A 115,343-nucleotide genomic window follows, 5' to 3' on the forward strand; every position below is an offset into this window, starting at 1 on the left:
CGCCGATACCGACGCCGATGAAGCCGGCGGAACAGCCTTGACCTTGTGCCTGATAAACGGAGTGCATGATACATTTGCGGATTCCGTCAAGGTCGCGTCCGGCACGTCCCAGGCCTTCCAATTCACACGGCAGGCTGTATTGAATATTCTTGTTTTCGCAGCCGCCGCCTTTTAAAATGAGCCGGACATCGATATAATCTTTTTCCCACTGATCGAATTTGATAACCGGCACCCCTTCGCCTAGATTATCACCGCTGTTTTTGCCTGTTAAGGAATCAACCGCGTTTGGACGTAACTTTCCATCTTTGGTTGCTTGGACGATCGCGTTTTTGATCGCTGCTTTCAATTCCAATTGGTTTACGCCAACAGGAGTTTTAATTTTAAAAGTCGGCAGACCGGTATCCTGGCAGATTGGCGACACTTGCTCATCGGCCATGGCAATATTATTGGTGATCGTGGCCAGGCTCATTGCGGCTCTGGTGCCAGCATTTTCTTTTTCCTTTGCCGCCTTCACTGCCCGGCGAACATCCTTCGGAAGCTTTGTCGACGTTTCTACGACCAGTTTATACATGCTTTCTTCAAACTTTGCAATATTCACGAATCTGTTCCCCTTCCCTTTGTTCTTACAATCTTTATTAAAAATATTGCAATTATTTAACCGCTTTAATTATACTCCTATAAGCAGTTTATTTAAAGGATTTGGCTGCAATCGATTACAAGGGGCAGTTAGAAAAGGGCCGATGTTTTCGCGACAAGCAAAGCAGAAGCTCATTCTGTTGGCAGCGTTCCTAAGAGGATAGCACCTTACAAGGCCAGCACCCGGCCTTTGTGTGATACTTGTTCTAATGATGCGTTCATTGTGGAGCGGGACAATTCCCTTCTTTTTCAATAGATGACAACTCGCCAATTGGCGAGTCCGTTAAGGCAGTTCATGAGGCGTAGTTGAATTTATGCTTTCCTGATCAAAAAAAGCCTGCTCTATTAAACAGGCTCCTTGACGTCACGATTTTTAAACTCACGGCATTTTGATTCCATTTCGTCAACGATGGCAATTAAACGATCAATATCATTAAGATCCGTTTCTTCCGGATCAATTGCATCCAATACTTCGATAAACATATTTAATCGCTGCTTTAAAAAGTTTAGTTGAGAATTCTTATCAAAAGTCGGACTTCCCATCTCTCCACTCTCCTTTCTAACCGTTACCATCCTACCTAATTTTCCGGGCTTTGGCAATGTTATCCCCTGCGAAATTTTTGAAAAAATAAAAGACTCCCGCATTCCTACATGGGAGTCCCCGGCTGCGCCTCCTTTTATCTCGGTCGCTCAGATGCAACAAAACCAAAGGAAACGTAATCCTGTACAGGAATCCAAGCGCCGATTCCTTGCGAGGTAACATTTTTAATGACGATGAATTTGCGATTGCCTTTCAGCATTAAATAGACCTCGCCGTATGTTACTTTCCCTTTTTCACTGATGGCCGGGGCATAAGCGTAAAGATAGCCCAAGCGCTTCGCTGGAATGTTGTAATAATGGTCATTTTTCGTGCCGGCGCCAATGACTGTATCAAAGGATAAGGGAAGATTGGTCTTTTTCATTGCTTTTAGCAGCATCATTTTTTTCACTTCTTCGGCATTTGGAATTTTTGCTGTCAAACCGCCGCGAACAATTTTCTGTGATTCCTGGACATACTTGATTCGATATGGCGAATTGCCGCCACGGTTGTCATAGTAATTGGTATTTATTTTTTGATACTCCCAATTTGGTGAGGTCTCAGCTGATTCGTAGTTTAAGGCCCACTGCCCCAGAAGATTATCGCCCGGTAGCCGATGGCAAATGGAGTCCCGTTTATGGTTGACTCATTCAGCATCCGGATTAAATCGGGATTTTCAATTTTTACATTCGATGAGTTGATTAATTTTTTTGTTAAATCACTTGGCTGCAAATAGGGCAGGTCCTGAGTGGAATTCGGGTAGGTGTTTTCCTTTGTAATACTGCGAACGGATGCAGGAATTTGATATTTTCCTGGTTCCTTCTTTATAGGGGCTTTTTCTGCCTGAGCAGCAGGTGTTATCAGCATAAAAAGCAATGTCATCAGGACAGCAAACGATTTTCTCACTGGGTGAAACTCCTTTCATTAATAGCGTAAACACGTTTGCTAGTAGTTTTTTCGAAGAAGATAAATATTATCCATTTCCCAGGGCAAGTTTGGAAAAGAATTTTTCAAATAAACATCTAGGTATCCATTTGTCAAAGTGTTAGAAGTAACAAAAATATAATAATCAGAATGTTTACAAAACTTCAACTAAGATTTATAATGTAGTTAACCTTTCAAAAAAGGAGGGCTGCAATCAATCGACTAACCAGAAAATCGATAATTCATAAGGAGGTAGGAATACTTTTCTTTATGCTGTCAACTCTCGTGTTTGGCTTGTGTATAACATAACATGAAGGTTGGTGATTGATGGTCCCATATAAAAGCGATTGATTTAATCCCAGAAAAAAGTAAACGTACATGGTAAAATGAAAGTAAAAAGACTCTTAAATCGCCTTACGACGATATAGAGTCTTTTTTATTTGCCAACATCCTCATAGGAGATAGAAGCCAATTCCCATAATGATGTACGCAGCTATTAGGGTCAAGCCCTCAAACCAGTTAGTTTCGCCGTCGTTGGAGATGACGACCATTAGAAGCACGGATGATGCCATCGCGATCAGTTCCTGCCAGGTAAATAACAGCGGCATCGATTTCTCAAACAACAAGGAAACTAGAACAAGTACAGGGGCGACAAACATCGCTATCTGAAGTGTCGAGCCGATGGCAATTTCAACGGCGACATCCATTTTATTTTTCATGGCCATCATAACGGCAGAAGCATGTTCTGCTGCATTACCGACAATCGCTACAATGATAATCCCGATAAACAGCTCGGACCAGCCGAACGATTCGGCGACAAATTCAAATGTATGGACAAGATGCTCCGAAATATAAGCAACTGCCAAGGTCGCTATTAATAACACGAAAACAGCTCTGCCAATCCCCCATTCCGGCTCCTCATCATGGTGCTCACTTAATGCATCACTCTGATATACTCCACGGTGGGTGACTAGTTTGAAAAGCAGGGCCGCTAAATATAACACGATTAACGTAATGGAAATGCCAATGCTCAATGTTAATTTCTTTGGATCGTTCATATGCATGGAAAACACTTCTGGAATGACAAAGGCAACAATAATCGCAAACATCAACAGCCCGGAATTATGACGGGCATCAAACACATTGAATTTCTGCCGTTTAAATTTCAACCCGCCGACAAAGAATGATAGCCCGGCCACGAGCAGCAGGTTTCCTAACACAGAACCTGTTAAAGAGGCCAGGACAACCCCTACAAGTCCGGCTTTTAAGGAAAAAAGGGAAATAATTAATTCAACGGCATTTCCAAACGTCGCATTTAACAGCCCGCCAATCCGCGGCCCGGCGACAATTGCCAGACTTTCCGTGGCCCTCCCCATATAGCTTGACAGGGCAATAATCGTTAAACAATAAAGAATAAATAAAAGAATACTTGGCCAGTTCATGAATGTGCCGATAACAGAAACCGGAACCCCGATAAATGTCATCAGCATAAAAATCTTATTTGTCACTAAAGTAACCTCCAAATTGATTTCTATCTATCAATCATATTTACCAGTCAGAAAACTCTTACCAGTTCCAACTGCTTTCCACTTCCTTATTTATAAGGCAAAATCTGCCCCTTTTTCATCCAAAAAAAGATTATCATTAAAATAATTGCCAAGACAACATTTTTCTTGCAAATCTGGGTTATTCCCGTTACCACCATGGAAGAATTATTTTGTAGCATTTTTTTCAGCTTTGGCAGCTTATGCGGACCCATAATCGGCGGTTTATTCATTAAAGATCTTCAGCATGTGAGCTTCTTTTATAGTATTAGCACGATTCTTTTATCTATATCCTTTCTTATTTTTGTCTTTAGAAAAAAACCACATTTGTTAGCCAAACAAAACCACTCAATATAAGCAGCAAATTCACAGCTTATGCATACAATGAATAGCAGGAAAAGAAAACCGAATAAATTATTTTTGAAAAAACGCTGTCATCTTTGGATGACAGCTTTCATGTTTTTTAGGGAGTAGTGAGGTTGATTATTCTTATCAATCCATTCTTCAAAACATAAATTTTTAGTTAATAATTATTATCAATCTGAGACAACAAACTTATTGTAATAATGGGAATGTACTTGAATATCGTTCTCAATTAGAAATAAATTTTATCAATTAAAATTGACTGAATTTTTTTCTTGCGCTATAATTGGGTTCAAGGAGGGAGAAACAAATGGGGTCTGAAGCAAAGACTATAGCTAAAGGGATTCAAAAGATTAGCTTTATTGATAAAGTAAAACCGCATGTCGAACTGATTGCGGCAGGATTAAGCGGAGTATTGATTGCCGTGGGGTGGCTTTTTGATCAATACAACCAGGAAGCAGATTCCATCATTGCTTATTTACTGGCCTTTGTCATTGGTGGATTTTTCAAAGCCAAGGAAGGTATTGAGGCCACCTATGAAAACAAAGATTTAAATGTAGAAATGTTGATGATTTTTGCAGCAGTTGGATCAGCCATTATCGGGTACTGGACAGAAGGAGCGATATTAATTTTTATTTTTGCCGTCAGCGGTGCCCTTGAAACCTATACGATGAACAAAAGCCATAAGGAGATCTCTTCACTTATGGAGCTTCAGCCCGAAGAAGCCCTGCTCTTGATAAATGGTATTGAAAAAAAGGTAGCCGTTTCCGAATTGCGGGTTGGTAACCATATTTTAATTAAACCAGGCGAACGCGTTCCGGCTGACGGAGTCATTATAAAGGGGCGCACCAATATTGATGAGGCGGCCATTACCGGGGAATCCATGCCGGTCTCTAAAGGAAACGAAGACGAAGTATTTGCGGGAACGGTCAATTTGTCTGGTTCCATCACCGTTCAAGTAACAAAAGCCAGCAGTGATACATTGTTTCAAAAAATCATTCAGCTTGTGCAGTCTGCACAAAGTGAAAAATCACCATCACAGCAGTTTATTGAACGCTTTGAGGGAACTTACGTAAAGATTGTTCTTCTTGTAGTCATCGCAATGTTTTTCCTGCCGCACTTTCTCTTAGGCTGGAGCTGGCATGAATCATTTTATCGCGCGATGATTTTGTTGGTCGTTGCCTCGCCTTGTGCTCTTGTTGCCTCGATTATGCCGGCAACTCTTTCTGCTATTTCCAACGGGGCACGCCACGGCATTTTATTTAAGGGAGGCGTTCACTTGGAAAATTTAAGCCATTTAGGAGCGATTGCCTTTGATAAGACAGGCACGCTCACAAAAGGAAAACCGGAAGTAACAGAAGTCATTATCAAAAACGGGCTTGATCGGGATACGCTCGTCTGGAAAGCAGCTTCGATTGAAAATCATTCTAATCACCCGCTGGCACAGGCCATTGTGAAATATGCCAAACAGACGACTGGAAAGGACCTTTTACATCCCGATAGTTTGGAAGATGTGCCAGGCTGGGGAATCAAGGCAGAAATCGATGGAGAGCAATGGAGAATTGGTAAAGCTGCCTTTGTTAGCCGGGGAACTGCCGAAAATGCCGCTGATCCTGGAGATGTGAGAGCGAAAGAACTGGCCAGCCAAGGGAATACACTCGTTTATATCGAAATCAACGGCGAGACGAGTGCGATAATCGCCCTAAAGGATGTTGTTCGGGAAGAAACAAAGGTCGCCATTGACCAGTTGAAAAAGCAAGGAATTCAAACGGTTATGTTAACAGGCGACAGCGAAAAAACAGCCCGAGCGATTGCCTCCGAAAGTCATGTTGACGAATTTTTTGCAGAATGTCTGCCGGAAACAAAAGTAGACCATCTGAGGCAACTCAAAACAAAATATCAAACTGTCGGGATGGTTGGCGATGGCATTAATGATGCCCCGGCGCTGGCGATTGCCAATGTCGGAATTGCGATGGGAGAAGGAACAGATGTCGCGCTTGAGACAGCAGATGTCGTATTGATGAAAAACGATCTGCCGCGGATTGCCGAAGCGGTCAGCCTGTCGCAACGGATGAACCGAATCATTAAACAAAATGTGATTTTCTCGATTTCCGTCATCGTTTTATTAATTTCGTCTAATTTCTTTCAGTTCATTGACCTGCCGTTTGGAGTCATCGGACATGAAGGCAGTACGATATTGGTGATCCTTAACAGTTTGCGGTTATTGAGGAATTAGGCTCTTTTTGGGTACCATCGCTATTTATCGGTTAGGATTTCGGTATTTGGGGATTGCTTAGGTATTTGGTGGTTGCTTACCTAATTATCGAATAGGGCTTGATCTTTAGCGGTGGAATTAGGACCTCGGTATTTGCCGATGACTTCTCCTCACTGCCGGATCGGCCCAGGTTGCTTAATAAAACGTTTATCTAATTGAAGACCGGGTGGAATAATAATTCCCCGGTCTTATTGCCATTCATATTCCTTAGTGATAACCGTTAGAGCCGTTGGCGGAGCCGGAAGTCTTGTTCCCTTTACTGCCTTTTCCTTTTTGTTTCGTCCCGCCATCTTTTTTTGTATGCTTGGTCAACGTTCAAACCTCCCTGTATCTGCATAGGGACTTCGGCAAAAGCACCGCGTCCACAATCATAGTTTGAACAGATAACCCTTTTTCATAAAGGTAACTATTAGCAGTTGGAACGGTTTTTTTTAGTGAAATAGGCGTTAATTTCTCCACCTAAAATAATGATAAAGGCGGAGATGTACAGCCAAATCATTAACACAATGACAGCCCCAATACTGCCGTACGTAATCGTATAATTACTAAAGTTGCCTACATAAAAGGAAAGGCCAAAGGAGGAAACCATCCAGCCGACCGTCGCAAAGGCAGCCCCCGGAAAAGCGCTGCGGCAGCGAAGCCTCACATTCGGTGCAATCCAATATAAGCCGGTAAAAATGACAAACAAAATAATGGCACTGCCAATGATGCTAAAGGTATTCCACAGCTTAATAAACAAGTCAACATAGCCAAATTGTGTAAAGACAAATATGCCAATTTGTCTCCCAAAAATCGGCAAAATTAAAGCAAATATGAACACGAAAATCATCCCAATCGTCAGGAGAATTGCCATTCCCCGGGCCACAATGAATGACCTGCTCTCCTTCACATCATAGGCTTTATTAAAAGCTCTCACAGTCGCATTAATCCCATTGGATGCCGACCAAATGGTTCCGATAATCCCGAAGGAAAGCAAGCCTCCGCTGCGATGACTCATGATTTCCCCAATCGTTTTTTCAATAAACTTCATCGTGTCAACCGGGGCAAATTCGCGAATAACGGCAAGGATATCCTGATGGGGAATCGGAATATAAGGGATCAATGTAAACAAAACGATTAGAAGCGGGAAAAGAGAAAGAAGAAAATAATAGGCCAATTGGGCACTTAATCCCGGAATATCATCTTCACCAATTCGATGCCACATTAACCGAATGAAAGAGGAGCGAACATCCTCATTATTCCCCATCTTGACCTCTCCTTCTTCATCATTTAATCATTCGGTACTTTATCCTCGAGGAGATCTTCCAAGCCTTCAGAATCATCACTCTTGGTGAAAGTATCCTTTGTTTCCTTTATGATTTCAGTAACTTGCGGTGTTAATTCACGAAATTCGTCCACCTTTTCGGCAATATATGAAAAGTCTTCACTCACCTGTTCGATCGTTGATTTAATTTTCGCTGCCGTCTCTCCTGGATGTCTGATAATCTTGTAGACATTCTTTGCTGATTTTTGGACATTGTCCTTCATGATTTCTCGAGTATCTTTGTCGAACAAACTAATCGCACCACCGGCAATTGCCCCAAGTAACATTCCTTTCCAAAACTGATTTTTCTTCATATGTACTCTTTCCTTTCTTGTTCAAACATCTTCCTACTTTTCATTTTGCTTCATACCAGCTTTTGATGCAAGTCTTGGCTGGCTATTTTTACTACATGAAATGGGAAATAGGTTTTTGATTGACAGGATACCATGAACATGAAAAGATAAAAGCAAATAGCTTGAAGGAGTGTCGGACGTGGATTTATCGCAAAAAACAACGGAAAATGTCGAATACATGATTGAAAAAATAAAAGAAAAATTAAAGGTTTTAAACCTGGGAGCCATCAAGCCATCCCACTTTGATGAAGAAATGTATGAAGAACTTAAAGAAATTTATGAAATGGTTCTAAGAAAAAACTCCTTCAGCCCCAATGAAATGCAAGCGCTCGTGGAAGAATTGGGAAGCTTAAGAAGAAAATAAGGGGCTGCCCCAAAAAGGCAGCCTCCTGTTATTATTCCTGATCGGTGATAATTAGCGGGCCGTCCTTGGTGATGGCAATTGTGTGCTCGTATTGAGCAGAATAAGTTCCATCAACCGTGCGGGCGGTCCAGCCGTTATTGTCCATCTTTGTATAATGCATCCCGATATTGACCATCGGCTCGATGGTAAACACCATACCTTCTTTAATCCGCGGGCCTTTGCCAGGCAGCCCATAATGAGGAACATCCGGTTTTTCGTGAATCACAGCACCAATTCCATGGCCGATAAAGTCCCGCACCACGGATAATCCCTCGCTTTCAACATAGGTTTGGATGGCGTGACCAATATCGCCAATTCGATTACCAATAACCGCTTGTTCAATTCCCTTATAAAGGGCTTCTTTAGTAACCTTTAATAAATGCCCCGTCTCTTCTGAAACCTTGCCAACCGCGTAAGACCATGCTGAATCCGCCAACGCCCCGTTAAAATTAACCACCATGTCGATCGTTACGATGTCTCCTTCATTAAGCGGCGTTTTACGTGGAAAACCATGGCAAATTTCATCGTTAATACTCGCACAAGTGGCATACTCATAACCTTTGTAGCCCTTTTGCTCGGGGGTTGCATGATGCTCACTTAAAAATTTTTCAACAAACTGATCAATCTCCCATGTGGTGATTCCGGGCTGAATCAGTTTCGCTATTTCTTTATGACAGGCTGCCAGAATTTCACCTGCTTTTTTCATCGCATCGATTTCGCGTTGTGATTTTAAAACGATCATTTGAAAGGGTCCCCTTCCTTTTTCATATATTTTATGTAAAATAGCCTGGAATTTTCTGCTTCCTAGGGAAAGATGTAGTGTATACTGATTCACTGACAAGAAACTGTGAGTTTCTCCTCATTCAAAGGAACACTATTTATATTAACCCTATCCCAAAGATTTTTCAAAAAAACTTTATTTTATCAGAATCCTTTGTTCTTAATATGGTACTTTCTCATTCTTTTTGATAAAATATAATTAATATTATATAAATTAGGTGTGTGAGAAATATGATAGGTGACCGCGTTAAACGATTCCGCTCAGAAAAGAAAATGTCACTATCCGAACTTGCTGAACAAGCCGGTGTTGCAAAATCCTATTTAAGTTCATTGGAAAGAAATTTGCAAAAAAACCCTTCGATTCAATTCCTCGAAAAAATTGCCCATGTCTTAAATATTCCGGTTGAATATTTAATTCATGAACAAATTGACAAAACTGAGCTCGATAGTGATTGGATGAATTTGGTTAAGGAAGCAATGAATTCAGGTGTTTCAAAGGATCAGTTTCGTGAATTTCTTGAATTCAATAAATGGCGCAATAATCAAGATAAATAAGGAACAGGTTTTGATTGACGTAAAAAAGCATTCCGCATGTTTGATTGCAGAATGCTTTTATTTTTGTATGTACCCGGCTAAGTATTCTTTTGGTTAAGGAAACGTTGCACTTCCGCTATGGTTAACCCCAGTTTCTTGGCTTCCAATATCAGATATACCCATTCTTCATCAATCTTTTCAACTACGCTCTCAGATAAAACCACTAATTAACACACCCCTAAAATACTTTGTCGTATTCCAGGTAACCCGGCCATCGTAGCAAGTAGGGTACTTGCCTTAGATCCTCGGCTTTGCGTCCCTATTTTTCAATAGGTTTGCCTTTTTCTGCAAAATCACTCTAGTAACCCAACGATATGACTACTAAAGTTAGGACTAATTTACTCACTCATATTAAGTAAGATCATTATATCTAGTTCTTTTTTAACGGGGTGTTAGAATTTGTCATCCTATTTTAATTTTTTTACTTCTTTTTTACACATATTTTTTCAAAATTCTACAAAGAAAATTAATTATTTTACCAAGGATAAAATTTTCAGTCAAGTATCTGAAAATATTTTTTAAAAAATTCCAAAAAATATTTGTCTAAATTGTGACAAATAGCATATAATATAAATAAGTTAAATTTATTGAATATTATTAACATTCTAAATATTGGAGGGGTCCAACTATATGACACTTGTTCATGTTTTAAATTTCTCGATTCCCATTGCCTTTATGGTCTTTGCCGGTTACATGCTGGACAGATTGTGCAAACCATCCCCGCAAGAAGAAAAAGCTGGCGAAAAGTAATTCGGTAATAAAACGATTCATGCGCACAGCTTTTTTTGATTCGGTAAGTGTTAGACAAATGAAGCCCGATAACCAACCATAAATATATCTACTAAATTACTTCAACCTGGATTGGATCTTAGCCTCATAGTTTTTAAAAATCGATGAATTCGTTTTTTTCCCTCGCTTAGACATCAATTGATTAAATCGCAGCAGTTTTTCGTTTAACTTTTTTTGAAGGAGTTCCCTGTCGTCGTCTTGGCATTTTTTTAACAGGTCTTCAATTGACATCATTTCCTGACGTAAAGTGTTTTCTTCCTCGGTATATCCAGCATTTTTTAACAATTTATAAGCCATGCGCAATTCCTCTGGGATGGCCGACAAATCTTCTAATTTCAGCGGCTTTCCCATACCTGGAAGATTGTCAAACTCGCCATCCTTGTACGCTTTTTTAATCCGTTCCTCGGAAATCTTCTGAAACATATCCATCGCCTTCTCCTCCTTTACGCCATTTAATTTATTATAGCAAAAATCCCGGATTAAATTGACGATACCAAAAGTTCCCGGTCATGATTTTTGCCGTTGAGCAAATAATAATTGCGAAAGGAGTGTTGAAGATGGGTCGCGGTGAACATTTTAACCACACAAATAAAAATCATCCAGGAAATTTTCCCAAAAACACTGTTCGTAAAAAAATCGCATTAGAGGAACTGGGTGACGAGGAATTTCTTGTCACCCAAGAAGCTTTTAAAAATAGATTGGCGGAAGACGAAACGAACGACACCGCCCGGCTTCTTCCGAAAAAAAGATAAAGAAATCTTGTTGACTGGCAACCCCCAAAGGAGAAAAAGGTATAAAGAAGTTTTTATTTTCTTATTAACCAGGGGTAGGCGTGAGCTGTCACGCCTTTTCTATGTCCTATAAATTCAACTCCGCCTCATGAACCGTCCTAAAGGACTCGCCAGTCGGCGAGTTTTCATTTATTTTTCAAAGCTAAAATTATGGCTAAACTGTGTGAACTCCAAAGTCTTCAGCCATTCGGCCAATTTTTCAATGTCGTTTGAAAAAATTCGGTCTTTATTGATAGGGGCTACCTGTTCGCGGCCTTTTTTAAAGAATTTTTTCGTCTGGGCAGCCATTTTTTCAATCCCACGATATTCGACCGCCTGCATCGCACATATCATCTCCGATTGCCAGCACTCTTCGGGCGTTTTGGATGATCTGATAGGCATGTCTTGCAGCTATTGTCCCCATGCTGACATGATCTTCCTGATTGGCCGAGGACGGAATGGAATCGACACTGGCCGGGTGGGCTAATGTTTTATTTTCCGAAACTAAGGAGGCAGCAGCATATTGCATAATCATTGCGCCCGATTGCAGTCCAGGCTGGGGACTTAAAAATGGCGGCAAATCGTTTAATTGTGGATTGACTAACCGTTCAATCCGCCGCTCAGAAATATTGGCCAGCTCGGCAACAGCAATTTTCATAAAATCCATCGCCAGCGCAATCGGCTGCCCGTGAAAGTTTCCACCGGAAATCACCATCTGGCCATCGTCAAAAATCAGCGGATTATCGGTAGCAGCGTTGATTTCAATTTCCAGCTTTTCTTTGACATAATCAAGTGCCTGCCATGAAGCTCCGTGAACCTGGGGAATACAACGTAACGAATAGGCGTCCTGCACCCGTAGTTCCCCCTGCTGTGTCGTTAATAAACTATCGCTTAAGTAGCTGCGGATTCTGGCAGCGGTATCAATCTGCTGTTTATAACCTCTGGCCACCTGAATTTCCTCGGCAAAGGCATCAATAATGCCATTTAAACCTTCTATGGTCATCGAAGCAATAAGCTCACTTTCATATGCCAGCTGTTCCGCCTCCAAATAGCCGACAACGCCCATGGCAGTTATTGCCTGAGTACCGTTGATTAAAGCAAGGCCTTCTTTGGCTTCCAACGTGATGGGCGGTAACCCTTCTTGTCTCAGGGCTTCGGCCGCTTCCATCCGCTCCCCTTTATAATAAACTTCACCCTCACCGATTAACACTAAGGCAAGATGTGAAAGTGGCGCCAAATCCCCGCTTGCGCCGAGTGATCCTTGCTGCGGAATGACCGGAATAATATCTTTATTGACTAGCTCCAGCAGCATTTCAATAACGCGCGGACGAATCCCGGAATACCCCTTTAGTAAGGCATTGGCACGAAGCAGTACCATCGCTTTGGAAACAACCTCCGGGAACGGTTCGCCAACGCCGCAGGCATGCGACCGAATTAAGTTTAGCTGTAAGTCCTCGACGTTTCCTTTATCAATCAACACGTCACTAAATTTGCCAAATCCGGTGGTAATCCCATAAATCACCCTTTCTTCTGAAACAATTCTTTCTACGGCTTCGCGGCTCTTGGCAGCCGCTTTGATGCTTTCCTCCGAAGCCTGCACCTTTTGCCCGTGAAATAAGACTTCCTTCATTTCTGCCAATGTTAGACTGTTTCCTGTTAACGTAATCAATTCATCCCACTCCTCTACCACTTTAGTAAAATAAAGAAAGAGGCTGGATTCCATATCTGATTAGATTTGGAATCCAGCCTCTTTCTGACCCTTTACGATAAACAAATGTTCTTTTCGGAGATGCAACATGTCCGATCACCTATCCTAAAAAATTATTGGTTTGATCATTATTGTATGCGAGGAAAACCTGTATTGTCAACAAAATTTTCTGAATTTTATCACAATAATACTTTAGCAAGATAACAAATGAAAGTAGTTTTCGTCAAATTACAAAAATGATTATTTTTCCGTTATACTTAGAAAAGCGGAAGCACCTTGGAATTGAAAAGGACTTTACTTGAAAGGAGTTATTATGAAATCTCTTGTACTCGCTGAAAAGCCAAGCGTGGCACGTGAGCTTGCCCGCGTTCTTGGCTGCAAACAAATAAATAAAAGCTATATCGAAGGTAATCACTATATCGTCACATGGGCACTCGGCCACTTAATTGAACTGAAAATGCCAGAGCACTATGACAGCAAATATAAAACCTGGAATTTGGAAGACTTACCGATCATCCCACAGAAAATGGGCTTGAAGGTCATTAAGCAAACCACTCACCAGTTTCGGGCGATTGAGGGTCTTGCCAAGCGCAAAGATATCAACGAATGTATTATTGCCACGGATGCCGGCCGTGAAGGCGAATTGGTTGCCCGCTGGATTTTGGAAAAACTGCATTGGAACAAGCCGATTAAACGGCTGTGGATTTCCTCGCAAACGGACAAAGCGATTAAAGAGGGCTTCAAACAACTGAAATCGGGGAAACAATTTGAAAATCTTTACCATTCTGCCGTTTGCCGCGCTGAAGCTGATTGGTTAATTGGACTAAATGTAACACGGGCGCTTACGACAAAATATAAGGATCCATTATCAGCCGGCCGCGTGCAGACCCCTACCCTTGCGATGATTTTAGAGCGCGAACAGCAGATTCAAAAATTTGTTCCGAAAGAATATTGGACAATTCGCGCGGAAATCGGCCCATTAACGGCAGATTGGGAGCATGGTGGCGAAAAGAGGCTGTTTGATAAGGCTACTGCTGAGCGTATTTTGGCAAAAGTCCATGGCCAAAAAGCAGTACTCGAAAAGATCGAGCGCAAGAAAAAATCAGAATCGCAGCCACTCCCCTATGATTTAACAGAATTGCAGCGGGATGCCAATAAGCGCTTTGGCTTCTCGGCGAAAAAAACATTAAATATATTGCAACGGCTCTATGAACAATATAAACTGGTCACCTACCCCAGGACTGATTCTCGTTACTTAACAACCGACATGATCGGGACCATGATGGACCGGCTGCAGGGAATGGCCTCAGGATATAAAGAGGAAGTCCGCCCGCTGCTTGCGGGGAACGGAAAGGTTTTGGCCCGGCGGGTTTTTAATAATGAAAAGGTCACTGACCACCATGCGATAATTCCGACTGAGCAGCGCTTGAATCTCGGCGAACTCGATTCGGATGAACGAAAAATCTATGACTTGATCGCCAGACAGTTTCTGGCACTGTTTTTACCGGCGTATGAATATGAAACCATCCATACCTCTTTTAAGGTTGAAGGCGAAACCTTTACAGCCAAAGAAACCAATGTGATGGAAGCAGGGTTTAGAAAAGTGCTGGGCAAAGTTGATTCAGAGGAACCTGTTTCCGGACTGCAAAAGTTAAAACAAGGTCAAAATTACACCGTGAAAGAGGTCATGTTAAATCAAAAATGGACCGAACCGCCACTGCGTTTTTCTGAAGCTGATGTACTTTCGCATATGGAAAAATACGGACTCGGCACACCGGCGACGAGAGCGGAAATTATCGAGCGCCTTGTGGAATCTGAAGTTGTCGAACGGGTTAATGGACGCTTTCATTCGACCAAAAAAGGCCAGCAGTTAATTGAGTTGGTCAATAATGAGTTAAAATCACCGGAGCTGACCGCAAAGTGGGAGCAGGAACTGGAGCAGATTGCAAAAGGAAAAGCGGACCCTAAACAATTTTTGCGCAAAATTCGTCGTCAGACCGAGCAGCTTGTTTCTGAAATTAAAACAAGTGATAAATCGTACCGAGCACATAATTTAACCGGCTCCAAATGTCCGGAATGCGGCTCGTTTTTGAAAGAGCGCAATACCAAGGATGGCAAAATTCTCGTGTGTTCCAACTTGGAATGTTCTTACCGGCGCCGCAAGGATCCGAAGCTGTCGAACCGCCGCTGTCCGCAATGTCATAAGAAAATGGAAATTCATGAGGGGAAAGCAGGCGTTTACTTCCAATGCCGCCGCTGCAATGTCGTGGAAAAGGCTGAGGAAACGAAAAAGGTCATTAAAAAACACGAGGAGCGCCGCCTCGTTCAAAAATATACGAAAAAAGAAGACTTCGGCACCAGTCTTGGTGATCTGCTAAAACAGGCGCTGAAGGATCAAGATTAAGTTAGATAGGCACCCCGCGTGTGCCTATCTTTTTTAGTTGGGCATATCTTTTTCTGCTAGATTCGAGTGCCTCAATATAAGGAAAAGTCTGATCTTTCATTACTGGAAGGGTGCTGAAACGGCCGGGGACGTAGTAGGCAAGAGCTATTTGACCAAAATCGGCAGCTGCCCTTGCATTCGGGCAATGAGACGCGTTCTATTTGACTGAAATCAGTAAACCTTCGAGCTTTCGGGTAATGAGACGCGTTCTAGTTGACCGAAAGCAGCAATCTCCCCGGCTTTCGGGCAGTTAGACAGGTTCTATTTGACCCAAATTGGCACACCTCCGAGCTTTCGGGCCATTAGAGAGGTTCTAGTTGACCGAAAGCAGCAAACCCCCATGCTTTCGAGCAATGAGAACTCATTTTTCTCGCTGACCCAAATTCCCCCCACTGGTTTGAATGAATTCCAACTTTTTTCTATCATTAGCCAGCAATACTAGCGGTTTCTTTTTCCCGCAAAAACCGCTACAATATTAAATAGGAAGATTCTGAAAAAGGAGAAAATACATATGAGTAATTTTCAAAAAAATTTGGACAAATACGCGGAACTTGCCATCAAGATTGGTGTGAACCTCCAAAAAGGCCAAACACTGGTCATTAATGCTGCAATAGACGCCGCGGAATTTGTCCGCCTGGCAGTCAAAAAAGCATATGAGGCCGGTGCCTTAAATGTCATTGTCAACTGGAGCGATGACATCGTTTCAAAAACCAAATATGATTTAGCCCCAGATGAGGCGTTCAAAGAATATCCGGAATGGCGGGCAAAAGAACAAGAGGATCTTGTTAAAAAAGGCGCAGCGTTCATGTCTGTTGTTTCCTCCAGTCCGGATTTATTAAAGGGTGTGAACCCTGAGCGAATTGCTAATTTTAATAAAGTGGCCGGTAAAGCTCTTTCAAAATTTCGCCAGGCAATCCAATCAGACAAAATCAGCTGGACCGTTGTCGCCGCAGCTTCGCCAGCTTGGGCGGCCAAAGTTTTTCCGAATGCTTCAAGCGATCAACAGGTTTCCTTGCTCTGGGATGCCATCTTTAAAGCCGTTCGTATTGATTCTGAAGACCCGGTAGCGGCCTGGAAAAAGCATGATGAAAACCTCCACGAGAAGGTGCGTTATTTAAATGAAAAGCGATATGCCAAGCTGCATTATCAGGCACCCGGTACTGATTTAATAATTGAGCTACCGAAAAACCATCTCTGGTGTGGTGCCGGCAGTATCAATGAAGAGGGTGTCGAATTCATGGCCAATATGCCGACTGAAGAGGTTTTCACCGTGCCGCTTAAAACAGGTGTCAACGGAACGGTCGCCAGCACGAAGCCGCTCAGCTATGGCGGCAATATCATCGATCGTTTTTCGATCACATTTGAAAACGGAAAAATCGTCGATGTTAAAGCCGAGGAAGGCGAGGAAATCCTCAAATCTTTAGTGGAAACGGACGAAGGCTCCCATTATCTAGGTGAAGTCGCCCTTGTCCCATATAATTCGCCCATTTCCCAATCAAACATCCTTTTCTTTAACACATTGTTTGATGAAAATGCCTCGAACCATTTGGCGATTGGCAGTGCCTATGCTTTCTGTATTGAGGGCGGCAAATCAATGACCTCCGAAGAATTGAAGGCGCATGGCTTAAACGAAAGTATCACACATGTCGACTTCATGATTGGTTCTGCAGAAATGGATATTGACGGCATTACCGAGAATGGAAAAAGGGAACCGATTTTCCGAAACGGAAACTGGGCATTTTAAAATAACCGCACTGTAAAAAGTGTGAAAAAGATCAAGAAAAATTGTTAGACTCAGCCGCATTTGCCAAAAGCTAAAAGTTATGGTTACAATTTTATTCAATACCTTTAGCTGGAGGAATTATTACATGTGGAATGAGTTTAAGCAATTTGCGATGAAAGGAAATGTCATCGATCTTGCCGTCGGGGTGGTCATTGGCGGTGCCTTTGGAAAGATTGTGTCCTCACTTGTTGGCGATATTATTATGCCAGTTATTGCCTTATTTACCGGGGTTATCGACTTCAAGGACCTTGCCTATGGTTCATTAAAATACGGTCAATTTATTCAAAATGTAGTGGATTTCTTTATTATTGCCTTTTCGGTGTTTCTCTTGGTAAAATTACTTAACCGTTTTAAAAGAAAAGAAGAAGTGCCAAAAGTAGAGGTGCAAATCAACCGCACGGAAGAACTGCTTTCGGAAATTCGCGATTTGTTAAAAGAAGAAAAAAATTTTTTGCGAAAAGATGTAACATCTTGACCACTTCTTCGTATAACTTATATGTAACCATTATAAATGAGGTGAATTAAAATTGTATAATACACAAACATCATCCGAATTTATGCCATCAGTAATACGAACATTTGCCTTCTCGCTTGCCATCGCCTTCCTTGGCACCATGGCTGGAGTGTATGTTCCGCCTAGTTTATTTTTACCATTATCGATTTTAGAATTAGTGATGATTATTGCAGCCGTCATTTTCAGACGAAAAAAGGCGATTTCCTATTCGTTCCTATATATCTTTACCTTTATCTCAGGGGTAACCTTGTATCCAATTGTCGCTTATTACGCATCGACTGCCGGTGCTAATGTTGTCGTAAACGCATTTGCCACAACCACCGTTGTGTTCGCGGGGATAGCCATTTATGCAGCGAAGTCAAAGCGGAACTTTTCCTTCTTAGGCGGATTCCTGTTTGCGGCCCTCTTGGCGTTAGTGGCGATTTCAATTTTTAACATTTTCTTCCCGCTCAGCTCAACGGGAATGCTCGCTTTCTCCTTTATCGGAGTGCTGGTATTTAGCGGATATGTTCTCTTTGATATCAGCCGGATGAAGCATTACGGGGTTAGGGCAGAAGACGTGCCATTACTGGCGTTAAGCCTATACTTGGATTTCATTAACCTGTTTATTAGCATTCTGCGCATCTTTGGCATTCTCTCAAGCAATGATTAAAGATTCTTTCACAGTGGGTTTTCTTATTGAAAACCCACTTTTTTTGTTTTGACACCTGCCCTTCGAAGACCTTTACTAAAGGCGTTTTATTGATGAACGACTCTACCTGTAAAAACAGATACCCCGATTTTTTTGCAGACCGTAAAATAATGCATCAAGGCCAGTAAAACTGAGCCTGTGTTCATCCCAATAATTACTCCATCCATCCGCCATTCCGACATCGAACCAAGAACTAGAATCAGGGAAAAGGAAATCACCGTTGACCAAATGATATGAATGAACGCTTCCTTAATCAAATCCAGACCGATCATAAATGCCTGCAGCGGTATCACAAAGTAGTGAAACAGGAAAAACGGCCAGAGTAATTGCAAGTAAGTTGCCGAGGTCCCCGATTTGAAGAATAACGACGCCAACTCAGGGGCGAAAAAGAAAAAAATCGCCACCGCCACAATTCCATATCCAAGCGTAAGGATGATGACCTGCTGGAGCATTCTTTGCAGGCTGGAAAAATCGCGTTCTGAATGTGTCTTGGAAACGGCAGGGATCAGGACAATCATCAATGAATGGGCAATAAATCCCGGGAAAAAGCCGATCGAAATCGCCACCCCCATCAGCATTCCGAACTGCTCCGTTGCCTGAACAGCAGTGATTCCTGAGTGAACCAAGGCTGCCTTTATGATGAAAGGCTGAACGGCATTAGTGAAGGCCGTAAATAAGCGCATCCCCGTGGTAGGTATCGATACTGCCATTAAATTTTTGCGGACGATTTTCCGGTTTAGATTGGAAAACGGCTGCCTTCTTAACTCCTTGAACTGAATGATAAACATAAACACTAAATAAAGAAAAACGACAATTTCGCTACCGATGAGGGTTGCGATGGCAATTAATAACGAGGATTCCGGATTAAATTCAAAGAAACGGAACAGTACGAATAAGCCAGCAAGCTGGAAAATTTTTCGCAAGAAATTAGAGATTGCAATTTTCCCCATCTGCTGCCGGCCCATAAAATAACCTCTGGCAACCGAAGTGAATGAGATAACCGGAATCAAGATAATGACAAGCCAGCGGACATAGGGATGATACGAGTTAAAGATGGGGATAAATGGCAGCAGCACCGTCCCAACCACAAACAATAGACTGGTAAAAATAATCGTAATGGTGATCGCATGATACATAATATTGCGGTGATAGCGCTCCTCACGTTCAGCGATAAACTTGGAAATCGATACTGGCAGCTCAAAACTAGAAATGAGGATAATCAAAAGTATTGTCGGGAGGATTGACATATATAAACCTAACCCATGGAATCCCAGCTGCCGCGCCAAAATCATATTGACCAAGATTTCGATTCCCTCACCTAAAAACGCAGTTACCACTAAAAATAAAATACCTCGATAATAAATGGACAATTTCGGACTCTCCCTTTGCTGTAGTCTCACTCTATAAAATATGAGACAAGTTGGGGGAATAGTAGGGGAATTTTTGAGTAAAAAAAAGGTGTCAGGCACCTTGTGAATTTTACACATGGTGCCTGACACCTTTAAAAGAAATTATTTTGTTAGCGAATGTTTAAAAGCGTAGATGACCGCTTGGGTACGATCCTGGACATTTAGTTTGCTTAGGATGTTGCTGACGTGGGTTTTGACGGTTTTGAGTGCGATGAATAGTTCGTCGGCAATTTCCTGATTGGTTTTTCCTTCAGCCATCAGCAGTAAAATTTCCATCTCACGGCTGGTAAGGTCTTCATGCGGCAAATGCTCTGTCTTCTTGCGCATTTTCATCATCATTTTGCCGGTAACTTCAGGTTCCAAGACAGAATGCCCTTGATAGGTTTCACGGATCGCTTTGGCGATTTCACTTGCTTTGGAGGTTTTCAGCATATAGCTCGTTGCTCCTGCTTCAAGTGCCGGGTATACTTTTTCATCATCCAAAAAGCTGGTTACAATGATGATTTTCGCTTCCGGCCACTGTTCAATGATTTGCCGCGTCGCTTCAATCCCATCCATTTCCTTCATCACCAAATCCATTAAAATGATATCGGGACGAAGCTTTAACGCCAGTTCCACACCTTTTTTCCCGTCCTCGGCCTCGCCGACCACTTCAATATCTGGCTGTGCCGACAGATAGGATGAGACCCCGATCCTTACCATTTCATGATCATCGACAAATACAACTCTAATCATTGGCACCCTCTCCATTAACAATTACCGGGACCTTTACTTCCAGCCGCGTCCCTTTATTTTTCATACTAATCACTTTTAACGTCCCGCCAATTTCCAAGGCCCGCTCATTCATATTTTGCATTCCATAGGAGCCTGCTTTGCCTTCTTCCATTTCAAAACCAATCCCATCATCAACAACCCGCAAAATCACCAAATCATCTCTTTTTATTAACAGGACGTCGAGTTTTGATGCTCTCGCATGCCGTAAAGTATTGGAGACAGATTCCTGAAGAATCCGGAATAGGTGATCTTCCACACCTTTATCAAGTGGGAAATTCTCCACTTTCCATTTTATCTCCATTTCGACCTTTTGTGATAGTTCGACTAACAGCTCCTCAATTCCTTCCTGGAGCGATTTATTTTTCAAAGCGACAGGCCGCAAGTGCAGCAGCAGCGCCCGCATTTCCAGCTGTGATTGATGGATCATCGCTTCGACCATCCTCAATTGCTTTGTTTCATAGGTTTCTTCAGCTTCCTGCTTTGTTTCATTAATCGCTGACATCATCATCGAAGCCGCAAATAATTGCTGGCTGACGGAGTCATGCAATTCCCGGGCAAGACGATTGCGCTCCTGTTCAATGATTTCCTGAATTCTAGCTTCCTGATCTTCCACTTTTTCCGTTGCCAGCCGCTGCGCGTGCCTCGCTTGCTCGGTAATTTGCTTGCCGATTTTCTCGATCCGCTCCGCGATGATTTGCATTTCTGTAACGGAGCTGAAGCTTTCCCGTTCTATATCATGATGCCTTCCCTCCTCCAATTGATGAAGAGAATGCTCAATCACGCTAAACTGTTTTTTCCAATAAAGGCCAGTGGCGGTTCCAAGAAGTATTCCCATGGCGATGCTGAAAGCAGGAATAAAGATGACGATGGGAATATCCATGAAATGTCTTGTCCACAATTCCGACCAGCTGTTTAATGGAAAAATAAATAGAAAGACCGTGCTGATAATCACCGCCATTAAAATCGCAAAAACGACGCCCCAGACCATTTGCCGCCCTGTTGTACTCATATTCGACTCACCTCAACATTCCCAACGATGAGTGAGGTGAAGATTTTTACCTTTTGCTCAGCTGCATCATAGCCCGGCGTTTTTACTTGAAAAACGCTATTGAACAGCTTACTGTTTTGATTTTCAAATACTTTTGTTCTCCCGATTACTGCTGAATGATTGACCGTCACCTCAAGATCATACGGGACAAGAATTTGGATATTGCCAATCAGGTTGCGGATAAAAATAACGGTTTCCCCTTTTGGGAGCATCGTGTAACTAAGGTCGATGACTGTATCACCAATCCCGGCTTGAATGTTGACGTCATTCCATTCATAGATACCCAGCGGCGTTTTCTGTTGCCCAAGAAAAATATTTTCAAATAAGGGCTTTGTTTGAATCAGCGTTTCCGCTTGCACCGTCTGCTCGGGCTTGCTGAGTTCCACGGTTATTTTATTTGGCCTCTTTTTTGCATTTAAAAATTGAATGAAAAGGTGCAGTAAAATAGCTAATAATAAAAACTTAAACGTCATCATATTAAACACGCTGATCGCTAAAAAAACAATCCCGCCATAAAACAGCCATTTTCTGCGCGGCCTTCCCTGCTTTTTGCGGCCCAAATAAATCATTCCACCGGCGACAAAAAGAGAGAAAATAAGCCCTTTGTTGAAAAATAATATTTCCAAAAGGAGTAGAACCACACCGAATATAATCAGCCACTCAATATAGTCATTTTTGTAGTTTTTAAACACGGCTCACCCTCCCTTTTTATCGAATCTGAATGATATTTTTTCTATGGGCAAAAGGCGCAGAAACTCTACGCCTTCCTTTGTCCAGCCTGCACCTCACCCTTAAAGTCACAAGCCAACTATCTTTTTTACCAGATTGGCTTGTTCTTGTCGGAATAGCCTCGGGATGCTTCTGCTTTTCTATTAGAATATCATGATTTGCCTTTAAATGGACTTGGTTTCATCTGAATTTTAGATTTTTTTCTAATTCGGCAACTCTGGCATCGATCGTGCTGCGATAGTAGGAACTGTTTACTTGATGTTCTAGGCGCTCCAAATAGTTTTCAATCTCTTTAAAACGGGAGTAGGATTTATTGGAATACGTATCCGATTCTAATACTTGATTGATCCGCTGGTTCGCGCGTGTGACGTTTTCACGGCCCATAAGTTCCATCCGGCGCAGCTGCATATCCTTTAATTTGTGCTTCATTTCTTCGTATCTATTTTCCAAATTGACAAGCTGTTCATTAATCTGTGCCAGTGAAGCTTGAAGGTGCTCGACGCGTTCTGCATATTGCTGATGCTCTTTTAAAGCAAATTGTGATAATTCGCTTTCGCCCGCCTTTGCGGCAATTTCCGCCTGTTGCTGTCTTTTTTCGGCCAGCTTCACGGCCTCGTGATATTCCTTCGTAAACTCCGCTTTTAAGCGGTACTGGCGCTCCACTAATTTTCTTACCTTTTCAGTTTCCTGCTCGGATTGGCGCAGATACTGGTTCAGCAGGGCAATGGGATTTTTATTTTCCTTTTGCTCCAAAGCCTCATTTAAATCCGCCATCACAACGTTTTTAATTCTTGTAAATAAGTTTGCCATGTTTATTCTCTCCTTTTAAAAAATGATTTTGATTGAATGGATCAGGGCTTTAAATTTTTCGTAATTTGGAAGCGAAGCCCTTTAATAGATTGGTTTTTCCCTTAAACATCATTTGTCCAGCGAGATCTTAATAATGCTTCAATTCATCCCATTGCTTTTCAAAATTGGTGAATGGGTCGGAATCTTCTTTGAACTTGGTATGCTTTTGTTCGTTCCACTTTTTATAGACGAGGAACAGTACATATGCTGCTGCTAAACCAATTACGGCAGGTATATTGTGAAGTGAAGCTGCCAAGACAATCACGCCAACGATGGCAAGCCCGATTTTAGCACCGGTTGATTCCGCTTTAATAAATTGTTTTACAATGAAGTAGAGGAGCACTAAACTGACCGCTAACCCGACCATCGGACCGATTGTTGAAAGTAAAATGATTGCGGCGATTCCACCCGCTACTAGTAATCCAAATTTTTTCATTTTAATTTCCACTTCCTTTCTTGTTCTTGATACCATCTTACCTCGATTGTTCATTTTTCATAATTGCGCCAGAGCTTGATTTTGTTCTCGGTCCTAAGACGTAGAAAGGGTCAGTCTCTGTGAGAAACTGACCCTTAACATGTATTTTTTAAAAGAAACTAATTCCCAAGCATATCAAATTTGCATCATTTATTTTACAAATTCGGGGCACTTTTTTACATGATCCCTGCACAATTTTACCTCATCACGTTCCTTTTTTACAAGCGCTGGAATAAATTGGTACACGCCTTAGTATGAAGTATTTATTTACTAAATTTGGACATTTTTCACGCTTCAAATCTACGGGCGATCTATTTGGCGATAAACATTTGCACCCAGTAATATCCATATGAACCGCCTTTGGCATAGCCGACACCGATTTGATTGGTAGAGGTGCTTAACATATTCGCGCGGTGCCCAGGACTGTTCATCCACGCTTTCACAACTGCCGCCGGAGTCGTTTGACCTGCTGCAATATTCTCCGCAGCTGAACGGTAAGCGATACCGAAATTCTTAATCATGTCAAATGGGCTGCCGTATGTCGGGCTTGTATGACTGAAGTAGTTTTTATCGCGCATATCCATCGCCTTATAGCGGGCTACCCGTGATAGTTCCCAATTCGCTGTAAAAGGTTTCAATCCATTCTTGGCCCGTTCCTGATTAGTTAGCTGAATCACCTGAGATTCAATCGATTTTACACCGTTTAAATCAGGAATGGTCACTTTTTGTCCGGGATAAATCAAGCTTGGATTTTTAAATTGCGGGTTGGCACTGATTAACTCAGAAAGTCCCACCTGATACCTGACCGCAATTTTCCAAAGCGAGTCCCCCGGCTGCACAGTATAAATTTGCTGAGCCATTGAAACACTGGGAATACAGAGAAATGAGAGGATAAACAATAAGCTGAACCAGAAAGATTTTTTCATTTAATTCGCCTCCTCCGAATATATATTTGTGATTTCTGGTTCAAAATATTCAGAGAGCTACAGCTAATTTTTGCCACGGCGGCTACTGAGAAAGCGCCTTCAAAACATTTTTTTCAACCAGCAAAATGCTCTCGCAAAAGCATATATCTTTAGATAAGTACTATTTCATCATTTTTCAAAAGGAGGAATCAAATATGGCTCTATTGTGGGTTACCTTACTAGGTTTAGTGATCATTCTCTTAATTTCTGGGGGAACGATCGTTTATTTCCTGCGTCAGGCGCTAGATTCAGAGGATGCCACCCGGATTGATAAAATTACCCCCAATGACTCCAATCAATCTTGAACTGAGGAAGAACCTTGTTCGATCAAGGTTCTTTTTTAATCCACCCTCGCCATTACATGTTTTTTTCACTTTCGGAAAAATTAAGCATGAGTTAACAATGAAACTGGAGGGTCAATATGAGTACATCTGAAAAACTTCCCCAATTCCCTAAACCGTACTGGCGTGATTTAGAGTTCCCTGCTTTCGAACCACTTAGTGCAGATTTATCGGTAGATGTAACCGTCGTCGGTGCTGGAATTACCGGAATCACCACAGCGTATTTATTGTCAAAAGCGGGAGTAAAGGTTGCCTTATTGGAGGCGGACCGAGTGTTAGCCGGAACCACTGGTCACACAACCGCTAAATTAACAGCGCAGCACAACCTTATATATGATGAGATCATTAATCATTTCGGCAAGGATCAAGCCAAGCTTTACTATGATTCCCATATGAGCGCCATTCAATTTGTCAAAAATGAGGTAGACGAAAAAGGAATCGATTGTGATTTTAGCAAACAGGACGCCTGCGTGTACGCCACCACAGAGGAATATGTGGAAAAAATAAAAACGGAATGGGAAGCATACAAAAAACTCGGAATTGATGGAGCGCTAAAGGATACCATTCCATTCAACATCCCGGTAAAAGCAGCCTTATATATGAAAAATCAAGCGCAATATCATCCACTGAAATTTTTAAAAAGTTTATTAACTGAAGCCGTTCATGCAGGCTGCGCGGTGTATGAGCAGACAACCGCGACAGATATCGAGGATGACAAATCTGAGCCTAAAGTTTATGTCAAAGGCGGGTATAAAGTAACTGGCAAACATGTGATTATGGCCTCTCATTTCCCGTTTTATGATAAAATTGGGGTATTTTTCGCCCGCATGTACGCAGACAGATCTTACGCCCTTGCGATAAAAACCGATCAGAAATATCCGGGAGGCATGTATGTCAGTGCAGATGATCCAGCGCGTTCCATCCGCTCAACCCCGTTAAATCGGGAAACACTCTGGATCATTGGTGGTGAAAGCCACAAAACCGGCCAGGGGATCAATACAATGAAGCATTACGAGGCAGTTGCGGAGTTTGCTGAAACATTCGGGGCTAAAGAAATCGTCTACCGCTGGTCTGCCCAGGACTTAACCACCCTTGATAAACTCCCCTATATTGGTCCGATTACTGAGGATCGGGAGAGGGTGTTGGTCGCTACTGGTTATAAAAAATGGGGTATGACGACTGGCATCCTGGCGGGGCATATTTTAAGTGATTATGTCCTGAACCGAGAAAATCCGTATAAAGAGCTTTATTCCCCATCAAGATTCCAGGCGGATCCTGATTTAAAAAAGGCTGTGACCACTAACGCGGATGTCGCTAAGCATCTAATTAAAGGAAAATTGGAATATACGGATAAAGACGCCGCTGACTTGCAGCCTGGGGAAGGCTCTGTGGTCATGTTCAACGGCAGACGGGCCGGTGCCTACAAGGACGCAAACGGGAAACTGTATGTGGTGGACACAACCTGTCAGCATATGGGCTGTGAATGTGAGTGGAATGACGGCGAAAAGACATGGGACTGCCCTTGCCATGGATCACGATATAGTTTTAATGGTGAGGTCATCGAAGGCCCAGCGCTGAATTCCCTTGAGTTGCTGGCAGAGGATTGAGTTGCTGATGGACACAAAATTGGGGACAAGCTGCAGCGAACTGCTCATGGGAGGGTTCAATGTACACTTTATTGTGGGAAACCTTACGAAATGTGCTCATGGGAGGGTTCAATGTACACTTTATTGTGGGAAACCTTACGAAATGTGCTCATGGGTTGCTTCAATGAACACTTTATTGTAGGAAACCTTACGAAATGTGCTCATGGGTTGCTTCAATGAACACTTTATTGTAGGAAACCTTACAAAATGTGCTCATGGGTTGCTTCAATGAACACTTTATTGTAGGAAATCTTACGAAAAGTGCTCATGGGTTGCTTCAATGAACATATTATTGTGGACAAGCTGCAGCGAAGGGCTCATGGGAGGGTGCAATGTACACTTTTTTGGGGAAAAAACGCAGAAAAGTGTTCATGAGAGTGGCCAATGTACACTTTATTGTGGGAAAACCGGCAGGAAAGTGCCCATGGCGCCGTTCAATGAACACAAAGTTGTGGAATAGCTACTGTAAAGTGTTCATAAGATATTCTAATGTACACTTTTTTGTGGAAAACCCTGCAAGAAGTGTTCATGGAAAGGGCCAATGTACATAGTTTCTAAACAAAAATTACGCCTCCAGCCTTAAGTGGTGGGAGACGTGTCACCTTTATTTATCCCGTGGACGATTTCGTTTCAACTCTTCACCTGTTTCAAATTCAACGAGTTCGGAGCTTGATTTCATCGCTTTTTTACGATTATTATTACGCTGGGCATTGGCATTGCCCAGTTTTGTTTTACCCATCCTATCATCTCCTTTTCAAGAAAGTCATTGATAGTATGAGTGAAAACAACTGGAGTTATTCTTGTTCCAAAATCGGCGGCTTGCGGAATCCCGCTGCCTGTTCAAAAGCATAGGCCGCCTCAATTAATTGCGGCTCACTGTAAGCCGGTCCCGCAAAGGTAATTCCAACCGGCTCCCCTTCCATTGTATAACCGGCAGGGACTGCAATGGACGGATAGCCCGCCTTGGCACTTATATGTGAACCTTCATCGCCAGGAAAGACAATGATTTCTAAGTTGTATTTTTCTAGCGCATAATCAATTCCCTGTTGCTTAGCGTAGTACTGATCATCGACCAATGCTTCCATATAGGCCGCCTCCGTTAATGACCCGCTTGTCTCTTCGGCTTCCAGCAACACGGCCTGCCCATATTTCAGCATTTTCGCTTCATGTTGTTTATTAAATTCAATCAGATCGGCCAAGGTTCTTACCTTTACAGAAGGATGGAGCCGGCTTAAATAGGCATTGAGATCAGGTTTAAATTCATAGGTGAGTACATCGTAAGACCATTGCTTTTTAGCACTGGGGATCTCAATGTTGTCGATGACTTCCGCACCGGTTGTTTTTAACACTTCGATTGCATCCCTAACGACTGCTTGTTTTTCTTTCGGTAAAAATTCGATAAAACCAGCAAAAGCAATTCCAATTCTTTTCCCATTTAAACCGTCTTTTTGTAAATGTTTCATAAAATCGAGACTAGTTAAGGGATTTGTTTTTGTAATCGGATCCTGCTCGTCTATTCCGTTTAAAGCGGTTAACAATGTTGCCGCATCGGCAACGGTGCGTGCCATTGGACCAGCCGTATCCTGAGAATGGGCGATCGGAATAATTCCTCTCCGGCTAATCAGACCAACTGTCGGCTTGATGCCAACAAGTGAATTATTACATGCAGGATTTAGAATCGACCCCGAGGTTTCGGTTCCAACCGCTGCCGCAGCAAAATTGGCCGCAATTGCTGCTCCGGACCCTGAACTGGAGCCGCCAACATCAAATCTCCCGGGACCATAAGGATTTAATACCTGTCCCCCGCGGGAACTATAACCATTCTTCATCCCAATTGTCATAAAATTAGCCCATTCGGTCATATTTGTTTTTCCAAGGATCACCGCTCCCGCTTTACGCAATTGCGCAGCAACATACGAATCACTTGGCGCATATGAATCTTTTAAGGCAAGCGACCCGGCACTTGTATGCATTTTATCATGGGTATCAATATTGTCTTTTATTAAAATCGGGATTCCATGGAGCAGGCTGCGCGATCCTTTTTCCTGTCGTTCGGCATCGAGCGCTTCGGCAATCTGTAAAGCGTCTGGATTTACCTCGAGAATGGAATTGATTTTTTTATCGTAAACGGCAATTCTTCTTAAATACATGAAAGTCAATTCTTTACCTGAATTATTCACAGTTTTTTTGAAATAGGCTGCTTTCTCCTATTTAATCAGCTTTTCAGTCGATTTTTAATGCACTTAATAAATGAAAAAAGAATCCATTTCTGATAAGGTTAAAACAACTACGAAATAACCACAGAAAGGATTCTTATAATGGCTACTTTACCGCAATTAACCCTAAATTTCAATCGTCAAATTAAATTGTCAAATGATGGAGGTTCCCTTTCTTCTGATACCGGTGAATTCATTTTTAGAGAATTCGATGAGAAAATAGGGTTTTCAGAGACATTAACTAAATACCTACAACTAAAAGACGAAAGACTCTACTTTTTTCATTCGAATGAAAACTTGCTTCGTCAAAAGATTTATCAAATCGTTGCTGGATATTCCGAAGATGATGCAGCTGATCAATTAACGAAGGATCCCGTGTTTACGCAAATCATTGGAACAGAAGCATTAGCTTCCCAACCTAGCTTATCCCGCTTTTTTGCACGGTTTGATAAGGAATCTATTGTGCAATTAAATCAAGCTAATCAAGAACTTTTAGACAAAGTGAATCAAATTAGAGAGTCTAAGGCACTTATTATCGACTTGGATTCTACACATGCCGATACGTATGGAAAACAGGAATCCACATCTTACAATTCTCATTACGGAACAGTTGGTTTCCATCCATTGGTTGCTTTTGATGGAATAACTGGTGATTTTTTAAAGGCCCAACTAAGACCGGGAAATGTCTATACTTCCAACGGTGTCGTGGAATTTGTCAAGCCTCTTATCGAACATTATAATGAGAAATTCCCAGCGATTGTCCCATTCCTACGAGGGGATAGTGGCTTTGCTGTTCCAGCTTTGTATGATTTGTGTGAGGAAGAGTCGGTTTATTATGTGATTCGTTTAAAATCAAATGCCAATTTGCAACGTCTCGCTGATGAACTACATCCTGCCTCCATTCCAGCCGATACAACAAAACCAGAGATTTATTATGAGGAAACCGAATATCAAGCAAAATCATGGTCTAAGCCTAGAAAAGTGATCATCCAATCTGTTCGCCCTGCGGGCGAATTGTTTTTCACGAATTCATTTTTTGTAACGAACTTGATAGACGCATTTTCCCCGAAGGATATCGTGAATGCGTACAAAAAAAGAGGCACAATGGAAAACTATATCAAGGAAGCTAAGAATGGATTTGGTTTGGATAAAATGAACAGCCATTCTTTTCAAGTAAATGAATCCAAGATGATGTTGAGCTTGTTGGCATATAACCTAACAAATTGGCTTCGTACGCTTTGTTTTCCGGAGGGACAAAAAAGCATACAAATCGAAACCATTCGAACAAGACTGATAAAGGTCGCAAGTAAATTAGTGAAATCAGGACGATCGCTTTACTTTAAGTTGTCTTCCAGTTTTGTGTACCAAGAATTCTTTTGGAAAGTATTACAGAGAATTCAACTGCTAAAGCTGGAATAAAACTTATCTGCTATCTAATTTGGGCTGTGTTAATGTGCGATTTTGATTTTTACACACTGTTGATTGAAGTGGAGGGCGCTTGACTCCTGCGGGATGTAGAGGAAAAGTCGAGACCCCACAGGCGGAACGCCGAGGAGGCTCGACTTCCTCCCTGCGGAAAGCAAGCGCCCGGAACGGAAATCAACAGACAAATGTAATGCAGCCAATATTTAAAAACAACTTTCAAGACCAAGGGAGTAGTATGCTCAAAAACCTAACACTTTAAGACATGCCACTTAGCGATTTTCATGAATAGGTAACTTACAAATAAATTAATGGCAATTGTGCACCAAATTGAATTTCTAGATTTCTTTTTATTGACTAATGTGCAGGTATGAATAATTCAGGCTTTAGATGTTAGCTCGCCGTTCTGTAATTTTTCTTGAAGCTGAGCAATAGTTACTTCTTCCAGCCATTCAACATCCTGCATTCTCTCATCCCTCTATTTCTCTTTTGTGTTAAAGAAAAGCGTAGAAACATCCTTTCCTGTTAGGTAATTTGAGTATATCATATCAGAAAACTAATATTTCCTAAAAGTTTTACATTTCACAAAATATTAAGCTGATATGGGAAATAGCATGGACCTGTAACAAAAAGGACATGACCTCTTTTTTATTACAAAGTGTCATGTCCTTTTATTTTGGCAAGGGCTGCTAGCGCCAAACAGTCTCCGGAGCAAGTTCCCCTTTATAAATAATTCGTTTATGAAGCGGGATGTTTAATTCGCGGCAGTAGCGTTTTAACTCACGCTCTTCTCGCTCCGTTACTAGGGAAATGACTGTTCCATTGGCCCCCATTCTTCCCGTTCTTCCGGCCCGGTGAATATATTGGGTGATGTCCCGCGGTAGATCGATTTGCACCACATGAGTAATTCCTTGAATATCAAGGCCCCTTGCTGCCACATCTGTCGCCACCAGCATTTTCAAATCCCCAGCTCGAAAAGCTTTCAATACAGCCTGCCGCTCCAGTTTTTTCATTTCACTATGTAGAATCCCGACGGAAAGCTCCTTAAAATGTAGTTTCTGCTTGAACACTTCAAGTTCGCCAATATCATTAATAAACGCCAGCGATTTGGCATTTTCGAAACGGGCCATTTTTTCAAGGAGTTTAATTTTATCCCTGCGCTCACTAACCAAATAAAGATGCTCAACATTTTCGGATTGTACTCCAGAATCAGCATTCGTAATTCTAATAATTTTCGGAGCTTCCATCAAATCCTTTGCCAATTGCTCCGCTGCTTGATTCAATGTTGCCGAAAATAGCACCACTTGGCGATCTGCCAGAGCCGCTTTCACGATGTTTTGGACACTTTGAAGGTGTTCTTGCTTTAACAGTTGGTCTCCTTCATCGAGCACGATCAATTTGACTTCATGCATTTTCACTTTTTTCTGTTTAATCAGTTCCAGTAATCGTCCGGGCGTGGCAAAAATAACCTGAGGCCGCTTTTTTAATTTTTCCAGCTGCCGTTTCGGGTTAGCTCCGCCAATAATGGATGTCCCTCTGATGCCGCTTCCCTCTGACCATTTTTGAAATTCATGAAAAATCTGCATGACCAGCTCCTGTGAAGAAGCTATTACCACCGCTTGCAATGAGGGTAAGGTGGCATCAATTTTATCCAGCAATGGCAGCAAATAGGCCATCGTTTTTCCTGTCCCTGTTGGTGACTCGGCAATAACATCCCGGCCCTCAAGAATTACAGGAATCGCTGCTTCTTGTATTGCTGTCATTGTTTGAAATTCAGACTTTTCCCACACTTCGTGTAAAAATGGTTTTAAATGAATGTTCATGTTTTGCTCCTTTTGCTCACACATTTTCTTAAACTTGATAGTAACGTAATCGAGTGGTGGTGTCCAGCTTTCATGCGTTAAGATAGAGAACCATCCAGACCAAATGATAAACAAGAACGGAAAAATATATGAAACAGGAGGCGACTAATAAGAGCTTCATTTTCTTTTTTACTGGATGAAAAAGAAAAAGTCCAACCAACAAAAGCGGAAGGGAAATTTTAATCAGATAAAAATAAGACCAGTTTTTCTCAATCACCAATTTCATTAACGGATTCGCTTCCTCCACAATCCCTAAGGTGACCCCAAAATGGGTTAAAACAGCATCCAGCGTTCCGGCCAAAAGTAAAAACAGGCAAAATCTCATCTGCTCCCCCCTTCTAAAAATCAGTCTTTCATTTTCTTACTAGACTGATACATTATTTTAATTTTAACATATAAAATACATAATTGTTCTTATTAAAGAACATAATAGATAAAAAAATTGCCCTAATTGGGCATTTAGTCGTTAGATTTTATTAATTTTTCCACAAACTCTTTACCGTATTGAATACATTGTTCTTTCTCAGCAGGCGTGGGCGCAAGGTCTATTTTTAATCCATCAAGGACGACATCGGCACCGCGTTCTGTTAATTTTTCCATTAAAGTATCAACCGCTTTGCCACGATCCTGATAAAATGAGTCACAGGAGCCAAAGGCAGCAGCGATTTTTCCGGTCAGATCCAAGGAATCCATTTCTTCATAGAAATCAAGAAACTCATCGGGAAGGCTTCCATTATCCCAAGTATAAGCTCCTAAAAGAATTCCATTATAATTTTGTAATTCAAATGTATCTGCCTCTAAAATGTCTTTAATTTCCACAGCGACTCCCGAATCTTGAATGCCTACTCCAATATTCCTAGCCATCTCCTCTGTATTGCCCGACATACTTGCATAAACAATTAAGCATTGTTTCGTTTTCATGAAATTCACCTCATCGTTTTTATTTCAATTTAATGAATTTCATTCTCAATTACCTTGATTAATATCAAGAATTTAAAAAGGACCTGAATAAATATATGACCCCCGAAACAGGCAAAACCCTTTGCAACGCAATTTCAGTCGTTACAAAGGGCGTTGTTTCAAAAGGGATTACATTTTAAACGTTAATAAATAATTTTCCTACACTAAATCTCTCGGAATCTCCGTTCTCCATGTCTTTGTAAAAACTTCCTTCTCTCCCTCAAATGCCACCAATTTATTGGTTAGATAAAACTGATATTGATCGGACTCCATCGTGCTGATTGTTTCAAGACGCGTCTGCCAGTCACCGCGCCCCAAGGTTAGTGACCACTCACAACGTACCTCCGCCGACAACGGGTCAGCTTCCCTGATCCGATATAAATTTCGATTTATACTGCCATATTCGATCCCATTGTAAAATAATCGATAGGCTCCTTCATCAGAAACATCTTCGAGATCCCATACTCCTTTGATAAGGTCATGATGCACCTTCCTTGTTCGGCTCTCGGGTCTTATAACCTCCCGTTCCATGCATTCTGCTGTTTCCGGAGATGCGAATTCCGGAAGATCTTCATCCAGCAGTTGAGCAGCACGAACCGGCAGTCTTAAATATGTTTTTTCACCCAAAAAAACCTGCAATGTAACGGGTTCAGGTGATGGCCATGCATGCGGCCAGTAAGTTGGCGACAATGCCAAACGCCAACGATGACCTGCAGGCAGGACATATCCAGCCGCATTAAGCCGGAAGGAAATCGAATAATGTTGTCCCGAAACAAGTGGTTCCGGAAATTCATGACTGTTGCGATGAGTTAAATTCAGCATTCCCCAGCTGACAAGCGTTGAAGCTCCATCTGGTGCAACATCACATAAACGGGCAGCAATGAAAGCATTCGGACAATCAGCAGCAAGTTCCACTGATACTTCTGGAAAACCAAGAATCTCCATTGGTTCAGTTAAAGGATTGGAAGTAAAGCAAACCGACACTCCATCCTCTAGCCGCTGATCGGAAGCAAAATCTCCCTCTTGACCAAACGGGCACCAAACACCTGAATATAATCCATGCTGTTGAACACTTGAAAGGGAAATCACCTTAGTGACAGCTGCCTTTCCTTCCGTCAACCTGTTGTCGTCCAGCCAATACTCAACCGGAGTACTGTCGGGTGATGGCCACGAGGATTCAGCGACCCAGCGGCCCAGTCGTTCCTCGTAATTCACTTGAGGAGGAACCGACTCCTGCATCCAAACCCTCAGCATTGGTTCCTCCATAATACCCGTATCGATGCCTTTTAGCCAATGATCCCACCAGCGCAAGGCTTCCTGTAGAAATCCAATTGCCGGTCCTGGCACCGCAGCCTCCGGAAATTCATGTGCCCACGGTCCAATTAGCCCCTTCCGCGGTACCTGTAGTCCTTCAAGCAGACGGAAAATGGCATTTGTATAGCCATCAGCCCAGCCGCCAACAGCGAAGACTGGTATATTAATATCTTGGTAATTTTCACAAACCGAACCATGTTTCCAATAAGCATCCCGACGTTGATGCTTCACCCATTCCTCAACAAATGGCGGTGTTTTTTCAAGCCGCTCAAGCCATGAGGAACGCCACTCTTCCCCAACAATCTGAGGGTCTGCGGGACGGCCATTATAAACCAGCATTGTCGAGGCCCACCAAAGCATGTCCGATGCAAGTAGACAGCCGCCCATGTAATGAACATCATCGGCATAACGATCGTCAGTGGAACAGAGAGTAATGATTGCTTTAAGTGCGGGATGGCGTCTCGCTGCCACCTGAAGCCCATTGAATCCTCCCCATGATTTTCCAATCATACCCACAGCCCCCGTTGACCATGGCTGTTCCGCAATCCAAGTTAATACCTCCAAGGCATCATCCTGCTCTTGCGGCAAATATTCATCATAAAGAATTCCATCTGAATCTCCAGATCCGCGCATATCGACACGAATACTGGCATAACCATGTCCGGCAAAATATGGATGACGGACGGAATCCCGCAAAGCTGTAAAGTCATTTTTTCGATATGGTATGTATTCTAGTATGGCAGGGACCGGATTTTGCTCTGCATCCTCGGGAAGCCAAATCCTCGCCGAAAGCCGTGTACCATCAGACATCGGAATCCACACATGTTCAATCTGACGTACTTTTCGCGGAAACTCTGTTTTAATTGATAAAGCTGAGTCACGAATATCAAAAGCCATTCTAATCCCCTCCAAAAAAATTTAAATATGTACCGATTTTCCCCTACAAACATAGAAAGAGATAATTTGAGGAAACGAGCTTGTTCTTCTATTAAATTATACAGCAATAATTAAAATTTTGGCACTTTTTCGAAAGGGGTTCAGAATTTGCTATAGCATGAAAACAAAAAATCCTCCAACGAGGTGGAGGATAAATGAGTAATCAATGGATGATGGAGTTAGATAGTCTTCATAACATTCTGAATCTGAAATTAGAATTTTTTTTAAAAAATATAAGCCGGATTGGATTAACTCCATCCAGCAATTGAATTTTAAAATGAATCAAGTTTCGCCGCCATAAGACGGAAATGCATTGGTTCTAGTTCATTGACAACAACGTTCAATCCTAACGATTGCAGTGTGGCGATCAGCGGCTCAGCCCGGTGTGGCAAATGGATTTCAAAAATCGTCCCGAGTGGGGCCGCTTTAACTGCATTTAATATTTCACGGCGTGGGTGCTCGCCTCTGGCAATCCGTTCACGCACGTCAATAATCATTCTATTTCCATCCATTTGAAAAGTTGCGCTCATGGTCGTCGCCTCCTTTAGCAAAGATATACTTCAGTATAGCACCTCCCTCACTTCAATAAATTGATTTACATCACTTTCCGGTTTATTTCGAGGATGACCAGCAAATAGAAGACAAAAAGAGCACCCTTTCTTCTTGCACCTGTTTCCCGCTGAACAAGCTAACCTACCGTTCATGACACCTGAGTATGGCCCGAACCGGACTGCCGTCTCCTTCGACAAGCGGCAGCGGCAAAGCGATTAACTCATAATCACCAGGTTCTACTTCGTCGAGGATTACAGATTCCAGGATATGGATTCCATTTTCATTTAAACTCTTATGTGCTGGAAGGTCCTCACTGTCAAGCGGATCAACTGAGGGGACATCTAGACCAATCAGCCTGACGCCCTTAGTGGCTAAGAACGGGGCCAGGTTCGGCTCAAGATAGGGGATTTTTCCTGGAAATTGTGCAGGATTTTTCCACGCGAGGGTTTTCAACAAGATTCTTTGCATCCCATCAAAATTGATGTTTTTCAGTTCTTTTACACCAATCCGGGCCTTGTTCGTCATATCTACCACCCTTGCTGGACCGACATAAAGTCCCGGGTCTAAATCAATTATTTTTTTTCCATTAGGGTCGAAGTGAAATGGGGCATCGACATGTGTTCCGGCATGGGCACTTAATATCAGACTGCCGACATTTACTGTCGTATTTCCCGTTGTCGTACTTGAAACATCATATTGAAAGGGGGTATCGCCGGGCCATACCGGCATGCCCGTTTGCAGCTTTCTGGATATGTCAAAAATCCGCATTTTTGCTCACTCCATCCTGTAATTTCACACATTTTAGTTTCCGCTTTTCACTGCATCCAAAAAACAATTATTCATTTGCTAAATGAACAAATGCTCCGATCACGATTCGATTTAAAAGGCGGGCCAGTTCGTCAATGTTTAATGGATTTTCGCGTACTTTATAATAATTTTGCACTATTACCTCATTAATGGCTCCAATCATCGCTTGCGATACAATCCGCAGCTCTGTTTCTGAGACAGTCTTCGGCAAGAGACCTTGAACCGTTTGCAACATCAGCTGGGCAAAGCTACGATGTGCTTCACTTCTAACCTGCTCCACTTCCTTGGAGACACCCACCGATTCAATCAGCATTAAGTTGGCAACCTTCATATCGGTAAAACAAATTTCGATATAGCGGCGGATTCCGACATAAGCCTTGTATGCCGTCCGCTCCTCTTTGTTGATCTCCAGCCTAACCTCTTCAACCATTTCCGCAAATAACTCGGCAAACAGTTGTTCCATTAAATTTTCTTTACTGGAGAAGTGCTGATAAAAGGTTGTTTTTGAAATCCTTGCCTGCTCCACAATATCAAGTACAGAAGTATGCTTGAATCCTTTGCTTGTGAAGAGAATCAAGGCGGTATAGAAAATTTTCTTTTTCGCTTCTTTTGGCATTTCTGTCACAAATAACATGGTCATCCGTCCAATCTTTTCAGTACCAGTACGAATCAGTATTATTTTAAAAGATATTCTTTTGTTTCACAAGAAACTCTCTCTCAACTATGGTAGTTCATTTGTTTGGGAATTTTCTAAATAATAGCCTTAGACAAATTCCAAATTTTTTTGTAAAAAAGCCAAAAAGAAACGGAAGGGGTGAAGTGATTCAATTGGAATTAGCATCATCATCAGGAATGCCAGTGGGGCTAGTCAATTCACTGGTATTTTTTATTTTCCACTAAAAAATCATTTTGGTATTGCTTCCATTATAGGAGAAAAAATCCTGTTTCCTTCCGTTTTTCCGCTGATTTGTTGGGAAGAATGGAAAAATATCAATATTTGTGGTATTTATAGAATAGACAAGATGAAAGAGGTTGAAAAGAGTGGAAAATCAGAACTCTAATTTTATAAGGGATATCATGATTAAGGATTTAGAATCAGGCAAACGCGATACAATTGTAACCCGGTTCCCGCCTGAGCCTAACGGTTACCTGCATATCGGGCATGCCAAATCGATCATCCTCAACTTTGGCTTGGCGGATGAATTTAACGGAAAAACGAACCTCCGCTTTGATGATACAAATCCGGCCAAGGAAGATGTCGAATTTGTTAATTTCATTAAGGAGGATGTCAAATGGCTCGGCTTTGAATGGGACAACTTATTTTTCGCCTCCGATTATTTCGATGAAATGTATAACCGAGCTGTTCTGTTAATTAAAAAAGGGCTGGCCTATGTTGATGACTTAAGTGCTGATGAAATCCGCGAGTATCGCGGCACCCTTACTGAGCCTGGCAAAAACAGTCCATATCGGAATCGGACGATTGAGGAGAACCTTGAATTGTTTGAACGAATGCGGGCCGGCGAATTTGCCGATGGTGAAAAAGTTTTACGGGCCAAAATCGATATGGCTTCACCCAATATCAATTTACGCGACCCGGTTATTTACCGCATTGCTCATGTAACGCATCATAACACGGGTGACAAGTGGTGCATCTATCCGATGTACGCCTTTGCTCACCCGCTCGAGGATGCAATTGAAGGCATTACCCACTCCATTTGCACAATAGAATTCGAGGATCAGCGGCCATTTTATAATTGGGTTGTCGAACAATGTGAAATGAAACATCAACCGCAGCAAATCGAGTTTGGCCGCTTGAATTTGACGAATACTGTAATGAGTAAACGCAAGTTGAAGCAACTGGTTGAAGAAGGCTATGTCGATGGCTGGGATGACCCGCGGATGCCGACGATTTCCGGAATGCGCCGCAGAGGATTCACCCCGGAATCCATTCGTAATTTTGTTCGCGAAACCGCTGTTTCAAAAAATAATGCGACCGTTGATTTCGAAATGCTGGAGCATTTTGTCCGAGAGGATTTAAAATTAAAAGCACCGCGGACGATGGGAATCATAAATCCGTTAAAAGTCGTCATCACCAATTATCCGGAAGGACAAATCGAATTGCTGGATGCCGAGATTAATCCTGAAAATCCGGAAATGGGTGTGCGGAAAATTCCATTCTCGCGTGAGATCTATATCGAACAAGAAGATTTCATGGAGAATCCGCCGAAAAAATATTTCCGCCTTTTCCCAGGCAATGAAGTGCGTTTAAAACATGCCTATTTCATTAAATGTGAGGAAATCGTGAAAGATGCTGATGGAAATGTGGTCGAGCTGCGCTGCACTTACGACCCGCAAACAAAGAGCGGTACCGGTTTTACCGGCAGAAAGGTAAAGGGAACCATTCATTGGGTGGAAGCCACGCACGCTGTTCCCGCAGAATTCCGCCTGTATGAACCATTAATTTTGAGTGAATCAGAGGAAGATGATGAAGGGACATTCCTTGATCATGTAAACCCAAATTCACTGCAGATATTCCATGGCTATGTCGAACCGAACATGAAAGAAAGCCGGCCACATGATAAATTCCAATTCTTTAGGCATGGCTATTTCAATGTTGATCCAAAAGATACCACCGTCGATAAATTAGTATTCAACCGGATTGTTTCCTTAAAGAGCTCCTTCAAACTATAAAGAAAACTCGCCGGTTGCGAGTCCGTTAGTAAGTTGAATTTCGGTGCATAGGAAAAAGGTGTCAGGAACCGCAAATGGTGACTGACACCTTTTTCCATTAGGCCCGACGGCGAAGGTATTTTTTTTGCCAAGAAAAAAGTAATAGCAGCAGGACAATGAAAATTTGCAGGACAAACATCGCAGCATCCCAAAATGGCAGTGTGTCCACCCCTTGTGAAAAGCCGGGGAGCACCTTTTTCCAAGCAAACAATAATTGTGGAATATAATAAAAGGCAAATAAAAGGAGGGTTAAACCGACTCCGAGCAAATAAAAGACGGAATATATAAGGACAGTCCTTCTCTCCTCAGGATAAATTACTGTTTCCTTGTCAGCTTGGTTCAGAAACGGCACCCATTTTCTTAAAACCTGCTGGGCACTTTCCATTAAGTTATAGCAGCCCGACATATTCTCAAACACGTAGTATAGATCTGTTTTCATATAGATACAGCACTGGTATACTATCCGGATAAATGTATCTAACACAATGACATCAAGGACCCCTGGATGCATGCCAGACTGACCGGAAAGAAGCAGCTGACAAATTAACGCCAGAAAAAGAATCACCGTATCAAAGCAAAGCCCTGCTAAATATAAAACATTCCGATTTCTGGGCGGCAGCTTCCAGACCGGGCCCATGTCCGTTTCAAACACCACCAGGAACAGACGGTGGCCAATCTCTAATTTTGTTGGCAGATTAAAGGCCCTCATCGCCAGTATATGACCCAATTCATGGATCAAAACAAATATAAAAGATAATAACATCCATGCGAGGATATTTAAAAACATATAATCAAAGATAAACAAATCTTTATATGTTGGGAATAATGACGGATTAGCAGCAAAAAGAACGACATTGCCGATAAACAACGCGCCATATACAAAATAGGCAGCCTTATTAAAAAAGAAGTTTCCAAGCTGTGGAGAGACCCTCAAAAATCCTTGAGGAAGCTTTTCTTTTTCTTTGGTCTCAACCTTTACACCGTCAATTTCCGTAACAAGCTGCAGTTCTAATAGCTGCTGGGCAAAATCGAGTAAATCCACTTCTTCAGTTGGATATTTTTCTTTCAGCTCTCGCTCGATCTCCCCTAATGAATTCCCCTCGTTAAGAAGACGAATCGCTTCAATACAAACCTCCGGCATTTCATAAAATTCACCTGACGTTGGATCTTCGACAATAAAATGTTTTTTATCCTGAATTATATTTAATGGTATTAATTTAAGGTGCGAATCATGGGTGAAGTTCATTTCAACACCTACCCTATAATAACTTTATTCAAACACAAGAGGTGCCGGTTTTTACCAGCACCCCCCCTTTTACCATGGCTTTAATCCGAAGAATCCACACCACCAGCAAGTAGTTTTTACCTTTTTTAACTTACGGATTTTCATAGCTTTCCCTCCTTTAATCTTTTTTAATTCCATGGGTATTTTTGATGAAAGTCGACCCATGCTGGATATACATTTTTAAATGATTCTACCAACACAGGATCAAACTGTGACCCCTTGCCCTCAATTATTCGCTGATAAGCCACATCGGCTGGTAACGCTGATCGATAAGATCGTGACGACGTCATTGCATCAAAGGCATCGGCAATTGCAGCGACTCTAGCTAATAAGGGAATCTCTTCTCCTCTTAACCCATCTGGGTAGCCTTTCCCATCCCAGCGTTCATGATGGGAGCGAATAACACTAATACAATCCTTAATTCCTTCGACATTCTTGACTGCTTCAGCTCCAACAACAGGGTGTATTTTAATAATGTCTAATTCTTCTTCTGTTAGTTTTCCAGGCTTCATCAAAATAGAATCGGGAATATGGACTTTTCCGATATCGTGAAGCAAACAGGCATGGTAAAATGATTTTTGTTCCTTTTTTGAAAACTTTCTTATATTTTGCAATAGCATTAGTGCATAACTGGCTACCCTCTCACTATGACCTCTTGTATAGGGGTCTTTTAGCTCCAAGGTAGCTATTACTCCCTTAACAATTCCATCCAGTTGTTCATCGTATGAATTGCTTACTGCACGAACATAACCCCGAAAACGGATTAATAGAAAGAAAGACATTATCGCTAATACTGTAAGTAATGATATTGGCATTACAACATAGGAAGTATTCAAAACAATCCCAATTAGTATGTATTTGATCGCTATTCCTAAGCTTACTACCCAAAAGTAACTTATATTCAAAAATAGTGGTAATGTTAGAATTAAAAACACTTCTACCATATTCCCACTTGTATAGGAATCCCCTCTACCAAAAAATGTCACAATATCAACAAGAGCAGCAGACACTACATAGCAAATGAAAAAGATATATTTGATTAAAGATTGGTTATTAGTTTTAAAAAGATAAATAATAACAGGAATCAATATAATAAGCAGTGCATAGTTTAAATACCAAATATTACTAGGGAGACCACTCCTGACATGAAAAATGTAATCAGGTAAAATAAAATAATAAACAGCATCCGAACCAATAAAAATAATATAGAAAAATAACAGAAACCATTTTATGGCTCGTTTCTCTTCATGTGGTATCATAAAAACCTCCACGTGTATCAAACACATCACTAATCTAAGATGTCATGAAAATATTTTTCAATTACATTATAGACTATTCATAAACCCCTTGTAACCTTTTATTTTATCAATTTTATTTACGAATGATGATTGCTTTCTCGCGGTAAAGTTACCGTTACCTTCGTCCCTTTTCCTACGTTGCTTTCTATATTCACATCGCCGTGATGCTCCTTAATTATTTTGTTCGTGATCACTAAACCAAGGCCTGTACCACCTTTTTTTGTAGTAAAAAAAGGAACTTTTAGATTAGGAATATCTTCACTTTTTATGCCACAGCCTTCATCCTCAACAGATATAGCAATTTTTGAATCACCCAACGACTGCGCCGTTATTCTAATTGTACCTCCCTCTGGCATTGCTTCTATCGCATTCTTCAACAGATTGATAAACACTTGTTTCAATTGTTTCTCGTCACAGTCTAACAACGGGAGAGGTTCTTCCATTTCTGTTTCAATCTTAACATTTTGGGCAAACGCCTGTTGTTCCATAATTGAGATGGTATAACTAATGATGTCTTTTATATTTGCCTTTTCAATTTGAAGTGCTTTCGATTTACTGATATACATTAAATCATTGACAATTAAATCAAGCCGATCTATTTCCTGAATCATAATGGAATAATAATCACTAGTTTCAGGATATCGCTCGTGCTGAAGCTGGGCAAACCCTTTAAGTGATGCCAACGGATTGCGTATCTCGTGGCCGATGGTTGCTGCCATTTGCCCAATGACTGCCAGCTTTTCTTTTTGATGAAGCTCTTCATTGACCGCCGTTAGTGAATGAATATATGAAAAAAAGCGATTAAGCAAAATATAAGAGATAACGACCAATGTAAGAATTATGACAATTGGTACAATCGTATCCATATCATGAAGGATAACTCCCAAAAAACAATATTTACCAATCAAACCAAAAGAAACAGTCCAAAAAAACCGTTTATTCACAAATATTGGAGCAATAACTACAAATAGCAGTTCCACTATATTTCCTGAAGCCAATGGTTGTGATGAACCAAAATACCTTAACAGGTTATCAATTACATCTATGAAAATATAACTGATAAAAACGAAGTATTTAACAAAATATGGACCCTTTTTCTTATAAATGTAAACTGATACCGGAAGAAAACCGATAACACAAATATAAAGCCAAATACCAAGCCCCTCTTTTAAATATTGATGATTCGAGCGTATAGAAAATTTAGGTAAAATTGAGTACCAAAAGACATTGTAAGTTATAAAAAATAGATAGAATAACGTTAAAAATAACTTTACCGCTTTTTTCTCTTCAAAAATCAGCTTAGGACTTTGACTCGTGTCACCCATATTAATAACTCCTTAATACCATAACATTCAAAAGATTGCAAAAATGTTCATAAATTATTCTTGGTTCTATTGTACCATGTTTTTTATGAAATACGATTTTTTTCGACATTTTTTGAATTTGGGAAAAAAATAAGGAAGTCTCTTAAACGATAACTTCCTTAGATTCTTTATGTAAACAGGGAAAATTCCTGCCGGAAAAAGTATTTTTAGGAATTATTTATAATTTTTCTTGACTATTAAAGCATTTAGACGTATATTATTAAATTGTGCTTTACTTTTTATGTAACTTGATTAGACAAATGTAGGAATATTTTCTGGCTCCACTATTGTTTTAACGGAAAGACTTATTCACACTGGAACGGCCTCGGAGCCGTAAGGATGTAAGAGAGGTAGGGCTTACGTCGTTTAGGTTATTAAACCTACAGTGGAAAATGTATCGCGGCAATTTATCGTTGAATTTTTACATGCTGAAAACTAGCAAATGAACATGCACCTTTCAGGTTACAAAAATATAGCTATATAAAGCAAAATCGAAGGCAGAGGATGTTTATTCCCCTGCCTTCGTCAATGATATCGATTTATGCCGCCTAAACGAATGGAAAAACCACCGTTATAGAGGTTTCCCATTATTTTTCGATGACAATGGCTTGTCTGCCCATTTGCTCCCAGGCTTTAATAAAATACGTCCGGTTGCATTTGCGATTCTTCACTCCATAAGGGTCGTTCACATATACATACTTGTCATCATAACCAGTTATGGCGACGCTGTGCTCGCTAAAGGTAATGTTTATTTTTCCCTGAGGTGTGTTCCATGTTTTAAAATTCGAAACAGGAGTAAAATTGACCGTGGTAACAATCCAAACGGGGTGCCCTTGGCTGATCTTTTTTAATAGATCTGTAAATGGACTGTTTGTTAAATTCACCGCTTTATCGCCAGCATATTTCTTAGCAAGAGCAAACATGGGTCCATTATAGACCCCAAGACCGGGTCCACGTTCCATATTGCCGACAAACCCGACATTCGGATTTCCTTTTAATCCATTCGGGTATGTAAAAGGGACTCTTTTAATATTTTTCGCCAGCTCGTTTTTCGAAACCTTTACTCCGTTATAGTTAAGGACCATTGCCATGCTGGCAACCTCACATCCATTATAAAGCCTCGGATTGTCCATCTGATTAATTAACGGTACATCCAAGATCTTGCTTTTGGGTAAAATGGGTTTGTATGATTGCAGGGCAAGCTGGCGTGTCTTCAATGGTGCAGCTTGTTTCACTGCCACTGGAGCCGCTTGCTTAGCCTTAACGTCTAAAATTGATTTTACCCCAAAAAAGGAAAATGCCAAAATCACAACGATTATGATCCATTTTTTCATATAATCTTTTCATTCCTTGTAAAACATTTTAGGGAAAAGTTATTCAACCTACCATACCATATATTACGATAGTTTTAAAGGGGAATTCGTTCATATCCAATAAGTGGCATTGTTATGATAAAAATCTATGGGCTGTGCAAGTTGTTCCTAAACCATTTAGCCTTTTCCCCTGTAGGCAGTTACTTTTTTGATGATTTGGTTGATAACCTCGGAAAAGACAAGTCCGAATGCAATCGTTCCGGCCAGCATTAGAACTTTTGCTGCCGAAGCAATAGCCATATTATAATCGTTTTCGACAATATTCCGCATCGAATCATAGGCGAGACCACCGGGTACAAGCGGAATAATTCCGGCAACAGTAAAAATAATCACTGGCGTTTTATAAACCTTCGCCATTTGCTGGCCCAAGACAGCGATAAAAACAGTTGCCAACAATGTGGCCAAAACCGCATTGCCAAAATAACCATTTAAAATATAATAAATCAGCCAGCCGCCCATACCGATCAGCCCGCATCTGATTAATGATTCCTTTGGTATGTTAAAAATGACGCCAAAGGCGGCGGTGGCAAAAAAGCTGGTTATTAATTGGGCAAGGATATCCATCTTACTTTACCTCGTTTCACAAAAATGATACAACTGCGGCAATTCCTGCCCCAATCGCGAAAGCTGTCAGAAATGCTTCTGCTCCCTTTGACAGCCCGGCTACCAAATGCCCCGCCATTAAATCCCGAATGGCATTTGTCACTAACAGTCCCGGAACCAAGGTCATCACAGAACCAATGATGATTTTATCTAATTGATGCCCAAACCCCATTTTTACGAAAAAAAAGGACATCAGACCAATGATAAACGACGCCAAAAATTCTGAGAAAAATTTAACCGGAACAAAACGGTGAAAATAAACGTAGCTTAGAAAGCCAGCCCCTCCGGTCAGCATTGCCGGAAGAAAATCATTCCAGGTCCCATTGAACATAATCATGAAACAGCCGCTTGCCAGTGACGCTGCAACAACTTGGATCCTAAAGGGGAATGTTAAGTCCATCGAATGGATTTCATTCAATCGTTCAGCCGCTTCTTGTAAATCAATCTCACCGTTGGAAATTCCTCTTGAAATGCTGTTGACCAGATCGACCTTTTTCAAATCTGTTGAGCGTTCGGATATCCTGATTAGTTTCGTTCTGGTAGGGCCGGTGCCCTCAGCCGAAAAAATAATTCCCGTGGGCGTAACATAACTATGTGTCTGTTTAAGCCCAAATGAAGCGGCGATCCGCGTCATCGTATCTTCCACGCGGTACGTTTCACCGCCGGATTGCAGCATAATTTTTCCAGCCAGCAAACAAACATCCATGATCTCTTTTGTTTGTAACGCTTGTTCTTCCATCTTCTCACCACATAACTTCTTCATTATTTATCTAGTTTAAGGCAAAATAAGTTTTTTTAGCAAGAATCATTGCAACATTATGCGTTAAGACGAGAATAATGGGTAATTTCCACAAAAATGGATAATAGGTGTTTTAATTTTCCGAATAATTAAATATAATATAGCCATACTTTGGGAAAGGTGGGTATATATTTGAAAACGTTAAAGTCTATTTTGATATGGGGGGTCATTGCTGCGTTGGGTGCAGTAGGATTTGCTGTAATGGCCTTAAAGCGTGGGGAAACCATAAACGCCATTTGGCTGCTAACTGCTGCCATCTGCGTGTACGCGATTGGCTACCGTTTTTACAGCAAATTTATTGCCGAAAAGGTTTTTCAACTCAATGACCGTCGAAAAACTCCCGCAGAAATTCATAATGACGGGAAGGACTATGTCCCGACGAACAAATGGGTCCTTTTTGGCCATCACTTTGCGGCGATTGCTGGAGCAGGGCCGCTAGTTGGTCCAATCTTGGCCGCGCAAATGGGTTACCTTCCGGGGACTCTCTGGATTGTCGTTGGAGTTGTCTTAGCCGGTGCCGTTCAAGACTTTATTATTCTCTTTGGTTCGATGCGCCGTAATGGTAAATCCCTTGGTGAAATGATCAAGGATGAAATGGGTAAGTTTACTGGTATCATTTCGATGGTCGGTATTTTAGGGATCATGGTCATTTTATTAGCTGTGTTGGCACTGGTAGTTGTGAAAGCGCTCGTAGGCAGCCCTTGGGGTATGTTCACAATTGCGGCAACGATTCCAATTGCGATTTTCATGGGGATTTATATGCGTTTTATTCGGCCCGGCCGCGTTGGCGAAGCTTCCTTAATTGGAATTATTTTATTACTAATTTCCTTATTTTTAGGACAATCGGTTGCCGAAAATCCAACTTTAGCCGCTATGTTTACCTTTAAAGGGGAAACGATTGCCATTATGATGATTATTTATGGTTTCATCGCTTCCGTCTTACCAGTATGGCTGCTGTTGGCACCACGGGACTACTTGAGTACGTTCTTAAAGGTTGGAACCATTTTTGCCTTGGCAATAGGAATTATCGTTGTTGCCCCAAATCTTGAAATGCCTGGTGTAACGAAGTTTATCGATGGAACAGGTCCTGTTTTCGCCGGCAACCTCTTCCCGTTCCTATTTATTACGATTGCCTGCGGTTCTGTTTCCGGATTCCACGCCCTCGTCTCTTCCGGTACAACACCTAAAATGATTGAAGTCGAGTCGCATGCCCGCCCAATTGGCTATGGAGCAATGTTGACTGAATCATTTGTTGCTGTTATGGCGATGATTGCTGCCTGTGTGCTCCATCCAGGGGTATATTTTGCGATTAACAGCCCGGCAGCATTAATTGGAACAGATGTCGTTCAAGCCGCAAAAGTCATTACAAACATGGGCTTTACCGTTACACCGGAAGATTTAAGTACGATTGCAAAACATGTTGGGGAGTCAACAATTCTATCGAGAACCGGCGGGGCGCCGACGCTGGCGATTGGGATGGCGGTTATTTTCTCAAAAGTCATCGGCGGTGAAGCCTTGATGGCATTTTGGTATCACTTTGCGATTCTCTTTGAAGCCTTATTTATTTTAACAACGATTGATGCAGGGACCCGTGTCGGCCGATTTATGATCCAAGACTTGATTGGTACTGTTTATAAACCATTTGCCAAAACAGAAGCATTAATTCCAAATATTATTGCAACTGCTTTATGTGTAACCTTCTGGGGTTACTTCCTCTATCAAGGGGTAGTCGATCCGCTTGGCGGTATCAATACACTGTGGCCGTTATTTGGAATTGCCAACCAAATGCTTGCTGGGATAGCTTTACTGCTTGGTACAACCATCCTGTTTAAAATGGGGAAAAAAGCCTACACATGGGTTACATTGATCCCAACAACCTGGCTGTTAATTGTCACTTTAACGGCTGGCTGGCAAAAGCTGTTCCACGAAAATCCAAAAGTTGGCTTTCTGTCCCATGCGAAAATTTTCCAAGATGCATATAATGAAGGAAAAGTGCTTGCTCCAGCGGCAAATGCTGCTCAAATGAAGCAAGTATTAATGAACGACTATGTGGATGCTGCACTTTGTGCTATTTTCATGATTGTTGTTCTGGTCGTGTTAATTTCTGCACTGCGGATTTGGTTTAAGGTCATTGTAGGTCATAAACTGCCCTTACATGAGGCGCCATATGTGCCTCGTGATGGAGGAGATGTCACCAATTATGCTGGATAAATTACGTAAATTCAATACCTACCGGAAGCAGTTTCTCAGCCTTCTGGTTGGAGTTCCAAGCTATGAAACTTACGTTGAGCATATGAAATCGCACCATCCTGGTGAGCCGGTAAAAACCCGGAAAGAGTTCTTCTGTGAGGCTCAAGAAGCACGATACAATGCAAAAGACGGGAAGGTTTCACGCTGCTGCTGATGAATGGCATTTTTAAAAACAGACCCCATCGAATGAAACGATAGGGTCTGTTTTTTTAACCATGGATTATGTCAGCCCGTCATTTGTTTTTGGTTTAAACTTTCTTGACCGTAAAGTTAGCCGCCTGCACCAGCCAGTTCTGCGGGAAGGGGTTTCCTAACACCCAATAGCTGATCCCGCGGAGCTTGTATGCTTTGACAGTATCATATTTCGCCTGCATACTGCGGGCATCCTCAAACCATACTTCATGCTGCTGTCCGGTTTCATCGACGTAACGGAAGTATGGAGATTGATAGGTTTCATCAAAGCTGATGGCAACCCCATATTTGGCGGCGATGTTGACGGCTTCCTTCGGACTGATAATTCTCGCCAGCGTTCCCTGCACCCAAGGAATCTTCCAATCATAGCCATATAACGGAACACCCATAACTATTTTATTGCGCGGGATTTCTGTTACAGCATAATTCAATACTTTTCGAACTTCACTGATTGGGGCAACAGCCCAAGGTCTGCCGCCAATCCAGCCCCACTCATACGTCATGATCACGACAAAATCGACGATCTCCCCATGTGCAGCGTAATCATGGGCCTCATATAATTGTCCTTTTTGGCCGGCTGTGATTTTGGGAGCCAGGGCAGTTGAAACGGAATATCCTTGCGGTCGCAGCCTGGCCACCACTTTTCGTAAAAAGTTATTATAATTTTCCCTGTCTCCGGGATTGACATATTCAAAGTCAATATTGACTCCAGCATAACCTTTCTGTTTTAACATCGTTAAAATATTGTCAATTAGTTTATCCTGAAGCTCCGGCGTTCCCAGAATTAACGCAGCCCGTTCGGCGCTAAACTTATTGCCGACAAAGTTCGTAATGACCAGAAGCGGGGCTGTATTTCTTTCCCGGGCAGTTCTAATGATGGCTTCATCATTTAACGCTGCAATGCTGCCATCTTCACCAACACTGTGACTAAATGGGCTGACATAGGTAAAGTAAGACGTCAGTGGGGCGACAATGTTTGCCCCAGTTGTCCCCATATCAGTTACATAGGCATTTACCTCAATCACCGGTTTAGGTGCTTCCGGAATTCTCAGCCTTTGCCCGACATAAATCATCGCTGCGTTCTGAATTTGATTGGCTTGAACAATGGCACTAACAGTTGTGCCATAACGACTGGCAATCGCTGATAGAGTTTCTCCTGATTGAACAGTATGGTATAAAATAGGAATTGTCAGTACCTGGCCAACGTAAATTTTTGTCGGGTCAGTCAGTTGGTTTGCGTTTATGATTTCCTGCATTGTTACGCCTAAGCGCTGGGCAATCGCCCAAAGAGTATCGCCACGTTGGACAATGTACTGCTGATAGGGCGCCGGAATAACCAAGGCTTCCCCGAGCACCAGCTGATTTGGATTATCTAAGCCGTTCGCGGCAGCGATTTGATTGATCGAAATCCCGTACATTTGCGAGATACGCCAGAGCGTGTCGCCGCTTTTTACCACATGAATTCTCACAAAGACCACCCCCTAAAAAGTGTGTTCCATTGGATTTGACACCTTCTTTACCATATTCAGAGGGTGGGATATGTGTTAATGCCTATTGCTTTTTGTTAGGAGGTGCCTCCAGTTCATTGGAGTAATTAGGATGTTCTTCTAGGAAAGTACGAATAGCTTGAATGAAATCAGCGCCATATTTCTGCAGCTTATATTCGCCAACACCCCCTACCTGCAAGAATTCCTCGTTTGTTTTTGGCAGTTTAGCACACATATCCTTAAGCGCCGCATCGGAGAATATCACAAATGGCGGTACATTTTCTTGAGTGGCAATTTGTCTCCTAATCTCACGTAATGTTTCAAATAACGGATCACTAATGGAAACCTGTTTTACCTGCACAGTCTCCCGGCGAAAAACTTGCGCATTTCCTAGTAAAATATCTTTTCCCTTAGGTGAAACGTAAAGGGTCGGAAACGTTCCCTGTTCAATTCCGATTAATTCCTGGGAAATTAAAAATTCAATAAAATCACTGACGTCCTTTGCTCCTTTATCTTTCATGATTCCATAGGTTGATAGTCTGTCAAAGCCAAGCTCGATAACCTTCTTATTTTTAGAGCCGGTAAGCACCTGGGCGGTTAAGGTCTTGCCAAAACGCTGGCCCATGCGAATTACACAGGACATAACCATTTGTGCCTCTTTCGTCACATCCATTTGCATTCGGGAATCAGTGCAGTTGCCGCATCTGCCGCAAGGTTCTGTTTCAGTCTCGCCAAAATAATGCAAAATAAATTCCTGAAGACAGCTCTCTGTGTGACAATAATCAACCATTTGCTGCAGTTTTTCTAGCTCCTGGGTGATTCTGCTTCTGTCGCTGGATTGTTCAATTAAGAATCGCTGAATCTGAACATCCTGCGGCGAATAAAGGACAATACACTCACTTTTCAACCCATCTCTTCCTGCACGCCCGGCTTCCTGATAATAGCTTTCCATGTTTTTCGGAAGCTGCCAGTGGATGCAGTAGCGGATATTGGATTTGTCGATCCCCATCCCAAAGGCTGAGGTCGCCACCATTACCGTAGCTTTGTCGGTAAGAAACCGGTCCTGCTCTTGACTGCGTTCTCCTTCCCCCATTCCGGCATGATAGCGCGCAACATTAATATTTTCCCGCCTTAATCTTTCATAAAGCTGGTCAACATTTTTTCTTGTTGCTGCATAGATAATGCCTGATTCTTTGGCATTCTTTTTCAAATAGCCTAAGAGAAACTTTAACCGGTCTTGCCCTTTTATGACGGAGAAAGAAAGGTTCTCCCGTTCAAAACCGGTAATGATCATGTTTCTTTCATCAATTTTAAGCAGGCTGCAGATGTCTTCACGGACTCTCGGAGTTGCTGTCGCCGTCAAGGCAAGGACCTTCGGCGTTTGCGGCAGACCTTGGATTAAGCGCTGAATTTGCCGGTAGCTTGGGCGGAAATCATGTCCCCATTGGGAAATACAGTGGGCCTCGTCAACCGCCACTAGAGGAATGTCCATTTGTCTTAAGTCCTCCAGAAATTCTCGGGATTCCAACCGTTCCGGTGCTATGTACAGCAGTTTGTAGGCTCCCTGCCTCGCCGCTTGCATTCGATCAAAGGACTCCTGGAAGCTGAGCGAACTGTTAATGAAAGTGGCCGGTATCCCGGCCTGAACAAGGGTATCGACTTGGTCCTTCATAAGTGAAATCAGCGGGGATATGACAATCGAGGTGCCCGGCAAAATAAGAGCAGGAATTTGATAGCAAATCGACTTCCCGCCGCCTGTCGGCATTACACAAATCGTATTATTGCCGGTTAATACCGAGCGGATCGCCTGTTCTTGGCCTTTTCTAAAGGAGTTGTAACCAAAATAGGATTGTAATAGGGGTTGCGCTTTTTCAAACAAAATTGCTTCTCCTCTCGCTATAGGTATAAAATTTACTGACTCTATTATAGCGCTTATCTTTTAGGTTTGAAAAAACAGATTCTCCCTTTTGGTTTTTAACTGTTCTACACCCACAAAAAAGTGAGGGAAGAAACCACTCTGGTTCCTTCCCTCACTTTTATTTTACTTTTGCGATAACTGTTTTTGCATTCCCATAAGAATCTTTTGCGACCACTGTTAATTTTGTGTTCTTCTTTTGCGGCTTGATTTTAAGTTTGTAAAATCCTTTTGCATCCGATTTGCCGCTTCCGATTGTTTTACTTCCTATTTTTACAGCAATGGACACTTTAGCTTCGGTTTTTCCACTTATATATTTACTCGAAGTGTAAACTTTATTGACCGTTAGAGGCGGAGCGGTTTGGTCTGCTACTTTCACTACAGTAGCTTTACTTGTGTTTCCAGATGAATCTTCAGCTATAAAGGAAAGTTTCGTTCCAGCCTTGAATGGTTTTGCAAGGGTAAGTTTAAATTTACCGTCCGTACTGGCTTTTACTGTTTTAAAAATTTTGCTGCCGTTTTTAATGGTGACCGTTGATGTCGCTTCCGCTTTTCCGTTAATGGTTTTATCATTATCATCAATCGGGTTTACTTTTGGTGCGGCTGGCGGTGTCAAATCCAGCATATTAGCCAATAGGACGTAGTTATCATATGATGCGATATCGGCTAAATTTGTTGCAGCAATATAATAGGTCCCAGGTTCAACAGGCAGTACTCGGTAATCAACTTCCCCGCTAGTTCCATAATCCACTGGTTTAACAATTTCCTCATTTGAATTAAATAACCCAAACCCTAAATCAGTTTGATAATCGGAATACTCCATAATAATCCCAAGCCAAAGATATCCGGATTCCGGAACTTTAATCCTATAAAAATCTAAATCTCCATTTCCATACACATCGTAACTAAAATCACCAACAGCCCCAATTCCTAATCCAAGTGGATTTGCAAGAGAAGGAAAATCATTTGGTTCAGTTTCTATTATGTAATCATTTTCTGATGCTAGTTTCTTAAATCCATTACGGTTGGGAATTTTCATGATTTTACTAACATCTAAATTATTAAACTTTGAAGTAACCTGACTAGAGTGATTTTCATTCCTTATTTCCTCGATATCTTTCTTAAAATCAGTTGTAGGTATAGCTGTACCGACCGCCGTTGATGGAAAACCTGTTAATAGCATTGCCGCAGCCATTCCTGTGTACAATAATTTCTTTTTCAATTATCTCTCCCCCATTATCTATAAGTTTTGGTATCGTCCTAAACTCTACTTCAAATTGTTTCTAATAAAGAACGATTTATAAACGATATAACATACATAGAATAAAACTCCAACTCGTATTTTTAATAAAATAAATTTGATATTAGCTGGATGGGATCCTTCAAAAGGTCAACTCGTAACAGGTTCACGCGTACAAAAAATGACATTAGACAATGGTACTGTCCTTGATCGCAATGATAATTCTACAGAAATTGTATTGGCCTCCAACGATTTTGAAATCGCCGGCGGGGATGGATATACGATGTTTCGCAGCATTAAAAACATTGGTGAAGGCGATGTACTCGATGTTTTATTTGAAAAATATATCATAAAGTTAACAAAAGAAGGAAAAGGTGCCTTCTCTATTGCAAGCAGCCAAAATCGGATTAAAGCAATCACTAATTATCAGTATCAACCGTACTCAGCATCCATCACTGTAAAAAATGAATGGATAGTGGCGAAAAAAGCCGGTAAGGCGGTTATTGCCGTTAAAACCATCTCAGGCAATAAAACGGCAAAAGGTACAATTACCGTTGTTGAACCTGTCAAAAGTGTGAAGCTTTCTAAGGCCAAACTAACTTTAAAAGTGGGCCAAAACTCAACCATTAAAGCAATGATTAACTCAGCAAATGCCACAAATAAAAAAGTCGTATGGACATCCAGCAATAAATCCATTGCAACAGTAAATGCAAAAGGTAAAATTATTGCTAAAAAACGCAGCACAGTCAAAATTACGGTTAAAACGGTTGATGGTGGAAAAAAGGCAGTATGTAAAAATTAAGTAAGAATATTTGCTCACTAAAAAGGGGCTCAAGGCCCCTTTTACTGCTGTCTGTTTCGTACAGGTAATTGCTAAATTCAATGACTTTTAGTCTTTACCATTAAAAACCGTTCTTATGAACCTTGGGTGAAGAGCTCCTCAAGCTGTTTGCGGAGTACAAATTTCTGGATTTTACCGCTGGCATTGCGCGGAAGTGCTTCACAAAAAACATATTTGCGGGGGCGTTTATAATTGGCAAGACTGTTGCTATTTTTACAGAATTCATTTAAATCCTGCTCAGTCACATTTGGATCCTTTTTCACTACAAAAGCGCTAACGGTTTCACCCCAGCGATCATCAGGCTGACCGACCACAGCAACATCCAGTACACCGGGGTGGCTATGCAATAAATCCTCAACCTCCCGCGGATAAATATTTTCTCCACCACTGATGATCATGTCATCGACCCGGTCATTGACAAACAGATAGCCTTCTTCATCGAGATAACCGATATCGCCTGAATGGTACCAACCCTTATACATTGCTTTTTCCGTCGCTTCTTTACGATTGTAATACCCCAGCATCATACAAGGTCCTTTGACCACTATTTCGCCCGTTTCCCCAGTAGGGACGACATCATCGGGATCGGATGGACCGTCTTCCCGCGTACGGACAACGCGGATATCATGATTTAACGCGGCCTGCCCCGCGGACCCGGCTTTTCTAAGCTGATCCTTTTCTGAAAGGAAGGTAATCGCTGGTCCCATCTCCGTCATCCCATATGCTTGAATCAAGGAAATCCCCAAGCGATCATGAAGTGCATGCACCAACGACGGCGCCATTGGAGCTGCTCCGTACAAACCAATCTTCAGGCTGGATAAATCGTATTGGCTTAAGTCTTCCTGCAAGAGCATATTCCACATCGTTGGCGCGGCAAAAAACTTTGTAATCTTTTCCTGTTCAATTAATGAGAGGATGGCTTTTGGATTAAACTGGTGCAATATGACGTTTTTGGCACCGGCATTGATCCTTGGCAGAAAGGCACAATGCAGCTCGGCACAATGAAACATCGGCGCCGTCACAAGACCTACATCCTCCTTCTCAAGCTTTTGAGCAGCAATACAAAGTAAGGCTTGATCCACCATGTTGCGATGACTGTGCATCACACCCTTTGGTCTTCCTGTTGTCCCACTTGTGTAAATGAAGGCATAGACATCGTTTTCGTCAACTTCAGCCTGAATATCATCCGTTGAAGCTGCTGCCACTTTCTCCTTGTAGCTAGCAGCATAGGCAGGCGGCTCTTCATCAATAAACCAAAAGGAGATCTGAGGAAAACGGCCAGCAATCGATGACACGACAGGCTCTAACGCTTTTTCAAACAGCACTGCCTTTGGGGCGGCATCGCTCAATATAAACGCCACTTCCTCAGGGGTAAGGCGGAAATTTATCGGATTGAATATTGCTCCAATCTTAGTACAGGCGAAAAAGGCGGTTCCCAATTCTTCAGTATTAAAGGTGAATGTCGAAACCCGGTCCCCTTTTTTGACCCCTTCTTTTAAAAGGGCATTGGCAAGGCGGTTTACCTGTTCGCTCCATTCTTTAAACGTATAGCGGAGATTTTTTCGAACATCATACAGCGCTTCCTTGTTTGGATACTTTTTTACCGTTAAATCAAAAATTTTTCCAATCGTTGTCGTCATAGCCATCGCCTCCATTTTTTTGCTATTCGGCGGGCAACCGAAATGAAACGGAATGATTGCCCTTATCGTAAAAAAACTGATTAGTTTTTTTTCTGGTTTTTAGTCCATAGCCTCCTATAATGGTTTCGGTGACAGTTGGGTTATTAGCGATTTTTTGAGTTATATTAGCGATTCCAGTACTTTTATTAGCGATTCGGAATCTACCTCTTAATCAGTCCGTTCCAGGATCGTCGCGTTCGCCATGCCATGACCTTCACACATCGTTTGCAGCCCGTAGCGGCCGCTGCGGCGCTCTAACTCATGCATCATTGTTACCATTAAGCGGGCGCCACTTGCTCCCAGCGGATGTCCGAGAGCAATGGCTCCACCGTTTGGATTCAGCTTTGCAGGATCAGCACCGGTTTCTTTTAACCAGGCGAGTGTTACAGGGGCAAACGCTTCATTGACTTCAAAGACATCGATATCATCAATCGATAAACCAGATTTCTCCAGAGCTTTCTGTGTTGCCGGAATAGGTCCTGTCAGCATTAAAGTTGGGTCAGAGCCGACAACGACCCGGGTATGAACGCGGAATCGCGGCTTTAATCCCAGTTCTTCCGCTTTTTCCCGCGACATGAGCAATAGCGCTGCGGCCCCGTCACTGATCTGGCTTGAATTTCCGGCATGAATCACCCCGTCTTCCTTAAATGACGGTTTGAGTCCAGCTAATTTTTCCAATGATGTATCTTTTCTTGGCCCGGAATCTGCGTTAACTATCATTTTGCTGCCATCAGAAAGAGGTATTTCAACCGGGAAGATTTCACGTTCAAAATAGCCTGAGGCTTGAGCCTTCACCGCTCTTTGATGGCTTTCCAAGGAAAATTGATCAAGCTGTTCGCGGGTAAAGCCATATTTTTCGGCAATCCTTTCGGCAGACAAGCCCTGATGGATCACTTCATACCTGCTTGTTAAATTTGCGCTAAACGGTTCAGCTCCTTGATAATTAGAGCCTATTGGCACACGGGACATGTTTTCCACACCGCCGGCGACGACTATATCCATATCACCCGCCAAGATTGCCTGAGCGGCAAAGTGAACAGCCTGCTGGCTCGAGCCGCACTGACGGTCAATCGTGGTACCAGGCACTTCAATCGGAAATCCGGCAATGAGTGCAGCTACTCTGGCAATATCACCTGCCTGTTCACCTGTTTGGGAGACACAGCCTAAAATGACATCATCGATCAGCGCCGGATCGATGCCAGCACGGTTGACCAATTCCCTTAATGTGAGTGCTGCCAAATCATCAGGCCGGATTTCCTTCAGTACGCCATTTCTTCTTCCAACAGGGGTACGGACCCCTTCTACGATAACTACTTCCCGCATTTTGCTTTTTCCTCGCTTTCTATAACCCTAAATTTTTTGCAATGATCGTCTTCATAATTTCATTTGTGCCGGCATAAATGCCAGCAACGGGGATGTCGCGGAATCGTCTGGCAATCTCGTATTCTTCCATATAGCCGTACCCTCCGTGAAGCTGCATGCATTCAACAGCAATTTTTCTGGCATTCTCTGTCAGCTTCCATTTTGCCATCGATACTTTTGTTACTACATCATGCCCTTCAATATGTTCGGCAATTAACTGGTCCAGGAAGGTACGACTCATTTGAATTTCTGTCGCCATTTCAACAATCTTAAACTGGGTATTTTGGAATGAGCTGATTGGCTTTCCAAACGCTTCCCGGCTTTTGACATAATCAATCGTCATTTGCAGCATCACTTCTGAGGCCGTTTGCGCCCCAATGGCTACAAGGAGCCGTTCCTGCTGCAATTTTTCCATTAAATACAGGAATCCCTTCCCTTCTTCACCGAGAAGGTTCTCTTTCGGTACACGACAGTCCTCAAAGATCAATTCAGCTGTGTCTTGAGAGTGAAGACCGACCTTATTCAGCTTTCGCCCTCTCGAAAATCCAGGTGCTCCGCGCTCAATGACGAGCAGGCTGACTCCTTTATGCTTTGGCACCGCGGTCGGGTCTGTTTTGACCGCGACAACAACCAAGTCAGATTGTATCCCGTTCGTTATGAATGTTTTTTGTCCGTTGACAATATAATAGTCTCCATCAAGCTTAGCCGTTGTTTTAATATTGGCTAGATCCGAGCCTGTGCCCGGCTCGGTCATCGCAATTGCCGTGATGATTTCTCCGGTGACACACTTTGGCAGCCAGCGTTGCTTTTGCTCTTCAGTACCGTAAGAGTTGATGTACGGAACAACAATATCATTATGGAGTCCAATTCCGATAAGGCCTGTTCCAACCTTTTCTAATTCTTCGTTAATAACAACTGAAAAACCCCAGTCAACCCCGCTGCCACCGTATTTCTCCTCAATATTCGGACAGAGAAAACCCTGCTCGCCCATTTTTGTCCAAAAGGAGCGCGGTATTATCCGATCCTCTTCCCATTGTTCATAAAAGGGATATGCTTCTTTTTCCAAAAACTTTCGTAGCGATTTGCGGAAAATTTCATGGTCTTCATTTAAGTAGGGATGGTTCATCGCTATAATCCTCTCTTTCTAATGGAAACGCTTTCTATTCTATTGTAACAGAAGTTTTTGAATATTTTTACTATTAAAATTAAAAAGAAAAGTAAAATTGTGTCCCCCCGCCCCTCTAACTGGTCAAAAAGAACTGCCATTCCACCGTTTGAGAGGATATTCCTGATGACGGCTCCACCAGTCTGGAGGCCCCGTCTGTGACAAATACGCAGCGTTCTTTTTTGTTTTTCAAATAAAAGAATAAATTCATGAGGTGAAAAATCCGGAAAATTGCAGAATCAACTCGGATAATTTAATATCATATCTCTGCAAAAATCCGTTATGATTAAAATAAACAAACTCAAGCCATCTGGAGGTGTTATTGGATGAATAACCGAAAATTAGTCATTACCTATAACCTGTCACAAAACTTACTTGATCAAGTTAAAGAGCTGATTCCCGGATGGGAACTGATTGCTTCAAAGGAGCAAACCGTCTGGCAAGAGCATGTAAAGGATGCGGAAGTCATTGCCGGCTGGAAAAGTCGGCTTGATGAATACTGCTTAGGTCAAGACTCAAAGCTGAAGTGGCTGCAAACCTGGAGTGCCGGAGTCGATTCATTACCGCTGAAAAAATTAGCAGCGGCAAATATTTTCTTAACAAGCGCCAATGGCGTTCATGCATATCCAATCTCGGAAACCATTTTTGCCATGATACTCGGGTTAACCCGGAAAATTCATACATATGTCAAAAATCAGCAGGAAAAAGTATGGCATCATGCGCAGATGAAACAAGAAATTCATGAAAAGACAATTGGCATTATTGGCGTGGGGGCAATCGGAAGCGAAACGGCTAAAATTGCCAAAGCCTTTGGAATGAAAGTACTAGGGGTGAGAAGCTCGGATAGACCAGCTGAGTTTGTCGATAAAATGTATACCGCCAGCCAGCTGCATCTTGTGCTGCCGCAGTGTGATTATGTTGTTGTCACTTTGCCGCATACAAAGGAAACGCATCATTTATTTGGTGCAGAACAATTTAAGCAAATGAAACCTAGCACCTATTTTATTAATATCGGCCGTGGTCAGATTGTAATCGAAGATGCATTGGTACAGGCTCTACAGGAAGGAACTATTGCTGGTGCCGGGCTGGATGTGTTCGAAACGGAACCACTGAATGCCGACAGTCCGCTCTGGGAGATGGACAACGTCATCATCACGCCGCATACAGCCGGTTCCACCGAACATTACGACCAGCGGGTGGTGGAAAATATTTTAATCCCCAATTTGAAAAACTACCTTTCCGGGCAAAAGCCTTCTGTCAATCTTGTTGATTATTCAAAAGGGTACTAGAAAACAAGAACCGCTCCTTTCTAGGGCGGCTCTTGTATTATCGGAGAAATGGTTTTCTGTCCATTGAAGCGAAGTTCATTTCCTTTTAGAAGTGCCCCAATCAAAACCTCTTACGCTCTGAAATTAATAAAAAAGGAGGTACCCGCCAAGGTTCCCCCTAATCAAAATTCCTAATAGACCGCTTGCATCCCTTTCCCCGCTACGGTCATCCATTCAAACTGGCGCAGGCGTACTTCGAACAGTGTCAGCGGGTCGCGGAACATCTCCGGATTCGTATTCATTTGGTCAAGCAGTTCCCGGTTCGTCTGAATTTCCGAATGGACCTCTTCGACAGTATCATTCAAAATCGCCAACGGACCTTTAAAAAACATGCTGACATCGCGCTCAAGTGATTTTTCAAACAGCTCAAACGGTTGGAAAAACTGTTGTCCCACTGTCGCGGCAACATCCAAATACTCTTCATTTTCGACAAAAGCTTTAAATTTATTGTAAAGCATCGCTTTATTTTGCGCCAACGCTCCAAATAGCTTGCCCGCACTCTTTAGTAAAAGCTGTGACGGTGTCCGACGCAGAAGAATATTAACTTTTTCAAGCCGGAAGCCGCTTGTCATCCGCTCCGTATCACGACGCCAATCATCCAGTACTTTAAAATCACACGAAAGCGTTAACCGTTCTTCTCCAAACATATTATTAAAGCCCTCCGCAAGCTCATTGAGGAACTCCTGACTTTGTGCAAACTCGATCTTACTGGTCTCAATCCAATCCTGAAGCAAACGGAAATATTTAGGCATCATTTGCTCTCCTAAAAACTGCTGCAGTTTATGGTTAATCTCGTCATTCAAATCCAAATGAATTCTCGTAAAATCACTATTCTCCTTGATCAATCCGGAACACTCCCGCAACATTTTCGGAACGGTATCAGCAATTTCCTTCTCAATCGTGTTCTTAATCTCACGATAGGACTTTGCCAGCGTTTCCGTTTTATTGGCGACCAGATCAACCAATTGATTGACCGCACCATTGAGTTTCGAATGCATGTCTTCATTCCAGCGCACGGCCTCAACTAATTGGTTCTCAACATCAATCCGCTTCTGCAAAAATCCGGAAAGCAACATCCGGATATAGAATAAAAGTTTTGCCAGACGTTTATCCTTCATATTTCTTGTATTTTTAATAGACTTGATAAAAGCTTGCAAGTCCTCCTGTTCCTGCTTACGGTCATAGCGAATTGACGAGACAAATACCTTGGCATCAGGCAGGAATGAATGAATCGCAGCCTCTGTTTCTCGATAGATGCGCAGCGCATCATTTTCATCCGCAATTGTATCCAATTTACTCAATAGAAAGTGAATTGGAATGTCTGGCACCAACTCCTGGATTTGCAGCAATGCTGCTTGTTCTTTATCTGCAAATGCGGTATTGGCATCAAGGACATACAAAATCGTATCGGCAACATGGAAATTTTTCAAAATCTCATCACGGTCCTGATGACCACCGCCTTTTAATCCCGCGGTATCCATAATCGCAATGCTATTTTGGCGCAAAAATCCGTTGGGCTGGCAAAACTCAATGATTGATTCCGAGGCATTCCGGAGCCGATCCATTCGTTCTTGGAAATCGGTAAATCCAGCAAGCGGTGTAATCGAGGCATCGGTTACTTCACTTATTTCCAGTTCATCAGCATATTTAAACATGATCGCCATAGAAGTCGGACTGTCCTGCAAATCCTCACCCAACAGCGTGTTGATAAAAGTTGATTTTCCACTGCCGGAAAGACCTGTCACCAGCATGTGATAGGTTTGAAAATCAAGCAATTGCTGGACGATCCATTTTACCCGGTTATTCTCTCCCATATCATAGGTGTCCGCCCATTTTATGATAGATTGAAATAGTGTAAGGCACTCTTCCAATTCATCCGATTCAAATTCAAGCTTACTGATTAGTTCCTCTGACTCTTTCACAATGGACACACTAAGGCTGCCCGGAAACATTTCATTCCATGATAATACAGCTGCCGCCGCGATAACGATATGCTCATGATCCGCCAACCGAAGCCAATTTGTTAACAGGTCGGGAAGAAGTCCGTTAATTTCCTTGATAAAATACCTGCCGCTAATCAAGCGTAAATAGGCATCTTTATAAAGCGCTGACAGCACCTTCCAATGATCCTCACGCTTCAAGTCGAGATTTAATAACAAATGATTGACTTCATTTAGCCAAGAAAAATAAGTATCCTCCTGTCGGCAGCTATCCAAAAACGCCGTCACCAGTTGTTCAAACTTATCCTTGTCGCGGTAAAAGAGCAGTGCCAGGGCATGGGAAAAATAACTTGGAGCAATAACTTGGGTTTTCCCATTTTTCACATAACCACAGAGAATATCAAACCATTCCAGCGACTCCGTTCGTTTCGCTTCATTAACCGCGAGTTCTACAGCATTTTCCCAATCCTGCTGCTCTTCAAAAAAAGCACGGGCCCTAGATGTGACATTGGGATAATCCGGATTCGCTAAAATCGCCTTTTTGATCGTCGAAACGGCGGCATCCAGCTTGCCGCGGTCGATGTACAGTGCAAATAATTTCAGTGCCACTTCAGTATTAAGTGTCGGATTATCGGATTGAATGGATGTATAAATATCTTCTGCGGTCGGCGCCATCCCTAACTCAAAATAGGCATCGGCAATGTTTTTTTTCGCCCATGGTTCCAGCTCGTTGATAATGTTCTCCCATTTAAAAATCGCCGTCTCGTAATCTTTATAATGAAAATATACCTCTCCCTGGGCAAAGCGGATATTCGACAAGTCCGGAACATCCTTTTTCGCCTCTTCCTGAAAAACCTCTCCCAGGACGCGGGCCGGATCGATATTTTCATGTTCATTGATGAACATTTTATAGTAAGTTTTCTGGATTAATTGCTGCTCTAACGTCATTTCTTTCCCTCCAATTGCTTGCAATCTATATCATTCATATGGAAAAGTGACATATTTATTCTAAATACTATTCGAACAAGACAAACGTTTTATGTCCTCTTTTTCATTTTATCAAAGAATTCGTGTTAAAGGTGCCGATATTGCCTCATTAATTTAAAACGATAGCGCCAAAGAGTTGTCCATATTGTTTTAAAAAATAAGAGACTGCCATGATAGCAGTCTCCGATTACAATACTTTACTTAAAAATGATTTGGTTCGTTCTTCCTTCGGATTTTCGAATAGCTCCTTCGGCTCCCCTTCTTCGACAATGATGCCCCCATCCATGAACAGCACCCGATCGCCTACCTCGCGGGCAAAGCCCATTTCATGGGTCACGACGACCATGGTCATCCCTTCTTTAGCCAGCTGTTTCATGACCTCAAGAACCTCGCCGACCATTTCCGGGTCAAGAGCCGAAGTCGGCTCATCAAACAGCATGATTTTCGGCTCCATCGCCAAAGCTCTGGCGATAGCCACCCGCTGTTTTTGACCGCCTGATAAAGAATCGGGGTATACTTCCGCCTTGCTCTCCAAACCTACTTTGCGCAACAGTTCCAAGCCTTTGGCCCGTGCCTTCTCATCCGGCACTTTTCGAACTTTGACTGGCGCCAGCATAATATTTTCAATCACTGTTTTATGGGGGAATAAATTAAATTGCTGAAACACCATTCCCACTTCGGTCCGAACCTTATTGATATCGGTTTTTTTGTCAGTAATATCAATTCCTTCAATCAAAACATGACCGGCCGTAATCGTTTCTAACATGTTAATACAGCGGAGAAAAGTAGATTTCCCGGAACCAGAAGGTCCAATTACCACTACTACCTCCTGGGGTTTGACGGTCACATTGATTTCTTTGAGAACCTCGTTTGTTCCGAATATTTTTTTCAACTGTTTGACTTCGATCATTCCGTTGCCAGCCTCCTTTCAAGACGCGATAAAAGAAAACTTAAAGAAAGCGTCAACACTAGGTAAATGGCGGCGGAAGTCAAGTACGGCTCCCATGCCCGCATATATTGCCCCTGCATTGCCCGTCCCCAATACATCAACTCTGGTGCGGCTATCAGGGCGGCAAGTGAAGAGTCCTTAATTAAGACAACAAACTCATTACCAAGCGGCGGGATCATCCGCTTAAATGCCTGTGGCAAAATGACATATCTCATCGCTTGAACATGCGTCATACCTAGAGAACGGGCGGCTTCTACCTGGCCTTTGTCAATCGATTGAATCCCCGCTCGAAAAATTTCCGCAATATAGGCCGCCGAATTAAGAGAAAGAGCTAGAATGGCGGCTACTATGGCATTGGTTGTCCCGAGAAATAGCGGGACAAGGCCAAAATGGACTAACAGTATTTGCACCATTAATGGCGTGCCGCGAAAAAAATTAATATACCATTTGAAAGGCAGAGCCAAAAGCTTCCTTTTCATCATTTTTCCCAGGCCGATTAACAGGCCGAGGACAGTTCCGATTAAAATACTTACGATTGAAAGTCCAATTGTTAATAATGTTCCCTTTAGAAAAAAAGGGGCATATTCTGCTATAAGGTCCCATCTGAAATCCATCTATCAACCCCCCTGACGGTTGTCACCTGTTATGTAAAAATTGCGTAACTGTCTGATGAGAAGTTACGCAATTTTTTAACTATTGCTGGTCTTTTAAAATTTGAATATCCGCTTCTTTATTAAACCATTTCTTATATATTTCGGCGTATGTGCCATTTTCAAACACTTTATTAATCGCTTTATCCAAATCCGCTTTCAACTCGCTGCCTTTTGGCAAGAGCAGCCCGTAGAATTCTTTTTCGAATGCTCCATCATCCTCGATCACAACGAAATTATCTTTAGGATTATTTTTCACATACGTATCAACGACGCCATTATCAGCTACAACTGCATCAGCACCGCCATTTTTCATCTCTAAGATTGCGAGATTGTTATTTTCAAATTTTTTAAGATCCTTGCTGTTTTTACCTAATATTTTTTCCGTTACCTCTTGACCTGTCGTTCCATTTTGTACGGCAACTACTTTCCCTTTCAAGTCTTGTGCACTTTTGATCGAGCTGCCTTTTGGCACTAGGATTTCATTTTTGGATAAGAAATATGGAACGGTAAAATCATACGTTTGCTTTCTCTCTTTGTTAATCGTAATCGCTGAAACAGCAAAGTCAGCCGTTTTCCCTTTAATTTCAACAAAGATTGGATCCCAGCCTACGTGTTCAATCTTTACATCGTAACCAGCTTCCTTTGCCACCGCTTTGACAAAATCAATATCAAATCCGACCACTTCCCCTTTATCCTGATATTCGAATGGTGCGTAAGCTGCATCTGTTACAACACGCAGCGTTTTCTTTTCGCCGCCTCCCTCATTTGTTTTACCGGTTTTACTTGTCCCGCCAGTCTCACTTGTTCCACAGGCAGAAAGCATTAGGACGAAAGCCACAACTACCAGTGTGATAACTAATCTCGTTTTCTTCATTTTTATCCTCCTGTTACTTTTTAAATAAAACAATTTATTAAAATGTTGATAATATTTAGAATATACAAGATTATACCTTTATTTAAGAAATTATTCAATCATTTTCTTCATTACCAAGTTAAAACATTAAATCCAGGTATTCTTGTAAATTTGCAGAAAAAGGTTTTTTACCATAATTCAATTGTTCTAAAATATACCTTTTCTCCCAAAGATCTTGCCTCAAATTATTATTCAGTTGGTAATTACCAAAATAATGAATTTTTTCATTTGGGGCGGGAAATATATTGGTTAGGATTTCCTGACACACGCCACAGGAATCCAATAAGATGGTAACTGGAGGTGTATTCATGCGATATACACGGCTATGGCTTAGCCTTGCAATTGTCTTTATAGCTTCTTTCGCTGTTCTAGGTTATTATGGCGGGCGGCTTCATAACACCATGCCGCCAATTCCCGACAGAGTGGTCGTATCGGACGGAACAATTCTGTACACAAAAAAAGATATTCAGGTTGGACAGAATGTCTGGCAGTCGATCGGCGGTCAGGAATTGGGCAGTATTTGGGGACACGGCGCCTATGTTGCCCCGGATTGGAATGCTGATTTTCTCCATCGAGAGGCGATGTGGCTGTTAAATCACTGGGCACAGGCTGACTTTGGAAAAAAATATTCTGATCTTGATGAAGAGAAACAGGCCGCACTTAAGGCGCGGCTAAAAAAGGCGATCCGTCCAAACACTTTTAATGAGCAAACTAGGGAGATTACCTTATCCCCGATTCGGGCGGAAGCGATTAGAAATGTCAGCAAGCACTATGCCGCGCTTTTCTCTGATGATCCCAGATTAGATAAGCTGCGTGAAGCATATGCGATGCCGAAAAATGTCATTAAGGACGACAATCGCCTGGCTGCTTTTATCAGCTATATATGGTGGACAACCTGGGCTACTGAAACCAACAGGCCGGGCGATACCGTAACCTACACAAACAACTGGCCAAATGAAGCATTAATTGATAACAAGCCGACAGGTGAAATGGTTGTTTGGTCAGTCGTCAGTTTTGTTTTACTGCTGGCCGGTATCGGTGGGTTAGCATGGTACTATGCAGCCCAGAAACATCATGAAATTGATGAGACTTATCCAGAAAAGGATCCGCTGCTCGCCTTATCACCGACCCCTTCGATGAAAGCAACGCAAAAATACTTTTGGGTGGTTGCGCTGCTTTGGCTTGTCCAAGTATTGCTGGGAGCCATCACCGGACATTATCAAGTCGAAGGCAGCGGATTTTACGGAATCCCGTTGGATAGGTGGCTTCCATATTCATTAGCCAGATCGTGGCACACTCAAATAGGAATTCTGTGGATTGCCACCGCCTGGCTGGCAACGGGGTTGTTTATGGCACCGGCTGTTTCCGGCTATGAACCAAAATTTCAGCGTTTTGGCGTTAACTTCCTATTTGTCTGCCTGCTGATAATTGTCGCCGGTTCGATGATCGGTCAATGGTTTGCCGTTCAGCAGAAACTAGGTCATACCACAAACTTCTGGTTCGGACATCAGGGGTACGAGTATACGGACACAGGGAGATTTTGGCAGTTATTCTTAACCGTCGGACTATTCCTCTGGTTATTCTTGATGGTTCGGGCGATGTGGCCGGCATTTAAAAATCTAAAGGAAAGCAAACACCTGCTGGCTTTGTTTTTAATTGCTTCTACAGCCATTCCGGTTTTCTATATTCCGGCGTTATTATGGGGACAGCATTCTAACCTGGCGATTGCTGAATATTGGCGCTGGTGGGTAGTACACCTTTGGGTGGAGGGTTTCTTTGAAGTATTTGCCACTGTCGTCATGGCCTTTCTTTTTACCAGAATGGGGCTGCTCGGGCTTCGAACAGCAACAACTTCGGTCCTGTTCTCAACGATCATTTTTTTATTTGGCGGAATCATCGGGACCTTCCACCATTTGTACTTTAGCGGAACCCCGGTTGGAGTCCTGGCATTTGGAGCCTCGTTCAGTGCACTTGAAGTTGTGCCGCTCGTATTAATTGGCTTTGAAGCTTATGAAAATGTAACTCGGAGCCGGGCCAAGCCATGGGTAACACAATATAAATGGCCGATTTCCTTTTTTATTTCCGTTGCCGTCTGGAATTTAGTCGGAGCAGGGTTGTTTGGCTTTTTTATCAACCCGCCGATTGCGCTTTATTACATGCAAGGGCTCAATACAACGCCCGTTCACGGACATACCGCTCTTTTCGGTGTATATGGGATGCTGGGAATCGGGTTAATGCTCTTCTGCTTACGTGGTTTAACCGTCAGAAAAGAGTGGAAGACAGGTCTGCTGAAATTCGCCTTCTGGGCAATTAACATCGGCTTGATCCTGATGGTCCTGTTAAGTCTTTTGCCAATTGGCTTAATGCAGACTTGGGCTAGTGTTCAGCATGGCATGTGGTACGCCCGTTCAGCTACCTTTATGTCGCGGGATATCGTTGCGACGTTTGTCTGGCTGCGAATCATTGGCGACAGCATTTTTGCGCTTGGCGGGCTGGCCTTGGCCTGGTTTATCATTGGTCTGAAGACCGGCTGGTCGCTTACCAGGGATCGAATTGACTACAAAGGATAACTCAGAAATATAAGATCAAATTAAAACACACGAGAATCGGGAATGCATACCGGTTCTCTTTTTTTGTAAGATTTTCTCCCTTTTGCGAAAACCATCACAATTTCTCCTTGGCAGATTATCTGACAAAAGTCAAGACAAAGCTGTAATTTTTAGTTAACCTTCTATAAAAAGAGAACTATGATAAAAAGGACTTTTCTTTATAATCAGATAATTTAGTTCGATATTATTATATAATGTAAGAAAATATAACAAAAGTTAATGAAACATGCGAGGTGACAGTGACCAAATGGCAGACGAAACAACTTATAAGGATAAAAAGGTAATTACCATTGGAATTGTTAGTGAACTAACCGGACTATCCGAACGGCAGATTCGTTATTACGAGGAACGCAAGCTGATTTTTCCTGAGCGTACACCTGGAGGAAGCCGAAAATATTCTTTTGCAGATGTTGAGTTACTCATGGAAATTGCCAATAAAATAGAAGACGGCGTGCAAACACATGAGATTAGAAAAGAAATGATCCGCGCTCAAAATAACCTTAATAAAGAAGTAAAAAGAAAAATGATTCAAGGACAATTAAATGCCCAGTTTGGTATACGGAATGGCCCGTTTTCAAAATGAAAAACGGCTTTTTTTATTTTTCTTAACCCACAAACAGCTTTCTCTCTAAAAATTTGCGTTAGATTATCTAACATATTTATGGAATATATACTTACATAAGTGTAAAAATAAGATCATAATTGACATCTACACAAGGAGGAGAAATTAATGAATACATTGTTTTTAATCAACAGCATGTGGGTAATGCTGGGGGCAGTCCTTGTCATTCTAATGATTGGAGGCTTTATTCTGTTAGAAACAGGGTCAACCAGGATGAAAAACGCCGGTCATATTGCAGGCAAAACAATACTTACTTTTTCCATTGGATCTGTTATCTTTTGGGCTGCAGGATATGGTTTAATCTTCGGCAGAGGAAATTCGTTACTTGGTTTTTCTAACTTTTTTTACTCAGGGTATGATATAGACGGCATGTCGCTGTCAGGAGCTGTTTTCTTTTTATTCCAACTGGCCTTTGCTGGAATTTCGTTAACTATCGCATTTGGCGGATTTGCTGAAAGAGCCAAATTAAGTGTTTATCTCATTTTTTCCGTACTATTTTCCTTAATTGTCTATCCTCCAATTGCCCACTGGATCTGGGGAGGCGGCTGGTTAGCCGAGCATGGAAAACAGGATTTCGCCGGTTCAACTGTGGTACATCTTACTGGAGCAATGGCAGCCTTGGCCGCCACCATTATCCTAAAACCGCGAATTGGAAAGTTCAATAAAGATGGTTCAGCCAATAATCTTGCTGGTCATAATCAAGTGTTTACAGCTTTAAGTGTCTTATTATTATGGGTCGGCTGGTTTGGGTTTAACGCCGGCAGCACATTATCGGTGGATAAAGGATTCTTTGGCTTTGTTGCCGTCAACACGAACTTGGCAGCAGCTGCCGGTACAATCGCAGCTATGCTCATCTCTTGGATTGTACTAGGAAAAGCCGATGTCCCGATGATGCTGAACGGGGCACTCGCCGGCTTAGTAGCAATCACTGCTTCCTGCGCTTTTGTCGAAACTTGGGCAGCCGCCGTAATAGGCTTTATTGCCGGGATTCTCGTATTTTACAGTATCCGATTCTTCGAAAAAATAAAAGTTGATGATCCGATTTCCGCCCTTTCCGTTCACGGAACTGCTGGAATTTGGGGCACCTTATCCACCGGCTTCTTTGCCACAAAAGAATTAGCCACGGTCGGTCAGCCAGGATTATTTTATGGCGGCGGTTTGCACCAGCTTGGCGTTCAAGCAATGGGTGTTCTGGTATGCGGTACATTTGCTTTCATCATTTCCTTTATTCTGCTTTCAATTATGAAAGCAGTCATGAACGGGCTGCGAGTGACAGAGGAAGAAGAAATGATCGGTCTTGACTTAAGCGAACACGGCAGCTACGGATATGCAGAACTTGTTAAAACAGAACAGAAACTCAATGCCTAATCCAACCTAGAGCTTACTCTAGTTTTTGGGGAAAGGGATCAAGTAAGGGGGAACAGTATCGACGAAAGCAGCTACTGAGAAAGTAAAAGCTTTGGCTTCAGAAAATGCCCTCTTACTATTATCCCCTCTATAATGATCCCCCCTCTTTCAAGCCTCCCCCTATTTTCCCTCTATAAAAAATTTTCATAATTTTTATAACTATAAACTTTTCCTATTACATCAAGTTTGTAAACGCTATCAATGATTTTTACTAATTTGAATTGTCTGATTTTTGTATTGACCGGGTCAACATTTGGATGTATGATTATCGAAAATAAAGACTTCACAGTAACAGCGCCTATTTATATCCACATGACCAACCGGATAGAGTCAGGCGTTTCTTTTAAAATGAGTCTTTAATCGTTTAAAGCGTTTATCCTTTGAAAAAAACTTTAAGAACTTCTCTTAATCCATATTTTCAGAAAAATCAATATAATAAGGATTCGCAATCGTAACCACGAAAACGGACGGCTTGTTCAGCTCAATTAAAACCGTTCCGCAGTATGTAAGAGGAGGCGCTTATAGATGCGCAGCGATATGATTAAAAAAGGGGTTGACCGGGCTCCCCACCGCAGTCTTTTATACGCTACCGGAGTCAAAACGAGTGATTTGGATAAACCGTTTATCGGTGTCTGCAACTCGTTTATTGAAATTATCCCCGGGCATAAACATCTTAATCATTTCGGTGAAATTGTTAAGGAAGCCATCCGCGAGGCCGGCGGTATCCCATTCGAATTTAATACGATCGGTGTTGATGATGGGATCGCCATGGGGCATATTGGCATGAGATACTCACTGCCGAGCCGCGAGTTGATTGCCGACAGTGCTGAAACTGTTATTAATGCTCACTGGTTTGATGGTGTTTTTTACATTCCAAACTGTGACAAAATCACTCCAGGAATGTTAATGGCAGCCGCGAGAACTAATGTCCCATCCGTTTTTGTTTCCGGCGGACCAATGGAAGCAGGGGTGAGTTCATCAGGCCGACAGCTTTCGCTTACCTCCGTATTTGAAGGGGTAGGAGCCTACCACAATGGAACAATGACACAGCAGGAATTATTTGAAATTGAAACAAGTGCCTGTCCTACCTGTGGCTCATGTTCAGGAATGTTTACGGCAAACTCGATGAACTGCTTAATGGAAGTTTTAGGAATGACTGTTCCCGGTAACGGAACAATTGTTGCAACCTCTGAACAAAGATATGACCTGATTAAACAGGCCGCAAAATACTTAATTGAATTAATTAAAAAGGATGTTCGTCCGCGTGACATCATGACGAGAGAAGCCTTTGACAATGCTTTTGCTCTCGATATGGCAATGGGCGGTTCAACCAATACCGTGCTTCATACATTGGCGATTGCTCATGAAGCCGGAATCGAATACGATTTACGCGAGATTAATCGCATCGCCGAAAAGGTTCCTTATTTGGCAAAAATCATGCCAGCTTCCGATTATTCGATGGATGATGTCCATCGTGCCGGCGGCGTGAGTGCAATTTTAAATGAACTCTGCAAAGTCGAAGGTGCCTTAAATAAGAATTGTATCACCATTACAGGAAAAACTTTGGCAGAGAATGTAAAGGATGCAAAAATCCTGAACGAAAATGTCATTCGTCCGAAGGATCATCCATACAGCCCTGTTGGCGGCCTTTCGATTCTATTTGGAAACATCGCACCGGACGGCGCCGTCATCAAGGTGGGGGCAGTTGATCCTTCGATTAAAACATTCTTGGGTGAAGCCATCGTCTTTGATTCACAGGATGAAGCTCAGGAAAATATCAATAATGGTACTGTCAAACCGGGTCATGTAGTCGTTATCCGCTACGAAGGACCAAAGGGCGGACCGGGAATGCCGGAAATGCTTGCTCCAACTTCAGCCATTGCCGGCCGTGGCCTCGATAAAGAGGTTGCTTTGATTACTGATGGACGGTTTTCCGGCGCAAGCCGCGGAATTTCCATCGGCCACATTTCACCGGAAGCTGCAGAAGGCGGTCCAATCGCCTTAGTGCAAAATGGCGACAAAATTTTAATCGACCTAACGGCTCGTTCGATTGAACTACTTGTCGATGATGAGGAACTTGTCGAAAGACGCCGCAATTGGGTAAAACCAGAGCCCAAAATTAAAACAGGCTGGCTGGCAAAATACTCCAAGCTTGTAACTTCTGCCAATACCGGCGGAGTCATGAAGATATAATTAACCATTCTTAGGGAATTTTTAGTACCCTTCCCCTTCAACAGAAGTTAAGGTGCTAAATACGGATGAAAATTTCATAAGCAAAAATCGATGACGGGAACAGTGGAATAAGAAATTGTATTTCCAGAGAGCTGGGGTTGCTGGAAGCCCAGTAATACAACTTATTCCCGACTCATCCCCGAGTGTTAAACTGAACGGTTTTTTTACTCAGTAGGTTTAATCAGGTGTGAACGTCAAACACCTGTTACCAAAACGAAGCGTTTGACCATGTTTAACGCTTCATAAGGCAGTATTCGCAAGGATGCTGTAAACCCGGGTGGTACCGAGAAAATGTTTAGGCCTTTTTCTCCCCGATTAATCTGCTATTTTATTTAATCGCAGTTTATTTGGAGAGATTAAGGCCTTTTTCCTTTGTAAAAATGACGGTGTGTAAAAAAACACTTGTCTGCTACAGCTTTAAAAGCTCAGGAGCTGCTACATCTGGAGCGGCTTAAATAAGCATAATGGTTTAAATAAAATTTTTAAAATATTCAATTACCCACAAGGAGGGAATTACGACGTGAAAGTAGAAGCAAAGCTGGAATTCCAGACCAGTGCCGCACCGAAAACTGGTGCAGACCTTCTGATTGATCTATTGATTAAAGAAGGGGTTGAAACGATTTTTGGCTATCCGGGAGGTGCCGTTCTACCAATCTATGATGCGATCTATAAAGCGCAGGATCGGATTGGTCATATTCTTTTCCGCCATGAACAAGGTATGATTCATGCTGCAGAAGGTTATGCCCGAATTACCGGGCAGCCGGGAGTCGTCCTCGCGACTTCAGGACCCGGAGCTACCAATTTGGTCACTGGAATTACAGACGCCATGATGGATTCCTTGCCGCTCGTGGTATTCACAGGGCAGGTTGCACGTTCTGTCATTGGTACAGATGCCTTCCAGGAGGCAGATGTTATGGCGATTACGACACCCATTACAAAGCATAACTACCAGGTGCAATCGATTTCTGATCTACCAAGAATTGTAAAGGAAGCTTTTCATATTGCTTCTACCGGAAGACCAGGACCAGTCTTAGTCGATCTTCCAAAGGATGTAACCTCCGGCATCTTGTCCGAACCACTTGAGGAATCGGAGCTTGATTTACCGGGCTATCAGCCAACATACAAGCCTAACTCATTACAAATTAAAAAAATGGCAGAATCACTGGCCACAGCCCATAAGCCTGTCATTTTAGCAGGTGCGGGGGTACTTCATGCAAAGGCCACCCAGGAGTTAACAACCTTTGCGGAAAAACATAACATTCCGGTTGCCACTACGTTACTGGGCCTTGGAGCCTTCCCTGCCGACAGCCCTTTATCCTTGGGGATGGCAGGCATGCATGGAACTTATGCTGCAAACATGGCTTTATATGAAACTGATTTATTAATTAATTTTGGTGCCCGTTTCGATGACCGGCTGACTGGCAGCCTTAAACACTTTGCACCATTTGCGAAAGTAGCGCACGTTGATATTGATCCTGCTGAAATCGGCAAAAACGTACCAACGCAAATTCCAATTGTCGCAGATGCCAAGGCAGCATTAACAGAACTGCTGGAGCAAACGGAAAGCTCTCCAACAACAGAGTCATGGCTGGAAAAACTCAAGCAATACAAACAAGATTTCCCGCTCTGGTATAAACATGATCCTAAAGGAATGTGTCCGCAATGGCTGATCGAAGCAGTACACAAGGTAACGAATGGTGATGCCATTGTTGCAACTGATGTTGGGCAGCATCAAATGTGGGCGGCCCAATATTACACCTTTAACAAGCCACATCGCTGGATCACATCAGGAGGACTTGGAACAATGGGTTTTGGCTTCCCGGCTGCAATCGGAGCACAAATTGCTGCACCTGAAAGTACAGTGGTGGCGATCGTTGGCGATGCAGGCTTCCAGATGACTCTGCAGGAACTTTCCGTCATATACGAACGGAACCTGCCGGTCAAAATTATCATCGTCAATAATGGAGCACTTGGAATGGTTCGCCAATGGCAAGAACTTTTATATGAGAATCGCATTTCCCATTCCCTGCTTCATTCACATCCTGATTTTGTGAAATTAGCTGAAAGCTATGGCATTCGCGGCGTCAGGATTGATAATCAGGAAGACTTGGTCGCTTCTTTGCCGGAATTGTTCGCTTTTGAGGGACCGGTTTTAGTTGATTGCCGTGTCCTGCAGCAGGAAAAAGTTTTTCCAATGATTGCTCCTGGTAAAGGGCTTCATGAAATGATTGGGGTGAAACCAGTATGAAACGCATTATAACCTTAACTGTCCAAGACCGAAGCGGTGTGCTCAACCGTGTCACCGGTCTGCTGCAAAGACGACAATTTAATATTTCCAGCATTTCCGTCGGCCCTACTGAAACCGAAGGCGTTTCAAAAATGACCCTTGTCGTTGATGTCGAAGATGGGCAGCGGCTGGAACAAGTGACGAAACAATTAAACAAGCAAATTGAAGTACTCAAGGTATCCGATATTACTGATAAGGCCATTGTCGCTCGCGAGCTGGCACTGATCAAAGTATCATCAGGTTCCCAACTGCGCAGCGAAATTAACGGGCTGATTGATCCATTCCGGGCGATTATTGTAGACGTGTGTAAGGAAAGTATTACCGTTCAAGTCACAGGTAAACCGGAAAAAGTTGATGCCCTGATTGATCTGCTTCGCCCCTTTGGAATTAAAGAAATTGCCAGAACCGGCTTGACCGCCAGCTTACGCGGCCATCAGCCTCAAAGTAACGAACAAACACCATACTCATTAACAGCCCGTTAATACGGGTTTATATAATCTACTATTTTTTGAAAGGATGAAATAATCATGGCAAAAGTACTTTATAACGGAGATATTCAAGAAGAAGTTTTACAAGAAAAAAAATCGCCATCATTGGCTATGGCTCACAAGGTCATGCTCATGCCCTCAACCTAAAGGAAAGTGGATTTGATGTAGTGGTTGGCTTACGTCAAGGTAAGTCTTGGGACAAAGCCGTTGAAGATGGCCTAGATGTGATGAATGTAGCTGAGGCAACGAAAGCCGCAGATGTAATCATGATCCTTCTGCCAGACGAAATGCAGCCAAAAGTATATCAGGAAAGCATCAAAGATAATCTTGAAGCCGGCAATGCTTTAGTGTTTGCACATGGATTTAACATTCACTTTAACCAAATCGTTCCGCCAGCAGATGTGGACGTATTCATGGTTGCTCCTAAAGGACCAGGACATTTGGTACGCCGTACTTATACAGAAGGCGCCGGGGTTCCTGCCCTATATGCAGTATATCAAGATTATTCAGGCGCTGCCCGTGACCTTGCCCTTGCTTATGCAAAAGGAATTGGTGCTGCCCGCGCAGGCGTATTGGGAACTACCTTCCAAGAAGAAACGGAAACGGACCTATTTGGTGAGCAAGCCGTACTTTGCGGTGGTGCTACTGCCCTGATCAAGGCAGGCTTTGAAACACTTGTGGAAGCCGGCTACCAGCCTGAAGTAGCCTACTTCGAGTGCTTACATGAAATGAAATTAATCGTTGACCTTTTATACGAAGGCGGCTTGGAAAACATGCGCTATTCTATCTCTGATACCGCTCAGTGGGGCGATTTCGTATCAGGACCACGCGTAGTGAATGAAGATACAAAAGCCCGTATGAAAGAAGTATTAAAAGACATCCAGACAGGTGTATTTGCCAAAGGCTGGATTTTAGAAAACCAAGCTGGCCGGCCGCAGTTTAATGCAATCAACCGGGCCGAGAATAATCATTTAATCGAAAAAGTCGGCCGTGAGCTTCGCTCTTTAATGCCATTTATTAAAAAACCTGTAAATGAGAAGAAGGAAGTGGTGGTCAATGGTTCACGTTAACATCTTCGACACAACTTTACGTGATGGTGAGCAGTCCCCTGGTGTGAATTTAAACCAGCTGGAAAAATTGGAAATTGCCAGACAGCTTGAACGGTTTGGAGTTGACATTATGGAGGCCGGTTTTCCGGCTTCCTCTCAAGGAGATTTTGAAGCGGTAAGAGCGATTGCGCGAACAATCAAAAATTCCTCCGTTACCGGACTGGCACGGGCGATTAAATCGGATATTGACATTGCGTGGGATGCGTTAAAAGATGCAGCGGAACCAAGATTGCATGTGTTCATTGCCACCTCCCCTATCCATATGCAATACAAACTGATGAAAACACCAGAACAAGTCGTACAAACGGCGGTTGACATGGTTTCATATGCAAAGCAAAAGTTTACTCATGTGGAATGGTCAGCTGAAGATGCCTCGCGTTCTGACCTTGATTTTCTTGTTCAAATTATTACCAAGGTGATCGATGCCGGTGCCACCGTCATCAATCTTCCTGATACCGTCGGCTATACAACACCGGAAGAATATGGCCGGATGTTCCGTTACATTCGCGAAAATGTACCCAACATTCATAAAGCAGCCCTTTCCTGTCACTGTCATGACGACCTTGGAATGGCCGTAGCCAATTCCCTGGCAGCGATTGAAAATGGGGTCACACAGGTGGAAGGTACGATAAATGGCATTGGTGAACGTGCCGGTAATGCCTCTTTAGAGGAAATCGCCGTTGCCTTAAATATTCGTAAGGATCGTTATCCATATACAACGAATCTAGTTTTAAAAGAAATTAAACGCACCAGTGACTTAGTCAGCCGCTTTACCGGCATGAAGGTTCCCGGTAATAAGGCAGTTGTCGGTAAAAATGCCTTTGCCCATGAGTCCGGGATTCATCAGGATGGCGTATTAAAAAATGCCCTTACCTATGAAATTATTACTCCTGAAATGGTCGGCGTTCAGTCCAATGATCTCGTTCTCGGAAAACACTCCGGACGCCACGCTTTTAAGGATAAAATCGAACAAATGGGCTTCGAGCTATCTGCTGAGAAGCTTAACGAAGCATTCACAACATTTAAACAGCTAACCGACCGTAAGAAAGAAGTAACCGATGAAGATTTATTTACCATCTTAATCGATATTCAAACGGCAGCTGTCGATGTCAAAAAATATGAACTGGTTGCTTTCCAGGTTCAATACGGTTCTGCAAACCTGCCAACTGCTACAGTTGCCTTAACTACTCCCGACGGGGAAAGAGTCGAAACGGCACGCACTGGCAGCGGCAGCGTTGAAGCCCTGTACAACACATTAGAGGCCCTGATAAAGGAAAGAATTCATTTAACCGACTTTACCTTAAGCTCAGTCGGCAGCGGCCGCGACGCCTTGGCAGAAGTCCATGTAAAAATGTCCGTCAACGACACAAACGTCAGCGGACGCGGCTCTTCCCAAGACGTCCTGGAAGCATCCGCCAAAGCCTTCATCAACGCTGTCAACCGCGTATTCTTTAACCAAACCATTGCAGTAAAAGAACCAGTACTCTAATATACATTTACTTTTTGTAATTTAATGGTATTCGGTGTCAGGCACCACTCGTGGACAAATGTCTTCCAGTGGTGGACACATTATTTTCCATATTTATTTTAGTATGAGGTACCGTCATTTTTCAAATTTATAAGGAGGTTGCTCTAATGAAAAAACGTATTGTTTTACTTCCCGGTGATGGGATCGGTAAGGAAGTCATGAATTCCGCAAAGGAAGTATTGTCCGCGATTGCGGAAGAATTTAATCACACATTTAACTTTGAGACCCATGAAATCGGAGGAGCAGCCATTGATAGTTACGGCACACCTCTTCCGGAAACAACTGTAGATGCCTGTAAACAGGCAGATGCAGTTTTACTTGGTGCTGTCGGCGGACCTAAATGGGACCAAAATCCGTCTCATCTTCGCCCGGAACGGGGTTTGTTGGGAATCCGAAAAGCTCTTGATCTATATGCCAATTTGAGACCAGTCAAAGGATTCAAAAAACTGCTGCATGCCTCCCCATTAAAGGAAGAGGTTATTTCAGGAAGCGACCTCCTTATTGTACGTGAATTAACTGGCGGGCTTTACTTCGGTACACCAAGCGAACGACGCAATAACGGTCAGGATGTAGTTGATACTCTTGCTTACAGCCGCAAAGAGATTGAAAGGATCGTAGATAAAGCCTTCCAAGCTGCCCAAGGACGGCGCGGCCGCCTTACCTCAGTCGACAAAGCAAACGTTCTTGAATCCAGCAAGCTCTGGCGTGAAATTGTCGAAGAGAAAAAGACTCAGTATCCTGATGTTGTAGTGGAGCATGTTTTAGTTGATGCAGCTGCCATGAAGCTAATTACAAACCCTACTCAATTCGACGTTATTGTCACTGAAAACATGTTTGGCGACATTTTAAGCGATGAAGCATCCGTTTTAACCGGCTCCTTGGGGATGCTCCCATCTGCTAGTTTAAATGAGTCCGGGGTAGGTCTTTACGAACCGGCGCACGGCTCGGCACCTGATATCGCCGGCAAAGGAATCGCCAACCCGCTGGCGATGATTTTATCAGCAGCGATGATGCTCCGTTATTCTTTCAATTTAAATGACGAAGCAAAATTGATTGAAGATGCGGTTGAAGCTATCCTTGATTCCGGTTTCCATACTGCTGACCTGAAGGTTCAAAATGGCCGGCAGGTAGGCACGGTAGAAATGACTCATCTAGTCGTTGACTACATTAAGACTCAATCTGCTTCTAAATGTATCGCCAGCTGTTATTATTAATTGTTTAACTGATTAACTGGCGTTGCGGGAAAACCGCGTTTGTTTTTGTGGTTTTCCCGAACTTTTTATTGGTAAGCTATTCTATTTATAACAGTTACCGGCAAGTCGGGAATATTTCTTGCATTTACTAGACTTACCAAAATCTATTAACGTGAGGAAGGAACACAATGCAAACTCCAAAAAACATTATTCAAAAAATTTGGGAACAGCATGTTGTCCATCAAGAGGAGGGAAAACCAGATTTACTTTATATCGATCTGCATCTCGTCCACGAGGTAACCTCTCCGCAAGCGTTTGAAGGTCTTCGCATGAACGGCCGCAAAGTCCGCCGCCCAGATCTTACTTATGCGACAATGGACCATAATGTTCCAACCCGTGAACGTCATATGATCAAGGACCCCATCTCGAAAAAACAAATCGATACCTTAAAACAAAACTGTCAGGAATTTGGCGTTACCCTTGCCGACATCAACCATCCGGATAACGGAATTGTCCACGTCATCGGCCCTGAACTCGGCCTCACCCAGCCGGGAAAAACGATTGTCTGTGGTGACAGCCATACCTCGACACACGGTGCCTTCGGCGCGCTTGCCTTCGGAATTGGGACAAGCGAAGTGGAACACGTCCTGGCAACCCAAACACTTTGGCAGGCACGTCCTAAAACTTTGAATGTCAAAGTAAACGGTAAACTGGGTACCGGCGTTACCGCTAAAGACTTGATCTTAGCGATTATCGGAAAATTTGGTGTGAAGTTTGGAACCGGCTATGTCATTGAATATACAGGTGAAGCGATTCGTGCAATGTCGATGGAAGAACGCATGACCGTTTGTAACATGTCAATTGAAGGCGGTGCCAGAGCGGGATTAATTTCCCCAGATGATACGACAATTGAATATTTACGGGGCCGGAAATATGTTCCCCAAGGGGAAGCTTTTGAAGCAGCGGCAGCTCGTTGGAAGGCGCTTGCTACTGATGAAGGGGCCGTTTATGATGCGGTTGTCGAAATCGATGCCGCGGAAGTCGAGCCACAGGTAACCTGGGGAACAAATCCTGGCATGTGTATTCCGGTCACAGCAAACGTCCCTAGCCCCGAAGACACTGAAAAAGCCAGCGAAAAGGATGAAATCAAGCGTGCCCTCGAGTATATGGGACTTGAAGCCGGTCAGCCTATTTCCAGCGTCAAAATTGACCATGTCTTCATCGGTTCCTGCACAAACTCCCGACTAAGCGACCTGCGTAAAGCGGCAGAAGTTATCCGCGGTAAAAGAGTGGCCCCTTCTGTCAAAGCCATTGTTGTACCTGGCTCCTTCAGCGTGAAATTAGCTGCTGAAAAAGAAGGCTTAGATCAGGTATTTACAGAAGCAGGCTTTGAATGGCGCGATTCCGGCTGCAGTATGTGCTTAGGAATGAACGATGACATCATTCCATCCGGGGAACGCTGTGCGTCTACATCGAACCGAAACTTCGAAGGCCGTCAAGGCAAGGGTGCCCGCACCCATCTTGTCAGCCCGGAAATGGCAGCAGCGGCCGCGATTGCCGGTCATTTCGTAGATGTTCGCAAGTTCACTGCCCAGGAGGTTATGTAACCATGGAACCATTACGTATACACGAAGGACTTGTTTGTCCGTTAAATCGGACAAATATCGATACAGACCAGATTATTCCAAAACAATTTTTAAAGCGGATTGAACGCAGCGGCTTCGGGCAATTTCTGTTTTACAATTGGCGTTTTGATGACGATGGCAATCCACGCCCTGATTTCCCATTGAATGCATCACAATATAAAGGCGCCTCGATTTTAGTGGCGGGTGAAAACTTTGGCTGCGGTTCCTCTCGTGAGCATGCCCCATGGGCGATTCAAGATTTCGGCTTTAAAGTCATTATCGCTCCAAGCTATGCTGATATTTTTAAAAACAACTGTGTGAAAAACGGCATTCTTGCCATTCAAGCAACTGAAGAGGAAGTTCAGACAATCATCAAAAAGGCGGAAACTAAAGGGTACACCTTAACGGTAAATCTTGAGAAGCAAGTCGTTACCGACAAAGAGGGATTCGAGATTCATTTCGATATTGCTCCTTACCCGAAAGAAATGCTGCTGAACGGCTGGGACGAAATCGGGGTTACCTTAAATTATGAGGATAAAATTAAGCAATATGAACTAGCCTATTCTTAAATGAGCCCATTTCCCGGGCTCATTTTTTTCGGCATTTCATCACGAAATTTTTTTGCAATAGTTTCTCTAATCCTTTTTTGCGGACTTACTACAAAAAGTCATAAGAAAAGCTTCACTCATAATTTTGAGCAAAGCTTTTTTAGGGCTAGAATTCTGGTAACTGATCCAAATTATTTTCTTTAATTCCATCCGGTTCACTGCGAATAATCTCTCGACCGTATTTATGAAACACATCTACATGGGCAATGTTGCCTGCCTTTGCCTCATCCAGAGCCGTCAGATAATCAAGTTCGCGGCCGGTATTGGTTTTAAAAGCAATAAGATCACCCTCATCATTTTTCTTAACAGCAACAAACTCTTCCTTTCCATCAGAGTTCCTTTCCCGTGCTTCGTCCTGTACCTGCAGTTTGCTTTGCTGCTTATATTGTTCATAGATTTTTTCAAAATCATTCTGTCCCATCATTTCCACCTCCCAGCATTATAAGTATCTTTCTTTTTAATAAAAAATATCCAGAAAACCCCAAACTGTCCACCCCACGTGGACAAATCGCTACATTTGTCCACGTGAGGTGCCTGACACCAATTATTTAATTGTCTTTTTGTCCTTGCTGGTGATGATGATTTCGTATGGGTCGCCTTTTATCTTTTTCCAAATTTCTTCTGAGTGGATGAAGTCTTCTGTCATTGCTTTTAGATCAGATGCTAATTCGGTTGCTTTCGGGTCTGTGCTTTTGAGCTTGATTCGGATGTGGATTTGCATTTTTTCTCCATTTAAGCTTTTGTAGCCTACACCGGAGACTTGATATTTTTTGTAGGTCATGAATTCACTGCCGATTCCGCTAACGGCATCGCTCCAGCGTCTATATTGCTGTTCTTTTGCCTGATTAAATATCCTGTATTTTACTTGAACCGAGTCTTTTCCTGCTGATTGTAAAGCCTCTTCTACGGCCTTTTTAATTTCGGCTATTTTATCTTTTGTTTCTGTATTAGGAAACTCCAGTTCAATCGTTTTTGGACCGCCACCCCAGACTTGTTCGTACCCATGAGCATCAAGGATTGGTTTTACAATATCAAAGACCTCCCTTGTCTCCTTGTCAATTTGAGCCTGTTTCTTTTTCCACTCCTCCGGCTCATCTACAAATTTTCGGACTCGCACATAATAATCCTCATACCTTGTACCCTTATATTTTTCACCATGAATGATTTGGAAAGAAATTTTCTCAACCTCAGGTTTCATTCTTTCTACCTTTTCTTCTGATGTATCGAGAAAAACATATACTCCTTCCTTATTTCCGCCGACATGCTCCTGTACCCGTCTAACCGGGTACCCCTCCTTTTTAAGTTCCTTCGAAATTAAATCGGAGAGGTTTTCGTTAAATCGATCATAGATCGCACTTAGTGGCGGAATTTTACCAAGAAATTTAGCCATTGTCGGTGAAACAAAACCTGACCCAGCAAACAAGAGAATACTGGCTACTGCGGCGCAAGTAAAAGTACTAACTTTCTTTCCGAAAGTCCATTGCTTCTTCACCTTTTTTTGGAACTGATTCCATTCCTGACTAACCTGCTCCATTCGTTCCTCAGTAAACTCGCCTTCTTTATATCTTTTAGGAAGTTGTTTGGTAAACCTTTCAAGAGAAACGGGAACCTGGATTTCATCCAGTTCGACCTCTTTTTTAGATTCCATTTGTTTTTACCTCCAACAAATATTTGTTGTCCTTTTTCATTAGTTCGGCCAATTTTTTCCGTCCCCGGACCAGCCTTGTTTTTATCGTATTGTTTTTTTCATTTAAGATCAGGCTAATCTCTTTAATTGATAGATCTTCATAATAGTGTAGAAGAATTGGCACACTCTGCTCTTTTGGCAGGCTCATGATAAGGGATTGCAATTCCTGCTTATTTTCATTTTGCACCGCCTGGGATTGCACCGATTCCGAGATCATTTTTTCCAAGGCTTCAGGATTTTCCTCAATATCAGAATAATGATTCCTTGCATTCTTTCGGTAGACATCAATCGAGCGGGAATACACAAGCCGGTAAAACCAGGCCTTAAATTGCCGGATATCCTTGTTTCTCATAATACTTATATAGCAATCTTCCAATGCGATTTGCACAGCATCCTCAGCTAACTCCTTTGAATGGAGAATCAGATAAGCAGTTTTAAATGCTGCGGGTAGTAATTCTTCCACTAGCAAACTAAATGCCTCTTCATCCCCCAATCGGATCCGATTTAGTAAATATTTTACTTTATCCAAATGGTAGGGCCCCTTTCCATTTCATTGTGTCTACTTATTATGTCGTTTTTGAGGATGGATTTGGTTTCATTTTCTGGATAATTTTTTCGAAAAAACTTATATAATACAATTATTAAGTATTTCTGGAGTGAGACATCATGCTCAATTTAGCAAAAAATCATGACCCGCGAAAAAATACGGAGCTGCTGGCGCAATTTACTGGCAAGCAATTAGATATACGTGCAGCTCTCGAAGAAACGAAACAACTTTTCCTGGAATGCTCCTTAAAGGAAATCCCTTTTCCTTCAGGAAAGGACTGTAAACACTCGCTTCCTTTTTCACAAAGAATCGGGTTGGTTCTGTTTTGGCCCTTTTCAAGGCCCGTTGAAAAAACGGTGCCCGTCCAAATTAAGGTTGACGATCATGGAAATGTGTATCCGGATTGGATGCAAAAACTCGACGATGAATACAGGCAATTAATCGAGAACGTAACGAAAGAGGTGAATCTAACGGATTTCGGTGCGGTTGGAGACGGAAAAACGGACTGTACTGCCGCCTTCCAAAAGGCAATTGGGAAAGGCAAAGTAAAACTGATCATTCCGGAGGGAACTTTCATTACAAAAGGTATTCGCCTGCCCTCCTATACATGGCTTGTCGGTGCTGGAAAAGGTGCCACCACAATCAAATTACATAACAAAGCCAAAAAAGGAACGAGACTGTTAACCAATGCTAACCATTGGCAGGGAAACCACCACATTATGGTTCAGGGACTCAGCCTTGATTGGAATGTCGAACGGCTTGGGAGCATTCCGAAAACAAGCACCTGGGGAAATCACTCCAGCTGTTTAACCTACGCGAATGTAATCTATGGCTGGGTAAAAGATGTCGAGGCCATCAATCCGGGGCTGCACGGTTTTGATATTTCCTCGACACTGTACAATTATGCTGGCGACGGCAGGCGCGCCCGGGGTGGCAGCAAGTATGTTTGGATTGACAACGTTAATAGCTGCGGCTTTGGTGATGACGGCATCACCACCCACCATAGTGATTATATTTTGATTTCTAATTCCCACATGTGTGACCCAAGTGGACGAGCCCATCGGAAAGGTTGTTCCAATTCGAATGGAATCGAAATCGATGATGGCTCACAAAACGTCGTGCTGGTAAACAATTCGACTGCCCGTTGTTTCGGCGGGGTGGAAATCAAAGCACACCAAAATTCTTCAGCAGCCGCGAATGTCCAGATTATCGGACATCTTTCGGTGAACGGCAACCGTTCCTATAATTTCCGCCACATTGGGCATCACAAAATGGAAGATCCGGAGTCGAAAACGGCGTTCAATATTTTGGCAACGAACCTCGTCTCAATTGAGCCTGTGTCTACGGATTTATATAAAAATTCCACACCACGCAGTTTAGTCGTTTCCGGATATAAAAATGTCGTCCTTAATCATTTCACAGCCATTGGCAACCCGAATTATGATTATTATGGCGGCCCGGTCGCAGCGATTCAGTACCGGGCAAGAAATGTGATCCTGAGTAATTTCTCTTTCAAAAACTTTACAACCGCAGGTACAGGCATTAAGGTGTTCGGCGGAAAAAACCGGGCGGACTCTGTCCGTATTCGCCATGTTGAAATCTGTAATTCAACCATGGAAGCTGTTTCTATTGGCCAGGGCATTCGGGATTTAACAGTAGAAAATGTTAAATGACTGGCAAGTCTGTTAGAGCGAAGGCAGAGGCGTAGTTGAATTATGCGACACAGGAAAGGAAATATCAAACATAATCTTAACAAAAATTAAAGCGCCAAAAGCTTATTTTTGGCGCTTACGCTTTTCTTATTTTTCAATTGTCATTTCGTCAACAAGCTTTTCGGCAACCCTACGATATAAACTGCTCATATGGACGAGGGAAGCAATCATCAGCACATGTTCTAGATAATGCGACTTATCAACTTGTCCGTCGCCAATTTCTTCCTTCACTTCTACCACTCGTTTGTCAATATCCTCGTTAAAATCTGCAACATTCTTTTTAGCTAAGTTTAAATAGCTGTTATAAAAGGAATCCAAATCAATTTCATTGTTGAGAATCTTCTTGTTGATTCCATCCAGGGTCGTCTTAATATCATTGATCGAAAGTGCAGCCTTCAACTGGTATATGAGACTAATTAAAATAAGATGCTCCTTGGAATACTTTTTGTTTCTAATCGGAAAAATCAGCTTTCCCTTTGCATAATTATTAATCATCGTCTTCGTTAAGACCTTTTCCGAATCATTCCGTTTCGATTCAGCAAATGTTTTCTCAAACAACTGAATCACTTGATCCATGTATAAATCGATCTGTGGTATTTCTTCTAAAGTTAAATTGGCCTCCAAGTCAAGCTTTTCAATAATTTGATTGATCGTTTCCATAATTTTATCCTCGTTTGTCATGTGATATTTTTCATTATACATGAGAAAATTGGCATTGACTAGATTATAATATAATTGTATTATAATATGTAGTTATTAAAACTATATGATGTCTTGAGGAGGCAAATTGCATGAATAGTTACATACGGGAACCTATTAATGGACTAACACATTTAGCCGGCGCTATTTTATCATTTATTGGACTTCTGGCAATGGTGATTAAAGCATCGATCACGACGCCTACGCCGCTTGCGATAACGGCTGTGATCATTTTCGGGATTAGTATGATATTGCTTTATTCCGCTTCGGCTACCTATCACATGGTTATTGCCAAGGACAAAGTGATTGCCTTTTTAAGACGCCTTGACCATTCTATGATCTTTATTCTGATAGCCGGGACCTATACACCGTTCTGCTTCATCAGTTTAAGCGGAAAAACCGGGGCCATTCTGTTTTCGGTAATTGCCGCAGTTGCCATCAGTGGTGTTGTTTTTAAAATGATCTGGTTTCGTTGCCCCCGCTGGATTTCAACCGCTTTGTATATCGCCATGGGATGGATGATCATCTTTGTATTCTCGCCTCTTGCTGGCAGCATAAACCCAATCGGGTTGTTTTTATTAGTGCTCGGGGGAATTTTTTATACTGTTGGCGGCGTCATTTACGGATCAAAACCAAGGTTTTTGCAATTCAAGCATTGGGGCTTCCATGAAATTTTTCACGTATTTATCTTGCTCGGCAGCCTGGCTCATTTCCTCAGTGTATTTCTCTATGTAATTTAAAAATATCAACTTATAAGAAAACGCCGTTTATGAAAAAGCGGCGTTTTTTATTTTTCTAAAAAAGTTACGAATTTCCCCTCTCTTTAACAGGCAAGATAGCTTAAAATAAGAATGTTGTTTTTTCGCAAACAAGAATTACTATTTCATCGAGGTGTTTATTTTGTTTCGACTAGTTTTTCAAGTCATCGTCATTGGACTTTGTTCTATCCTTTATGGATTCGCTTTAAATACGTTTCTTATACCACATAAATTGACTTCAGGTGGTGTAACTGGAATAGCCTTTTTCATCCATCACTTTTCAAATATTAATACAGGCACGATCGTCTTTATTCTTAACATTCCATTATTTATTTTGGGCCTCATTTATTTAGGAAGAAAGTTTGTCTTTCTGACAATATATTCGGTTACCGTTCTGTCATTAAGTATGAAAATTATTCCAACGAATGCGATTAGCCCTGATATTATGTTGTCCTCGATCATCGGCGGGGCGATTTATGGAATAGCTGTTGGTATTTTAATCAGAATGGGAGGTTCAACCGGAGGGACCGATATCGTCAGCCTCGTACTTGCGAAAAGGAAGAATTGGCAGGTCGGCTTTTTGAATACATGTATGAATCTGATGGTTGTCGGTATTTCTGGTCTCATTTTCGGCTGGAATATCACGCTTTATACGATTATTGCGATTTATGTTGCCGGCCGCGCCATTGATATGGTTTACACGACGCAAAATAAATTAACATTAACGATTGTCACAGAAAAATATAACGAGTTAAGTGATGCGTTAATTCATTTGCATGCCCGGGGAGTGACCATGACGGATGCCGAAGGAGCGTACACCCATAAGCCTAAAAAAGTGTTAACCACCGTTATTACCAAATTCGAGTTAAATGAAACAAAACATACGATTCGAACGGTTGACCCGAAAGCGTTTGTGAACATCACGCAAACGTTAGAAGTAATGGGACGGTTCCGCAAAGATTAATCTTAAAGATCGTGTCAAAAAGGCAAGATCAGGATCGGCAGCAAAATTCGGTACTGAATGTTGATTATGAAAAATCGGCCGCAATGTGCGTGCCGATTTTTATTTCTTATTAGTTTGGGTAAGCCGCTGCAGTTCCTCTAACAAGACGACTGCATGATTATAAACCGGATCTTTCGCGCCATACAGGAGCGTAACTCTGTCTTTTTCAGCAAGCTCAAATATTTGCTTAACCGCTTGGATTTGCGACTCGCCGGTATGAAGCTCTTCAAGATATCGCTCACGAAACTCTGCAAACAACTCGGGCTTATGGCAAAACCATTTCCTAAGTTCAGGACTGGGGGCAACATCTTTGAGCCAAACAGTCAGCCGCGCATTCTCCTTCGAAATCCCCCGCGGCCACAACCGATCAACTAAAATTCGGCTCCCATCCGCCTCATCATACGGATCATACACCCGCTTCAGAAAAATATTTGACATCATTTCACCCCCTATTTAGCAGCAACGAACCTAAATCCCCACTCCGTCTTCACACATTTACCTAATTTTCCAATTAATGTGTCCACCCTATGCAGACAAATGTCCACGGACGGTGTCAGGCACCAATTTTACAGTAGTTAATCTTCATCTTTTACATCCGGGTCTTCAGGGATGGGGTCGTTTAGGATTTCTTCGATGAGCTGTTTGTATTTTTCCATTTGTTTTAAGTGGGTGTTGAATTGTTCTTTGTTGATTAAGTATTGGCTGCCGTCATAGAGGGCACGAATTTTCCGGTGCTGGATTAGTTTTTCGACACTTGCTTGTGGAATTGATAGATATTCTGCTGTTTCCTTCACGGTTAAATACATGTAAACGTTACTCCTTTTTCAAAAATTCTAGTTGCTCGACCACCTGTCAGGCTCTTCCTTTAGTCATCGGCTTGTAACAAGGAATTTAAAACTGCCTCCTCTCTGATCTTAACCCTATTTCTCTTGTTTTCATTTCCCAATCCCCGGCCGATGGTCAAGGAAATTTTGTCCGGCAAATCCCCTGACCTCATCTTCAGAGTAATGCTTTAATAGCTCATTAATCAGATTTTGCTGTTTCGAGGCATCCTCCAAATCTACCACAAAGGAGGTGATACCATCAAAATCGGATCCTAAGCCAATTTGTTTTACACCGCCCAATGAACAGAAGTGGTCGATATGCTTCACCAGATCGGTAATAGTTGCCTTTCCCGTTTCTTTAATAAAAGGAGGATTATAGACAACGTGGATCAATCCGCCTTTTTTAAACATCGCCGCTGCCTGCTCGTCGGTTAAATTCCTCGGGTGGTTACAAAGTGTTCTGGCATTCGAATGACTGGCAATCGGGTACTGGGCTAATTCAATGACATCCCAGATACCCTTATCACTCAAATGAGAAACATCAGTAAATATTTGATGCTGATTATTAAGCGAAACAATTTCTTTTCCCAACAGCGTCAACCCGCCACCGCGCGGTTCACCTGCCCCATCCGCTGCCAAGTTGGCGTTGTTCCAGGTCAAACCGACTGAGCGGACACCTAGCTGATAAAGGATGTGGAGCTTTGCTAAATCATTACCAATCGCATCGACACCTTCCAGCGTTAACATCGCGCCAATCTGGCCGATTTTTAGCCGATCAAAATCGGACCAATCTTTAATATGAACCATGTCCGGATTTCTCCCAAGCACTTCTTGGTAAAAATAATCTATTTGTTCAAGTGCAACCTGAAATTTTTGATCAGACGGCAACTCCGGCTCAATGAAGATTGCAAAACACTGAGCCTTTACCTGGCCCTGATGCAGCCGCGCTTTATTAGCCTGGAGCTCAGGGGCATCAGCAAAACGAAGCACTCCCTTCGTTTCCCACAGCCTCCACAAAACATCGCAATGTAAATCGATGATATTCACCGCCACCAACTCCTTTTCTCAAAAGTGTAGCACAAATCTTCCGATGGTAAAGAAAAAGAGCCGGGGAACTTCCCAGCTCAATGCGGCAGGGCCTATTCAGAATCATTTTCCCGATCACTTTCCAGCACGTATTTAAGTTTCGAAAGTTTGTTGCTCCAAAACAGCTCATAAAATTGCCGCAGCTCAGTTAACGGTTCCGGATGGAGCCAATAAATTTTTTCTCTCCCTTTCTTGCGGCCGTGAACTAACTCCGCTTCCGCAAGAACTTGAAGATGTTTCGCTACAGCCGTACGGCTCATCGGAAAATGGGCACTTATTTCCGAGATGGGCAGCTCCTTTTCAGCCAGAAGTTTCAAGATTTCTCTCCGTGTCGGGTCAGCAACCGCTTGAAACACGTCACGTTTTTGTGCTGTTTGCAACACTTATCCCTCCACAAGCTGCTTTAGCTTCTGGACAATTCCCGCCCAGCCTTTTGACATCGTCTCATGAATAACTGATGCTTTTTGACCTGCTTTTTCAATCGTTTCATCAGGCCGCTTCCAACCGCCATGGATAAGAGTAAATTCTGTTTTATCTCCCAACTCTTTTAAAATAAATGAGGCAAACCAGCCCTCTGTATCCCAAGTGAAAGATAACCGATTAGGCGGATCAAATTCGGTGACTTTGCATGGTGAAGGACCAAAAGGTGATTGTAAATGAAATTCATACCCCACCTCAGGCTTGAAATCATTCGGCATAAACCATTCAGCAATCCCTTCAGAAGTGGAAACCTGCTGCCAAACCTGCTGAATCGGTGCTTCAATGATGATGGACTGCTTGATATCTGGTAGTTTATTTTCCATCCTTTTTACCTGCTTTCTGTTTTATCATATAAAACCATTTGGTTTCACTTTCTCAGTATATAAAACCAAAAGGTTGCATGTCAACCCTATCCTTTACTATAAGGGTTCCAATTTCCACTGTAAAAAAACGTCCCCTCACCATATTGGTGAAGGGAAAAATTCCATCATTGTTTTGCTGGTAATGAACTTTTTTTAGACGGAAAAATAACATGCTCCAGCAACAGGCATAAGATCAAGCCAACTAAAAGTCCGTTTGATACAATGTTCCGCAGCCACGGGGCGACACTGGCAAACGCCTCGGCCGGTAAAAACATCATCCCGATGCCAACCATTAAAGAAAGCCCGATTACCAGTAAATTTCGGGTGGTCGGCCCGATACTCATTAAATCACGAATTCCAAACCCCATCATTTGTGAGAATGGAATAAACAATGATGCATAGGCAACTTCCAATGGCAAGGTTGCTAAAAATCCGCCGATATACGGAAAAAACCCTGCAGCCATAATCAAAACAGCACCTACGATTATTGGACGCATCTTTTTAATGCCAGTGGTGCCGATAAATCCGGCAGAAACTGATAAAGGCACAACCCCCACAACGGAGAACAAGCCGGAGACGATTAAGTTTAAGCCATTACCGAAAATCCCCTTCTGATATTGTTTCGGCTGTACTTGCTTTTCTAACGCAATCCCTACCACTAAAATACTAGCGATCACATTAGAGATTAACACCACGGAGGTAATGATTGATGTCAGGACAATGCCGACATCGAACTCTGGCGTTCCCCAAGCCAATAGCTGCGGCAGCTTAAACCAGCCGGAAGGCTCATAAACGTTCCCTTGATGAATCAATCCGAAAAAATGGAACAACAGCCAGCCGACGACAATTCCGATTAACGGTCCCATACTTTTCAAAATTCCCTCGAATTTCAAAGAAATAATTAAAATAATGATAATTTCAATCAAACAAATCAAGGTTATTTTTCCATCCAAATGGCCTGTAGCAGTGATACCAAGAATACTTTGGAAGAATGAACCGCTCAGCTGGCTGACAAGCAGGATTAAATAAACCCCTGTGACAATCGGAGTAAAGAGGTTACGAACCTTTTCAACGACTGGCAAAAGCCCTAGGACGCCTAAGAAAATCCCGGCAATCATAAGGCCCATTTCCAATTGCTGGAGTAATAGCCCGCGATTCCCGGGAGCACTCATGGTCCCCAGAAGAATGAAAATGGCCCACCACATTCCTGCTGCTCCTTCAATAACCGGCAGCCGGTGGCCAAAATAGATTTGAACCAATGTCGCGGCCCCGCTGACAAATAGCATTCTTTCCATAAAGGTGGAAATTTCCGCCGGTGACATCTGAAAGGCGGCCCCGACCACAACCGGAACAGCAATGATATTCGTCAGCATAAAAACCGCCCACTGAATCCCTTGTATTCCTGACAACCATCCACTCTCTTTTTTATTTAATTCAGTCATGATAAAAAAACCCTTCCTTCTCTACACAGCAACAGAATCTTGTTTTTCCAATCTTTTGTCGTAGTACCTGGCAATAAAATGCCCGTTCAATGAAGCTAGAATCTGCTGGAAAAGCATGCCGATGACAACCGGAACAGCAACCGCCGGTGGAAAATAAGTAACTCCAATAACCGCTCCGGCACTGATGTTTCGCATCCCCCCGGTAAAAGTCAGGGAAATTACTTTATCCCGCTTCTTAAGCAGCAGCTTCCCCAGGTAAAAAGAAAATAAATATCCGGTGAAGGCAATGAAGAAAACAACTGCAGCGATACCGATCAGCTTCAAATGAGCATTTTTTAAATATGGCGCCACAACGGCCCCATTTAGCATAACGACAAAGCCAAGACAAATTTTTGAAAAAGGCGCCAACCGCACCCCTAATTGATTATTTATTTTTCCCTTCGTCATTTGGTTTAACAGCATACCAATAATGGAAGGGACGACAACCATTCCCAATAAGCCCTTCATAATGTCCAAATAATCCATTTCAATTTTTTGCCCCATGAAAATGGATAGCGAGTACGGGACAATAATGGGCGAAAGGAAGGTGTCAATTAAGATTACGGATAAAACCACCGGAATATTCCCTTTATAAATCGACACCCAGATAAAGCTTGTAATCCCTGTTGGAATGACCATCGCTAATATAAGTCCGGTAATCGTGTAGGCGTCACTCGGGAAAATGATATGTCCCACCCCCCAAGCCCAAATCGGCATAAGGATATGTAGAATCATCATCGCGATAAAAATGGGGAATGGATGGGTCAGTACATCCTTCAGCGATTGGAAATTGGATCCCAAACTCCCGGCAAAGGTCATAAAAGCAAAAATCCAAGGAACTAAAAAAGAAAAATCCTTAAGGTTTGTACTTAGTAACACACCGATGATTACACTTACAGGCGTTATGAACGGCATCAATTTTTCCAATCGTTTATTTAGCTTTTGCAGCATATTGGGCATCTCCAAACTTTCACTTCTTGCTGTAACATTGCAAAGAATATCATAACATGGAACCAAACTTTTCGTGAATCGAAAAATATTCTTTTTCTACGCCCTAAGTCTTAGAAACAATTAAACCCCTAGTACATAGCGAAAAGTCAAAGAATTTCATATTCTAAATGTAGAAGAAGTTGGTTAAAAGGAGTTGTATAAAAATGAAGCGCATTTTAATTTTGTTATTGGTTATTACTGGGTTATATCTTATTCTTCATCAGTCGTTTCAGTTCAATTGGTTTAATGTCAGTAATGCCGATGGGCAAGCAGCTATTACCAAAGATATCAATGTCATTAAGGTGGATGTCGGAAGCGTTAGTACAGAGATTATCCCTGAAGACCGTTCTGACTTGAAAGCAGTCTATCAAGGAAGACAAAAGCTCACAGTTACGGACAAGGGTGATACGGTGGAAGTATCCTTGAAAAAGAAATGGTTCAATTGGTTTAACTGGTCGTCTATTTCGGAAAAAAGCAAATTAAAAATCTACCTTCCGGAAAACTATAACCGCAGTATGGTTATTGATTTAGGCTCTGGAAATGTAAACTTTTCCGGAACTTCCCAAAACCAGCCGATGAAACTAGAGGAATTATCCGTTGATATTGGCTCGGGTAATATTAATCTCAAAAATCTTCATGTGAAGCACTTAAAACATGACGTTTCATCAGGAAATGCCAATATCGATTCCTTAACTACCCAATCCAGTGCGTTTAACGTCAACTCCGGGAACATCAATCTCAGTCATTACTCAGGCGCATTGGAGGCAGATGTTTCTTCCGGAAGATTGAAGGCACAGCTTGATAAGGTCAACGATTCGATCAAGATCGATGTTAGCTCAGGTCTGGTGCAGCTGGATTTACCTGAAGATGCTGATTTTACCCTTAACGGAGAGGCCAGCAGCGGCATCATTTCCAATGACTTTCCACTCAGATCCAGTGAAAACGGCAAAAAGCATATAAGCGGAACTCATGGCAGTGGAAAACACAAGATCGACCTCGATGTCTCAAGCGGAGTCATTAGAATCTATTAATGCGAAAAGTGCTCGGACCTAATTCGGGTACTTTTTTTAGAATTTTTAGCTCCTCAAAAAGGACAAAGTCCAAAAGTCTAAAAATTTCATAGCCTATATAAAGTGAAACTTACATCATGTGTTTTTCCTTTGGAAGGAGAGCGATCAACATGTACCACTACCCTTATCACTTTCAGGCTAATCTCCAAGTACCGTGCACCACAGTTTATATGCCAAGCATCCTGCCGCCTCGAACTTATCCACCTGTCAATACAAAAATTTTTTCCGAATCCATTAAATCATTTCGCCTGTTAATGGAACAAGGCAGTATATTGCTTGATCGATTAGGAAATCTTCCATTTTCCCATAAGATTATGAGCGCGGCCCAGCAGGGAAACCAAGCAGAAGTGAATCGGTTAATCCACTCTCTTGGACTTAAGGTTCCGGTTAAAACAAGTTATACCCCTACAGGTGTGAATTTTGAACTCACTACCCAAACAAGTCCGGCTGCCCCCGTCAGTTGCTGCACTTTAACGATTAATATGAAATGGGGGCATTAACGAAAAAAAAACTGCTGCTGGTACCACTTGATTATCAGGCAGTTTTTTTATTTTCGGTCACGAATATACATATAAAGGGATATTATTTTTTGTCTTTGTCTCACCGTAAAAAAGGAGTAAAATGAAGTGGAGATTTTATCATTTACTAGAAAAAGGAGTCGCATTTTTGAAGGAGCAAACAAATAAGTATCAGGAACAAACTCTTTTCAATATTTCTTGGCCGCTTTTTATTGAATTGGCACTTCATATGGGAATGGGGATTCTCGCTACCTTCATGCTGGGTCACTATTCAGATGAAGCTGCTGCGGGGGTCGGCGTTGCCAACCAGCTGTTAAATATTTTTATCTTAATCTTTAACGTCACTTCGATTGGTGCTACCGTCTTAATCAGCCAAAACCTCGGTGCCGGACAGTTGAAAAAAGCAAGGCAATTAGCCCGATCGGTTTTTGGGTTAAATTTTTGGTTTGGCATCATTGTAGCGGCAATTGTGTTTTTCTTCGGCGAACGTTTACTGCGGTTATTTGATATTCACGGTATGGTATTTGATTACGGTCTAATCTTTGTTCAGATTTGCGGATTCTCCCTCTTTTTTGAATCCATTTCCCTGGCTTTAAGCGCAACGTTAAGGAGTTATGGATACACAAAGGAGTCGATGGTGGTTACCGTCATCATGGATTTCATTAGTTTAGTGGGAAATCTGATCGCCATCGGAGGATTTTTGGGAATTCCCATTACGGGTGTTACTGGAGTTTCATGGGCGATTGTGATTGCCCGGGCCTTTGCTGTCTGTGCACTAATTTACCTGGTGTATAATCGGCTTGCGTTAAATCTCACTTTTAAAGATGTTTTTCATGCGAAAAAAGAAGATATTAATGGGGTACTTTCGATTGGCATTCCTTCCGCGGGGGAAAATCTTTCTTATCAATTATCCCAGTTGGTGATTACCAGTATCGTCGTATCACTTGGAACGGCTTCTCTGGCGGCACGGGTATATATTTTAAATATTAATATGATCTGCTACTTATTCACCCTAGCAATTGCCCAAGGTACACAGTTACTAGTGGCCCGTTACATTGGTGCAAAGCAATTTGAACGGGCGCTTCGCCGCGGTCTGCGTACCCTAAAAATTGCCATGGCGGCATCCTTGTTGACGTCATTGATCATTGCCCTGACTGGAACACCGATTTTAGAGATTTTTACAAAAGATCCTGATATCATTGCTGTCGGTATTCCGGTATTATGGGCGATTGTTTTCGTAGAACCGGGAAGAGCCATGAATATTGTCCTAATGAGCTCGTTAAAATCAGCCGGCGATGTCCGTTTCCCTGTTGTAATTGGAATTGTGTCGATGTGGGGAGTGGCCGTTTCCCTAAGCTATATCTTTGGTATTCATTTTGAGTTAGGCCTCTTGGGTATCTGGCTTGCTCAGGGTGTTGACGAATGGTTAAGAGGAATCTTTGCTACCAAACGCTGGTTGATGAAACCGTGGGAACGAATCGTCGGTAAAAAAGCAGAAGTATCTGCTTGATCAGGCTTTATGCCATCCAGTTTCAATAACATGATCGAATTTGAGAAAAGTTAAACATGTTCTTTTTGGGGACTCTTTGGTCTAAAAAGGCGATCCAAGAGAGTCCCTTGAATCGCCTTCAATTATGTCGTTATCCGATATACTCTTGCTTCGTAGGGTTTTAACCTGAGCTCCTGAAGCGGTTCATGTTTAGCGACAGCCATATTATTAAGTAATAAATGTTGGTAATCAAAGGTAAAGCCTTTAATTGATGCAGGCTGCGTCGACAGATTGGTGATAACCATTACCTTTTCATCATTCAGCGTCCGGGTGTAAGCAAAAATCTGCGGATCATCCTTTAATACTAGATCATAAGTACCATACGTAAAGACTTCGTACTGCTTTTTCAAGCGAATCATCTTTTTGTAAAAATTTAAGATCGAGGCAGGATCTTGCTGCTGGGCCTCAACATTTATTTGCTTGTAGTTTGGATTTACTTTAAGCCAAGGCGTACCCGTTGTAAAACCGGCATTGGCCACATTAGACCATTGCATCGGTGTGCGTGAATTATCACGGCCTGAGGCCCAAATGATCTCCATTATTTCTTGATGGGGCACACCTGCTTCGCGCCTTAAGCGATACATATTTTTTGCTGAAACATCATCATAATCTTCAATCGACGCAAATTGCACATTGGTCATCCCGATTTCCTGACCTTGGTAAATAAACGGCGTACCCTGCATTAGAAAATACATTGTCGCAAAAGCGGTAGCACTTTCCCGCCAATAGTCTTGATCATTTCCCCAAGTAGAGACTACCCGTGCTTTATCGTGGTTTTCAATAAAGAGGGCATTCCAGCCTTTATCTTCAAGTGCCTTTTGCCAACGTGACAAAACGTCTTTTAATTCAATGATATTAAGCTGTTTTTTCTTCTCGGCATCCCATAAACTGAGATGTTCAAATTGAAAAATCATGTTAAATTTGCCTTCTGTTTTACCGACCCAAAGCTCAAGGTCGCGGGTATCATCGACCGTTACACCGTTTGCTTCACCAACGGTCATGATATCATAGTTGGCAAACGTCGCTTCCTTTAATTCCTGCAAAAATGTATGAATTCCTTTTACATTCATCATTTTGTCGAAGGCCGGAATATATTTAAGACCTTTTGGGTTTGGCATATCCTTTAGTCCCGGTTCTTTTTTAATATGACTGATCGCGTCAACCCGAAAGCCGTCAATCCCTTTATCGAGCCACCAATTAATCATTTTATATAATTCTGTCCGAACAGCTTTATTTTCCCAGTTTAAATCAGGCTGTTTTTTGGAAAAAATATGCATGTAATATTGGTCTGTTTTTTCATCATATTCCCACGCTGAGCCGCCAAAAATACTTTCCCAGTTATTTGGCTCCTTCCCGGCTTTTCCATCCCGCCAAATATACCAGTCCCGCTTCGGACTATCCTTGGAAGAGCGAGATTCAATAAACCACCGATGTTCATCACTGGTGTGATTAATAACAAGGTCAAGAATCAGCTTCATCCCCCGTTTATGGGTTTCTGCCAATAAATGATCGAAATCCTCCATCGTTCCGAACTCCGCCATAATTTCCTGATAGTTACTTATATCATAGCCATTATCATCATTCGGGGATTGGTACATCGGAGAAACCCAAATAACATCAATTCCCAGATCCTTTAAATAATCAAGCTTTGCAATGATTCCTTTTATATCGCCTATCCCATCACCATTGGAATCCATAAAACTGCGGGGATAAATTTGATAGGCGACAGCTTCTTTCCACCATATTCTTTTCATGTTAAATCCTTTCCAATCCTAGTTGTATTTAGCGCATGATGAACGTTCCACCAAGCGATGCGAAATAATCAACCGTTTCACAGGTTCCTTATCATTTTCAATCATTAAAATTAAGTTCTTCGTTGCTTGGTATCCAAGTTCAAATATATTGATGTCCACCGAAGTTAATGGGGGTCTGGACATTTCCGCAAGCAAAACATTATTAAAGCTGACTATCGATAGATCTTGAGGTACCTGTATACCCAATTCATCAAGCGTGTTCAATACTCCTAGCGCCATAAAATCATCAACGACAACAAGGGCTGTTGGCGGCTCATCAAGTGCCATTAATTCACGGACTGCCTCCTGTCCGCCTTCCCATAAAAATTCCTCATGAACAATATATTCAGGTTTTACCAGAATACCTGCTTCCTGCAAGGCCTTTTCATAGCCATCCAGGCGGTCTAAAGTTACCATCAGTTCCCGGGTCCCACCAATGAAAGCAATATGCCGATGACCTAAATGAAGTAAGTATTCCGTGGCCTCTTTCATCGCTCGGATATTATCATTATCAACATGCGTAATTTCTTCAATATCTTGGTAGGGCTTCCCGATTAGTACAAATGGGAATTTCCTTTTCCGTAAATATGAGATGACCTGATCACGAACCCTTGAAGTAAGGAGTACAACTCCGTCAACACGTCGACCCTCGACCATCTGTATGACCGCATCAAGAATTTCTTTTTCAGATTTGCCTGTCGTCATATGCAAAGCATAATATTTTTCCTGTGCTCCCTCACTAATTCCTTGTAACACTGTTGGAAAAAAAGGATTTTGAAAACCAACATCCTTTGAGCTTGGCATTACAAGTCCAATCGTCTGTGTTGATTTACTAACTAGATTTCTAGCATTTATATTAGGATGGTAGCCAAGCTGTTCCATTGCCCTTTTTACTTTTTGCTTTGTTTCTTCACTGATACGCGGACTATCTGCGATAACTCTTGAAACCGTCGAAGGTGCTACATTGGCGAGCTTTGCTACGTCCTTAATGGTTACGGTCATTATATTTTTCCCCTCTCAAAGAAGGTAAATCTCTTATTTTTCAATGATACATTAAAGCTGTTACCCTATCTTGTTCTTTTATTATATCTAATTGACTACCATTTAAATAAAGATCAAAATCTTTTTGTGATCCGTGTATGACAAACTCAATTTCTGACCATTCCGGCTGATAAGATCCCTCTGTTTTTGTGTATATTTCAATCTTTCCAAGAGTTGTTTTTACCTCAAATGTTTGTTTGAAATAAACACCATCCAGATAAGAAAACGTCATGCCATCATCATCGTAAAGTGTAAAAGAAGATGTGGAATTTGGTTCATAATAAAAATGCAGAAACAACTTCTTATCCTTAATATTGGTAGACAATTTCTTCTGGCCATGAAGAATCATACTCCCTTTTTTCACAAAAATAGGAAGTGTGTTTAATTCTGCTTTGACTAAATGATATTGTTTTCCATCATAATCTTCCTCAGTCCAATAATCCACCCATCTTCCTTCCGGTAAAAAAACAGTTCTATGTGTTTTACCAGGTTCCATGATTGGAGCAATGATCACGTTATCTCCAAACATGAATTGATCAGAAATTTGATACGTTTGTTCATCAGATGGATATTCAAAGAATAACGGACGCATAATCGGGGCCCCAGTCCGGTTTGATTCAACAAATAATGTATACAGTTGTGGGAGCCATTCATAGCGAAGTTCAATGTATCGTTTCATAATTTCTTCGTATTTTTCGCCAAATGACCATGGTTCCTGGCGAACTGACTCCAATACAGAATGATTTCTAAAATATGGTGTGAAGGCGCCAACCTGAGTCCATCTTGTCAGTAGCTCACCGTTAGAGTTATGAGCAAATCCACCCACATCCGCACCGGAAAATGCCACTCCTGAAAGACCCAAATTCATAATCATTGGCAGCGTCATCTGTAGATGTTCCCAAAAACTTCGATTATCCCCAGTCCATACTGCTGCATACCGCTGGATGCCCGAATAACCAGCACGAGTTAATACAAACGGACGAAGACCATTCAGTTCTTTTTTCAACCCTTCATAGGTTGCCTCACTCATTAACAATCCGTAAAGATTATGCAGTTCACGATGCGATTTTGGATTTCCGTTATTATGATGCATCACTGAAAGATCCATGGTTTTGGATTCATTAAATACGGCTGGTTCATTCATATCATTCCAGATTCCTTCAATACCCAGATCAGTATAATATTTATGTTTGGTCCCCCACCATTCTTTCACACTTTTTTTCGTAAAGTCGGGGAATACACTCCTCCCAGCCCATACATCTCCAATATAGACAGGACCTTCAATATATTTGCAAAAATAATCTTGTTGAATTCCTTCTTTATAGATCGGATATTCCACATCTTGTTTTACACCTGGGTCAACTATAGGGACAATTCTTATCCCTAACTTTTTTAATTCGGTAACCATTTTTTCAGGATTTGGAAATTTATTCTTATCAAAAGTAAACACCCTATAACCATCCATGTAGTGAATATCAAGATATATGGCATCTAAAGGAATTTCCTTTTTGATAAATGTTTTTGCAAGAGTAAGAACTTCCTCTTCCGTTTCATAACTATATCGTGATTGATGATAACCAATTGCCCACTTCGGAGGGATTGGCATTCTTCCTGTTAAGAATGTATACTGTTCCAGCACATCTCTCGGACTTGGGCCAACCATTACATAATAATTTAATAAGCCGCCATCAGCCGAAAAAGAATAATATTTTTCCTCTGATTGTAAATCAAAGGTTGAGCGAAATGTATGATCAAAGAAAACTCCATGAGCTTTTCCATCTCTTAATGTGATAAAAAATGGGATGGATTGATATAGTGGGTCTGTCTCAGGATTATGTGGTGCGTAGACATCGGTATTCCACATCGTCAATTTTTCCCCACGCTTATTTAAATACCCCGTCTTCTCGCCGAAGCCATAGAAATAATCTGTTTCCGACATTTCTTTAAAGCAGATGACTTCCTTTGAACTCCCGTACCCCATTCCTCTTTGTCCTTCGCTTACAATTACGTTTCCTTTTGCATCTAAAATAGTTATACGAAGTGGACATTTTGTAATAGCTAAGATCAACTTTAATGAATGACAATAGATACTGTCCGTCTCTTCTCTGTACTTTATATCAATAGGCTGAGATTCAGCTACAACAGCAGGACTGCTGACAAAGCATGAATCTCCTAATGGATTGGCGGTAATTTGGACAATATCCTCTCGAATAAATTTTATGATTACCTTCCCGGTTTCCGTCTGCAATATAACTTCTGGTCCACTCTTTTGGCTCGAAACCACATTACCAATGTCAAAAAAGGTTGATTTCGCAAAAATCTTAGATTGACTAGGCTGAATTGCAAAACTAGAATCTTCTAACATTCACTCTTCACTCCATATACGATATAGTCTTATCATGCTATTAATAGGCTGGGAAAGTCTCCCTCCCTGTTATCCTTTTACTCCTCCAGCGGTTAATCCTGTAACAAAATACTTTTGGAATGATAAAAACAAAATTGAAATAGGGATAGCGATTAAAACTGATCCAGCAGCAAAGGTAGTAAATTCACTCCCATACTGTCTTGAAACTAAGTCATATAATCCTACCGCCAACGTATATTTTTCGGGTGAACGTAAAATGACTTTTGCTAGAATAAAATCTGTAAACGGGGTAATAAAATTAAATAATGCAACAACTGCAATAATTGGCTTCGCCAGCGGCATAATAATTTGAATGAAAATTCTCATATGCCCAGCTCCATCCATTCTTGCACTTTCGTCCAATTCTTTCGGAATTGAATCTAAATATCCCTTCATCAGCCATGTATTCATCGGGATGGCTCCACCAACGTAAATTAAGATTAGACCAGCATGGGTATCAAGTAAATTGGCTGCTCTCGCCAATACAAAAATGGCAATCAAAGCGGCAAAATTCGGGATCATTTGCAACATTAAAAAAGTGACTAATCCATGCTTTCTTCCAATAAATTGATATCGGGAAAATGCATAGGCCGTAAAACTAATGACGATTACTGATGATACCATCGTAATCAAGCTGATTTTCAACGTATTCCAATACCATATCAGATAGTTACTTTTCTCGAGATTAAAAATGGTTTTAAAATGTTCCCATGTAGGATTCTTAGGAATCAAGGAAGAGCTTGATAAACTCGTTCCTGGAGTCATAGAAGCTCCTATTACCCACAGAATTGGATAAATGATAATTACTGCCATGATCATAACAACAAGATATGTCAGCGACAAGCGAATGATTTTTTGCCTCTTTATGCTCATATCACATTATATCCTCCTCTTTGAATGCATTTGTTTTCCTAAATTGCCAAAGAGATACTAATATGACAACCGTTGAAAGTATTAATGTAATCGCGGCAGCCATTCCATATTCTTGTTTTGTTACGGTTAGATTGTAGATCCAGGAAATCAAAATATCTGTGCCACCGGCATTTTGACCTGAAATTGCCGGTCCCCCCGTATTAAATAGGTAAATAATATTAAAGTTATTAAAGTTAAATGTATATTGGGTTATCAAAATTGGCACGGTAGCAAATAAAATTAACGGGAACGTAATGTGACGGAATTTTTGCCACATATTTGCTCCATCAATCGTAGCTGCTTCATACAATTCCTCAGGAATAGCTTGTAGTACCCCGGTAACCATTGCAAAAATAAATGGAAAGCCGAGCCATGTTTGAATAAAAATAAGCGCTATTCTCGTCCAAGCTGCTTCAGTCATCCACGGAATCGGCCCAATGCCGAGTGCATGTAAAATAGTTGTGTTAATGGCCCCAAAACTTTCATTAAATAATCCGGCAAAGATCAAGATTGAAACAAATGCAGGAACAGCCCAAGGTAGAATTAATATCGTTCGGATAATCGCCTTGCCCTTTAAATCTTTTTGATTAATTAACACAGCCAAAAAGACTCCAAGAGCAATTTGAAATGTCGTTGCCCCAAAAGTCCAAATAATTGTCCATGAGAAAACATTTATAAAGGTATTACGCCATATATCTAAGGTAAACAATTTCAAATAGTTTTCTATGCCTACCCAATCTACCAGTTTCGCTGGCCATTGATGGTATAAATTGTAATTGGTAAATGAAAGCAATAACACGAAAATGATAGGTAAAATGACAACAAATATTAAAAGAAAGAATCCAGGCGTGATCATTAAATAGGGAAAACCTTCATTTATCAAGGTGTGATATTGGCCCTTTATCGTGCTCAAAGGAATCCCTAAGTCACGTTTTTTTCCATTTTTATATGCATCCCGTAAATTAAATAAAAAGAATCCCAGTCCAAAAATAGTTAAAAGAATAGCGATAATCCCATAAACTAATAGAAATATTGAATTATCTCTTGGTAATTCCTCACCTAGTGTGACGATTCCCCAGTAACCAATGTTTAAAATGTCCTTAAAAACCACAATAAATGAGAACGTTAAAATTAAAAAGACAATTCCTTTTAAAAATTGGCGATTATATATTTGTCCAAGCCCAGGTATTACTGAAAGTGTTACAGCAACTTTCCCATGATTAGTTTTTTTCACTTTTTCCACTGAAAGGTAACCCCTTTCTACTTCATTCCTTTGTTTTAGCTTAAACAAAATTGAGGCAGCACCACCTCTATAGGGGCGCTGCCTTTTTAAATCAAATTATTTTCCACTATGATTTGTTTCAATATTTTGATTAATTTGTTTTACTGCATTATCAAGTGCTTTTTTAGCATCAGCCTTACCTGTTACGACAGTTTGAACAGCATTTTTCATTGGATCCCATACCTCAGCCATTTCTGGAACACTTGGCATTGGAATGGCTACTTGTGACTGAGCCATAACAGCAGCGGCCCCTTCATTATTTTTCACGAAGTTTTCGTCTTCGATTAATGATTTTAACGGAGGAATTTCACCAGTTAATTCAAATCGTTTCTTTGCATTTTCCTCATTGGTAATATATTCAACAAATTTTTGTGCCCATTCTGAATTCTTGCTAAAGCTAGTAACGAACCAACCTTTGACACCCATAAATGTTTTTACCGGCTGTCCATTTGGTAATTTAGGCATCGGTGCAACACCCATATCAATTCCTGCATCTTGATAATCTTTAAATGCCCAAGGACCATTTTGTACAGCAAAAGCTTTACCTTCTTTAAAAAACCCATTCATTTGATTTCTCACCGATAATTCCACGCGGGAACAGGCCTTCTGCATACCATTTATTAATATAGTTAACTGCTTCCACAGCTTTATCATTATTTAAACCAATATCTTTAACATTAAGTTGATTATCTTTTTGGCCAAATACATATGCTCCAAATCCTGCAAATATTCCATGGGCATGATAGAAATCATCCCAAATGGCTAAGAAACCATAATTTCCGTTTTTCGTTACCTCTTTTGACTTTTGGTAAACTTCATCCATCGTTGTTGGTACTTCTGGCAATAGTTTTTTATTGTAAATGAATACCGGAGTTTCTACTGCTTTTGGAAGAGCATAAAGTTTTCCCTCATATCTGAAAGCATCCACTGAAGACTTTGTAAATTTAGATAGAACTTCATCACTTACTTCAAGAGGTTTAATGTATCCCTTAACGACAGAAGGTCCTACCCCATCATGTGACATCGTAATGACGTCTGGTGCTTTTTCTGTATTACCATCTAATGCAAGGTTTTCCTGCATTTTTGTAATATTGAATTCTTTGAATTCAATTTTAATTCCATTTTCTTTTTCAAACTTTTGTGCAGCATCTTTTAATGCTACTCCTTTATCTTGGTCTTCCCAGACAATCAGTTTTTCCGGTTTTGCACCTTCCTTACTATTTGTGGTGCTGCTTGAATCTTTTTTTGGTCCACAAGCAGACAGAACACCAAGCATTAAGACAACCATCATAAAAATTGAAAGCGTCTTTTTCATTTTTCCCCCTCCTAAATATTTGACGTATTGTCAAAACTTTAATATTAGAAAGGTTAATAATCCTTGATTTAAAGGGCTTTAAATGCAAAAAACTTGCCACCCCCTAAAATCTAAGGATAATTGAGGTTACCACACACACAACATCCTAGATTGGAAGTGACAAGTTTGTACCCTCAATTATTAACCTATTTAATGGAATTTATCAAGCATCAAGATCAGGTAATTCGAACATTGCTTACCCTTCTTATTGGAAAAGGCATGTTTGACAAACCTGAAAAGACTCCTGTAAATAAACCTTATCGTAAGCTACAGGTTGATGATCTTCCGATCATTGAAACCCTACAGAAACTTGATTACCGGGTTCTTCTCTCTGAATATCTGGAGAAAAACGGTAAACAGTTAAAGCCTGTTCAAAGGCGTAAGAACGCAAAAGTACGTGTGCCAAAATCTATGAGCTGTCCGCAGTGTGGTGCTCCATCGGAATATCTTTACGCTAATAATGGAGATAAAGGGCAGTATCAATGTAAGGTATGCTCCTGTCTTTTTAGTCAAAAGAATCGATATTTGAAGGAGGCTGTTTTAAAGTGCCCTCACTGCTCAAAGACCCTAGAGAAAATCAAGGAGCGAAAAGACTTTGACGTTTATAAATGTAAGAATAACGACTGTCCTTACTACCAACAGAAACTAAACGGAATGTCTTCAAAGGAGAAGAAACAGTTTCAAAAAGACCCCCAATCCTTTAAGTTGAGATACATTTTCCGGCAGTTTCGCATTGACTTTCAGCCATTGTCTAAGTCTTCTCCTATAAGGCCCAAGGTAGAGATTTAGCAAAGCTTTATGTTTCGCCTCACACATTGGGGCTTATTTTAACTTACCATGTTAATTACGGCCTTTCGGCCCGAAAGACAGCTGCACTCATGAAGGATGTTCACGGGGTTTCTATATCACATCAGAGTATTTTGAATTACGAGAATGCCGTAGCCCTTGTCCTCAAGCCTTATGTTGATAACTATCCTTACGAACTATCAGATCAATTCTGTGGGGACGAAACCTATATAAGGGTGAATGGGCGTTGGCACTACCTGTTCTTCTTCTTTGATGCGGTGAAAAAGATTATCCTGTCTTATCCAGTGTCGCCTAATCGCGATACCGTGTCAGCTATACGTGCCATTGATAATGTCCTAATAAAGCTGAAAGAGATTCCAAATGACCTAACATTTGTCGTGGACGGTAATCCAATTTACCTTTTAGCTCAGCACTTTTTTGCCCAACACGACATTCATTTCGACATTAAGCAAGTTATAGGGCTTACAAACGAAGATCCAGTGTCAACAGAGTATAGACCACTAAAACAAGTGATAGAATGGTTAAATCGCACGTTTAAAGGCAATTATCGCTCCACACACGGTTTTGGTTCTGAACATGGGTCTGTTTCTTTTGTGACCTTGTTTGTAGCTTACTTTAACTTTTTACGGCCTCACGCCGCACTAGAAGGTAAGGTGCCAGTGGTCAATCCGGAGTTACTACAGCTGCCGAACACGCCTGCACGATGGTCTAAACTCATTGGTTTGGCACAAGACTGGATTATTGAACAATTAGCCTAACTTTTTGTTTAGCAGAGCCCTTGAAGGTTCGAACACCCAAACAGCAATCGGCGAAGCGAAATCTTGACAAACCGAACTAGCCAATGGTTTAAAATGGAAAAACCAAGGGCTATTTAGCATGCCTTCTTTTTGTCCCCGTCGCCCTTGTTAAACTTACCTAAAACCATTGGCGTGTTTGTCAAGAGCGATTGCGTGGCCTTTCCACCAAATATTTGGCAGAAAAAGCTGAACGCCTAATGAGTTTTCATAGAACTTTTGACACTACCATATTTGAAAAATTTGTTTTTGTGCTATGCGTCCCGTTTTCTAAATTTTTTTACAGCGCTTACATTTGCGAAAACGATTGCACAATTTACTTTTATTATAATGCATAGATAAAAATTTACAACCACTTTTTAAAAAGTTTTATAACATCATTTGTCGTTAACCATTTTGAATAACGTTTTATTTTTAGTAAAATAACAATAAAACTACTTCCTAAGAAAGAGAGTTGTTAAAAGAAACTGTTTACCATCGTTCAAAGGATAAAGATGCATACGTTTGCACAACTGGTGAACTGCATATTCAACTTTGGGCGAAAAAAGAGGATTTAAGATGGAGGGGAAAACGTTGAGCATAAATGATGAGTGGTGGAAGAAAAGTGTTGTCTATCAAATATACCCGAGCAGCTTTATGGATTCTAACGGAGATGGAATCGGAGACATCCAGGGAATTATTGAGAAATTGGATTATTTAAGATTATTGGGTGCAAATGTGATTTGGTTAAGTCCGGTTTATGATTCGCCTAACGATGATAATGGCTACGATATCCGTAACTATCAAGCAATCATGAAGGAATTCGGAACAATGGCGGATTTTGACCAAATGTTAACCGAAGTGCATAACCGTGGAATGAAATTGGTGATGGATTTAGTAGTGAATCATACATCTGATGAACATATATGGTTTGTTGAGTCAAAAAAGTCAAAGGACAACCCTTACCGTGATTATTATTTTTGGCGAAAAGGAAAAGAAGGCCAAGAGCCAAATAATTGGGGCTCGGTTTTCGGCGGCTCGGCATGGCAATATGATGAAACGACCGATGAATATTACCTTCATCTGTTTTCCAAAAAACAACCTGATCTGAATTGGGAAAACCCAAAACTCCGTAAAGAAGTCTACAACATGATGAAGTTTTGGCTTGATAAAGGAATTGACGGTTTCCGGATGGATGTAATCAATATGATCTCGAAAAATCCGGAGCTGCCTGATGGTGATAAGCGTAAGGGACAATTATATGGTGACGGCGGCCGTTATTTTATGAACGGGCCTAGAATTCATGAGTTTTTACAGGAAATGAATCAAGAAGTCCTGTCGAAGTATCCGGTTATGACGGTTGGTGAAATGCCGGGGGCTGCCCCAGAGGACGCTGTTCTTTACACTGATCCGGAGAGAAAGGAAGTCAATATGATATTTACCTTTGAGCACATGGATTTAGACAGCGCGCCCGGCGATAAGTGGAATTTGAAGCCGTTTGAGTTGGTGGAACTGAAAGAGAATCTGGCTAAATGGCAAACGGCGCTGCATAATAAAGGCTGGAACAGCTTGTATTGGAACAATCACGATCAGCCACGGATTGTTTCCCGGTTTGGCGATGATGGCCCATATCGTGTAGAATCGGCGAAAATGTTAGCCGCCTGTCTCCACTTCATGCAGGGGACACCATATATTTATCAAGGCGAAGAAATTGGCATGACAAATGTGAAATTTACGTCGCTTGATGATTACCGCGATATCGAGACCATCAATATGTATAATGAGCGTAGAGCATTGGGCTATTCACATGAGGAGATTATGAATTCGATTTATGGCAAAGGCAGGGATAATGCGAGAACCCCGATGCAGTGGGATTCAACGGACAATGCTGGATTTACAACAGGAACTCCGTGGATTAAGGTGAACCCTAGATATAAAGAGATTAATGCGAAGGCAGCCTTGGAAGATCCCTCGTCTATCTTTTATTTTTATCAAAAATTAATTCAGTTTCGGAAAGAAATGGACATCATTACCAAAGGGGGCTTTGAACTGCTGTTGAAGGATCATTCGCAATTATTTGTATATGAACGGAAGCTATACGATGAAAGGCTGCTGGTTGTATGTAATTTCAGCGGAGAAGAAGTAGTGGTCGAAGATGAAGCAGTTGGTACAAAGCTGAAAAATGATCACGTTCTTCTTGGAAATTACGAAACCGTAGGGACTAACGTACTTCGCCCGTATGAAGTAATTGTGTTGAAAAATAGTTGATTCAAAATGTACTCCCGTAAAGAAAGTGGGAGCCTTTGTCCCTTATCCATTTCACGAAAAAGCGAAATTCAAAAAAATCCTCACCCCTTTTTATAAAAGGATGAGGATTTTTATTTTATTCTTCTGAATCCGGTGTATTGACCATAATCCCGGCAACTTGGGTCAGCCGGTCATAAAAGGCTAATCCGGCTGGATTTTGATCAAGACCGATTTCTTCGAACGCTTCTTTCATACAGCGAAGCCAGGCTTTTGCTCTTTTTGGCGTCACTTCATGTGGAAGATGCCGCTGGCGCATCGCAGGTGGTCCAAACTCCTGGCTATATAACGCTGGCCCCCCTAAAAATTGTGGCAAAAACAATTTTTGTTTTCGTTTGATTTCCTCCATATCCCCAACAAACAGTGGTGCTAAATCGGGATCTGCATATACCCGCGGATAAAACGCCTCAACCAGCTGATTAATGGTCTCTTGTCCGCCAATCTCACTATAAAGCGTTTTAAATTTGTATTCCAATTTTCTTCACCATCCTCTTTTCATTTTCCCCTAATTTTAATTATTATAATGGTCTTTCAAAGTGCGATTCGTGATTTAAATCACATTGGTTTCTCACAAATAACATTTTAAGCTATTTTTCCAGAGCAAACCGCAGCAGATGTGTTATTCTAATATAATGTGACAGCTCATTCAGGGAATTCTAAGAAAGAGGCAATCTATGAGAGGTGTTTAAGATGAATAAATCCTGGATATATGTCGTTTTAACTTGTTTGTTAGAAGTGATTTGGGTATATGGTTTTAATACAGCTGAAACTTGGTGGGAGTGGATACTGATTATTGCCACTATTTTCTTGGATTATCACATCCTCCCCAAGGCCTGTGCAGCTATTCCTACAGGTACGGTTTATGCGATTTTTTCCGGCGTCGGCACAATTAGTACCGTGCTGATGGATGTCTTTCTTTTTGGCGAAAAATTCAATAACAGTATGCTTCTGTTTATCATTTTAATCGTTATTGGCGTAATCGGGTTAAACCTGGCTGATAATAAAGCTGAAGAAAAAACATCAATGAAAGGAGCTGCTTAATAATGGGCTGGTTATTTGTTCTTTTGGCAGCAGCTTGTGAGGTAACCGGCGCTGCCGGGCTGAAATTGTATAGTCAGCAGAAAACAATTCGAAATGGTCTCCTTTATATTGGCGGATTCGCTGCATCGCTTGCTTTTTTATATATCTCATTTCATTTTTTGCAGTTAAGTATCGCCTATAGCGTTTGGGTAGGCATCGGAACGGCCGGTGCAGTACTCATTAACATGTACCTGTTCGGCGAATCAAAAAACATTGGGCGGATAATCAGCGTTGGGTTAATTATCATTGGTGTCATTGGATTGAGAATTTATTCTTAGGAGGGTTTGTTATAATCCGCTCGTTCGGTAATTATATATCTACATTCTAGGAGGGAGCCAGTGCAATTAGTCCCTAAAAATAGGAGAAGCTGCACTGGTACATCCTAGGCACTCCTTCAATCCTTTTGGGTAATAAAGTATTTTTATTGCCTTGCCGGAAATTTAATCTTTTCTTTATTACACTAGTGTTGCATTAATTTAATTTAACTATTAGGAATACTCGAAATGTTCAATTTTATTATTCTCTGCAAAGAAAAAGTCCTTTATAATGGATAGGTCAGGTGGTAATCCGTCCAAATCCAATATAAAAGGACTAGCTCATGGACAAGATTACACGAAAAACTTCATTTGGACAATGGTTTTCACCAATAAATCTTCAATTATTTGAGGAACAGGTGAAAACGATGAAATTAGATTACTATACAAAGAAATTAACGACGGAGTCGTTCCTAAAATTACTTCTTTTTGCGCAGCTACAAGAAGTGGAAAGCCTTCATGCGCTTGGAGATTACCTTTTCGATGATCAGCTTCAAAAGGAAATTGACCTTGATTCTATTAGTATTTCTCAGCTGTCACGCCGTTTAAATGGGATGAATCCTGATCTATTCCAAAGGCTTTTTCTTGATTTGGTGTCCCAAATTCATGTCAAAACACATTACACAAAACTTGTGATGCCATTAAAAATCATCGATTCAAGTACCTTGCCACTCAATTTGACGAATCATAAATGGGCAAAATTCCGCAAAACAAAGGCTGGAGTAAAACTGCATTTGCGGCTTGTATTTATGGAAAAAGGCACTTCTTACCCGGAAAAAGCCGTTATGACTACGGCAAAAGAACATGATCGTGGCCAGCTTGAAATCATGGTAGATGACAAAGAATGCATGTATGTGTTCGACCGTGGTTACTTAGATTACGAACGTTTTGACCGCATGACCGATGATGGTTACTTTTTTCTTTCAAGGTTACGTAAGAACGCTGTTATACGGGAAGTTTACAACTTTAAACTACCGGAAAATTCTTCTGTTTTATCGGACCAAATGGTGTTGATTGGAACCACACAAAATCGTGCTGAAAATTATTTTCGACTGATAAAAGTTCTGGATTCAAAAGGAAATGAACTCCATTTAATCACCAACCGTTTCGATTTGGAAGCTGATGAAATTTCAGAGATGTACAAATCACGCTGGGCCATTGAATTATTTTTCAAATGGATCAAACAGCACCTCAGCATAAAAAAGTTTTACGGTCAAAGCGAATGGGCGATTCAGAATCAAGTGTTCATTGCACTCATTGTTTTTTGCCTACATGTTCTAGCGCAAATTGAATTAAAAAGTAGTCGAAAAATCCTACAAATTAGCCGATATTTAAGGGCTGCACTATGGAAACCGGCGCATATTTGGCTTCGAAAGATTGAAGGAAAAGCTGTTCCTTAATAAGCAAATTTGTTGTCGTCCCACAGGTCTTCAGGTTTAACTGTAAATAAATTTCCAAATGGACAGAGCCACCTTTAAATGGGTATTTATCTTTTTGGCCCTAAAAAGGTGAAATATTTTAACTGAAAATTCCGATACTTTTTATGCAACACTAGTGTCTTTATTATAATAAAGAAAAAGGTTGATTAAGGGAGAAGGGCATATGTTTGTTTAAAAAAATTCATTACGGCTGGTTTATATTAGCGATTTGTTTTATTGGAGTATTAGCTGCACAAGGACTGCGATATTGCTTTGGTGCTTTTATGGAACCATGGGAGCAAGAATTTTCTGCTTCAAGGGGCATGGTTTCAGCGATTTCTTTTGTCAGCTTTATCGTCTTCGCGCTTTCACAGCCAATTATCGGAAAGTTCATTGACAAATATGGCGTAAAGCGAATTTTTGTTTATAGTATCGTTCTGCTGGGTGTCACAACGATCCTCACATTTTTTGCTCAAAGCATTGGGCAGTTGTTTATTTTATATGGTGTGTGTCATCTCTTCACTCGGGTTCGGCGGGGCTTCCGGAGTAACAGCTTCGATCGCCGTTACCAAATGGTTTCATGATAAACAAGGACTGGCTCTAGGCTTAGTTGAAGCAGGCTTTGGTGCCGGGAAAATGGTGATGGGATCAAGTTCCCTATTCTTAATTGATGCGTTTGGCTGGAAATCTACCGTTTTACTTTTGGGAGGATTCCTCCTGTTGGTTATTTTTCCAATCTTGGCCATTTTCCTGAAATCTGATCCGGCAGATATCGGAATTAAACCATTAGGATTAGGTGCGGAAAAAAGTGTAGAAAAACAGTCACAGGCATCATTAGGAGATCATGTAACACTGCCTGTTGCAGAGAAGAACTACTTACTCCATCGCGGCTTCTGGTTTCTGACTATTCCGTATTTTATATGTGAATTTACAACAACGGGCCTTATGGATACTCATTTTATTCCGCTCGCCCAAAGTTGTGGTTTCTCTGTTGCTGTAACAGGTTCGGCCGTCAGTCTGCTTGCCATTTTTAATACTGGTGGTACAATTGTTGCCGGTATTTTAGCTGACCGATGGGATAATCGGAAAATGGTCGCTTGGATTTATTTTCTACGTGGGCTGACAATTGTCTTTTTATTAATCTTCTTAACTAATGAGAAATGGATCGGCTTTTTTATTGAGCATCCTTGGCTATTATTTGTTTTTGCCATTTCTTTTGGTATTGTAGATTTTGCAGTGGTTGCCCCGACAGTAAAATTGCTGGCGGGCTATTTTCAAGGCCCATCTTTAGGAATAGTAACGGGATTCCTTTATATGAGTCATCAGCTTGGTTCAGCCATCGGATCGTTTCTCCCAGGGATATTTTTCGACCGTGCCGGGAGCTATACAAGTTCATTAGTGACTGCAGCTCTTTTGTTGATGATTGCTGCGTTAGCGAGCGCCTGTTTACCAAAACAGAATTTTCATCAAGAGGCGAAGGCCACTTAATCTTTGGGCTATCGATAATAACTCAGAGGAGGGTTCGGCTTCCCTGAGTTTTATTATGGCAATTGTACAATGTGCATGCATCATGGTTGTTTACCCGGTTAAGTGGTAATTGTACCTCCCCATGAGTGCTCTCCAAAGGGTTTTCCCCGGCTATGTGTTCATTGAACCTCCCCATGAGCACTTCCTAGAGGCTTTTCCCCGGCTATGTGTTCATTGAACCTCCCCATGAGCACTTTCCAAAGGGTTTTCCCCGGCTATGTGTTCATTGAACCTCCCCATGAGCACTTTCCAAAGGATTTTCCCCGGCTATGTGTTCATTAGACCTTCCCATGAGCACTTTCCAGAGGCTTTTCCCAGTTATGTGTTAATTAGACCTTCCACATGCATCTTCTACGAGTTCTTTCCCATTTTTTGAACTTTTTCACGTGCACCCCCTTAATTTTCTTGAAAATAATGTCATTGACTGTGAACTTCGATTATATTAATATATTAGTTTGTAAGTATCGCAGTGGTTCGAAACCATCCCACTATAAAAAACTAAGGAGAAATGAAGATGGAAAAAACAACAAATAGCTTTTCACAGCAAATAACTGCTGGAAAAGACAGACAATCTGTGTCAAACGGGACGCGGGCAAGTATCCAAGGAATTGTGGTCAATGGCATTGTTGCGGCATTGTATATTGCTGTTTCGGCATTCATTGCACCATTTGGCTTTAGTCAAATTCAATTCCGCGTATCAGAGATGTTTAATCATTCTCGCCGCCTTTAACAAAAAGTTTTTTTACGGAATCGTCCTAGGTGTATTCCTGACAAACTTGTTCTTTTCACCGATGAAACAGTATGATCTGATTTTCGGTGTCGGCCAGTCAGTTTTGGCTTTGGCTATTACGATATTATCTGCCCGCTTTATTAGAGGAATTTGGATACGGATGATTATCAATACGCTTGTGTTCACGGTAACGATGTTCTTCATTGCGATTGAATTACAACTGGCTTATGGTCTGCCGTTTTTATTTACCTGGTTCACCACCGCTGTTGGTGAATTTGCCGTAATGGCAGTCGGGATGCCGATCATGTATTTCATCAATAAACGAGTTCATTTTGATAAAATGTTTTAGAAAAAAAGAGCAGCAGTCTCGATTTTAATAACGGGTTCTCTTTTGAGGTGCAAAAACATTCGAAAAGCAGGGCGAATCGCATACCTTTGTCAATTCGCCCTGCTTTTCTCTATTACTGAATCATGATATTTTATTTTTTAATTTAATCAAATTGGCAACAAATCCTATAAAACCTGTAACTGCAAATACTATTGGAATAATTAATGAATTAATAGTATATGGCGTTTCAACCACCAAACGGTATATCCCGAAAAGAAAAATAAACAAACTTCCAATTAATGCAATAATCAATTTTGATTTTTTGTCCATAAAATCTCCCTCAATATTTTGTCTTCAACTCTTTGGAACGAAGTTATTGAACAATATCTCTCTTATCATCAAAAAGTCCACCTATTAGCATAAGCGTTATTGTTGAATTTAGTTATAGCATAGAAGCATAAAATATTGAATTTTATGATACTCCACAAGCTCTTTCCTATATGTGTTTTTAAACTTACACGGCATAACTAACTCATTGTGTCAGTTGTGCTGCGAAAGTGTTTTTATCTGGCAGGAGGTTTGTTTTTAAGGTAAAATTCACCTTGCCTTGCTATAATAATGAGATTAAATTTGATGATTGGTGGTGCTATCAATGGAAAATGATTTTTTTGTCGGATGGGGGACGCTTACACTCATAAATGCCGGGCTGGCGCAAGGGAAAAACCGCAGCGGTCTTAACTGGTTTTTTATTTCTTTATTTCTTGGACCTATTGCGACATTATGTATCGTTGTATTAGATAGAAAGCCGGATTGAAAATAATGGCCACTTTAATTTATGATTAGTAACATATTTATAATAAAGTTAATGTATAGGTAGTTTATTTCATGTAAGGAGAGATTCTTATGCTACAATGCCCTGCTGAAAATGAGTATCCACAATACTATGTTCCTTATGTCAAGCCCGTATCCGAAGGAAATGTAATAGAAATTCTTAAAAACAATATGGAAAAAGTGATTATGCTTTTTGAGGGAATTTCCGACGAAAAAGCTCTTTTTCGCTATGCCGAGAATAAATGGAGCATCAAAGAAGTCCTCGGGCATCTGACAGATACCGAGAGAATTATGAGTTATCGACTCTTACGCGTGGGACGTGGTGATCAAACAGAATTAGCTGGATTTGATGAAAACTTCTTTGTCCAAGGCGCTAATTTCAATCAACTTCCATTGAAAAACTTACTTGATGATTTTATTGCAACAAGGAACGCCACTATCAGCTTAGTCCAAAATATGCCACCAGAAGCATGGACAAACAAAGGCTACGCCAACAACAGTGAAATCACAACCAGAGCCATCGCCTACATCATCGCCGGCCACGAAGCCCACCATCGTAACATTATTCAAGATCGATACCTCACCAAACTTTAAGGAGTGTCATTAATGGGTGTCAGGCACCACTCGTGGACATTTGTCCACGGTGGGTGGACACATAATTTCCCAATTATCTTTGGACAAAATTATGATAATTTCGTGATAAAAAGACTAGGGACAATTACATGTAATCTTAATTCTATTTTTGTGAAGTATTTATTTTACAAAAATCAGGGGACTTTTTACATAACTCACGCACTATTTTACACAATCCCGTCTCTTTTTTACAAAGTGTGGAATTAACTGGATTGCTTCTTGGTTCGATG

General features: G+C 41.8%; 99 protein-coding genes, 6 pseudogenes and 2 riboswitches (1 of these 107 cut by a window edge). Of the genes and pseudogenes, 44 read left to right on the forward strand and 61 right to left on the reverse strand.

The features are described from left to right. The 4 genes and pseudogenes from RCG24_RS11610 to cax form a co-directional block, all read right to left on the reverse strand. Positions 1-571, reverse strand: partial view of a fumarate hydratase gene (locus RCG24_RS11610; protein WP_374049157.1) — the start only. Its footprint begins 947 nt before the window's first position; the window shows 571 of its 1,518 coding nt (coding positions 1-571); the start codon lies at positions 569-571; its stop codon lies beyond the left edge, outside the window. 410 nt (positions 572-981) lie between these two features. Continuing rightward, positions 982-1,179 (reverse strand): SE1561 family protein, encoded by a 198-nt coding sequence (locus RCG24_RS11615; protein WP_202654954.1) that lies wholly within the window; start codon positions 1,177-1,179, stop codon positions 982-984. 134 nt (positions 1,180-1,313) lie between these two features. Continuing rightward, positions 1,314-2,080 (reverse strand): annotated as a pseudogene (locus RCG24_RS11620) (YfkD family protein). A gap of 509 nt (positions 2,081-2,589) precedes the next feature. After that, positions 2,590-3,660, reverse strand: coding sequence for a calcium/proton exchanger (gene cax / locus RCG24_RS11625; RefSeq protein ID WP_308077022.1), 1,071 nt, complete (start codon positions 3,658-3,660; stop codon positions 2,590-2,592). A gap of 694 nt (positions 3,661-4,354) precedes the next feature. Here cax and RCG24_RS11630 point away from each other — a divergent pair. Further along, positions 4,355-6,280, forward strand: coding sequence for a heavy metal translocating P-type ATPase (locus RCG24_RS11630; RefSeq protein ID WP_308077023.1), 1,926 nt, complete (start codon positions 4,355-4,357; stop codon positions 6,278-6,280). 448 nt (positions 6,281-6,728) lie between these two features. Here the strand turns inward: RCG24_RS11630 and RCG24_RS11635 are convergent, their stop codons facing one another. After that, on the reverse strand, positions 6,729-7,565 hold the full coding sequence (locus tag RCG24_RS11635; protein WP_308077024.1) for a YihY/virulence factor BrkB family protein: 837 nt from the start codon (positions 7,563-7,565) through the stop codon (positions 6,729-6,731). Between the two features lie 23 nt (positions 7,566-7,588). Continuing rightward, entirely contained in the window at positions 7,589-7,936 is a 348-nt protein-coding gene (locus RCG24_RS11640) for a YtxH domain-containing protein (protein ID WP_308077025.1), read from the reverse strand. A 178-nt stretch (positions 7,937-8,114) separates the two neighbouring features. Between RCG24_RS11640 and RCG24_RS11645 the strand changes: the two genes are divergently transcribed. Then, the gene (locus RCG24_RS11645) at positions 8,115-8,339 is read left to right on the forward strand and encodes a DUF1128 domain-containing protein (RefSeq protein ID WP_308077026.1); all 225 of its coding nucleotides are present in this window, start codon (positions 8,115-8,117) and stop codon (positions 8,337-8,339) included. Positions 8,340-8,370: 31 nt separating this feature from the next. Here the strand turns inward: RCG24_RS11645 and map are convergent, their stop codons facing one another. Beyond that, positions 8,371-9,120 carry a type I methionyl aminopeptidase gene (gene map, locus RCG24_RS11650; protein ID WP_202654948.1) on the reverse strand — a complete coding sequence of 250 codons (750 nt, stop codon included), beginning with the start codon at positions 9,118-9,120 and terminating at the stop codon, positions 8,371-8,373. 269 nt (positions 9,121-9,389) lie between these two features. Between map and RCG24_RS11655 the strand changes: the two genes are divergently transcribed. Continuing rightward, complete coding sequence (locus RCG24_RS11655; RefSeq protein ID WP_202654947.1) at positions 9,390-9,713, forward strand: helix-turn-helix domain-containing protein; 324 nt, start codon at positions 9,390-9,392, stop codon at positions 9,711-9,713. Positions 9,714-9,790: 77 nt separating this feature from the next. Here RCG24_RS11655 and RCG24_RS11660 read toward each other — a convergent pair whose 3' ends face one another. Both RCG24_RS11660 and RCG24_RS11665 read right to left on the reverse strand, forming a co-directional pair. Beyond that, positions 9,791-9,916 carry an anti-repressor SinI family protein gene (locus RCG24_RS11660; protein WP_308077027.1) on the reverse strand — a complete coding sequence of 42 codons (126 nt, stop codon included), beginning with the start codon at positions 9,914-9,916 and terminating at the stop codon, positions 9,791-9,793. A 34-nt stretch (positions 9,917-9,950) separates the two neighbouring features. Beyond that, positions 9,951-10,042: riboswitch (cyclic di-GMP riboswitch) on the reverse strand. Between the two features lie 556 nt (positions 10,043-10,598). Beyond that, a complete protein-coding gene (locus RCG24_RS11665; protein ID WP_308077028.1) occupies positions 10,599-10,970 on the reverse strand; it encodes a DnaJ family domain-containing protein in 372 nt (123 codons plus the stop codon). Positions 10,971-11,098: 128 nt separating this feature from the next. Here RCG24_RS11665 and RCG24_RS11670 point away from each other — a divergent pair, with 128 nt between their 5' ends. Next, a complete protein-coding gene (locus tag RCG24_RS11670; RefSeq protein ID WP_202655030.1) occupies positions 11,099-11,293 on the forward strand; it encodes a hypothetical protein in 195 nt (64 codons plus the stop codon). 168 nt (positions 11,294-11,461) lie between these two features. Here the strand turns inward: RCG24_RS11670 and hutH are convergent. After that, a pseudogene (gene hutH, locus RCG24_RS11675) lies at positions 11,462-12,980 on the reverse strand (histidine ammonia-lyase). A 352-nt stretch (positions 12,981-13,332) separates the two neighbouring features. Between hutH and RCG24_RS11680 the strand changes: the two are divergent. The 4 genes from RCG24_RS11680 to RCG24_RS11695 all read left to right on the forward strand — a co-directional run bounded on the left by RCG24_RS11680 (position 13,333) and on the right by RCG24_RS11695 (position 18,411). Then, entirely contained in the window at positions 13,333-15,423 is a 2,091-nt protein-coding gene (locus RCG24_RS11680; RefSeq protein WP_308077029.1) for a DNA topoisomerase III, read from the forward strand. Positions 15,424-15,973: 550 nt separating this feature from the next. Continuing rightward, the gene (locus tag RCG24_RS11685; RefSeq protein WP_308077030.1) at positions 15,974-17,206 is read left to right on the forward strand and encodes an aminopeptidase; all 1,233 of its coding nucleotides are present in this window, start codon (positions 15,974-15,976) and stop codon (positions 17,204-17,206) included. 124 nt (positions 17,207-17,330) lie between these two features. Continuing rightward, positions 17,331-17,720 carry a large-conductance mechanosensitive channel protein MscL gene (mscL, locus tag RCG24_RS11690; protein ID WP_308077031.1) on the forward strand — a complete coding sequence of 130 codons (390 nt, stop codon included), beginning with the start codon at positions 17,331-17,333 and terminating at the stop codon, positions 17,718-17,720. An 82-nt stretch (positions 17,721-17,802) separates the two neighbouring features. Then, complete coding sequence (locus RCG24_RS11695; protein ID WP_202655029.1) at positions 17,803-18,411, forward strand: Bax inhibitor-1/YccA family protein; 609 nt, start codon at positions 17,803-17,805, stop codon at positions 18,409-18,411. A gap of 86 nt (positions 18,412-18,497) precedes the next feature. Here the strand turns inward: RCG24_RS11695 and RCG24_RS11700 are convergent, their stop codons facing one another. From RCG24_RS11700 to safA, 7 genes are all read right to left on the reverse strand, one after another. Further along, entirely contained in the window at positions 18,498-19,820 is a 1,323-nt protein-coding gene (locus RCG24_RS11700; protein ID WP_308077032.1) for an oligosaccharide flippase family protein, read from the reverse strand. Between the two features lie 141 nt (positions 19,821-19,961). Continuing rightward, a complete protein-coding gene (locus RCG24_RS11705; protein WP_308077033.1) occupies positions 19,962-20,594 on the reverse strand; it encodes a response regulator transcription factor in 633 nt (210 codons plus the stop codon). Then, positions 20,587-21,642, reverse strand: a complete 1,056-nt coding sequence (locus RCG24_RS11710; protein WP_308077034.1) for a sensor histidine kinase — start codon at positions 21,640-21,642, stop codon at positions 20,587-20,589. The genes RCG24_RS11705 and RCG24_RS11710 overlap by 8 nt, the downstream gene beginning before the upstream one ends. Beyond that, on the reverse strand, positions 21,639-22,373 hold the full coding sequence (gene liaF / locus RCG24_RS11715) for a cell wall-active antibiotics response protein LiaF (RefSeq protein ID WP_308077035.1): 735 nt from the start codon (positions 22,371-22,373) through the stop codon (positions 21,639-21,641). The genes RCG24_RS11710 and liaF overlap by 4 nt, the downstream gene beginning before the upstream one ends. A gap of 217 nt (positions 22,374-22,590) precedes the next feature. Beyond that, the gene (locus RCG24_RS11720; protein ID WP_308077036.1) at positions 22,591-23,220 is read right to left on the reverse strand and encodes a PspA/IM30 family protein; all 630 of its coding nucleotides are present in this window, start codon (positions 23,218-23,220) and stop codon (positions 22,591-22,593) included. 127 nt (positions 23,221-23,347) lie between these two features. Next, the gene (locus RCG24_RS11725; protein WP_202654935.1) at positions 23,348-23,695 is read right to left on the reverse strand and encodes a lmo0954 family membrane protein; all 348 of its coding nucleotides are present in this window, start codon (positions 23,693-23,695) and stop codon (positions 23,348-23,350) included. 350 nt (positions 23,696-24,045) lie between these two features. After that, positions 24,046-24,660 carry a SafA/ExsA family spore coat assembly protein gene (safA, locus tag RCG24_RS11730; RefSeq protein ID WP_202654934.1) on the reverse strand — a complete coding sequence of 205 codons (615 nt, stop codon included), beginning with the start codon at positions 24,658-24,660 and terminating at the stop codon, positions 24,046-24,048. Positions 24,661-24,854: 194 nt separating this feature from the next. Between safA and RCG24_RS11735 the strand changes: the two genes are divergently transcribed. Both RCG24_RS11735 and RCG24_RS11740 read left to right on the forward strand, forming a co-directional pair. Then, complete coding sequence (locus RCG24_RS11735) at positions 24,855-25,004, forward strand: hypothetical protein (protein ID WP_202654933.1); 150 nt, start codon at positions 24,855-24,857, stop codon at positions 25,002-25,004. Between the two features lie 116 nt (positions 25,005-25,120). Continuing rightward, entirely contained in the window at positions 25,121-26,647 is a 1,527-nt protein-coding gene (locus tag RCG24_RS11740; protein WP_308077037.1) for an FAD-dependent oxidoreductase, read from the forward strand. Between the two features lie 643 nt (positions 26,648-27,290). On the opposite strand, the gene RCG24_RS11745 is transcribed toward RCG24_RS11740, so the two are convergent. Together RCG24_RS11745 and RCG24_RS11750 are read right to left on the reverse strand one after the other, a co-directional pair. Next, entirely contained in the window at positions 27,291-27,425 is a 135-nt protein-coding gene (locus RCG24_RS11745; protein ID WP_306792954.1) for a hypothetical protein, read from the reverse strand. A gap of 55 nt (positions 27,426-27,480) precedes the next feature. Then, a complete protein-coding gene (locus RCG24_RS11750; protein WP_308077038.1) occupies positions 27,481-28,866 on the reverse strand; it encodes an amidase family protein in 1,386 nt (461 codons plus the stop codon). Positions 28,867-29,004: 138 nt separating this feature from the next. Here RCG24_RS11750 and RCG24_RS11755 point away from each other — a divergent pair, with 138 nt between their 5' ends. Continuing rightward, a complete protein-coding gene (locus RCG24_RS11755; RefSeq protein WP_308077039.1) occupies positions 29,005-30,321 on the forward strand; it encodes an IS1380 family transposase in 1,317 nt (438 codons plus the stop codon). Positions 30,322-31,013: 692 nt separating this feature from the next. Here RCG24_RS11755 and RCG24_RS11760 read toward each other — a convergent pair. The 7 genes from RCG24_RS11760 to RCG24_RS11790 form a co-directional block, all read right to left on the reverse strand. Continuing rightward, complete coding sequence (locus RCG24_RS11760; RefSeq protein ID WP_308077040.1) at positions 31,014-32,147, reverse strand: DEAD/DEAH box helicase; 1,134 nt, start codon at positions 32,145-32,147, stop codon at positions 31,014-31,016. A 70-nt stretch (positions 32,148-32,217) separates the two neighbouring features. After that, complete coding sequence (locus RCG24_RS11765; RefSeq protein WP_308077041.1) at positions 32,218-32,511, reverse strand: DUF5658 family protein; 294 nt, start codon at positions 32,509-32,511, stop codon at positions 32,218-32,220. 134 nt (positions 32,512-32,645) lie between these two features. Further along, complete coding sequence (locus RCG24_RS11770) at positions 32,646-33,107, reverse strand: flavodoxin (RefSeq protein WP_308077042.1); 462 nt, start codon at positions 33,105-33,107, stop codon at positions 32,646-32,648. A gap of 198 nt (positions 33,108-33,305) precedes the next feature. Continuing rightward, complete coding sequence (locus RCG24_RS11775; protein ID WP_308077043.1) at positions 33,306-35,357, reverse strand: CocE/NonD family hydrolase; 2,052 nt, start codon at positions 35,355-35,357, stop codon at positions 33,306-33,308. A gap of 311 nt (positions 35,358-35,668) precedes the next feature. Further along, on the reverse strand, positions 35,669-35,926 hold the full coding sequence (locus RCG24_RS11780; RefSeq protein WP_202654926.1) for a DUF2249 domain-containing protein: 258 nt from the start codon (positions 35,924-35,926) through the stop codon (positions 35,669-35,671). Positions 35,927-36,089: 163 nt separating this feature from the next. After that, entirely contained in the window at positions 36,090-36,716 is a 627-nt protein-coding gene (gene kynB / locus RCG24_RS11785) for an arylformamidase (RefSeq protein ID WP_308077044.1), read from the reverse strand. Between the two features lie 67 nt (positions 36,717-36,783). After that, positions 36,784-37,389 (reverse strand): TetR/AcrR family transcriptional regulator, encoded by a 606-nt coding sequence (locus tag RCG24_RS11790; protein WP_308077045.1) that lies wholly within the window; start codon positions 37,387-37,389, stop codon positions 36,784-36,786. A 407-nt stretch (positions 37,390-37,796) separates the two neighbouring features. Between RCG24_RS11790 and RCG24_RS11795 the strand changes: the two genes are divergently transcribed. After that, positions 37,797-39,446 carry a glutamine--tRNA ligase/YqeY domain fusion protein gene (locus RCG24_RS11795; protein WP_308077046.1) on the forward strand — a complete coding sequence of 550 codons (1,650 nt, stop codon included), beginning with the start codon at positions 37,797-37,799 and terminating at the stop codon, positions 39,444-39,446. 97 nt (positions 39,447-39,543) lie between these two features. Here RCG24_RS11795 and RCG24_RS11800 read toward each other — a convergent pair whose 3' ends face one another. The 6 genes from RCG24_RS11800 to RCG24_RS11825 all read right to left on the reverse strand — a co-directional run bounded on the left by RCG24_RS11800 (position 39,544) and on the right by RCG24_RS11825 (position 46,147). Next, positions 39,544-40,731 carry a hypothetical protein gene (locus RCG24_RS11800; RefSeq protein WP_308077047.1) on the reverse strand — a complete coding sequence of 396 codons (1,188 nt, stop codon included), beginning with the start codon at positions 40,729-40,731 and terminating at the stop codon, positions 39,544-39,546. 167 nt (positions 40,732-40,898) lie between these two features. After that, positions 40,899-42,029, reverse strand: coding sequence for an HD-GYP domain-containing protein (locus RCG24_RS11805; RefSeq protein WP_202654919.1), 1,131 nt, complete (start codon positions 42,027-42,029; stop codon positions 40,899-40,901). Positions 42,030-42,145: 116 nt separating this feature from the next. After that, on the reverse strand, positions 42,146-43,393 hold the full coding sequence (locus RCG24_RS11810) for an ATP-binding protein (protein ID WP_202654918.1): 1,248 nt from the start codon (positions 43,391-43,393) through the stop codon (positions 42,146-42,148). Positions 43,394-44,019: 626 nt separating this feature from the next. Next, positions 44,020-44,766: a C39 family peptidase gene (locus RCG24_RS11815; RefSeq protein ID WP_308077048.1), complete on the reverse strand. Its 747-nt coding sequence runs from the start codon at positions 44,764-44,766 to the stop codon at positions 44,020-44,022. A 156-nt stretch (positions 44,767-44,922) separates the two neighbouring features. Continuing rightward, positions 44,923-45,369: a threonine/serine exporter family protein gene (locus RCG24_RS11820; protein WP_308077049.1), complete on the reverse strand. Its 447-nt coding sequence runs from the start codon at positions 45,367-45,369 to the stop codon at positions 44,923-44,925. 16 nt (positions 45,370-45,385) lie between these two features. Then, a complete protein-coding gene (locus RCG24_RS11825) occupies positions 45,386-46,147 on the reverse strand; it encodes a threonine/serine exporter family protein (RefSeq protein ID WP_308079164.1) in 762 nt (253 codons plus the stop codon). Between the two features lie 192 nt (positions 46,148-46,339). On the opposite strand from RCG24_RS11825, the gene RCG24_RS11830 reads away from it, so the two are divergent. Both RCG24_RS11830 and RCG24_RS11835 read left to right on the forward strand, forming a co-directional pair. Beyond that, on the forward strand, positions 46,340-48,418 hold the full coding sequence (locus RCG24_RS11830; RefSeq protein ID WP_308077050.1) for a carbon starvation CstA family protein: 2,079 nt from the start codon (positions 46,340-46,342) through the stop codon (positions 48,416-48,418). Further along, complete coding sequence (locus RCG24_RS11835; protein WP_202654913.1) at positions 48,408-48,611, forward strand: YbdD/YjiX family protein; 204 nt, start codon at positions 48,408-48,410, stop codon at positions 48,609-48,611. The genes RCG24_RS11830 and RCG24_RS11835 overlap by 11 nt, the downstream gene beginning before the upstream one ends. Positions 48,612-48,705: 94 nt before the next feature. On the opposite strand, the gene RCG24_RS11840 is transcribed toward RCG24_RS11835, so the two are convergent. From RCG24_RS11840 to RCG24_RS11850, 3 genes are all read right to left on the reverse strand, one after another. After that, the gene (locus tag RCG24_RS11840) at positions 48,706-50,118 is read right to left on the reverse strand and encodes a glycoside hydrolase family 18 protein (protein WP_308077051.1); all 1,413 of its coding nucleotides are present in this window, start codon (positions 50,116-50,118) and stop codon (positions 48,706-48,708) included. An 82-nt stretch (positions 50,119-50,200) separates the two neighbouring features. Continuing rightward, a complete protein-coding gene (gene recQ / locus RCG24_RS11845) occupies positions 50,201-52,015 on the reverse strand; it encodes a DNA helicase RecQ (RefSeq protein ID WP_308077052.1) in 1,815 nt (604 codons plus the stop codon). 157 nt (positions 52,016-52,172) lie between these two features. Then, positions 52,173-53,273, reverse strand: a complete 1,101-nt coding sequence (locus tag RCG24_RS11850) for an Ig-like domain-containing protein (protein ID WP_308077053.1) — start codon at positions 53,271-53,273, stop codon at positions 52,173-52,175. Between the two features lie 136 nt (positions 53,274-53,409). Here RCG24_RS11850 and RCG24_RS11855 point away from each other — a divergent pair, with 136 nt between their 5' ends. Then, a complete protein-coding gene (locus tag RCG24_RS11855) occupies positions 53,410-54,093 on the forward strand; it encodes an Ig-like domain-containing protein (RefSeq protein WP_308077054.1) in 684 nt (227 codons plus the stop codon). A gap of 113 nt (positions 54,094-54,206) precedes the next feature. Here the strand turns inward: RCG24_RS11855 and RCG24_RS11860 are convergent, their stop codons facing one another. The 3 genes from RCG24_RS11860 to RCG24_RS11870 form a co-directional block, all read right to left on the reverse strand. After that, on the reverse strand, positions 54,207-55,772 hold the full coding sequence (locus tag RCG24_RS11860; RefSeq protein WP_308077055.1) for a fatty acid--CoA ligase: 1,566 nt from the start codon (positions 55,770-55,772) through the stop codon (positions 54,207-54,209). Positions 55,773-55,979: 207 nt separating this feature from the next. Beyond that, complete coding sequence (locus RCG24_RS11865; RefSeq protein WP_308077056.1) at positions 55,980-57,134, reverse strand: thiolase family protein; 1,155 nt, start codon at positions 57,132-57,134, stop codon at positions 55,980-55,982. 19 nt (positions 57,135-57,153) lie between these two features. Beyond that, positions 57,154-58,299, reverse strand: a complete 1,146-nt coding sequence (locus RCG24_RS11870; RefSeq protein WP_308077057.1) for an acyl-CoA dehydrogenase family protein — start codon at positions 58,297-58,299, stop codon at positions 57,154-57,156. A gap of 365 nt (positions 58,300-58,664) precedes the next feature. On the opposite strand from RCG24_RS11870, the gene RCG24_RS11875 reads away from it, so the two are divergent. Next, the gene (locus tag RCG24_RS11875) at positions 58,665-59,627 is read left to right on the forward strand and encodes a D-2-hydroxyacid dehydrogenase (protein WP_308077058.1); all 963 of its coding nucleotides are present in this window, start codon (positions 58,665-58,667) and stop codon (positions 59,625-59,627) included. A gap of 170 nt (positions 59,628-59,797) precedes the next feature. On the opposite strand, the gene RCG24_RS11880 is transcribed toward RCG24_RS11875, so the two are convergent. From RCG24_RS11880 to RCG24_RS11895, 4 genes are all read right to left on the reverse strand, one after another. Then, the gene (locus RCG24_RS11880; RefSeq protein WP_308077059.1) at positions 59,798-62,554 is read right to left on the reverse strand and encodes a dynamin family protein; all 2,757 of its coding nucleotides are present in this window, start codon (positions 62,552-62,554) and stop codon (positions 59,798-59,800) included. Positions 62,555-62,780: 226 nt separating this feature from the next. Next, positions 62,781-63,503 carry an amino acid ABC transporter ATP-binding protein gene (locus RCG24_RS11885; RefSeq protein WP_308077060.1) on the reverse strand — a complete coding sequence of 241 codons (723 nt, stop codon included), beginning with the start codon at positions 63,501-63,503 and terminating at the stop codon, positions 62,781-62,783. After that, positions 63,500-64,156: an amino acid ABC transporter permease gene (locus tag RCG24_RS11890; protein ID WP_202654905.1), complete on the reverse strand. Its 657-nt coding sequence runs from the start codon at positions 64,154-64,156 to the stop codon at positions 63,500-63,502. Before RCG24_RS11890 ends, RCG24_RS11885 begins: the two co-directional genes overlap by 4 nt. 79 nt (positions 64,157-64,235) lie before the next feature. Further along, a complete protein-coding gene (locus tag RCG24_RS11895) occupies positions 64,236-65,069 on the reverse strand; it encodes a basic amino acid ABC transporter substrate-binding protein (RefSeq protein WP_202654904.1) in 834 nt (277 codons plus the stop codon). Between the two features lie 347 nt (positions 65,070-65,416). Between RCG24_RS11895 and RCG24_RS11900 the strand changes: the two genes are divergently transcribed. The 11 genes and pseudogenes from RCG24_RS11900 (at position 65,417) to leuD (ending at position 80,777) form a co-directional block, all read left to right on the forward strand. After that, positions 65,417-67,678, forward strand: a complete 2,262-nt coding sequence (locus RCG24_RS11900; RefSeq protein WP_202654903.1) for a nitric-oxide reductase large subunit — start codon at positions 65,417-65,419, stop codon at positions 67,676-67,678. A gap of 286 nt (positions 67,679-67,964) precedes the next feature. After that, positions 67,965-68,300: a MerR family transcriptional regulator gene (locus RCG24_RS11905; protein ID WP_202654902.1), complete on the forward strand. Its 336-nt coding sequence runs from the start codon at positions 67,965-67,967 to the stop codon at positions 68,298-68,300. A 147-nt stretch (positions 68,301-68,447) separates the two neighbouring features. After that, positions 68,448-69,707: an ammonium transporter gene (locus RCG24_RS11910; protein WP_202654901.1), complete on the forward strand. Its 1,260-nt coding sequence runs from the start codon at positions 68,448-68,450 to the stop codon at positions 69,705-69,707. A 564-nt stretch (positions 69,708-70,271) separates the two neighbouring features. Beyond that, positions 70,272-71,939: a dihydroxy-acid dehydratase gene (ilvD, locus tag RCG24_RS11915; RefSeq protein ID WP_308077061.1), complete on the forward strand. Its 1,668-nt coding sequence runs from the start codon at positions 70,272-70,274 to the stop codon at positions 71,937-71,939. Positions 71,940-72,498: 559 nt separating this feature from the next. Next, on the forward strand, positions 72,499-74,226 hold the full coding sequence (gene ilvB / locus RCG24_RS11920; RefSeq protein ID WP_308077062.1) for an acetolactate synthase large subunit: 1,728 nt from the start codon (positions 72,499-72,501) through the stop codon (positions 74,224-74,226). Then, positions 74,223-74,747, forward strand: coding sequence for an acetolactate synthase small subunit (gene ilvN, locus RCG24_RS11925; RefSeq protein WP_202654898.1), 525 nt, complete (start codon positions 74,223-74,225; stop codon positions 74,745-74,747). Before ilvB ends, ilvN begins: the two co-directional genes overlap by 4 nt. Before the next feature lie 45 nt (positions 74,748-74,792). Next, positions 74,793-75,823 (forward strand): annotated as a pseudogene (gene ilvC / locus RCG24_RS11930) (ketol-acid reductoisomerase). Next, a complete protein-coding gene (locus RCG24_RS11935) occupies positions 75,810-77,351 on the forward strand; it encodes a 2-isopropylmalate synthase (RefSeq protein ID WP_202654896.1) in 1,542 nt (513 codons plus the stop codon). Before ilvC ends, RCG24_RS11935 begins: the two are co-directional and overlap by 14 nt. Positions 77,352-77,497: 146 nt before the next feature. Further along, positions 77,498-78,604 (forward strand): 3-isopropylmalate dehydrogenase, encoded by a 1,107-nt coding sequence (leuB, locus tag RCG24_RS11940; protein WP_202654895.1) that lies wholly within the window; start codon positions 77,498-77,500, stop codon positions 78,602-78,604. Between the two features lie 167 nt (positions 78,605-78,771). After that, positions 78,772-80,190: a 3-isopropylmalate dehydratase large subunit gene (gene leuC, locus RCG24_RS11945; RefSeq protein WP_308077063.1), complete on the forward strand. Its 1,419-nt coding sequence runs from the start codon at positions 78,772-78,774 to the stop codon at positions 80,188-80,190. A gap of 2 nt (positions 80,191-80,192) precedes the next feature. Then, the gene (gene leuD, locus RCG24_RS11950; protein ID WP_308077064.1) at positions 80,193-80,777 is read left to right on the forward strand and encodes a 3-isopropylmalate dehydratase small subunit; all 585 of its coding nucleotides are present in this window, start codon (positions 80,193-80,195) and stop codon (positions 80,775-80,777) included. Positions 80,778-80,922: 145 nt separating this feature from the next. On the opposite strand, the gene RCG24_RS11955 is transcribed toward leuD, so the two are convergent. The 3 genes from RCG24_RS11955 to RCG24_RS11965 form a co-directional block, all read right to left on the reverse strand. Then, entirely contained in the window at positions 80,923-81,237 is a 315-nt protein-coding gene (locus RCG24_RS11955) for a DUF3892 domain-containing protein (RefSeq protein ID WP_202655028.1), read from the reverse strand. 123 nt (positions 81,238-81,360) lie between these two features. Further along, the gene (locus RCG24_RS11960; RefSeq protein WP_308077065.1) at positions 81,361-82,464 is read right to left on the reverse strand and encodes a DUF4179 domain-containing protein; all 1,104 of its coding nucleotides are present in this window, start codon (positions 82,462-82,464) and stop codon (positions 81,361-81,363) included. After that, a complete protein-coding gene (locus RCG24_RS11965) occupies positions 82,454-83,032 on the reverse strand; it encodes an RNA polymerase sigma factor (RefSeq protein ID WP_202654891.1) in 579 nt (192 codons plus the stop codon). Before RCG24_RS11965 ends, RCG24_RS11960 begins: the two co-directional genes overlap by 11 nt. A 137-nt stretch (positions 83,033-83,169) precedes the next feature. On the opposite strand from RCG24_RS11965, the gene RCG24_RS11970 reads away from it, so the two are divergent. Then, positions 83,170-84,723, forward strand: a complete 1,554-nt coding sequence (locus RCG24_RS11970) for a glycosyl hydrolase family 28-related protein (RefSeq protein ID WP_308077066.1) — start codon at positions 83,170-83,172, stop codon at positions 84,721-84,723. Between the two features lie 126 nt (positions 84,724-84,849). Here the strand turns inward: RCG24_RS11970 and RCG24_RS11975 are convergent, their stop codons facing one another. Next, positions 84,850-85,422, reverse strand: coding sequence for a DUF1836 domain-containing protein (locus tag RCG24_RS11975; protein ID WP_202654889.1), 573 nt, complete (start codon positions 85,420-85,422; stop codon positions 84,850-84,852). 131 nt (positions 85,423-85,553) lie between these two features. Between RCG24_RS11975 and RCG24_RS11980 the strand changes: the two genes are divergently transcribed. Together RCG24_RS11980 and RCG24_RS11985 are read left to right on the forward strand one after the other, a co-directional pair. Then, a complete protein-coding gene (locus tag RCG24_RS11980) occupies positions 85,554-86,201 on the forward strand; it encodes a PAQR family membrane homeostasis protein TrhA (protein WP_202654888.1) in 648 nt (215 codons plus the stop codon). Between the two features lie 160 nt (positions 86,202-86,361). Next, complete coding sequence (locus RCG24_RS11985; RefSeq protein ID WP_202654887.1) at positions 86,362-87,183, forward strand: YitT family protein; 822 nt, start codon at positions 86,362-86,364, stop codon at positions 87,181-87,183. A 99-nt stretch (positions 87,184-87,282) separates the two neighbouring features. On the opposite strand, the gene RCG24_RS11990 is transcribed toward RCG24_RS11985, so the two are convergent. The 7 genes from RCG24_RS11990 to RCG24_RS12020 all read right to left on the reverse strand — a co-directional run bounded on the left by RCG24_RS11990 (position 87,283) and on the right by RCG24_RS12020 (position 92,406). Then, complete coding sequence (locus RCG24_RS11990) at positions 87,283-87,660, reverse strand: DUF488 domain-containing protein (RefSeq protein ID WP_308079165.1); 378 nt, start codon at positions 87,658-87,660, stop codon at positions 87,283-87,285. Positions 87,661-87,797: 137 nt separating this feature from the next. After that, entirely contained in the window at positions 87,798-88,028 is a 231-nt protein-coding gene (locus RCG24_RS11995; protein ID WP_202654885.1) for an excisionase family DNA-binding protein, read from the reverse strand. Between the two features lie 129 nt (positions 88,029-88,157). Continuing rightward, positions 88,158-89,093 carry a dipeptidase gene (locus RCG24_RS12000; protein WP_308077067.1) on the reverse strand — a complete coding sequence of 312 codons (936 nt, stop codon included), beginning with the start codon at positions 89,091-89,093 and terminating at the stop codon, positions 88,158-88,160. Positions 89,094-89,185: 92 nt separating this feature from the next. Continuing rightward, positions 89,186-89,515: an ArsR/SmtB family transcription factor gene (locus tag RCG24_RS12005; RefSeq protein ID WP_308077068.1), complete on the reverse strand. Its 330-nt coding sequence runs from the start codon at positions 89,513-89,515 to the stop codon at positions 89,186-89,188. Next, positions 89,516-89,935, reverse strand: coding sequence for an SRPBCC family protein (locus RCG24_RS12010; RefSeq protein ID WP_308077069.1), 420 nt, complete (start codon positions 89,933-89,935; stop codon positions 89,516-89,518). A gap of 164 nt (positions 89,936-90,099) precedes the next feature. After that, positions 90,100-91,416: a purine/pyrimidine permease gene (locus RCG24_RS12015; protein ID WP_308077070.1), complete on the reverse strand. Its 1,317-nt coding sequence runs from the start codon at positions 91,414-91,416 to the stop codon at positions 90,100-90,102. A gap of 21 nt (positions 91,417-91,437) precedes the next feature. Further along, positions 91,438-92,406: a bile acid:sodium symporter family protein gene (locus tag RCG24_RS12020; RefSeq protein WP_308077071.1), complete on the reverse strand. Its 969-nt coding sequence runs from the start codon at positions 92,404-92,406 to the stop codon at positions 91,438-91,440. Positions 92,407-92,609: 203 nt separating this feature from the next. Here RCG24_RS12020 and RCG24_RS12025 point away from each other — a divergent pair, with 203 nt between their 5' ends. The 3 genes from RCG24_RS12025 (at position 92,610) to RCG24_RS12035 (ending at position 95,543) form a co-directional block, all read left to right on the forward strand. Next, complete coding sequence (locus RCG24_RS12025) at positions 92,610-93,476, forward strand: LiaG family protein (RefSeq protein ID WP_202652781.1); 867 nt, start codon at positions 92,610-92,612, stop codon at positions 93,474-93,476. Between the two features lie 149 nt (positions 93,477-93,625). Next, positions 93,626-94,015 carry a YuzC family spore coat inner layer protein gene (locus RCG24_RS12030; protein WP_202652782.1) on the forward strand — a complete coding sequence of 130 codons (390 nt, stop codon included), beginning with the start codon at positions 93,626-93,628 and terminating at the stop codon, positions 94,013-94,015. A gap of 166 nt (positions 94,016-94,181) precedes the next feature. Next, entirely contained in the window at positions 94,182-95,543 is a 1,362-nt protein-coding gene (locus RCG24_RS12035; RefSeq protein ID WP_308077072.1) for an MATE family efflux transporter, read from the forward strand. A gap of 122 nt (positions 95,544-95,665) precedes the next feature. Here the strand turns inward: RCG24_RS12035 and RCG24_RS12040 are convergent, their stop codons facing one another. The 6 genes and pseudogenes from RCG24_RS12040 to RCG24_RS12065 form a co-directional block, all read right to left on the reverse strand. Further along, positions 95,666-97,336, reverse strand: coding sequence for a glycoside hydrolase family 13 protein (locus tag RCG24_RS12040; RefSeq protein ID WP_202652784.1), 1,671 nt, complete (start codon positions 97,334-97,336; stop codon positions 95,666-95,668). An 18-nt stretch (positions 97,337-97,354) separates the two neighbouring features. Next, positions 97,355-98,377, reverse strand: a complete 1,023-nt coding sequence (locus RCG24_RS12045; protein WP_308077073.1) for a LacI family DNA-binding transcriptional regulator — start codon at positions 98,375-98,377, stop codon at positions 97,355-97,357. A gap of 40 nt (positions 98,378-98,417) precedes the next feature. Next, a complete protein-coding gene (locus RCG24_RS12050) occupies positions 98,418-100,781 on the reverse strand; it encodes a glycoside hydrolase family 31 protein (protein ID WP_308077074.1) in 2,364 nt (787 codons plus the stop codon). Positions 100,782-100,850: 69 nt separating this feature from the next. Continuing rightward, positions 100,851-101,693: a sugar ABC transporter permease gene (locus tag RCG24_RS12055; protein WP_308077075.1), complete on the reverse strand. Its 843-nt coding sequence runs from the start codon at positions 101,691-101,693 to the stop codon at positions 100,851-100,853. 1 nt (position 101,694) lies between these two features. After that, positions 101,695-102,975 (reverse strand): carbohydrate ABC transporter permease, encoded by a 1,281-nt coding sequence (locus RCG24_RS12060; protein WP_308077076.1) that lies wholly within the window; start codon positions 102,973-102,975, stop codon positions 101,695-101,697. A gap of 96 nt (positions 102,976-103,071) precedes the next feature. Then, a pseudogene (locus tag RCG24_RS12065) lies at positions 103,072-104,329 on the reverse strand (extracellular solute-binding protein). A 165-nt stretch (positions 104,330-104,494) separates the two neighbouring features. Here RCG24_RS12065 and RCG24_RS12070 point away from each other — a divergent pair. The 3 genes and pseudogenes from RCG24_RS12070 (at position 104,495) to RCG24_RS12075 (ending at position 108,216) form a co-directional block, all read left to right on the forward strand. After that, positions 104,495-105,933 (forward strand): annotated as a pseudogene (locus RCG24_RS12070) (DDE-type integrase/transposase/recombinase). Positions 105,934-106,423: 490 nt separating this feature from the next. Then, positions 106,424-106,546 (forward strand): alpha amylase N-terminal ig-like domain-containing protein, encoded by a 123-nt coding sequence (locus tag RCG24_RS21290; protein ID WP_374049091.1) that lies wholly within the window; start codon positions 106,424-106,426, stop codon positions 106,544-106,546. Positions 106,547-106,605: 59 nt separating this feature from the next. After that, positions 106,606-108,216: a glycoside hydrolase family 13 protein gene (locus RCG24_RS12075; RefSeq protein WP_374049158.1), complete on the forward strand. Its 1,611-nt coding sequence runs from the start codon at positions 106,606-106,608 to the stop codon at positions 108,214-108,216. Positions 108,217-108,331: 115 nt separating this feature from the next. Here the strand turns inward: RCG24_RS12075 and RCG24_RS12080 are convergent, their stop codons facing one another. Further along, complete coding sequence (locus tag RCG24_RS12080; protein ID WP_202652792.1) at positions 108,332-108,727, reverse strand: globin domain-containing protein; 396 nt, start codon at positions 108,725-108,727, stop codon at positions 108,332-108,334. Positions 108,728-108,942: 215 nt separating this feature from the next. Between RCG24_RS12080 and RCG24_RS12085 the strand changes: the two genes are divergently transcribed. From RCG24_RS12085 to RCG24_RS12110, 6 genes and pseudogenes are all read left to right on the forward strand, one after another. Then, entirely contained in the window at positions 108,943-109,293 is a 351-nt protein-coding gene (locus tag RCG24_RS12085; protein ID WP_202652793.1) for a DMT family transporter, read from the forward strand. A gap of 2 nt (positions 109,294-109,295) precedes the next feature. After that, positions 109,296-109,610, forward strand: coding sequence for a DMT family transporter (locus RCG24_RS12090; protein WP_202652794.1), 315 nt, complete (start codon positions 109,296-109,298; stop codon positions 109,608-109,610). Between the two features lie 320 nt (positions 109,611-109,930). Further along, positions 109,931-111,046, forward strand: coding sequence for an IS4 family transposase (locus tag RCG24_RS12095; RefSeq protein WP_308077077.1), 1,116 nt, complete (start codon positions 109,931-109,933; stop codon positions 111,044-111,046). A 206-nt stretch (positions 111,047-111,252) separates the two neighbouring features. Further along, positions 111,253-111,648 carry an MFS transporter gene (locus RCG24_RS12100; protein ID WP_306792905.1) on the forward strand — a complete coding sequence of 132 codons (396 nt, stop codon included), beginning with the start codon at positions 111,253-111,255 and terminating at the stop codon, positions 111,646-111,648. Then, on the forward strand, positions 111,566-112,552 hold the full coding sequence (locus RCG24_RS12105) for an MFS transporter (RefSeq protein ID WP_308077078.1): 987 nt from the start codon (positions 111,566-111,568) through the stop codon (positions 112,550-112,552). The genes RCG24_RS12100 and RCG24_RS12105 overlap by 83 nt, the downstream gene beginning before the upstream one ends. A gap of 502 nt (positions 112,553-113,054) precedes the next feature. Continuing rightward, a riboswitch (PreQ1 riboswitch) is annotated at positions 113,055-113,099 on the forward strand. Between the two features lie 6 nt (positions 113,100-113,105). Further along, positions 113,106-113,670 (forward strand): annotated as a pseudogene (locus RCG24_RS12110) (QueT transporter family protein). A gap of 120 nt (positions 113,671-113,790) precedes the next feature. On the opposite strand, the gene RCG24_RS12115 reads toward RCG24_RS12110, so the two are convergent. Beyond that, positions 113,791-113,979: a hypothetical protein gene (locus RCG24_RS12115; RefSeq protein WP_308077079.1), complete on the reverse strand. Its 189-nt coding sequence runs from the start codon at positions 113,977-113,979 to the stop codon at positions 113,791-113,793. A gap of 322 nt (positions 113,980-114,301) precedes the next feature. Between RCG24_RS12115 and RCG24_RS12120 the strand changes: the two genes are divergently transcribed. Both RCG24_RS12120 and RCG24_RS12125 read left to right on the forward strand, forming a co-directional pair. Beyond that, a complete protein-coding gene (locus RCG24_RS12120; protein WP_308077080.1) occupies positions 114,302-114,463 on the forward strand; it encodes a hypothetical protein in 162 nt (53 codons plus the stop codon). Between the two features lie 89 nt (positions 114,464-114,552). Further along, positions 114,553-115,074: a DinB family protein gene (locus tag RCG24_RS12125; protein WP_308077081.1), complete on the forward strand. Its 522-nt coding sequence runs from the start codon at positions 114,553-114,555 to the stop codon at positions 115,072-115,074. The last annotated feature ends 269 nt before the right edge of the window (positions 115,075-115,343 follow it).

The sequence above is a fragment of the Neobacillus sp. OS1-32 genome (assembly GCF_030915425.1).
Lineage (GTDB): Bacteria > Bacillota > Bacilli > Bacillales > Cytobacillaceae > Neobacillus > Neobacillus paridis.

Bases quoted from the DNA above. Each gene is read 5' to 3' on its own strand.
- RCG24_RS11995 (WP_202654885.1), bottom strand. From the start codon at position 88,028: ATGTATTTAACCGTGAAGGAAACAGCAGAATATCTATCAATTCCACAA.
- RCG24_RS11810 (WP_202654918.1), bottom strand. From the start codon at position 43,393: ATGGGTGACACGAGTCAAAGTCCTAAGCTGATTTTTGAAGAGAAAAAA.
- RCG24_RS12125 (WP_308077081.1), top strand. From the start codon at position 114,553: ATGCTACAATGCCCTGCTGAAAATGAGTATCCACAATACTATGTTCCT.
- RCG24_RS12010 (WP_308077069.1), bottom strand. From the start codon at position 89,935: ATGGAAAATAAACTACCAGATATCAAGCAGTCCATCATCATTGAAGCA.
- RCG24_RS11875 (WP_308077058.1), top strand. From the start codon at position 58,665: ATGAATAACCGAAAATTAGTCATTACCTATAACCTGTCACAAAACTTA.
- RCG24_RS11740 (WP_308077037.1), top strand. From the start codon at position 25,121: ATGAGTACATCTGAAAAACTTCCCCAATTCCCTAAACCGTACTGGCGT.
- RCG24_RS11990 (WP_308079165.1), bottom strand. From the start codon at position 87,660: ATGTCAAATATTTTTCTGAAGCGGGTGTATGATCCGTATGATGAGGCG.
- RCG24_RS11735 (WP_202654933.1), top strand. From the start codon at position 24,855: ATGGCTCTATTGTGGGTTACCTTACTAGGTTTAGTGATCATTCTCTTA.
- RCG24_RS12105 (WP_308077078.1), top strand. From the start codon at position 111,566: ATGGTGTGTGTCATCTCTTCACTCGGGTTCGGCGGGGCTTCCGGAGTA.
- RCG24_RS11955 (WP_202655028.1), bottom strand. From the start codon at position 81,237: ATGGGACAGAATGATTTTGAAAAAATCTATGAACAATATAAGCAGCAA.
- RCG24_RS11775 (WP_308077043.1), bottom strand. From the start codon at position 35,357: ATGGCTTTTGATATTCGTGACTCAGCTTTATCAATTAAAACAGAGTTT.
- leuB (WP_202654895.1), top strand. From the start codon at position 77,498: ATGAAAAAACGTATTGTTTTACTTCCCGGTGATGGGATCGGTAAGGAA.
- leuD (WP_308077064.1), top strand. From the start codon at position 80,193: ATGGAACCATTACGTATACACGAAGGACTTGTTTGTCCGTTAAATCGG.
- RCG24_RS11890 (WP_202654905.1), bottom strand. From the start codon at position 64,156: ATGGATTTCAGATGGGACCTTATAGCAGAATATGCCCCTTTTTTTCTA.
- RCG24_RS12030 (WP_202652782.1), top strand. From the start codon at position 93,626: ATGTACCACTACCCTTATCACTTTCAGGCTAATCTCCAAGTACCGTGC.
- RCG24_RS11765 (WP_308077041.1), bottom strand. From the start codon at position 32,511: ATGAGATTTTGCCTGTTTTTACTTTTGGCCGGAACGCTGGATGCTGTT.
- RCG24_RS11770 (WP_308077042.1), bottom strand. From the start codon at position 33,107: ATGAAAACGAAACAATGCTTAATTGTTTATGCAAGTATGTCGGGCAAT.
- RCG24_RS11935 (WP_202654896.1), top strand. From the start codon at position 75,810: ATGGTTCACGTTAACATCTTCGACACAACTTTACGTGATGGTGAGCAG.
- RCG24_RS11720 (WP_308077036.1), bottom strand. From the start codon at position 23,220: ATGGCAAACTTATTTACAAGAATTAAAAACGTTGTGATGGCGGATTTA.
- RCG24_RS11685 (WP_308077030.1), top strand. From the start codon at position 15,974: ATGAGTAATTTTCAAAAAAATTTGGACAAATACGCGGAACTTGCCATC.
- RCG24_RS11695 (WP_202655029.1), top strand. From the start codon at position 17,803: ATGCCATCAGTAATACGAACATTTGCCTTCTCGCTTGCCATCGCCTTC.
- RCG24_RS12120 (WP_308077080.1), top strand. From the start codon at position 114,302: ATGGAAAATGATTTTTTTGTCGGATGGGGGACGCTTACACTCATAAAT.
- RCG24_RS11670 (WP_202655030.1), top strand. From the start codon at position 11,099: ATGGGTCGCGGTGAACATTTTAACCACACAAATAAAAATCATCCAGGA.
- RCG24_RS11865 (WP_308077056.1), bottom strand. From the start codon at position 57,134: ATGCGGGAAGTAGTTATCGTAGAAGGGGTCCGTACCCCTGTTGGAAGA.
- RCG24_RS11790 (WP_308077045.1), bottom strand. From the start codon at position 37,389: ATGTTATTTGTGACAGAAATGCCAAAAGAAGCGAAAAAGAAAATTTTC.
- RCG24_RS11635 (WP_308077024.1), bottom strand. From the start codon at position 7,565: ATGGGGAATAATGAGGATGTTCGCTCCTCTTTCATTCGGTTAATGTGG.
- RCG24_RS11905 (WP_202654902.1), top strand. From the start codon at position 67,965: ATGGCAGACGAAACAACTTATAAGGATAAAAAGGTAATTACCATTGGA.
- RCG24_RS12025 (WP_202652781.1), top strand. From the start codon at position 92,610: ATGAAGCGCATTTTAATTTTGTTATTGGTTATTACTGGGTTATATCTT.
- RCG24_RS11825 (WP_308079164.1), bottom strand. From the start codon at position 46,147: ATGGAAGAACAAGCGTTACAAACAAAAGAGATCATGGATGTTTGTTTG.
- RCG24_RS11760 (WP_308077040.1), bottom strand. From the start codon at position 32,147: ATGAACATTCATTTAAAACCATTTTTACACGAAGTGTGGGAAAAGTCT.
- RCG24_RS11835 (WP_202654913.1), top strand. From the start codon at position 48,408: ATGCTGGATAAATTACGTAAATTCAATACCTACCGGAAGCAGTTTCTC.
- kynB (WP_308077044.1), bottom strand. From the start codon at position 36,716: ATGCGGATTTTTGACATATCCAGAAAGCTGCAAACGGGCATGCCGGTA.
- RCG24_RS11910 (WP_202654901.1), top strand. From the start codon at position 68,448: ATGAATACATTGTTTTTAATCAACAGCATGTGGGTAATGCTGGGGGCA.
- RCG24_RS12075 (WP_374049158.1), top strand. From the start codon at position 106,606: ATGGATTCTAACGGAGATGGAATCGGAGACATCCAGGGAATTATTGAG.
- RCG24_RS12020 (WP_308077071.1), bottom strand. From the start codon at position 92,406: ATGCTGCAAAAGCTAAATAAACGATTGGAAAAATTGATGCCGTTCATA.
- ilvD (WP_308077061.1), top strand. From the start codon at position 70,272: ATGCGCAGCGATATGATTAAAAAAGGGGTTGACCGGGCTCCCCACCGC.
- RCG24_RS11880 (WP_308077059.1), bottom strand. From the start codon at position 62,554: ATGACGTTAGAGCAGCAATTAATCCAGAAAACTTACTATAAAATGTTC.
- map (WP_202654948.1), bottom strand. From the start codon at position 9,120: ATGATCGTTTTAAAATCACAACGCGAAATCGATGCGATGAAAAAAGCA.
- RCG24_RS11885 (WP_308077060.1), bottom strand. From the start codon at position 63,503: ATGATCGAAGTCAAACAGTTGAAAAAAATATTCGGAACAAACGAGGTT.
- RCG24_RS12040 (WP_202652784.1), bottom strand. From the start codon at position 97,336: ATGAAAAGAATATGGTGGAAAGAAGCTGTCGCCTATCAAATTTATCCC.
- RCG24_RS11900 (WP_202654903.1), top strand. From the start codon at position 65,417: ATGCGATATACACGGCTATGGCTTAGCCTTGCAATTGTCTTTATAGCT.
- RCG24_RS12050 (WP_308077074.1), bottom strand. From the start codon at position 100,781: ATGTTAGAAGATTCTAGTTTTGCAATTCAGCCTAGTCAATCTAAGATT.
- RCG24_RS11640 (WP_308077025.1), bottom strand. From the start codon at position 7,936: ATGAAGAAAAATCAGTTTTGGAAAGGAATGTTACTTGGGGCAATTGCC.
- RCG24_RS11630 (WP_308077023.1), top strand. From the start codon at position 4,355: ATGGGGTCTGAAGCAAAGACTATAGCTAAAGGGATTCAAAAGATTAGC.
- RCG24_RS11980 (WP_202654888.1), top strand. From the start codon at position 85,554: ATGAATAGTTACATACGGGAACCTATTAATGGACTAACACATTTAGCC.
- RCG24_RS12085 (WP_202652793.1), top strand. From the start codon at position 108,943: ATGAATAAATCCTGGATATATGTCGTTTTAACTTGTTTGTTAGAAGTG.
- RCG24_RS11710 (WP_308077034.1), bottom strand. From the start codon at position 21,642: ATGAGTACAACAGGGCGGCAAATGGTCTGGGGCGTCGTTTTTGCGATT.
- RCG24_RS11975 (WP_202654889.1), bottom strand. From the start codon at position 85,422: ATGGAAACGATCAATCAAATTATTGAAAAGCTTGACTTGGAGGCCAAT.
- RCG24_RS11895 (WP_202654904.1), bottom strand. From the start codon at position 65,069: ATGAAGAAAACGAGATTAGTTATCACACTGGTAGTTGTGGCTTTCGTC.
- RCG24_RS11815 (WP_308077048.1), bottom strand. From the start codon at position 44,766: ATGAAAAAATGGATCATAATCGTTGTGATTTTGGCATTTTCCTTTTTT.
- RCG24_RS11745 (WP_306792954.1), bottom strand. From the start codon at position 27,425: ATGGGTAAAACAAAACTGGGCAATGCCAATGCCCAGCGTAATAATAAT.
- RCG24_RS11820 (WP_308077049.1), bottom strand. From the start codon at position 45,369: ATGGATATCCTTGCCCAATTAATAACCAGCTTTTTTGCCACCGCCGCC.
- RCG24_RS11705 (WP_308077033.1), bottom strand. From the start codon at position 20,594: ATGATTAGAGTTGTATTTGTCGATGATCATGAAATGGTAAGGATCGGG.
- RCG24_RS12015 (WP_308077070.1), bottom strand. From the start codon at position 91,416: ATGACTGAATTAAATAAAAAAGAGAGTGGATGGTTGTCAGGAATACAA.
- RCG24_RS11870 (WP_308077057.1), bottom strand. From the start codon at position 58,299: ATGAACCATCCCTACTTAAATGAAGACCATGAAATTTTCCGCAAATCG.
- RCG24_RS11805 (WP_202654919.1), bottom strand. From the start codon at position 42,029: ATGATACCACATGAAGAGAAACGAGCCATAAAATGGTTTCTGTTATTT.
- mscL (WP_308077031.1), top strand. From the start codon at position 17,331: ATGTGGAATGAGTTTAAGCAATTTGCGATGAAAGGAAATGTCATCGAT.
- RCG24_RS11780 (WP_202654926.1), bottom strand. From the start codon at position 35,926: ATGAGCGCAACTTTTCAAATGGATGGAAATAGAATGATTATTGACGTG.
- safA (WP_202654934.1), bottom strand. From the start codon at position 24,660: ATGAAAAAATCTTTCTGGTTCAGCTTATTGTTTATCCTCTCATTTCTC.
- RCG24_RS12115 (WP_308077079.1), bottom strand. From the start codon at position 113,979: ATGGACAAAAAATCAAAATTGATTATTGCATTAATTGGAAGTTTGTTT.
- RCG24_RS11725 (WP_202654935.1), bottom strand. From the start codon at position 23,695: ATGAAAAAATTTGGATTACTAGTAGCGGGTGGAATCGCCGCAATCATT.
- leuC (WP_308077063.1), top strand. From the start codon at position 78,772: ATGCAAACTCCAAAAAACATTATTCAAAAAATTTGGGAACAGCATGTT.
- RCG24_RS11800 (WP_308077047.1), bottom strand. From the start codon at position 40,731: ATGAACTTCACCCATGATTCGCACCTTAAATTAATACCATTAAATATA.
- RCG24_RS11860 (WP_308077055.1), bottom strand. From the start codon at position 55,772: ATGACGACAACGATTGGAAAAATTTTTGATTTAACGGTAAAAAAGTAT.
- RCG24_RS12095 (WP_308077077.1), top strand. From the start codon at position 109,931: ATGGACAAGATTACACGAAAAACTTCATTTGGACAATGGTTTTCACCA.
- RCG24_RS11655 (WP_202654947.1), top strand. From the start codon at position 9,390: ATGATAGGTGACCGCGTTAAACGATTCCGCTCAGAAAAGAAAATGTCA.
- RCG24_RS12045 (WP_308077073.1), bottom strand. From the start codon at position 98,377: ATGACCGTAACCATTAAGGACGTAGCAAAGCTCGCCAATGTAGCACCT.
- RCG24_RS11680 (WP_308077029.1), top strand. From the start codon at position 13,333: ATGAAATCTCTTGTACTCGCTGAAAAGCCAAGCGTGGCACGTGAGCTT.
- RCG24_RS11615 (WP_202654954.1), bottom strand. From the start codon at position 1,179: ATGGGAAGTCCGACTTTTGATAAGAATTCTCAACTAAACTTTTTAAAG.
- RCG24_RS12090 (WP_202652794.1), top strand. From the start codon at position 109,296: ATGGGCTGGTTATTTGTTCTTTTGGCAGCAGCTTGTGAGGTAACCGGC.
- ilvN (WP_202654898.1), top strand. From the start codon at position 74,223: ATGAAACGCATTATAACCTTAACTGTCCAAGACCGAAGCGGTGTGCTC.
- RCG24_RS11665 (WP_308077028.1), bottom strand. From the start codon at position 10,970: ATGGATATGTTTCAGAAGATTTCCGAGGAACGGATTAAAAAAGCGTAC.
- RCG24_RS11960 (WP_308077065.1), bottom strand. From the start codon at position 82,464: ATGGAATCTAAAAAAGAGGTCGAACTGGATGAAATCCAGGTTCCCGTT.
- RCG24_RS11755 (WP_308077039.1), top strand. From the start codon at position 29,005: ATGGCTACTTTACCGCAATTAACCCTAAATTTCAATCGTCAAATTAAA.
- RCG24_RS11970 (WP_308077066.1), top strand. From the start codon at position 83,170: ATGCTCAATTTAGCAAAAAATCATGACCCGCGAAAAAATACGGAGCTG.
- RCG24_RS12055 (WP_308077075.1), bottom strand. From the start codon at position 101,693: ATGAGCATAAAGAGGCAAAAAATCATTCGCTTGTCGCTGACATATCTT.